The organism is Pseudidiomarina marina, from assembly GCF_044807045.1.
GTDB lineage: Bacteria > Pseudomonadota > Gammaproteobacteria > Enterobacterales > Alteromonadaceae > Pseudidiomarina > Pseudidiomarina marina.
The window spans coordinates 634384-749726 of the sequence record NZ_CP085233.1 but is presented as its reverse complement, the minus strand read 5'-3'; the positions used below and the strand labels follow the sequence as shown (position 1 = coordinate 749726).

The following is a 115343-nucleotide window of genomic DNA, read 5'->3' as shown; positions in this document are numbered from 1 at the left end:
CGAGTTTTCGAAATGGTTTTGCCTTGCACGTCTTTTATCGCAACCGAGCACACACCGCGAGATAAACTAAAGAGCGCCAGCAGCGTCACCACGGCCCAACCTAAAAACGTGCCTTCAGTAAACACAATAGCAGCCACCATGCCAAGCAGCGACAGCGCTTGTCCGACACTACCAGCGACCCAAAACCACTTTCGAACTGGTGTTTGGCGCATTTGTTGCGCAATGAATAACTGTGGTAATAATGCCAACGACTCTCGCAGCGGTACAAGCGCACTAATAAACACACTTGGTGCCCCCAGTGCGGTCAGCATCCACGGTAATACTAAACGAGCGCTAACTAATGAGTCGCCTAATTTAGTTAGCGTCAATGACCATAAATGCGCCATAAAGGCTTGGGGTTGATCGTTACAAGCACTTTCCGGAATATCTTTGCAAACACGAGCATCTTCATCCTCAGCTAATAATCCGTACATACGATCAGTAAGCTTCGACATAGGCTCTCCTCGTGCGCGCAAGTTTAAAGGTGATGATGTTGGAGGTGGTGGTGTAGTTCGTACCAAAGTTGACTGATGGTTTGAGAAAGCTCAAGCCAGTTCTGTAAGTGCTGACTATCAACGCGTTCTCCGGAGGCACCTTCATAAGCGTTGATAAAGGCCCGTTGCTCGGAACGCTCGAGTTGATTTACTTGAATACAATTGGCCAAATCAAAGTAACGTTCACCCAAGCCCGAATATTCCCAATCAATCACTTGCGGTGGTTGACTGAGAAAAACGTGATGAAAGGCTAAATCGTTGTGGCAAAAAACGGGATTGTTGCCAAAGCTATCTAATAACTTTCGTTGCTGCTGTAGTCGCTTCTGAAACTGTCTTGCGCGTTCGGGTTCATACTGAGCTAAGTTATCGCAATAACGTTGTACACGGCTACGTAAAGACCAAACTGGGACATCCACAGGTAAACGATGAATGTGTGCACTGATTTCACCAAGCCGTTGAATTTTTGTTCCCATCGCTTTGCTATCGTGAGACAGATCAGGCGTTTCAATAAAAGCTTGGAGCATGAGACCTTGAACTGCATCATAATGCAGCACTTCTGGGGCTAAACCATGATTAAACAGTATCTGTTGCACCGCGACTTCTTGGTCGCGGTCGAGGCCATAAGGATGGTCGAAGCGGAAATGCTTGAGTACATATACGCCACTCATCGACGTGATTTTGTATACGTCATTGGCGACGCCCCGCAACAACGGTTCGGTTTTCATCACTCCGTGTATCGGTAAATTTGTTAACCAGTGTTGTTGCATAATTCCTTTTGACTCCGGCGCCAATTCCACATGGCATATAATATCAATAATATGTAGATCGCAAAAAGTCCGCTGGTTTTCTCAAACCCTTTAATTGCATAGAGATAAATATACACACTATCAATAACAAGCCAATATAACCAATTAGAAAATAGCTTGCGGGTGAGCAACCAAGTTGCAAACAGGCTGTAGACAGTGGTGAAACTGTCCAGCCAAACTTGATCGGCATCGGTGTAAAGTTCAAGTAACCAAGCGCACCCACTTGCAACAAACGCCAGCGCAACGATGGCTCGCACATGCCACCACCAAGAATAGTCAGCAACATCTTGCGCCGGTGCTTGCGCCACACCAAATCGCCATTGCCACCAACCATAGGCTGAAAGCGCCACGTAGATGGCTTGCAGCCCCGACTCCATATAGAGCTGCACTTGAAACATTAAATAGGTATAAATTGCGCAACTAATTGCCCCAGCTAACCAACACCAAACAGATTGGCGTGCGGCTAACCACAAATACAGCAACGCAAAGGCAATGGCGATATTTTCCAAACACTCGCTCCCAATTACATTGCGTAATTAAATGTTATACCAATGCGACGTGGTTCGCCCCACTGGACATAAGTCGTAGGTTGATATTCATCTCGCGGGTCGTTGCCGAAGTAGAATCCACGTGTGGCATAATCTTCATCTGTTAAATTACGTCCCCACAAAGTAATACGCCACGCATCAAGTTGCCACTTTAAACTGGCATGCAACAAATTGTACGACTCGCTTTGGCTGTTATGCGAGTCAGAAAAATAGAAACTGTCTTTGCTATCGATTTGCAACGTGGCACTCAAGTTTTCGGTCACTTGCCAATTGATACCGGTATTCACCTGATAACCCGGTGCCTGCGCTTGCTCGCGACCTTCCATATCAATGCCGTCTTCGGTAATAAAGCCTTCAATCTCTGTTTCGAGTAAGCCAACGTTCGCAAACCACCACAGCTGTGGTGTGAGCTCTAAATTGAGTTCAGCTTCAAGACCATGTACTTTTCCACCGGCCGCATTTTCAATGTAACCAATAAACGTTTGCGCGCGGTTTATCCAGCTTTTCAGCTGCACATCATCACGATTTTGTGCAAACAAAGCCACATTAAGCGATAACGTATCATCGGCATTAATGAACTTGTAACCGGCTTCTAAGCTGGTTAAATACTCTGGGGCAAAGCTCGAGCGCTGAAGCAAAAACGCTTCAAGTTCGGGATTATCAGTGGCTTTGCCTAGCGCTTCTGCGTTGACACCACCGGTTTTGTAGCCACGAGACCAAGTTAAATACATCATCCGCCCAACGGCTGGGTTATAACTTAAGCTGACGCGTCCACCGAGCATGGTGTCTCGAGGTGTTACTGCCACAGAATTGGAATCGTCATAGGCGTTACGATATCGCTCGAGACGTAATCCGGTGGTCAACTGCCATTGATCGCTCACGTATTGCGTGACTTCGCCGTAAAGTGCATGGCGCTTGCTTTCATAGTCACTATTAAACGTATCATCGGCATAGGTATCCCAGTTCATGAACTCGCGGCGCAAGGATTCGTCGCGACTCAGGTGATACCAACCGACAACCCAATCGGTTGCTAGTCCCATAACATTAATCGGCTGGGTACTAAGCCAACGAGCTTCTAACGTATGATCAAGACGTTCACGCCAGTATGCATCAGTCGATGAATACTCCCAACCCGGAGCAATACCGACATAGCTCCAATCTTCGTCATAGCTGTAAAGCGTATCAGTGCTTAATACACTATAACTAAACACGGTTTCATGTGTCTCCGCGCCACTATATGTTAATGCTAAACGTGCGGCCTTCATGGTCGCATCGTCTTCACCAGGCTCGTCTGACAAGGTTTGTCGCGTATTATCGAGTGAAAATGCGTCATAGCCATTATCTTGGCGATACAGGTGCGCAGTTGATCGTAATTGCCAATGGTCGGCAAGATCAGTCCACACATTGAAACGTGCGATACGCTCTGAGCGCGACTGAGTATCGTCGCGTTGCAGATAAGTGTTTTCAGTAAAGCCATCATCAGCTTGTTGATAGACACTCAACCGAGCACGGCCAAGAGCGCCTAGCTCACCACCGACAGCAACGCCGCCCTCAACAGCGCCATAATTCGCTGCGCCGATTTGCCAAAAACCATCAAACTCAGCGCGCGCTGCGGTACTCTCAAGCACTAACATGCCAGCCATGCCATCAGCACCAAAGCGACCGCTTTGCGGTCCGCGATAGACTTCTACTTGGCTAATGTCGAAAAGCTGCGCCGCCTGTCCTAAACCGCTGTAATTGATACCGTCAATGAGTATCCCAACGGACGGATTAATTGGATCAACAAACTGACTACGTTCGCCAATACCGCGTATCTGTAAAAAACGCGCACGCGAACTCCCGCTGGAGAAATTTAGATTCGGGATAACGTTGAGTACATCTTCCATATGCGTGCCATGGCGTTGTCCCATAGCATCTGAAGTGAGCACTGACACACTTGTCGGCGCCTCATTGACATATAGCGATCGATAGTGACCTTGAACAGCAATACGTTCAATCGGGTCTTCGCCAGCAATTGCTGCAACGAATAATAAAGCAGGTGATAACATGGATTATTTCCTCAATAACTTATTCAGAAACAATCCGGTCGGGCAGGTTTTATAATGGAGTTTGATTGCTACCATCCCTACGCCAGTATTAACCGGATCAGGTGCAAAGGGTTCGCAATACTGCATCTCAGCCAAACTGCACAAACCTGTGTCAGCAAGGCACCCCTTGGTAAATTGCGCGGCGAGTATAACAGAACTGGTTAGATAAACGCCAGCGCATCGCCATAAAGTTGCGACAACGGTAATCCTTGAGCATGGAATGCATCACGAATCACTCGAACCATTTCGAAGCGTCCAGCTACATAAATATCCGCTTCGTTGAGGTCAGTCTGTTCAGCCATCACTGCGTGGTGAACCAATCCTTGAGCGCCATGCCACGATTCAGGCGCCTGTTCAACGACTGGGCGATAGTGCATATTTTCGTGATGTGCAGAAAGCTCTTGTAACTGCTTATCCAGATACAGATCTTCCGGCTTGCGTCCGCCCCAGTATAACGTCACGGGACGCTTGGAAGCACTTCGCAAATGCGCTTGTAGAATCGACCAGGTATAAGAAAAGCCGGTGCCACCAGCAATTAAAATGATCGGTCGTTCACTATCGCTTCGAAGCCATGCCTCGCCAAGCGGCGCTTCAATCGTGATTTCACCAGTATCACGCATCTTTTGTAGTACTTCCATCGCATACGGATTATCCGACGTAGCGCCTATATGGAGTTCCAGCTCTGAGGTTTTCGAAGGGCATGATGCAATCGAGAACGGCCGTTTGTCACGTTCACCCATCACCACTTGAATGTATTGCCCTGCTTGGAACTCAATCGATTCCGGCAACGCTAAAACAATGCGATAAACATTTGGCGTCAAATTTTCTATGGTCGCTACACGACACACGAATTGTTTCATAACAGCTTTATTTCCTTAGAGAATATCCAATTCGTCCCACAACGCATCAACACGTTGCTTCACTTCAGCATCCATAACAATAGGAACGCCCCATTCGCGATCCGTCTCCCCCGGCCATTTATTTGTTGCATCCATGCCCATTTTAGAGCCAAGACCGGATACCGGTGATGCGAAATCAAGATAATCAATTGGTGTATTTTCGACCAAAACAGTATCGCGCGCTGGATCCATCCGTGTTGTCATAGCCCAAATGACGTCTTTCCAGTCACGCGCGTTCACATCGTCATCGCAAACAATCACAAATTTGGTATACATGAACTGCCGTAAGAAACTCCACACGCCCATCATCACGCGCTTGGCGTGACCAGCATATTGTTTCTTCATCGTTACTACGGCAACGCGATACGAACAGCCTTCAGGTGGCAAATAAAAATCGACGATTTCTGGAAATTGCTTTTGTAGCAATGGCACAAACACTTCATTCAGCGCAACGCCAAGTACCGCTGGTTCATCGGGGGGGCGGCCGGTATAGGTACTATGATAAATTGGTTTTTCACGCATAGTGACATGAGTCACTGTAAATACTGGGAACTCATCCACTTCGTTGTAATAGCCGGTGTGATCGCCATAAGGTCCTTCCGGCGCCATCTCATCAGGCGCAATATAACCTTCGAGAATTATTTCGGCGTGCGCTGGCACCTGTAAATCATTACTAATGCACTTCGCTACTTCGGTTTTCCCATCACGTAACAACCCAGCAAAGGCGTATTCGGACAAGCTATCAGGCACTGGCGTAACAGCACCCAAAATTGTCGCGGGATCAGCTCCAAGAGCAACAGCAACGGGGAAGTTCTCGCCCGGATGTGCGCGCTTCCATTCTTGAAAATCAAGTGCGCCACCACGGTGCGACAACCAGCGCATGATGACCTTGTTTTTACCGAGCAACTGCTGGCGGTAAATACCTAAATTTTGCCGCTCTTTATGTGGCCCACGAGTTACCGTTAATCCCCAGGTAATAAGTGGTGCTACATCACCTGGCCAGCAATGTTGAATGGGTAACTGAGTTAGATCAACATCGTCGCCCGAGATCACGACTGACTGACATGGAGCCTTTTTTAACTGCTTCGGCGACATGCTGAGTACTTTCTTGTACATCGGCAACATATTAATCGCGTCACGAAAGCCCTTCGGCGGCTCGGGTTCCTTCAAAAATGCGAGTAATTTACCAACATCACGCAGCGCCTCGACTGATTCTTGGCCCATGCCCAAAGCAACACGCTCCGGGGTACCAAACAAATTGGCCAGCACCGGAATGTCATGACCTTTCACGTTCTCAAATAACAATGCAGGACCACCCGCCTTCAACGTGCGGTCGGCAATCTCGGTCATCTCAAGATAGGGATCAATTTCATGCTGTATGCGCTTTAACTCACCGCGCTTCTCTAACAACGCCATGAAATCGCGTAGGTCTTGATATTTCACTTAGGCTCTCGCTGTGGTTAATGATTTACCAATAAGTCAGGGCGCAGTATAAATGTTTTTGTTATAGTTTTCAGCGCTGACTCGACGAACTCATAGGGATATCGTAATGCTAGCTTTTTGGATCATCACACTGGTGACTGGTTTACTTGCACTTACCAGCCTATTACCGCTATTGAACAAGACAATTTGGTGGGTGCGCATTTGGGATTTCCCACGCTTGCAACAAAGTGCCGTGGCGTTACTACTCCTGATTGCGAGCGCGGTTTTTTTACCCGCTAATCAGCTCACCACATGGTTGCTAGTGGCGATTCAATTGTTATGCGGTGGCTGGCAGTTCTGGTGGATCTTCCCCTACACGCCGTTTGCCGCACGCACCGTCAAACGCTACAAGCGCAAGCGCGATGAGCCACATGTTGACGAACATATTCGACTATTAACCGTGAATGTATTAGAGCCAAACCGCCGCGGTGTCGAACTGACCCAAATCATTAATGACAACCGACCTGATATTATCGTTGCTGTGGAAACAGACGAATGGTGGGAACAGCAGTTCAGCGATATTGAAGATGACTTACCGCATGTTATCCGCAAGCCGCAAAATAACTTATACGGCATGATGGTTTATTCGAAATGGCCCATGACCAACATCGAAGTCACCGATTTGATCCAAGAAGGCGTACCATCAATGCATTTTGATTTGCAGCTCCCGACCCGTGTCGTGCGCATGCACTGCGTCCACCCAGCGCCACCAAGCCCGACTGAAAATGAAAAATCAAAGCAACGTGATAATGAACTCATGCTGGTTGCAAAACAGGCTCGTCAGGAATCTGGTCCGGTGATTGTTACTGGGGATTTAAATGACGTGGCATGGTCAAAATCAACCCGTGCCTTTTTAGAAGAAAGTCAATTACTTGATCCGCGCATGGGGCGTGGTATTTACAACACCTTTCATGCACAAATACCCATTATGCGCTGGCCACTCGACCATATATTTCACAGTGAGCACTTTTTACTGGTTGAGCTCAAACGGCTTCCACCGTTTGGCTCAGACCATTTTGCATTGCTGACCGAGTTAGCGTTAAAAAGCGAAGTTTCCACCTAGTCAGAGGTGCGAACAAAACGAATAAACCTAGATACCGCCGGGTTATCGTTAAACTCGCTACCATCATAAAAATCAATATACCGACCCAATGCTAGCGGCGCTGGGTCGATATCTTCAGCATCAGGCGTGTTGGTCCAAAATGGCGCGCTTGGTGTTTCTGGAAACACTTCGGTGCGAATGGCCGGATCAAAACACGCATACTCAACTAACGTTGCGAGCTCCTTAATATTCGGCAAGCGCCAGTCGGTTGTATCACCGTGACTAAAGTCATCTTGCGCATTGAGTGCGACACTCCAATCAGTTACCGCAGTCGGCGAGCCGGTGCAACTGTTATTGCTTGCCTCGTATGCTTGACCATATAAACAGAGTGACCACGTTAACCCGGTGCGCACATCAAGCACTGTACCATTACGATTATCGTAAAACTGGTCAGGTGCAGTATTGGGTTTAATCGAGTCATATTTGCACGCTGCTTCAGCAATTCCGTTTAAGCCCACGAAACATGCTACTAGCGATATATAGGTTACCTTTTTCATTGCTGACCTCCTTGTTTAATCGCTGACAGCGGGGTTACGAGCCGCACGAATACTAATATAATCGTTTTTGTTGCATAGCATTCGGCGCGAGTTTTGAAGATCCCAGCACCATGCAGCACCTGCGTTATCAGCAGCTGGCGATGAGGTCATAATTTTGTCAGAGCTAAACTGCGCCACATCGGGGAAATAGTTAGCATCGTATGACAACATTTGACCAAATAACGAGCTACTTTGCGCTTCATTCACTGTTGGTAGGCGCCAGTCACTAAAGCCACAGTAACCCATAACATTCAAGTAATTGAGATAGTTTTCGCTGGTACAACCCGCTTCATAATCAATCTCACCACCTTCGATACCGGGGAATTCACAAGTTGCTGCGGTATAGTATGTCTCATCTGCGTTTGGTACTAACTCTCCCGGACTATAAGTACCGGCGTTGCCTGCATTATTGGCTGGGTCTGAATCATACCAGCGATACAAATTAGCCGGGTTATTCCAGCCTAGAATATGAGTTGGACTCCCCCAAACGGCATACACTGTCCCCGACAAATTATCGCGAACACATTCAAATTCAGTTGCAGTTCGCGGTAATGCATTGCCATTAAAGTCGAGTTTCGTGAAATTCAAGTTACCCTGGCCGTCTTCATGGAAAGTCGCTTCAGCGCCAGTATCGCGTCCATAATCAGCATCCTGATTTTCATAACCAGCCTCAGGTGTGGTTGCGTTATAGGCACCGGCGTTGTAATAACCAACAAAACCCGTATCTGCTAGCACGGCATCACCAGAGATCATTACGGTTAAGACACTTCGAGAAGCGTTTATCGAAGCACCATCAGCATTGTTTAAGCCCAAGATAATAGTTTCGCCGCCTTCTTTGAGATTATCACTGAGCATGGTTAGAGGGACTTCAATTTGCGTCGCAAATGCTGGCATCGTGAATGATTGCTCATCAATGGTGTAATCGCTGTCGCGAGTCGCCGTTCCTGCCAAACTGACCGCAAAACTAATCGGCGTTTCCGAGGCATGAGTCAAGCGAGCTAACACTTCAATCTTGCCGGCTTGTTCAGACGTTCTAAATTGCGCTTGGCTAAACTGGAGTGTTGGAATCGGGTCATCGTTATTAATCGTCACTTCAATTGTGGAGACACCTAACTCTAAGCCTGACGCGCCAGAAAAGTTAACGGTGAATGACTTGTCACTGCCGTAATAGTTGTTAGAAATAATTGGTATTGAAAACGATTTAGAGGTTTGCCCTGCAGCGAACTCAAGCGAACCTGACGTTGAGCGATAATGCTCGGCAGCAAGCGCTGTTCCATTTGCTGTCGCATAACTTAATGACGCTGATGATTCGGGTGCTTCCGATAAAGTGACAACAATTTCCGCCTGCACAGCGTCATTTGGAGTCAATTCAGTGACTGAAACACTTTGCGCCGTTGCAACGGGCGTTGATTGTGAACCGCCGTCATCTCCACCGCCGTCACCGGTAGGGTCACCTGGCGGCTGACCATTCTGAAAGACTTCACCATCGCCACAACCAACAAGCGACAATGCCAATAATGAAGAAATAAAGAACCGATGCTTAGGCGCCATCTCAACAAATCCTTTTTAATTGTCATAATTTTTTATAACAATTAATAACGATAAATAGCGTACAGCGCAAGTGAATTAACAAATTAAGGAAGACAAGAGGAAAGTGCGACCTTGCTGATATTTAAGCAAGGCCGCTGATTAGATTAGCTCTTTTGGCGTTTCATCGCTTCAAAGAACTCATCATTGGTTTTGGTCATTTGCAGTTTATCAATGAGGAATTCCATTGCTTCGGTTTCGCCCATTGGGTGAACGATTTTCCGTAAAATCCACATTTTTTGTAGTTCTTCTTGCGAAGTAAGTAGCTCTTCGCGACGGGTGCCTGAACGGTTGAAGTCAATAGCCGGGAATACGCGTTTCTCAGCAATCTTACGGTTCAAGTGGAGTTCCATGTTACCGGTACCCTTAAACTCTTCGTAAATCACTTCATCCATTTTCGAGCCCGTATCAATCAAGGCAGTTGCGATAATAGTTAAACTACCGCCTTCTTCCACATTACGAGCAGCACCAAAGAAGCGCTTCGGTTTATGTAGCGCATTCGCGTCAACACCACCGGTTAATACCTTGCCTGAGCTTGGAATAACGGTGTTGTAGGCGCGTGCTAATCGAGTAATCGAGTCCAGCAATATAACCACATCTTTCTTGTGTTCAACCAAACGCTTGGCTTTTTCAATCACCATTTCGGCAACTTGCACGTGACGGCTTGCTGGCTCATCGAAGGTTGAAGCAACAACTTCACCTTTTACCAGGCGATGCATCTCAGTCACTTCTTCCGGACGTTCGTCAATCAGAAGAACCATCAACACACACTCAGGATGGTTTGCGGCAATCGATTGCGCAATATTCTGTAGTAACAATGTTTTACCAGCTTTTGGTGGTGCAACAATCAAGCCACGCTGACCTTTACCAATTGGTGAGGCCAAGTCGAGAACGCGCGCAGTAATGTCTTCGGTTGACCCATTACCACGCTCCATACGCATACGCTCGTCGGCATGCAATGGGGTTAAGTTTTCGAATAAAATTTTATTGCGGGAGTTTTCAGGCTTATCGAAGTTAACTTCGCGGATCTTCAGGAGGGCAAAATAACGTTCACCTTCCTTCGGCGGTCGAATCTTTCCTGATACGGTATCGCCGGTACGCAGGTTAAAGCGTCGAATCTGGCTTGGCGATACATAAATATCATCTGGGCCGGCCAAATAAGATGAGTCGGCTGAGCGCAAAAAGCCGAAGCCATCTTGCAAGATTTCCAGCACACCATCACCGTAGATGTCTTCACCACTTTTCGCATGCGCTTTTAAAATGGCAAAGATAATGTCTTGCTTGCGCATACGCGCCATGGACTCGAGGCCCATTGTGTCTGCGAGCTGAACTAGCTCGTTCACAGGTTTGTTTTTTAATTCTGTTAGATTCATAGGGGGGTTATGACTTTTTTGGCCAATGGAAATAGTTGTACGTTTATAGTTAAACCAGTTTTGTTAAATCAGTTCGGGATTTGACTGCTCGGCTGCCGGAAGGCTGGCACCCTGAAGAATTGTTATGCATGGAAAAGTAACACTTAAATCGAAAAACGTCCAGTTTTTCAGCTCATTTTGTGCAAAAGCTCAGCAAAGGTTGCTGAAGATCATCTTCAACAACCCGCTGAATCTGTCTAGCAATTACAGGTTTTGTTCAATGAACTCAGCCAGTTGTGCTTTCGACAATGCACCTACTTTCGTACCTGCAACTTCACCGTTCTTGAACAACAATAAGGTAGGAATACCGCGAATGTTGTACTTCGGTGGGGTTTGGTTGTTGTGGTCAACGTTCAGTTTACCAACAGTGATGCGGTCGCCGTATTCGTTGGCAATGTCGTCCAAGATTGGCGCGATCATTTTGCATGGACCACACCACTCGGCCCAGAAGTCTACTAATACTGGCTTGTCAGAATTAAGAACATCGCTCTCAAAACTTTCATCACTTAGCTGAACAATTTTGTCACTCATGATAATCTCCGCTGCTGAATTCGCGTGAAATAATAAAACACTATTATTTCTGTTTTTGAATGTTAGCGCAAACTGATATGCTTACGCCATGAGTAAAACACACTTAACAGAGACACGCTTCGCCGATCTCGACCTGCATCCGCAGGTATTGTCCGCACTGGAAAGTGCTGGATTTGAATATTGTACACCGATACAAGCATTGAGCTTACCGATTGCATTAATCGGAAAAGACGTTGCTGGCCAGGCCCAAACCGGAACTGGTAAAACGATGGCGTTTTTAATTGCAACCTTTACAACGTTGCTTAACAACCCTCGTGACGGTGAGAAACGTTATCCGCGTGCCATTATTATGGCGCCAACGCGTGAGCTAGCTATTCAGATTGCCAATGATGCTGAACTACTTGCAAAGCATTGTGATATGCGTCTTGGCATTGTGTATGGGGGCGAAGGTTACGATTCTCAACGGCAACAGCTCGAAGACGGCGTTGATATCCTGATAGGTACCACTGGCCGCCTGATCGATTACTACAAGCAAGGTATTTATCAACTCGATAAAATTCAAACCGTAGTTCTTGATGAAGCCGATCGCATGTTCGATCTTGGTTTCATTAAAGATATTCGCTACATGTTCAACAAAATGCCACCACCGGGTCAGCGCCAAAGTTTGCTGTTTTCGGCAACCTTATCGCAGCGCGTGCAAGAACTTGCCTATGAGCACATGGATTCGCCAACGAAAGTGGAAATCGAGCCCTTGCGTAAAACAGGTGAGCGTATTAGCGAAGAACTGTTTTATCCGTCGAAACAAGACAAAATTAAATTATTGCTGACGCTAATTGAAGAAGATTGGCCGGATAAAGCCATTATTTTCGCAAATACCAAGCACACCTGCGAGAAAGTCTACAATTGGTTAGAAGCTGATGGTCACCGTGTTGGCCTATTGACCGGTGATGTTCCGCAACGTAAACGACTCAAAATTCTTGAGCAATTCACTGATGGTGAACTCGACTTTTTAGTCGCCACCGACGTTGCGGCGCGCGGGCTTCATATTCCCGAAGTGAGTCACGTTTACAACTACGACTTACCCGATGATTTTGAAGATTACGTGCACCGGATAGGTCGTACCGGCCGCGCTGGCGCAAGTGGGAAAGCCATCAATTTAGCTTGCGAAGAGTATGTCTATAATCTTCCTGCCATTGAAGAATATATTGGTCATAGTATTCCAGTGACCAAATACGACCCAACGGCATTGCTAACTGACTTGAAAACGCCGCGCTCAAATCATCGTCGTCCGCGTGGGGGGCGCCGCAGTAGTGGTGGCAACCAACAACGACGAAGTGGCGGTCGCAAACCAGCTCGGTAACGCATGATGACGCAGGACGCACGCTTCGCCGCCATTGATTTAGGCTCCAATAGTTTTCATTTAATTATTGCCACGGTGAAGCGTGATGGTCACTATCGTATTTTAGGTCGATACCGTCAGAAGGTTCGACTTGCTGATGGCTTCGACAAACATCTCATCGTTGACGATGCCGCAATCTCTCGCGGCATCGACTGTTTACGCGGTTTTGCTAATCTACTCAAAGATATTTCCAGTGAGCGCATTCGTTGTGTCGCCACCGCGACACTGCGTAAAGCTAGCAATAGTGCTGTCATGCTTGAACAGTTCAAGCTCGCATTGGGACACGATATTGAGGTTATTTCTGGTGAAGCAGAGGCACGATTAATTTACCAAGGCGCAACCCAGCACTTGCTGCATTCAAACAAAGCTGTATTAGTGCTAGATATTGGCGGTGCCAGTACCGAAATCATTGTTGGCCAAGGCGTTAATCCCGCGCATTTGGTCAGCCTCGATATGGGTTGTGTAACGTGGCAGAACCAGTTCTTTCCTGATCAAACAATTACCGAACATGCATGTCAGCGTGCCATAGCGACAGCTAGCGAGCTTATTGCGCCATACGCAACCCGTTTCAAGCAAGCCGGTTGGCAACACGTTAGCGGCGCTTCTGGAACGTTTCGTGCGCTTTACGACATGAATGAGCGAGGCCAGCAACTGCCCATGTGCAAAGATTGGCTTCGTGACATCCTAAGCAAAACTTGTGCTATGGGTCACGTGAGTAAGTTAGGCAAACTAGGCATTCGCCGTGATCGTCAAGCAGTCTTTGTCGGTGGGTTATGTATTTTGATTGCTCTGGTTGAGCAGCTCGACATTCAGCGCATTGAAATTGCTGAGGGGGCACTGCGAGAGGGTCTGCTCATTGATATGCTGACCCACTCGATGCCGCAATAAGTTATTTTTGCTGAAGTTGCTGTGCCGCATACTTCGCAAAGTACGTCAAAATACCGTCGGCTCCAGCACGCTTAAAGCCTAACAATGATTCCATAATCACCGCTTCATTTAACCATCCATTGGCAATCGCCGCCTGCATCATGGCGTATTCACCGCTTACTTGATACGCAAACGTCGGTACCTTAAACGTATCTTTCACACGGCGCACAATATCGAGGTACGGCATGCCTGGCTTCACCATGACCATGTCAGCACCTTCGTCGATATCCAACGCAACTTCATGCAACGCCTCATCAGTGTTTGCCGGGTCCATTTGATAAGTTTTCTTGTCGCCACCTTTCAAATTACCAGCGGAACCAACTGCATCACGAAACGGCCCATAGAATGCCGAAGCGTATTTGGCGGAATAGGCCATAATTTGCACGTTGATAAAGCCGTGCTCTTCGAGTGCTTCTCTAATCGCACCAATGCGACCGTCCATCATATCTGATGGTGCAACAACATCGGCGCCTGCTCGCGCATGCGACAATGCCTGGCGCACTAGTGCTTCGGTCGTAATATCATTTTGGACATAACCTTGATCGTCAATGATGCCGTCCTGTCCGTGCGTCGTGAACGGATCAAGTGCAACGTCAGTGATTACGCCAAGTTCAGGTACTTCAGCTTTAATCGCGCGCACCGCTCGCTGTGCAAGGCCATTATCATCCCAAGCGGCGTCGGCAGTTAAGGACTTATCTTCGGCTGGCGTTACGGGAAACAGTGCTACAGCGGGAATGCCTAACGCGGCAATCTCTTTGCACTCGGCAACTAACAAGTCAATCGACAAACGTTCCACGCCTGGCATCGAAGCAACCTTTTCGCGTTGTTGCTCACCTGGCAGCACGAAAACGGGATAAATAAAATCGGCTGGGCTGAGCTGATTCTCAGCTACCATGCGCCGACTAAAATCATGACGACGCAAGCGACGCATACGACGGAACGGAAATTGACTGACATGCTGCATAAATTGTCCTTCGCTTATTCAGTTGAGGTAGACACAGAACGCTCTCGTTCCGCGATGACACGAATTTGATCGCGCCCGGCAGCTTTCGCGCGGTACAGAGCCTCGTCCGCCGCTGCTAACAATTGTGTCGGCTGATCATAGACGCCCGCCGCAGCAACCGCAACACCAATACTGACCGTAATATGCATCGGCCCATGATCGGTATCAAATGGATGTTCACGAACTAGTTGTGCAAGCTTCACCGCTAAATCGCGAGCACCAACTTCATCCGTATCTGGCAACAGCAAGGTAAATTCTTCGCCACCATAACGATATAGCGTGTCGCTAGCGCGACGCAAATTGCGCTTAAGTAGATTCGCTAAATCAATCAAGATCTGGTCGCCGAGCAGGTGACCGTAACTATCGTTGAGCGCTTTAAAATGATCAATATCGAGCATCGCTAAAGTCAAACTCGTCCCATTGCGACGACATCGACGGAATTCTCGTTTGAATTCTTGGTTTAAGAAACGACGATTATAAAGCCCCGTTAAGCCATCTTCGTTACTGCGCTGCTCTAGCTCTTGATTCGCCTTTTGCAAACGTACCATGACGCGCTCGAGCTCTTCAGTGCGCTCTGACACCATATCTTCAAGTTGATGGTTCATTTGTTCTTTCAAGGCGAGTTGTTCTTTACGGCCATCATTAAATCGAATTGCTAACGCCCAAGACAACAACAGCACCTCAAAGGCTGAAGCGGCCATAATCGCGTAACGTTGCACAAATACTGATTCAAATAACCCCAAATAACCGAGCGCGTTCACGCAAATAGCGGCAAGCAAAGCACTTAGCGCCAGCGTATAAATACGCGCATAAATAAGTCCACGCCGCCATAGAACAATACCGCTACCTAAAAGGAAACCGCACCCTACTACCGCCAATATAAGAACGAATGGGATCAGTAATGCGTACGGCAAAAAGATACTCAATACAAACGTCGTAGCGTACACCATCATGAATCGGCGTAGCCAGCGATGGATGGTTGCGCTGTGAACTTTAGTTTGCAAAACCCCCATGGTCACCAGCGTTGCAAACATAATCATAATGCTACCAATCATGGTTACGATGCGGTCTTGCAACCAAATCCAATTCGGCCATAAATATTGGTAACCGACACCGTCCAGACCAGCCATTAACAAGCCGATAGAAAGTGTATAAGCCGAGTAATTTAAGAAGCTAATATCGCGGGTGACTAAAAAATTAAATAGGTTATAAATTGCCATGCATAGCAGTAAACCAAAATATAGCCCTGTCGCTGCTACTTGGTATTGATTCGCTTCCATAAACTCTAGCGGCTCCCAAATTTCTAGTGGGAATCGCAACGAGCTCTCGGTTCTTACGCGAATGTAAATATCATGCGCATTGTGAGTGGGTACCGGCACAACAAAGTTTTTATTGTGCACGGGGCGCTCGTTGAACGGCAACTGGTCGCCCATATGCAACTGCTTTAGAACTTCACCCGATTTTACAAAATAAACATCAATGCTATCGAGTAGTGGATACCCCAAGTAAAGCATTCGATCGGCTTCATTTTCGTCAACTTGCACCCGAAACCAATAGGCTTCCGGCGTATATCCAAACGATACGGCCTCGTTCTCAGGTATGGTTTGCCAGTTTTGCAGGGGAGAATCTATCAGTTGCTGTAGCGAAGTATTCTCGCTCTCTTGCTGATAGTAAATAAGTGGTTTCGCCGGCTCTGCTCGAGCCTCAGACAGCGCGCCCCCAAAACACAACACCACCAGTAGAATCATCCACTGCTGGAAAGTTTTGTATGTCATAGCTTCCCTATTTTATAAAAAAACGAAGGCTGTTTTGCCAAGTTTGGGCAGCTATTTCTCTGACTTCCTGTTGTCTCAACTGCGCCAAAAACTTACCTATTTCAGGTAAAAAACAAGGCTCATTTTGCGCTGGCCGAGGGCGAATTGTGCGCGGCACTAGAAACGGCGCATCAGTCTCCAATAGCAGACGATCTGCCGGAATATCTAGTACCGCTTGCTGTAATTCAAGCCCTCGACGTTCGTCGCACAGCCAACCTGTAATGCCTATATAACAACCAAGATCGAGGTAACGTGCAAGCTCTTTTTTACCGCCAGTAAAACAATGTGCCAACATTCGCGGAATATTTCTCTGGTATCGCGCTAACAAGTCGCATTGTTGTTGGTGCGCATCTCGTTCGTGCAAATACACCGGCAATTGCAGTTCCGCAGCGAGAGCTAATTGCGCTTCAAATACTTTAAGTTGCGTTGCTTGCGGTGAGTAATTGCGATTAAAGTCGAGTCCACACTCGCCTATTGCGACGACACTGGGGTGTTTGGCGAGGTCTTTAAGTTGGGCAACAAAATCAGGCGCAGCTTCTGCCGCGTCATGAGGGTGAATCCCCACGGTTGCGACTAATCGGTCAGGATAGCGGTTACACAAAGCGACTGCGTCAGCACTTTCCTGCAGATTGGTGCCGATAACGAGTAATTTCTCAACACCAGCGGCGGCAGCGCGTTCGAGCACTGCATCAACGTCACGGAAAAGTTTACCGTTCGTTAAATTTACGCCGCTATCAAACCAACGCATTATTTAATACGTTTAACACGCGTACGGCGGGGGCTATCGTCGCGACCGAGGAAGAAGTAACTACCAAATAAACCGCGCTCGAGATAATACGGTTCGTTCTCTTTGATGATGAACCGCTCAGCACTGATTTGCTCCCACACTTGGCCATCAGTAGTTTCGATGGTCAATACACCGACTTTGTTACGCGAATGACTGGCAATGCGAATCGTCATTCGGTCTGGCTCTGCAGCATCTTTTTCATCGGGTAAATGCTCAAAACCAAAGCGGTCGCGCTTACTTTGTTCAGTTTCGTTCTGTTGAGCGCGCCCCGTATTGTTGGCTCGCTCTTGAACGCGCTCTTGCGCCCGTGCATTCGCTGGCGTGCCTGCGACTGGACTCGCTGTATCAGCGGCTGCGGCGGCGTCAGAAGAGAGGTTCCCTGCCGCAACGTCATCAAAGCATACGAGCCGTTTTAGCGGATTTTTAATTGTTGTACATTGTGCTAGCTGCTGCTCCAATGACTGCGCTTGAGCTGGGCTCGAAACCACCCATAATACGGACATGGCAGCAACTGAAAGAAACACAAACTGCTTGGTCATAATTTAATCCTGATGTTGTTCGGTTTTTGATTCGGTTGAATATAGACCCGCAATCACTAATCCAAGTTCAAACAATAACCACATTGGTATTGCTAACAAGGTTTGTGAAATAACGTCGGGTGGCGTGAGTAACATGCCCACTACGAAAGCACCGACAATAATATATGGGCGCTTTTTACGCAATGAAGTGACATTGGTAACTCCGGTCCAACACAACAAGATAATGGCTACCGGGGTCTCAAAAGCAATACCAAATGCCATGAAGATGGTCAGTACAAAATCGAGATAGCTGGCGATATCGGTGGCAACTGTCACGCCGGCGGGGGCTGCTGAGGCAAAGAAACTAAGTGCCAACGGTAGCACCACAAAATAGGCGAAGGCCGCGCCAGCATAAAACAGTAGTGTACTGCTTGCGAGTAACGGCACAACGAGACGTTTTTCTTTGCGATATAGCCCTGGCGCGATAAATGCCCATAATTGCCACAACAAATAAGGCACGGCAATTGCAATTGACACCACAAAAGCCAGTTTAAATGGAGTAAAAAACGGGGTCGCCACATCGGTGGCTATCATGCTGGCACCTTGTGGCAGGCTCGCCAACATTGGCGCCGCCAATAGGTGATATAACTCGTCGGCAAAAACCGCCGCTACGGCAAAAACGAGACCAACGACAACAACACTACGCAACAGTCGATTGCGCAGTTCCAATAAATGATCAAGTAACGGCGATTGACTACTCATGCTTGTCGCTGTCATCTTTCTTGGTTACTGACGCATCATCTTGCTTCGCTGCGTAAGGCCGTTGCACTTGCTGTGCCGCTGCTTTTAACTCAGCGACCGAGCGCTGCAGCTCCGGCGGCAACTTATCCATATCCAGCTGTTCGGCTTGCTGTAAATGTTCATGCAGTTCTTTGATGCGAAGCTCATGTTTAAGCTCATTCTGCACATTACTTGAGAACTCTCGAACGCGGCGCACGGTGCGTTGCAAAGCACGCAACGCGCCCGGCAAGCGTTCCGGGCCCAACACGATCAAGCCCAGAATGGCAATCACGATGAGTTCCCAAAAGCCGATATCAAACATGTGAATTACTTATCTTTGTCTTGGTCAGCGGCTTGCTGTTTTTGATCCAGCTGTTTCTTTTCTGCGTCGTTGTCCGCCGGTTCATCGCTGACAGATTTCTTGAACCCTTTCACTGCAGAGCCCAAATCCGAACCTATGTTGCGTAACCGTTTGGTACCGAACAACAGCACCACAATCACTAAAATAATCAGTAATTGCCAAAGACTTACTCCACCCATGTCATGCCTCGTTTTCTATGAATTTTTTCGACGCCACAGCACTGCACCGCAAAGCACAGCGACTGCTGCAGTAGATGCAACCAGCCATAGTGGTTGCTCAGTTACATATAAAATTGTGGTACTTATAATCAAACCACAGGTTACCGCGGCCCAGCCAATCTGCCTGCTCTGCCGCTGCTGCACTTCGCTCATTTGTGCCAACAATTGCTGTTGCGCAAGTGCCTGCGGCCGTTGGCTTTTCAGATAATCATAAAGCAAGGTTGGCATTTCTGGCAGTTTTTCTGCCCAAAACGGTGCGTTTTCTTGTAATGAACGCACAACTGCACGCCAACCTAATTGTTCCTTCATCCATTTTTCTAAAAATGGCTTCGCGGTTTGCCATAAATCCAACTGAGGATAAAGCGTACGACCTAAGCCTTCAACGTATAACAGCGTTTTCTGCAATAGCACTAACTGCGGTTGCACTTCCATTTCAAAGCGGCGCGCTGTATTAAATAAATTCACCAGCACATGGCCAAAAGAAATTTCTGCCAATGGCTTATTAAATATCGGCTCACACACCGTTCGAATCGCTGACTCAAATTCTTCCACATTGATATGTGCCGGCACCCAACCTGAATCCACATGCAACTCGGCTACTTTGCGGTAATCACGATTAAAGAATGCCAAAAAGTTTTCGGCTAAATAGCGCTTGTCTTCACGGTTAAGCGTACCGACTATGCCAAAATCAATGCCTAAATAGCTTGGGTTATCTGGGTTATCGCGCGACACGAAAATATTGCCAGGATGCATATCAGCATGGAAGAAACTGTCGCGAAACACCTGCGTGAAAAACACTTCGACACCGCGTTCGGCAAGAATTTTCATATTCACGCCCATGGCCATCAAGGTATCGACATCGCTTACAGGAATACCATCAATGCGCTCCATCACCATCACGTTGTGTCGACTGTAATCGCTATAAACCGTTGGTATGTATAGCAGCGGCGAATTCTCAAAGTTGCGCTTGAGCTGAATAGCGTTGCCGGCTTCGCGAAGCAAATCCAACTCGTCTAGTAGTGTTTTACGGTATTCCTTAACAACTTCCTTTGGCTTAAGCCGACGGCCATCTGGTAAATGGCGCGCCAGAACGCCAGCCAAGGTCTCCATTAATCGCAAATCAGCATCAATATCTGCGCGAATGTCAGGACGAATCACCTTTATCACAACATCAGCGCCAGCATCATCACCATGCTTTAAGCGCGCCGTGTGAACTTGAGCTATCGACGCCGAGGCTAATGGCTGTACCGAAAAGTCATCGAAGGCGTCATTAATGTGCTGCAAACCCAGCGCTTTTTCGATGAGCTGCTGCGCTTGTTCACCGGGGAAAGCGCGTACTTTGTCTTGTAGCTTCGCCAGCTCGTTGGCTATATCCGGCGGCAATAAATCGCGACGCGTGGAGAGCATCTGACCAAACTTAACCCAGACCGGTCCGAGTGACTCAAGTGCAAGCCGTAACCGCGCTCCTGCCGATTTTTGTTTATGCTTATTGGGCATCCAAAACAGCCCATAGCGGCCAATGCGTAAACTCCAAGGTAACCAGCGCGCAGGAATAATCTCATCCAAACCATAGGTGAGGAAGGTTTTCGCAATTTTATAGGCTCGGCTAATGCGCTGGCTCACGATTAGTTTCCTTTATCACTTAACGGAAAGTTGGTTCTAAAATCACGTTCGAGACGATCGAGCTTTGCCCGTACTTGCTGCAGGTTTAGTTTGAACTCTTCAAATTCGTCGGCGCTTACCAGCACACGCTTCTCTTCAACTAGAACATCGCGCACCCAGGCTTGTTGGTCAGCCAAAGCTTGCTGTAGCCATTTTCTGCCGCGCAAAAAGGCTTGGCTAACAAAGTGTGCAGGAACATCGCCCAAACGCTGCGCTAATTGCTCCTGCCAATCAATATCTAGCTCGACAAACAATTTGCTGAATTGCTGTGCCAACATGGGGTCACCATCAATATCGAGGGCATCAGCTTTAATCAAACGGGTGATATTGGCGGTATCGCGTAATTCGGGCAGTACCGCTAGGCGGGTCATAATATGGCAATCAACCGCGTCGGAATCCACCCAACTTAATACAACGCCTTCGGCTAACGCGGTGATGGTAAATGGCTTACCCAACTCATGCAACGTTACACGAACACGTTTGTCGGTTAGTTTGCGCAGCCGCTCTGACGATTGCGTATCTAAACTTAATAAGTGATTCGCAAAAGCTTCCGCCGCACCGGTAGGAAAGACCGTCCACAACATCAGAATTTAAACCCGCGGTGCAGCGCCACAATACCACCGGTCAAATTGTCATAGGTGACCTGATCGTAACCGGCTTTTTCCATCATCCCTTTCAGCGTTTCCTGGTCGGGGTGCATGCGTATCGATTCGGCGAGATATTGATAACTGTCTGCGTCACCAGCGACGAGTTGGCCCATTTTCGGCAACACGTTAAACGAATAAAAATCGTAAGCTTGATTGAGCAAGGGTTGTATTGGCTTCGAAAATTCAAGCACCAATAATCGCCCGCCTGGCTTCAATACGCGAAACATAGATTCCAGGGCTTTCTGTTTGTCAGTCACGTTGCGCAAACCAAATGCGATGGTAATAATGTCGAAACTATCATCCGCAAACGGCAACTCTTCAGCGTTTGCCTGCACATAACGTACATTGCCAACAATACCGCGGTTGCGAAGTTTATCGCGCCCAACTTCTAACATCGCATCATTAATATCCGCTAAGACAACCTCGCCAGTTGGGCCCACGCGGCGTGAAAACTGTGCGGTGAGATCACCGGTGCCACCAGCAATATCGAGCACCTTCATGCCAGTTCGCACACCACTGCAATCAATGGTGTAACGCTTCCACAAACGATGAATGCCAAACGACATCAGATCGTTCATGACATCGTATTTTTGCGCCACGGAATTAAACACGTTAGCGACTAAGTTTTGCTTCTCGGTTTTCGCGACTTGTTTGTATCCAAAGTCGATCGTGTCTTGATTCGATTCTTTCATGTTTAAACCTTTTTCATCATCTGCCGCTAGTGTACTACGAAATCAAGCTTGGGCGTAGTGATCACGACGCGGTAACCAGCGTTGGATCAATGCATCAGCTGTTTGTGGGTAGCGTTCCCAAATCGTGTGGGCAAGGTGCTGAACTTGATCGATTAAATGACTATGTTTCACCAAGTCAGCCACTTTCATTTCGGTTAAGCCTGTTTGCTTTTGCCCGAGCAACTCACCTGGGCCACGAAGTTCTAAATCACGTTGCGCAATAACAAAACCATCGCTGCTATCGCGAAGTACAGCTAATCTTTTGGTCGCTGTTTTCGATAACGGCGCATGATAAAGCAATACACAGTGACTGGCTGCAGCACCGCGACCTACACGGCCTCGCAACTGGTGTAACTGAGCCAACCCAAGCCGTTCGGGGTTTTCAATAATCATTAAGCTCGCATTCGGTACATCAACGCCAACTTCGATGACAGTTGTCGCCACCAGCAAATCAAGTTCGTGCGCTTTGAACGCAGCCATTACAGCTTCTTTCTCTTGGCTTTTTAAACGACCATGAACCAAGCCGATGCGCAAGTTCGGTAATGCTTCTTGTAATTGCGCTGCGGTATCTTCGGCGGCTTGGCACTGCAGCGCCTCCGACTCTTCAATGAGCGTACACACCCAATACGCTTGGCGGCCCTGTTCGGTGCACACTTGATGCACGCGCTCAATCACTTGGTCGCGGCGTGTATCCGGAATCGCCACAGTTGTTACTGGTGTTCGACCCGGCGGCAACTCGTCGATAATTGACGTTGCTAAATCGGCATAGGCCGTCATCGCGAGCGTTCTTGGAATGGGCGTTGCTGTCATGATCAGTTGGTGCGGCTGATACCCCTGAACCACGCCCTTTTGACGCAATTCTAAACGTTGGTGCACGCCAAAACGGTGCTGTTCATCAATAATCACGAGCGCTAAGTTGTGATAATTCACGTCAGCTTGAAAAAGTGCATGCGTACCAACAATAAACTGCACATCACCGTTAGCTATGTGCGCTAAGTTTTCTTGTCGTTCTTTGGTCTTTTGTTTGCCCGCAAGCCAACCCACGCGCACACCTAACGGTTCGAGCCACTGCCGAAACGTCAGTGCATGTTGCTCCGCAAGTATCTCCGTTGGTGCCATCAATGCAACTTGATATCCTTGCCCGATAGCGGTTAATGCGGCCAATGCTGCCACTAAGGTTTTGCCCGAGCCAACATCCCCCTGAACGAGTCGCATCATCGGAAAATCGAGTGCTAAATCGTGCTGAATTTCTTGTACAACTCGCTGCTGTGCTCCTGTTGGCTTAAATGGTAGCTGCGCCAGAAACGCTTGCTCAAGGGCGGTGTTCACTTGTAGCGAACGTGCCTGATGTGCTTGTTTTACCGCGCGCAATTTCAACAAACTAAGCTGGTGCGCCAATAATTCTTCAGCGGCTAAGCGTGTCTGAGCGGGGTGTGTACCTTCGGTTAATTGTTGCAAGCTGACATCAAGCGGCGGACGATGCAAGGTTCGAAGTGCTTGCGCTAAGCTAATTCCGCCTGGCCGCAATGGCTCCGGCAGTAATTCAGGCAAAGCTTGTTCATTTAAATAAGTGAGTGCTTGCTCGCTTATTTTACGCAATGTCGCTTGCTGCACCCCTTCAGTGGCAGGGTAAACCGGCGTTAAAACCTCTTCACCAAGCTGCGGCGCTACCCCCTCAACAATCTTATATTCAGGATGAATCATGTCTGGGCCATTGATGCCACGGCGCACTTCACCGAATAATTGTAATTGCGTTCCTTGTGCAAATTGCTTTAATTGCGCGGCTGAAAATTGAAAAAACACCAGGTTTAGCACACCGCTGGCGTCACGCACTCTCACTTTCAGCATTCGTCGCCTACCATAGGCCACTTCGGCTTTCACCACCTCAGCAATAACCGTTGCACTGGTACCTGACTGTAATGCCGCAATCGGATAGATGCGCGAGCGATCTTCATAACGCAGCGGTAGATGCAATAAAACGTCCTGCACACTTACCAAACCAAGCTTCTCCAGCTTCGCTTGGAGCTTTGGCCCCACGCCTTTTAGCGTGCTTAATGGAATTCGATGCAGGCCGTCTGAAGTCATCGCTTGGCACTCCGAATTTGTTGCCACCAAGTTTCATCAGCAGCAATTTGACCGTGTTCATCAAGTGCTGGATACGGAATATCATTGAGTCGGCAAAGTCGCGCAAATATCGGATGCCCGCCTTCAAAAAGTACGCGCTGGCGCTCAGCTTTAGCCAACGTTGGTTGTTGATAACACCCTGCAGCCTCACGTTGACGCTGCGCCTCATACATAATCACCGCCGCCGCAACCGAGACGTTCAGCGATTCGGCCATGCCCACCATCGGAATAATAATTTGATGGTCTGCCGCAGCAATCGCTTCAGGTGTGACGCCACGGCGTTCTTGCCCTAATATAATCGCCGTGGGTTTGGTGTAATCAATGGTTCGAAAATCAACGGCTTGATCAGACAAATTGGTAACGAGAATTTGTTTGCCCTCGTCGCGCAACTGATCAATGGCCGGCTGCAAGCCATCGTGATGGTTAACTTTTACCCATTTTTCGCTACCGACGGCTGCACCACGTGTCATTCGAAAATGGCGCTCGTACCAGATAGCATGCACTTCATGCACACCTACGGCATCGGCAGTGCGAACTAAAGCGGCTAAATTATGATTTTTATGGACACTCTCCAAACACAACGTAAGATCAGGTTGACGCTGGTCTAACAGTTGCGAAATACGTGCGAAGCGCTCCGGCGACATGATGATTTCCAACTATTTTTTATATAGAACTGAGGCAAGTATAACGGCATGCGAGAGTTATCCATAGTATTTCGCCACCCTGATTTTTATGTGCTAGATAAGCCCGCCGGCGCGCCGATGCATGCCAACGATAACGAGTTCAGCGTGGTTCATCAACTTAGCGAGCAACTCGGTGAACCATTGTGGCCCGTGCATCGCTTAGACACACCAACATCTGGCGCCTTGTTAGTAGCCCGTAACCATGATGCAGCCGCTGCCCTAAGCGGTCTTTTTGCTCACCGCGAAATGCAAAAATTTTACCTTGCCATCAGCGCTGGCAAACCAAAGAAAAAGCAGGGACTAATTAGTGGCGATATGCAAAAGGTTCGCCGCGGTAATTGGCGTTTACTTCACAGCCAAGAAAACCCAGCGCAGACACGTTTTATCAGTTATTCACTCAAACCGGGGTATCGCTTTTATGTGCTGAAACCCATCACAGGGCGTACCCATCAGCTACGCGTCGCGTTAAAAAGCCTCGGTGTACCCATTTGCGGCGATGAACGATACGGCGGAGAGGTTGCTGAGCATCTTCATCTACATGCATGGAAATTAAAATTTCACTATGCCGGAGAGAGGTTTGACATTACAGCGCCTTGGCCAACGTACGAGCACTTCGCAGACTTACCCGCAACAATCGAGATATTCTGAACATTTCATAAGCTATACGACCATCGTTGAGCTTGGCAATGTAGTCCGAAAAGCGGCATACTCATTTCATGTTTGTTTTTTAACCTGAAGGTAGTTGCCATGAAACACAATCTATTAAGTTTAGCGCTCATCACAGCGCTTGGTTCATTTGCTGGTGCGGCAGCAGCTCAACAGCCCGTAAAAATTGGCGCCGATCTCGAACAAAAAGTCATTGAGTGGCGCCGCGACTTGCACCAACATCCTGAATTAAGTAACCGTGAATTCCGCACTGCCAAAGTCATCACAGAGCACCTCGAAGACCTCGGCTTAGAGGTACAAACCGGCGTTGCGCACACTGGTGTGGTCGGTTTACTCAAGGGTGCCAAGCCGGGCCCAACAATTGCGTTACGCGCTGATATGGATGCACTACCAGTCACTGAATTAACCGACGTGCCGTTCGCATCAAAAGCAGTTTCTGAATACCGCGGTAAAGAAGTTGGTGTTATGCATGCCTGCGGCCATGACCTACATGTAGCCATGTTAATGGGTGCGGCTGAGCAGCTCACGGCGATGCGCGATCAGCTTGCTGGTAATGTGGTATTTATCTTCCAGCCGGCTGAAGAAGGCGCGCCAGTAGGTGAAGAAGGCGGCGCTGAGTTGATGCTAAAAGAAGGTCTGTTTAAGCAGTACCAGCCAGAAGCGGTGTTTGGTATCCACGTCTGGTCGGCCGGTAACACCGGGCAAATTGGCTATCGTGAAGGCCCACTGATGGCGTCGTCAGACCGTTTCGAAATTAATGTGAAAGGCCGCCAAACTCATGGCTCACGCCCGTGGGGCGGTGTCGATCCGATTGTGGCCGCAGGACAAATAATCAGTAACACGCAAAGCATTGTGTCGCGTCAAATCGATATCACCAAAGCGCCAGCGGTTGTGAGCTTCGGCATTGTCGAGGGCGGTGTACGTAACAACATCATCCCAGACGAAGTGTACTTAGAAGGTACCATTCGTAACTTTGATATGGATAACCGGGCGCAAATTTTTGAGAACTTGAAAGCTACCGCAGAGCACACCGCGAAAGCCAGTGGCGCTGAAGCACATGTCCACATTGATGAAGGTTACCCTGTTACCATTAATGACCCAGAGCTGACACGCAAAATGTTACCAACCATGGAACGCGTAGCAGGCACCGACAATGTGAAGGTAAATGCATTAGTAACCGGTGCGGAGGACTTCTCGTTTTATGCTTTGGAGGTTCCGGGTTTATTCGTGTTTTTAGGAATTACGCCGGAAGGACAAGACCCAGCAGAGGCGCCAAGCAACCACTCGCCGTACTTCTATGCTGACGAGGATGCATTAAAAACGGGTACCGAGCTTTACGTGAACTGGGTATTCGATTACGCCAAGCTTAAATAACTGAGTAAAATTTGAGCATAAAAAAGGCCCAATTATTCGGGCCTTTTTCGTTTTGGCGTCGAGACTACTGCGATTTCAGCATCTCGCGTATCACCTTTTTATCGATTTTACCGACGCTAGTACGTGGAATTTCTTCCACCACTTTCACCGTATCTGGCACGTACCATTTCTCAATCAGGCCTTCATCGATATATTGCTGCATATGCGCAACAACCGCGTCGCGATCTACTTTGGCGCCAGCTCGCGCGGTGACAATAGCATGCGGGCGCTCGCCCCATTCGTCATCAGGCAAGCCAATCACTGCCGCAAGCTCGATATCGGGATGCTTGCTAATCAGGTTTTCAATATCTAAGGATGATACCCACTCACCACCTGTTTTAATCACATCTTTGATGCGATCACGAATCTGCAGTGTATACGTACTATCGATAGTACCGACGTCACCCGTGTGCATCCAACCATTTGCCCATAGCTCTTGGCTTTTCTCTGGCTCATTTAAATAACCCTGAGTGAGCCAAGGTGTACGCACCACCACTTCGCCCATCGCTTCTCCATCGTGTGGCAAGAAGCGGCCATTGCTATCGATAATGCGCATGTTCACAAAAGGCACCGGACGACCCGTTTTAATTCGTTCAGCGACTTGTTGATCATGGCTAAATTCATCCGCATTCAAAGGCATCCATGTGGTGCTTAATAACGGACAGGTTTCCGACATACCGTAACCGGTATAAATTTCGATACCACGTTCTAACGCGGCACTCGCTAGTCCTGCTGTTAGTGCGCTACCGCCGATGAGCACTTGCCAGCCGCTAAAATCAATCGCTTTGGCTTTTTCACTGCTCAGCACCATCTGTAATATTGTTGGTACGCAGTGTGAGAACGTTACTTTCTCAGTCACAAACAGTTTCAGCAAAGTTGCCGGCTCGTAGCGGCCTGGATACACCTGCTTCAAGCCCATCATGGTGGCGACATACGGCACACCCCATGCATGCACGTGGAACATTGGGGTAATTGGCATGTACACGCTCGATGCTTGCATCAATTGCATGTTGTCGTTCATTGACGTGGTCGCTGCTAACGCCATGGTGTGTAACACGAGTTGGCGATGCGAAAAATACACGCCTTTCGGGTTGCCAGTGGTTCCCGTGGTATAGAACGTGGTGGCAATGGCATTTTCATCAAAATCGGGAAAATCGAAATCTGGTAATGCGCCGCGCATCAAATCTTCGTATTCACCTTCAGTACTTAAAGGCGACTCTGGTGGCGTGTCTGAGTCACTAAGTTGAATATATTTTTCAACCGTCATTAACTCGTGTTTCACTTTCGCCAAGAGCGGTAGAAAATCATCATGAGCCAACACCACTTTGTCTTCAGCATGATTCATGGTGTAGACAATTTGCTCTGGTGCTAAACGTACGTTGACAGTGTGTAACACCGCGCCAATCATCGGAATAGCAAAGAAGCATTCAAGGTAGCGTGGTGTATCCCAATCGAGCACCGCCACGACATCACCAGCTTTTACCCCCGCTTCAGTTAAAACGTTGGCAAGCCGACAAACCCGCTCATTAAACTCTTGATAGCTGTAGCGTTTGCCATTGTTACCCCCGACAATTTCATTCTCACCCGCGTAGCGTTGGCTTGAGAGCAGCAACTGCTTAATGAGTAGAGGGTATTGATATGCCTCTTCAGTTGGTTTCAATAATTTTACCGGCATAATGATTCCTTGTTGTTCTGTATTTTTTTGTTACCACTTACGGGTCACTTCATAAATATCGGTACGGCGATCTTTTAAATTCGTCACCGAACCTTCGTGATGTAAATATCGCAATTCATCTAAGTTCAGATCAGAAAATATTAACTGCTCGGTGTTTGGCGTGGTTTCGGCCATAATCGCATCATATGGGAACGCGAAATCAGATGGTGAGAATACCGCCGACTGCGCATATTGAACATCGAGGCTCTCTACTTGCGGTAAGTTCCCAACACTACCGCAAGTAACTACATAACATTCGTTTTCAACAGCGCGCGCTTGTGCACAATGGCGTACACGCAAATAAGCGTTACGGGTGTCAGTCCAAAACGGTACAAACAAAATCTCGAGGCCTTCATTTGCCATCAAGCGACCTAGTTCAGGAAACTCGACGTCGTAACAAATCAAAATACCCACTTTACCGGCATCCGTATCGAAGACGCTTACCTGATCACCACCCTCAATGACCCAATCACGTTTTTCGTGCGGCGTAACATGAATCTTTCGTTGCTCTTCAACCGTACCATCACGACGACACAGGTAAGAGACGTTATAAATCACATCGTCTTCATTAATCGGCATCGAGCCCGTAATGATATTGACGTTATAGCTCACCGCCATTTGTGACATTTCACGCTTGAAGCGCTCGGTGAATCCCGCCAAGAAACGAATTGCGTCTTTTTGCTGACTCTGGTCAGTGAGCCCCATCAACGGCGCATTAAAAAACTCGGGGAACACCGCAAAATCACTTTGATAACTTGATATGGCATCCACGAAATACTCAACCTGGCGTAACATCTCTTCTACCGAGTCAATTTCACGCATTTGCCATTGCACTGCACCCACTCGCACGTTACGAATACGCGAGCCAAGAATATTGTCGGACGGCTCGTATAAAAAGTTATTCCACTCTAATAAAGTCGCAAAACCAACCGAGCGCTTATCTTCTGGCAGGTATTTACCCAATAACCGTTTTACCGTGAAGTCGTTTGCCAGTTGGAAAGTCAAAATGGGGTCATAGATTTCGCGACGGTGCACGGCTTCAATATATTGACCGGGCGTCATTTCATCGGCGTATTTATGGAAGTTCACAATACGACCACCAGCAAGAATTGCCTTCAGGTTGGACTGCCGACAAAGCTCTTTGCGCGCATCATACAAGCGTCGGCCAAGGCGGTAACCACGATAATCCGGATGAATTAAGACATCCAAGCCATAAATGGCATCGCCCTTGCGATCATTAAGAATATTCTCACGCGCATCCATTAAGTCATCATAAGTATGCGGGTTGCTAAAGCGGGCATATTTCACCTTCACCGTCAGCGCAACACCAACAAGTTGGCCATTGTCTTCAAGACAAATTTGGCCCTCTGGAAACTCTTGAACCAATTTCAAGATGGTATGCTCACCCCAAGCCCCACCGATATCGGGATAAACCTTATCCATCAAGGCTTTTAATTGTGGGTAATCCTCTTTGCGAAGATTACGTAACTGTAAGTGAAGTTCATCCGGGCTCATAGACATCCTTTGTGGTTCTGTGTACAACTTGAATTAAAGGTAAGCGTTCTACGCGATGCTTGCAACGTCAAGATAAGACATATAAACTTCTGGACGTCTAAATAACAACATCACTGAAGCAAGGAATTTTATGACACAACCAGCCAGTGCCAAGGCGCTTTTGCCGCTTGGTTTATTTCTTACGCTGTTCCTTGGCACCGGGATCTACTTCCAACTATCAGGTGTCGATTATGCGTTTTATCAACTCGCCAGCCCCGTAGCGATATTGCCGGCCATTATTCTAGGCGTCATTTTAAGCAAGCAAGCGTTTGAAGAGCGTATTGATACCTTTGTAGCCGGCGTTGGCGAGCGCAACATTGTCACTATGTGCATGATTTACTTGCTAGCCGGCGCATTTTCAACAGTCGCTGCTGCAACGGGCGGCGTTGATGCGATGGTTGCACTCGGCTTAAACGTTATTCCGCCACAATTCTTGTTACCAGGTTTGTTCGTCATTGCTGCCGTGGTATCAACCGCCATGGGAACGTCAATGGGAACGCTCGCTGCGTTAGCGCCCGTTGCTTTAGGTTTAGGCCAAGCAGCGGAAATCGATTTAGCGTTACTCGCCGGTGTACTCGTAAGCGGTGCCATGTTCGGTGACAATTTGTCATTTATTTCCGATACCACCATTGCCGCCACGCGTACACAAGGCTGCGAAATGAGTGATAAGTTTAAAGCGAATCTAAAGATTGCGTTACCGGCAGCTGCACTCACACTGATCTGGTTGTTCACCTATGATACCGGTGCGGTCCCACCGAAAATTCCAGAGGCAAACCTTTGGCTGAGCCTGCCGTACTTTTTTATCATTGTGTTGGCGGTACTTGGTTTGAACGTATTCGCCGTACTCACGTTAGGGATTATTCTTGCTGCAGCCTTCGGCATGGCCACGGTTGGCTACGAATGGGTGGCGTTTAGCAAAGATATCTATGAAGGCTTCACCAGTATGCAAGAAATCTTCTTACTTTCGTTGCTTATTGGTGGGTTATCAGCGCTGATTCGTCAGCAGGGTGGTTTGAAGTTTCTAGCCAACAGCGTCAGTAGCATGACTAGTCGCTTGTTCAAACATAAACAGCAACGCGCAGCATTTGGTGTTGCAGCCCTCACTGGCTTAACCAACTTTGCTGTGGCAAACAATACAGTCACTATTTTGCTTTCTGGTGAAGTTAGCAAGCGCTTAGCCGAAGAAGGTAATTTAGCCCCACGCCAAAGTGCGAGTTTGCTGGATATTTTTGCCTGTGTCGTACAAGGCGCGTTGCCCTATGGTGCGCAAGCATTATTGATGGGAGCGAGCTTTGGATTGTCGCCACTTGATGTCAGTATTCACACCGGTTATTGCTTTATACTTGCAGGTGTCGCTATTGCGATGATCATCTGGCGCAAGCCGTTAGAGGCTCGCACCAGCGAAGCAGTGGCTTAATTGGTGCTTGGTAGCTCCATCACGCCATCAATTTCAATTTGCGCGCCCTTCGGCAACGCTTTAACGCCGATTGCGGCGCGCGCAGGATATGGCATCGCAAAAAACTCAGCCATGACTTCGTTCACAATTGGGAAGTTACCTAAATCAGTCAAATAAATTTGTACTTTGACCATGTCTTGCAGTTCACCACCGGCGGCTTCACACACTGCACTTAAATTTTTAAAAACTTGCACCGCTTGCGCGCGAAAATCCTCACTGACAAACGCCATGGTTTCAGGAACCAACGGAATTTGACCGGATAGATACACGGTGGTGCCAATTTTCACTGCCTGCGAATAGGTGCCAATGGCAGCTGGTGCTTTTTCAGTACTAATAATTACTTTTGACATATTTACTTCCTTAACCGCCAAACCCGCTGTACATTCGGCATTTTTCGAATGTGGCGGATCACATCGGCGAGTTGTTTCCTATCTCGCACACTCAGTGCGATATCAATGTAATAAATATTGGCATCTAATTCTTCAGTTTTCAGGCCATGAATATTGCAGCCTGTCGCTGAAATGGATGCCGTAAGTTTAGCTAAAGCGCCTTGATGGTTGACAATTTCCACCCGCACTTCAGTGGTAAATTCAGCTTCTGTATTGGCTTCCCATTGCACAGGGAAGTAACGGCCTGGCTCTTCTTCGTAACCACGCACGTTCTTACACTCTTTGCGATGTACCACCAGCCCTTTACCGGGGCTTACGTGGGCAATAATGTCATCACCAGGAATCGGTCGACAGCACTTAGCAAAGCTTACTAATAAACCTTCGGCACCACGAATTGCTAGCGTTGTTTTCGGTTGAGCTATTGCGTCTTGCTCATCTTTCAACTGCGATAACTCGCCGAGTAACCGTTTGGCGATAGCAATCGACATCATATTGCCTAAGCCAATTTCACGCAGCAACGATGACACATCTTTCAGTTTCACTTCTTTAAGAACACGCTCAAAATCAGCCTTCGGAATGTCGTCATAATTAATCGGCCCGAGCGCTGCGCGTAACAAACGTTCGCCAAGTTGCTCCGCTTCACGTGTCTCTTGCCCCTTCAAATACTGCCGAATCTTCGCTCGGGCTTTTCCGGTAACTGCGAAGTTTAACCAAGCAATATTGGGCCGCGAACCTGGCGCCGTTTTAATTTCGACCGTCTGCCCGGTCTCAAGCGGCTTCGATAATGACGATACTTTGTGATTAACACGCGCACCGATACACGTATTACCGATATCCGTGTGCACGGCATAAGCAAAATCTACCGGGGTTGCGCCTTGCGGCAATTCGATAATGCGACCTTCTGGCGTAAACACGTAAATTTCTTCTGGAAACAGCTCAGATTTAACGTTTTCAATAAACTCAAATGCGTTACCCGTGCTTTGCTGTAATTCAAGCAAACTTTGCATCCAGCGGCGTGCACGTACTTGTGCGGTAGTACCCGTACTCTCGTCGGTTTTGTAAAGCCAGTGGGCTGCGACACCGCGATCGGCCATCAAATTCATTTCTTCGGTACGAATTTGCACTTCAACCGGAATACCATGAGGCCCTTTCAAACTGGTGTGCAACGACTGATAGCCATTGGATTTTGGAATAGCAATGTAATCTTTGAAACGCGTTTCGATTGGCTTGTACAAGTTATGTAAGGCACCCAGCACGCGATAGCAAGTATCCAGCTCATCAACAATCACGCGAAAAGCGTAGATATCCATCACTTGTTCGAACTTCAACTCTTTGTGCTTCATCTTTTGATAGATGCTGTACAAGTGCTTTTCTCGTCCCAAAACACGTGCTTTTATACCCACATCTTTTAGACGTTTTTCAATTTCGGTTTGCACGCGTTCGACAAGTTCACGACGATTTCCGCGTGCCTTTTTGACTTCTGATTCGAGTAATTTCGCGCGCCAGGGATGAAGTGCATGAAAGCCCAACAACTCCAGCTCATTTTTAATGTCGTGAATACCTAAGCGATGAGCCAACGGCGCATAAATTTCTAAAGTTTCGCGCGCAATCCGGCGTTTCTTCTCTGGGCGTAAATGCCCAATGGTGCGCATGTTGTGTGTGCGATCAGCAAGCTTAATCAAAATGACACGAATATCTTGCACCATCGCCATAATCATTTTGCGATAGTTTTCAGTTTGCAGTTCTTCTTTAGAATTGAATTGCAGTTTGTCGAGCTTGGAAACGCCTTCAACGAGCTCAGCGACAGTTGCGCCAAACTGTTCAGCAAGATCTTCTTGGGTATATTCGGTGTCTTCGATCACATCATGTAGCAAAGCGGCCATGATGGTTTCGTGATCGAGTCGCATGTCGGCCAATAGGCCTGCGACCGCAACGGGATGAGTGATATAGGGTTCGCCGCTATGGCGCTTCTGATGTTTGTGTCCATCAGCGGCTAATTTGAAGGCCGCAGCAGCCTGCTCCACCTGTTCGGGTGGCAAATACTCAGCTAACTGTTGCCTGAGGCCTTCAAACAAATACACCCGATTTACTCAAGCCCACGAATTGCGTCTACGGCAGCCATTTCTTCGGCGTCTTTTTGCGCCATTTCAGTGCGTTCTTCTGCGTCTAAACGCTTCGCATCAATGTGGCCGCCTTCAATTTCGCGTAAAGCGACAACGGTTGCTTTTTCATTGTTTTTCCAAGGAACCAGGGCATCTTTGCCTTGGGTTGCCAATTGACGGGCACGACGTGCTGCTACGAGCACTAAATCAAATCGGTTGCCGATACGGTCAACAGCATCTTCTACGGTTACGCGAGCCATGTTTACTCCAACTATGTGCAAAACGGGTCAGGAATTATACGGATTTACCCGTCATTCGCCAAGAGATCTTTGAGTTTAGCGGCATGCCGCACTTGTTGTAATGCTACCTTAAGGCGCTGGGCAAACACAATATGCTCAAGCTGCGCCAAGGTTTGCTCAAATTTATCATTGACCAACAAGTAATCAAACTCATGATAATGCGACATTTCTGCTTGTGCTTTTTCCATGCGCGAACGAATCACTTCGTCACTGTCTTGGCCACGACTGCGAAGTCGCTGCTCAAGTACCTCAAGGCTTGGCGGCACAATAAAAATAGATTGCGCTTGCGGGTGAGCTTCACGAACTTGACGTGCACCTTGCCAATCGATATCCAAAAATACGTCGATACCTTGCGCTAAGGTATGCTCAATGTAACTACGCGAAGTACCGTAGTAATTACCGAATACGTGCGCCCACTCATAAAAATCATTGTTATCGATTTTTTCTTTGAACTGACTTTCAGTAAGAAAATGATAGTGCACACCGTCAATTTCGCCGGGCCGTGGAGCCCGCGTTGTACATGACACCGACACCTGCATACTTTCTTCAGTGTGGCGCGCAAGCAAAGCACGGATTAAACTGGATTTACCTGCACCACTTGGTGCAGCCAAAATAAATAAATTGCCGGTGGCGATTGATGTTGTCATGAATACTTACATTGATCGGCTTGCTAATAACGGCAAAGCATAGCATGTTGCATAGTAAAATAACTAGAGCGGAGAGCTGGGATGACTACAGGATGGATTATTATCATTGTTGCAGTAGTGGTGTTGGTGTACTTAATTGGCATATACAACAAACTGGTGCGACTCAAAAATCAATTTGAAAATGCGTTTGCGCAAATTGAAGTCCAACTCAAACGTCGCTATGACTTAATTCCCAATTTAGTCGAAACGGCGAAAGCCTACTTAACACACGAGCGGGAAACGCTTGAAGCGGTTATTTCGGCACGTAACCAAGCCGCGGCGGCATTACCGCAAGCAGCAAAAGATCCAACCAACGCTGGGGCAATGCAGCAGTTAGGCGGAGCCGAGTCGGCGTTAGGAAGTGCTTTGGGTCGATTAAATGTTGTCATGGAAGCGTACCCCGATTTAAAAGCCAACCAAAATATGATGCAAGTGAGCGAAGAGTTGACCAGCACAGAAAATCGTGTTGCATTCTCGCGCCAAGCCTTTAACGATGCGGTGATGACTTACAACACCTATCGTCAATCATTTCCACCGGTCCTATTCGCCAGCTTTTTTGGTCATAGCAAAGATGCCAATCTGCTCGAATTTGCCGATAGCGCAGAAATACAAGCGGCGCCAAAAGTTAACTTTTAATTTAGGTTCGCAGCATGGTTAATTTCTTCGAACACCAACAGCAGGCCAAGCGTAATACCGGCCTGCTTGTGGTGCTATTTTTAGTCGCTTTCACCCTAATTATCGGTTTAGTAGCGGTTGTTACTGCGGCTATTTTTGGTGGTATTGCGGTACAGCAAAACGGCGAATACCAATTTAGTTGGCAACCCATTGCTTGGGTTGTCGTCATTGTCGGCGGCGGCATTTTAATCGCTATGTTGGTGAAGTGGCTAAGCTTGAAGCCCGGCGGCCATGTGGTGGCAGAAAGCTTAGGTGGTGTGCGCATTGAACCGAACTCCACCGATCCGCTCGAACGTCGAATTCTCAACGTTGTAGAAGAAATGGCCATTGCAGCCAATATGCCAGTTCCAGCGGTATATTTGTTGCCTAACGAGGCCAATATCAATGCCTTTGCTGCTGGCTATGAAAGCAAAGATGCGGTGATTGGTTTAACTCGGGGGGCCGTCGAAACGTTTTCTCGCGAACAATTGCAAGCCGTTGTAGCACACGAATTTAGCCATATTTTAAATGGCGACATGCGCTTAAATATCCGCTTGATTGCAGCCCTTGCAGGCATTTTATTGATTGCACACGTCGGGCGTATTTTTCTGCAGTCTGCGCGATTTAGCTCGTCACGCCGACGCGGCAATGGCAACGCTCTACCGTTAGTTGGTTTAGCTTTGTTTATTATTGGCTACATTGGCGTGTTTTTTGGCAACATCATCAAAGCCGCAGTTAGTCGTCAGCGCGAATACCTTGCTGATGCTGCGGCGGTTCAATTTACTCGTAATCCAGAAGCTCTTTCCGGAGCACTTCAACAAATCGGCGCGCGCGAGTACGGCAGTAAAATAGCTCATACGAATGCTGATGAGACTGCACACTTGTTTTTCGGCCAAGCATTAAGCTCCTGGTTCACGCTCATGGCAACCCACCCACCGCTTGATCAACGCATCAAGCGTATTCAGCCGAGTTGGAATGGCCGTTATCCAAAGCCCAGCAAAGCAATGGTTCAGTCAACTGCAGAACAGCAGGCCAGTCAGCCGCAACCCTCGGCATTGAACCGCTTAGCGATGCTCGCGTTGCCAGCGCTTCTGTTAGAACGAGTGCGGTCACCAAAGCAAGCGCCACAATTTATTCGCGATATGATGGTTGGCCAATTACTGGGTGAGAATCATCCGCAGCTGAGTGAATTGAGTGCAGCGCAACAATTAGCGTTGGTTGAACTGGCTATTCCAGCACTGCGAGTTGCCGGTGATAGCGATCGCTTAGCATTACTAAAGGATCTCGAACAACTCGAGCAAAGCGATGATTTATTTCACTGGTGTTTGTATCAATTGCTTGCTCGTCAGCTGACTGAATCAAAACGCTTCAAAGAAAAAATAGATAACGCTGAAGCCTTTGCTGCAACTGTGGTTGCGCTCAAACGTGCAGAGCAGCAACAGTCGTTAAACTTAAAGCAACTCGAGCTAGCGTTGAACACGTGTAAGAGCTGGTCACCAAAGGCAAAACAACCTTTAGTGCAAAAATGGGTTGAAACAGTGACTTCTGACCAACATATCTCAGAAACTGAACGCAAATTAGTCGCGACCTTGTGCGCTTGCATTGAAGAGCCACTTCCCGATGAAATGCTGACGAATTCTGCATCATAGTTTTACATAATTAATGCGATCGATTTCGTCGGCATGTGCGTATTTCCCCGTACCTGACTGATTCAAGGAGTTATCATGTCGACGGATTTATCCCCTTTATTACAACCATTTTCGTGTAAGTCGTTAACCCTTCGTAATCGCGTTGCGATGGCACCAATGACTCGCAGCTTCTCGCCCGGTAATGTGCCAAATGATGCCGTCGTGAAGTATTACCAACGCCGTGCGGAAGGTGAAGTCGGCCTCATAATCACGGAAGGTGTCGAGATAAACCATCCCGGTGCCAGTGGCTTCCCGAATGTACCTAAAATCTACGGCGAAGCGATGACCGGCTGGAAACGCGTTGTGGAAGCGGTACACGCAGCTGGTGGTCAGATTATTCCGCAGTTGTGGCACGTTGGTGCGGTGCGCAAACCAGAAACTGATGATGCGGCGCCAGCCTATAGCCCATCAGGTTTGTTTGCACCAGGTAAGCCAAGCGGCGTAGCAATGACTAAAGACGATATCAACGAGGTGATTGCGGCATTCGCGGATTCGGCTAAACAAGCAAAAGAAGCTGGGTTTGATGGCGTAGAAATTCATGGCGCGCACGGCTACTTGATCGATCAATTTTTGTGGGAAGGAACAAATATTCGTGATGACGAGTATGGCGGTTCATTAGAAAACCGAGCTCGCTTCGCTTGTGAAATTGTTAAAGCCGTGCGTGAAGCCGTTGGCGAAGATTTTGCGATTGTGTTTCGTTTTTCACAATGGAAGCAGCAAGAGTACGATGCCAAACTCGCTGAAACCCCTGAGCAGCTGAAACAACTACTTGATTTGTTAGTGGACGCCGGTGTTGATATTTTTCACGCGTCAACGCGGCGCTTCTGGGAGCCTGAATTTGAGGGCTCTGAGTTAAACCTCGCTGGGTGGACACAAAAGTTAACCGGCAAACCCACTATTTCAGTTGGCAGCGTTGGTTTAACTGAAGATTTTATCAGCGGTACCTTTGCTTCCGATAAACCCGCAGTAGAAAAATCGGGCATTGATGAACTCGTGAAGCGCATGGCTAACCATGAGTTTGAACTGATCGCTGTCGGTCGCGCTCTGCTGCAAGATCCGCAGTGGTTGCAAAAAATGCGCGACGGTAAAGAAGATGAGGTGAAAGCGTTTAGCAAAGCTTCATTAAAAGAGTTGGTTTAATCAAAATGAAACATCGGGTGGGACTCATTTGGTTTGAAAGCGACCTGCGGGTTGCTGACCACCCTTTGCTTCATTTAGCTCAGCAAGAATGCCAGCAGCTCATTTGCCTGTATTGCGTCAATCCGAAATGGTTTAAACCGAATCGCTACGGATTGCGCAGTATTGGTGAGAAACGCTGGCAGTTTCTACAACAGACACTGGCTGATCTCGATCAGCAATTAGCAAACTTAGGTCAACATCTATTCGTTAGTTATGAAGCGCCACTTGCCGCAGTTGCCAAGCTCATTAGTCAATACGGTATCGATGTAATTTATCGTAGCCATCATAGCGGAACTTACGAGCGCCAGTATTATGACATTGTGCGCGAACGCTACCCTTTTTTAGACTACGTGCAGGCTGACGCAACGACCTTATTTGAACGTGCGCAACTGGCTGAGATGGTTACTGAACTACCAGAAAGTTTTTCAAAGTTTCGTAAACATATTGAAGGCTCTAATTTACGCGCCACAATACAAACGCCATTGGCACCACCGACGCAATTACCGCCGCCCCCAGCAACACTTGGCCGAACAACTTGGGTGAATCAAGCATCACAAACCGAGTTTGTCGGCGGTAGCCGTGCTGGCTTAAAGCATATTCATAACTATTTTGCTGGCAGTTTTGCCCAAACCTACAAGCAAACGAGAAATGCCCTGGATAATTGGAACGATTCCACCAAATTCTCAGCTTGGCTGGCTGTTGGCGCAGTTTCACCACGCCAAATACTTTTTCAGTTAACCACGCATGAAACTGAACAAGGAGCCAATGACAGCACCTACTGGATTTTTATCGAACTATTGTGGCGTGAATACTTTCATTGGTATGCCCACTACCACAATAAAAAACTTTTTGCGTTCGAAGGCATTCAGCAACGCCGCCCAACCACAAGTTTTTATCCGGCGCGCTTCCAAAAGTGGTGTCAAGGCAATACGCCTTACCCCATCGTCAATGCATGTATGAAACAGTTGAATGAAACGGGCTACATGTCGAATCGCGGTCGTCAGTTAGTTGCTAGCTGCTTTGTTCACGAGCTTGGACTTGATTGGCGATATGGCGCGGCCTATTTTGAGCAGCAACTGATTGATTACGATGTCGCCGCGAACTGGGGCAATTGGCAATACCTCGCAGGTGTCGGCGCAGATCCGCGTGGCCATCGTTGGTTTGATTTAGCCAAACAAACTTCGATGTATGATCCGCAAGGCGAGTTCATCCATCGCTGGCAAGGAAATACGTTCGATGCTCGGCTTGATCATATCGACGCCGCCGACTGGCCAATAAGCTAGCGGCGACGTTGCAGCCAAGGATACAAATGCTCGTGCATTTTCGGATCGATAATTGCCATTAAAAAATGATGACGTTCAGGAATTTCCTTTACATTCACATAGCGTGATTCGAGCGTTTTGAAATACTCAAACGGTGCAACGTTATCGACATTACTCGCTAAGATCAGCGTTGGTACTTTCACCGGCGGCAGCACCTGATGTAGATCAAGCGTTGCGGGGTCAATATCGCGCTTCATGAGCGTCTTTTGAACCCCTTCACGAATGGATTTCTCCGAAACAATTTTGCTGGTTTGCTCATGAGTAATTTTACTCACTTCGTACACTGCATCTTCAAATTGACGCATCGGCGCCAGCAACACGAGCCCGCTAATATCGTTGCGTTGGCGAGCCACGTGTACCGCAGCTAATGCTCCCATTGAAAAACCAGTAATAAATAGCGGATGCGGCCGTTCGCGAGCTGGTAATGAGTTAATCAGCGTGGTGATCATTGCCACATCATCAACCGCAAATCCCGGTTGTTCATGTGACGAGCCACCATGCCCCTTCAAGTCGGGAATAACCACATGAAAACCCAAAAAACGATAATATTCAGCTAAGAAAAACATCGTTTCTTTCGAACCACCGTAACCGTGCAGCATCACCATGGTACCGCGTCGCGCTTCTGGAATTTGCTGACGGTTTAAACTGAGCTTGTATTCTTGTGTTGTGTTTTCACCCACCGCAGTAAATTCGAAGTTGCGTTTATTAACGTCGATAATTGGTGGCGCATATAAGTATTGCGTGCAACCATCAAGATAAGGCATGCAAAACTGGCGCTGCTCGCCGCCCAGATCAGCAATCACTTCGGGCATATTTGCTGGAATCCCGAGTGGCTCGACACGACTCGAAAGCTTATGCTCTACGTAGGTAGCGCACCCTTGCAGAAGAGCGACAGCGAATAGTCCAAAACACAGCTTGCGATACATCGGGGATCCTCAACATGTTTATCTGACATTTGACATAATGGTCCCGATAATATCACTTCTTTACGCAACGCCAACAGTCTTTACGTTCGGTGAATTAGCCCAACGCCTGTTCAAGATCCGCGATAATGTCGTTAACGTGCTCAATTCCCACGCATAACCGAATGGCTTCGGGTTTCACACCCACTTTTTCTTGTTCGTCGACGGTAAGCTGTCGATGTGTTGTTGATGCAGGATGACACGCCAACGATTTTGCATCGCCAATATTGACGAGCCGCTTGAACAATTTGAGTTTGTCGTAAAAACGCACACCGGCTTCATAACCACCTGTTACACCGAAGGTTAACAATGATGCAGGTAACCCACCCTTAATAATTTTCTGCGCTAAACCATAGTTTGGATGCTGCGGTGATCCGGCGTAATTTACCCAAGCCACCCGCGGGTGTTGCTGCAGATAATCAACCACTTTCTTGGCATTTTCGCAGTGCCGTTCAATACGTAACTCAAGTGTTTCAAGCCCCTGTAAAATCAAGAAGGCATTGAACGGCGATAACGCAGCGCCGGTATTACGCAAAGCCACCGTGCGCGCTCTTGCGATAAACGCTGCCGCTTCAAATGCCTCGTTATACACCACGCCATGATAAGCCGGTTCAGGTTGTGAGAATTGTGCGAATTTCTCACTATGTTTTACCCAATCAAAATTGCCACCATCAATGATGATGCCGCCTATGGTGGTGCCATGACCGCCGATATACTTGGTTAATGAATGAACGACAATATGCGCGCCAAGGGCAATCGGCTGGCAAAGAATAGGTGTGGCAACAGTATTATCCACCACCAGTGGCACACCATGCTTATCGGCCACTGCCGCGAAACCCGGAATATCAGCGATATTCCCTGCTGGGTTGCCAATACTCTCGCAATAAAGCGCTTTGGTGTTGGCATCAACCAACTGCTCTAACGCCTCTGGACTATCGCTTTCTGCGAATCGCACTTCAATGCCCAATGCCGGTAGTTGGTGTGCAAATAATGTGTACGTACCACCATAAATTTGCGGCGTCGTGACAATGTTGTCGCCATGTTTAGCGAGAGTCAGTATGGTGTAATGAATTGCGGCCATTCCAGATGCTACAGCCAGCCCGGCAATACCCCCTTCGAGGGCTGCTACACGCTGTTCGAGCACATCATTGGTTGGATTCATAATGCGTGAATAAATATTGCCTGGTACCGCCAAATCAAATAAGTCAGCGCCATGTTGTGCGCTGTCAAATGCATACGCAGCGGTTTGATAAATCGGCACCGCTACCGATTTGGTCGTCGGGTCGGTTTCATAGCCATGATGAATAGCAAGCGTGGCGGGTTGGTAGTTCGCAGTCATATCGGCCTCAAATAAAATAGATGTTTATACGTTTAGACGTCCATAATAATTAAATGACGCCATCGTGCAAGTTATTTTTTTAAAGACGTTTGAGTAGTTCCAAAATATCGCTTTGAACACCCGCCGCAGTTACTTCGGGTCCAGCTCCTGGGCCTTGAATGATTAGCGGATTGTGCTGATATTGGCGACTTCGAATAATGAAATTCGCATTGCCTGGGGGCAGATGTGCATACGGTGAATCCACGTCGATAGGCTGTAATTGCGCAAATGCTCTTATGTTGCCAGAAGGTGCTTCCTCAACTTTGCCGATGTAGCAAAACTGCTTGGCGTCGGGATGGTATTTTAAGCGCCAGCAGTCAAACGCTTCATCAAACTGCTCAAGCTCCTGCCAAAACGTTTCTAGCGATACTTGCTGCAGGGCTGGCGGCACTAAATTATGTAATTCGACCTCCGACAACTGGAATGCCCAGCCTGCATCGCGCGCCAAAATCAATAACTTACGAGCGACATCCATACCACTGAAATCAATCCGCGGATCGGGTTCTGTGTAACCAAGCTCAGCCGCTTTACGAAGCCAGTCTGATAACTTATCTCCGGGTCGATATTGCTGAAAAATCCATGATAACGAACCGGAAAAATTTCCCTCCATGGCAGTGATTGCATCAAAGCAATCTAGTCGTTCCCGAATCGCTTTTTGAATAGGCAGGCCCGCACCAACGGTGGTGTTATACAACCAGTGGCGTTGACGGTTTTGAAGTCGTTCACGTAGCGTTTGATAATAATCAGGATTGCTTGAACCAGCATATTTGTTTGCGCTAATAATATGCGCGCCAGCATCAATCCAGGCCAAGTAATCACGGCTGACCTGTTTAGAAGCAGTAAGGTCAAGAACAACCGTAGCGACGCCTTGCTGAACGAGATTTTTGATTTCAGCAACGATAGCTCCCTGAACCACTTGTGGCTCGCGTTGGTTCTGCCAGCCCTCTGGTAATGGCCAGCGCCAAACGTGCTTTGAGTTTGCCGCAGCATGCACAAACACATTGGCGGGTAATCGCTCGGCGTAATCTTGTAACCATGTTTGGCCTATCGTTCCTAACCCAACAACCAGAATGCCTAACTGCATGGCAACTCCAAAAACTGTTTCAACACCGGAGCGTAATCCGCGGTGTTCTTGATAAAGCCATCATGGCCATAGGTCGACGAGAAAATATGACAGCCGCGGCCATCCGGTAATTGTTCGTGAAAGGCATGGAGCAAGCTTGGTGGCACCAGCTGATCGCTATCAAAGCCGATAACTAACGTTGGCTGCTCAATGTGATAAGGCTCAATCCGGTAGCTGTCGAGTGCGGGCCCAAACACTTCAAATAATTGCCGCGCCCGCGGGAGCGATCGTTGCACCGTTCGCAATCCGCGACTTTCAATATAATTCACGGCATCTTGGGGATCAGGGTAGTACTGGTCCATGCCATCGGCACTACGGTAACTCAACATCGCCAGCGCGCGTGCTAACTGAGTACCGCGTTCAGGTTGACCGGCGGCATCACCTAGGCGCACAAATTCGCGTTGTAGCGCTCGTAACATCACAGCTTGTGCGGTAGGTCGATGTGCGGCACCGATAACGGCGACACGTTCGAAATTAAGTAGTTTATCTTGCGCAAGCTCCAATGCGACGAGGCCACCATACGAACCACCGACAACCGCATGAAACTCGACCCAGCCTAGCTCTTGTAGTGCAGTACTGATATAAGCCGCCTGCTCAGCGATGGTTTGCGGTACCGACACGACTTCAGACTCACCGTTGCCACCCGCATAATCCACCGTGACAATAGTGAATTGATTCGGATCAATCGCTTCTGCTAAACCTTGCCACCAGCCATCATCAGCACCAGTGATTGCTTGCCTATCGCTAGAAATACCACCGAGCACCAATACCAGCGGCCCTGAACCCAGTTCATTGAGATACAACACACCACCGGGTACTGGGCATTGATGGGTTTCACTAAGAAGCGACGGAACGCTTGTCATAACAATAACCTTTTGGAATAAACGGTGTCGTTTAGATGCGCCTAATGTAGCGGCTTTCTTGGTAAATATCAATATGGACGTTTAGATGTCTAAATGTTTTTTTGTATAAGCGCAAGGTTATTGCGATAATCAGTGTCAGAACTTCTGATAAGACATAAATGATAAGGTGATTCACCCATGCCAAGTTTTGATATTGTTTCAGAAATCGACAAAGTTGAATTAAAGAACGCTGTCGACAATGCCACCCGCGAACTAACCACTCGATTTGATTTTCGCGGTGTTGAAGCAACCATTGAGCTGAATGACTTAACCGTTACCCTCACCTCAGAATCTGACTTCCAGGTGCGTCAGTTGCAGGATATTTTTAATAATCACTGTGCGAAACGAAATATTAGTCTTGCTGGAATTGAAATCCCTGACGAGCCAACGCACAGCGGCAAAACCTACAGTTTGGCATTAACGTTCAAACAAGGTATCGACCAGCCGCTCGCCAAAGAAATCACCAAAAAAATCAAAGAGAGTAAGCTGAAAGTTCAATCGTCCATTCAGGGCGATAAAGTTCGCGTAACCGGTAAAAAACGTGATGACTTACAGCAAACAATTGCCATGTTGCGTAGCTCAGATATCGAATTACCATTGCAGTTCGAGAACTTCCGCGACTAATTGACATGCCCGAATGCCCTTTGTGCGCCGATTCTGCAACCGCGTTGCTATATACCCAGCAACGCGGCCCGCTTGCACAACGCGAGTATTATTTATGCCCGACATGCGCATTAATTCATGTGCCTGCAACCTTTCAACTCGATTCAGAGAACGAAAAACGCATTTACGATTTACACCGCAATAACCCAAACGACGTGCACTATCGGCAGTTTCTGAAACGTTTGTTTGACCCCATGTGCGACCGTTTGCCAATTGGCACTTGTGGGCTCGATTTCGGCAGCGGTCCCGGCCCCACATTAAGCTTGATGTTTGATGAAGTAGGCCGACCTTGTACCACTTATGATATTTATTATGAGCACAAGCCTGAACGACTGAAAAGAACCTACGATTTCGTAACCTGTACTGAAGTTATTGAACATGTCGCAGCACCGCTTCACGTGTTTCAACAGCTATTAGATTGCTTACAACCTGGTGGCTATCTCGGCATCATGACCCAACGCTGGACCAGTGTCGATAGATTCGCCGGTTGGGGTTATCGAAATGATCCCACTCATATTGCTTTCTTCCATGAGAGCACTTTTCAGTATTTGGCAACAAAGTTTGCCCTTGAACTGACTATTTACCCCCGTGATGTGGTAATTTTTAGAAAATCACAGGTAGCAATTGGTAAGGAACGCATCGCATGACCTCGCATTGGCAGCAACGTCGCTCTGGCGGCCCATCAAATCGCCCGGGCGATTTACGTACACCATGGCAGCGCGACCGCGCGCGAGTGTTACACTCAGCAGCATTTCGACGGTTACAATCAAAAACCCAAATTATGAACGTGGGAGAGAACGATTTTTATCGAACGCGTCTCACGCATAGTCTTGAAGCGGCTCAAATTGGCGCCTCCTTAATTAATCAATTGCAGCAGGTTTGCAGTGCCGATGAAACGCAGCACTTGCCTGATTTGAATTTAATGGAAACGCTGTGTTTGGCTCACGATATTGGCCATCCGCCATTTGGTCACGGGGGCGAAACAGCGCTGCATTTTAAAATGCTCGGTTCCGGCGGTTTTGAAGGCAACGGACAAACCTTCCGAATTGTCGGTAAACTCGAGGCTTATCACCCTGAACATGGGATGGATTTGACTCGCCGCTCGTTGCTTGGGCTACTAAAATATCCGGTATTGATGCCACCACTTAGCGCCCCTGAAAATCTTTCTCATCCAGGTAGCCTAGCGCAGTGGAAACCAGCAAAGGCACTATTTGCCTGTGATGCTGATTTACTCGATTGGGTATTGGAGCCGTTATCTAAGCGCGACAGAGAACTGTTTCAAGCTGTGGATAAACTTCCTGCCGCACCGTGGCAAAAATCCAAACATAAGGCTCTCGACGCCTCGCTAATGGAACTTGCCGATGATATTGCCTACGGAGTGCACGATCTTGAAGACGCTGTAGTGACTGGCACTTTAAGCGAGAGTCAATGGCATGCACACGTCGATACCGTGATTGATCAGTTGCCGGGTGACTTAGCGACGCTCATGCAAGAGTTGGGCGAACAGCTGTTTGCGCGTGAACATCATCAACGTAAGAATGCCATTGGTGCTTTGGTGAATATTTTTGTTACGACGGTTCGCTTAGAAGAAGTGTTAACCGATGCTCAAGAGCCATTGATTCGTTATAACGCGACGCTGCCACAACCTGAAGCTTACTTACTCAAGAGTTTAAAAGATGTTGTGTTTGAGCATGTCATCAACGAACCGTCGATTCAGCAACTGCGCTATCGTAGCCAAAATATGCTGCTCGATTTGTTTACGGCGCTACACACTGAGCCTTTGCGATTGTTGCCGCGCAACACGCGCGAACGTTGGCAAAAAGCGCAACAGGATCAAGGCCAGCAAGCCGCTGATCGTGTCCTGTGTGATTATGTTGCAGGCATGACTGACGACTATGCTGAGCGTATGTACCGTAACCTATTCGTCGTTTAACCACGCTAACAGTTCGGCTAATGGCAATGGCTTACAGAACAAGTAGCCTTGCATGAAATCGCAGGCATATCGCGTGAGATAATCACGCTCTGCCTCGGTTTCCACACCTTCACCAACCACTTCAATGCCCAACTCAGCGGCCATAGTGAGCACCCCGCGAGTAATAGCGGCGTTACGCGGGTTGCTGTCTATATCTTGCACAAAACAACGGTCAATTTTGAGCTTCTGTGCTGGAATCACATTCAAATAACTCAAACTTGCGAAGCCCGTACCAAAATCATCCAACGCAATTTCTAGCCCAAGTTCACGCAATTCTTCCATCATTTTTAACGCGCCGCTTGAGTCGCGTAACAATACATTCTCAGTGATCTCGGCGACCAATTGGTTTGGCTTGATTTGAAATTTTTTCAATAAATGAGCGACCGATTCAATAAAGTCATCGCGATAAAATTGCATCGGTGAGAAATTCACACTCACCTGGCCAACACCGGCCTCTCGCAATACCTCTAAATCTTCGCATGCTTGTTCTAATACCCAAGTACCAATCGCCACTATTTGTCCCGTGCGCTCAGCTAATGGAATGAAATCCGCTGGAGAGATATATCCACGCTCAGGATGATTCCAACGCACTAACGCTTCGGCACCAACAATACTGCCAGTGCGCGACATAATGGGTTGATAAAATACTTCAAACTGATTCTTTTGAATGGCATCTTGCAACTGTGCGCGAAGCGTAATTTGTTGCTGGGTATCGAGATCTAAATCTGGCGAGAACCACTGGTAGGTACCACTGCCACGACGTTTTGCTTCATACATAGCCACGTCGGCTTGTTGAATCAGCTCATTTGGGTTTTTTACGGCAATTTCGCTGCTGGCGATACCAATGGCGGCAGATAAACTGACTTCCGCATCGTCGTATACAAACGGCGCATCAAATTGGCTCAGAATTTGACGCGCCAATGGGATCACATCTTCATCACGAGTGACACTTTGAATAACCGCGACAAACTCATCACCACCAAATCGAGCGAGTAAATCTTGCTTAGGCATAACGCTACTTAGGCGTTGAGCTGTCTGCACTAAGATATGATCACCACACTCATGCCCAAGGCTATCGTTCACCGGCTTGAAGCCATCTAAATCGATAAATAGCACATAAACACGGGCCTCATTATTACTTACCGAACGTTGAAGAAATCGCTCCAAAGCAGTTCGATTCGGTAATCCTGTCAGCACATCGTGTTCTGCGTTGTAAGCCAACTCCGCTTCGCGCTCAACTCGCTCAGAGATATCATTTTGTAAGCCAACAAAGTGGCTCACTTCGCCATTCACATCGCGCACAGGTGAAATAATCAACTCATTCCAAAATGGCTTCCCGTTTTTACGGTAGTTGCGAATAGTACAACGAATTTCGCGTTGCTCGCGCAACGCACTAGATATTTCTCTGACAGTATTCGGGTCTGTATCGAGTCCTTGCAGAAATCGACAATTGCGGCCAATGACCTCATCAGCTTCATAGCCACTAATAGCGGTAAACGCTGGGTTAATATAGATAATCGGAAAGCCTGGTCGGCGAGCATCGCTTATCACCACACCATTGGTACTTGCTTCGACACTGCGGTTCAGAATCTGCAGGCGCTCCTCATACTCACTCTGTTGAGTAATGTCTTTACCAATGCCATGCACGCCTGCAATTTTACCGTCAACAATCATCGGCATATTGGTAATCTCGAGTTTCTTCAACGCGCCTTTGCTATTAAATATTCTTAACTGATAATACTGCGGCTCACCGCGTTTGGCGGCTTCAAAATGCTCTCGTGTTAACGCTTTGTCTTCTTCAACTATACCGATATCGTATGGCTGACCAATAAGCTCCTGAGCACTTAACTCGACTAGCTTTTCACAGGCCTTGTTGACACTGGTGAAGTGACCGTTCAAATCAAGGGTAAACACCGCCTCCGGATTATGCTCGAATAGCGATGCGGTTTGCTGTTCACTGCGCAAACGTTCAATACGGTCTTGGTGTTGTGCAATAACTAATGAAATGAGATCGCGACTACGCTCAATCAATCGCTCTTCGTTAAGTTTGGGGGTACACGCTTGCGTTGAGTACAGCGCAAAAGTACCAAGTAAACGTCGATCGGTTGGAGAAAAGACTGGATATGACCAAGCTGCGCGAAGATTGAATTGTTCAACAAGGGCTAGAAATGCCTCAAATCGAGAATCATTGAGCATATCTTCCACAATCACCGGCTGCTTAATTGCGGCCGCGGTACCACAAGCTCCCACGCCATCGGCAATGGGTAAATCTTGCAACGCCTTTGTAAATTCAGGTGGTAGCGACTTGACGGCAACAGCATCGAGTGCCAGACCTTTTGCATTGACCATCATCACCGATGCAAAACAGTCGGGAATTTGTAATTCCACGAGCTCACAAATATCAGATAGTTTTTTGCTTAAGGGGTGCTCTTGCGCCAACGAACTCAGGGTATCGTATTCAGCGTCAATAAACGCTTGTAGATGTTTTGTTTGCTTCCGCGCGCGTAACCAAAACATCAATGCCAACAGCAATGCGATGAGGAGCACCGATGCCAACCCAATAATAATTCCGCCTGAATAATGCTCCACTCACTTTATTCCTTAACGTTGTGATGCTAATCCATGCGTTGACTTGCGCGATAGGCGTGCCAGAGAAGACCAACCCCGATCAATATGAGCCCAACAAACATAATTTGCAACTCAATAAACGCCGCTAATGAAAGGCAACTTATTAATCCCAAAAGAGAAATCCAACGCGGTACGAATCTATCTTCCGCTTTTACCCGTAGCGCTGCTAAGTTCGTAATACTGTAGTAAACCAATACCGTAAATGCGCTGAACGACCACGCAATTTTCAAGTCGCCAACCAAGACAATAAGCAACATCACCGCAAAGGTAACCCAGATTGCTGCTGGTGCTGACGTTCTTTGCTCATTTAACTGCGCCCATTTCGGCGGCAAATCGCTGCGCCGAGCCATGGCTAGAACCACTCTTGATACACCTAAAATCAGGTTCAAAATGACCCCGCACATAGCCACCACGGCACCAATTGCGACGAGCTGTCGCCAAACTCCTTCGGGCATCAAATTCGATAAAACAAAATCACTGCTCGTGGTTAATGGCACATAGTGCAAAATTCCCCAGCCAATGGCTGCATACAACAGCGTCACCACAACCACCGTCGCAAGAATCGCGCGCGGTATGACGTGACGCGGGTTTTGCACTTCTTCGCCCATCGTCGCGATGCGCCCGTAGCCGGTATAAGCCACAAACAGCAAGCCTGCTGCTGCCAATAAATTCTGCCAACTCGGTTCATGGCTTATGTCAGCTAAGGGCATCGGCGTTTGTGAGCTCACCGCAACAAACACAATTAGCGCGCCCACCGCAAGTGCAACAAGTATTGCGTTAGCGCGGTTGGAACGTCGTAAGCCACCAAGTACGAGCAAGGTAAATAGCAACAGCGTCAACCCCGCAAATACTTGTACTAGCCAAGTTGGTCCTGCAAGCCATGTTTGTAACGCCACGCCAACAGCTAAAGCTGCCGTGGCGGCACTTGCGCTTTTGGCGAGTACAAATAGCCAACCTGCAGTAAACCCCAGTTGCCGGTTCAAAAACTGATAACCGTATTCATACGTGCCGCCGCTAACCGGATGAATAGCCGCCAGCTGAGCACTCGACAGACCATTAAAAGTAGCTACAGCAGCGGCAATCAACAGAGCCCAAATGATCCAAGAGCCCGCTAGCTCAACGCCAAAGCCAACACTAACAAAGGCTCCGGTACCGATAATTGAGCCCAGTCCAAGCAAAATAGCGCCGCCGAGCGACGCACTACGAACAAGTTGTGGGTGGGGCTGGCTCATTACTTATCCTTTATTGGGCTCATCGAAGCGACAATCTTTAGCAATCTCAAAACTTTGCAACCGCGCTTTATGATCATACGCATGACAGGTAAGAATTAGTTCATTAACGCCAGTCGCTTTTTTGAAATCACGCATATAGTGATGCACTTGTTCTGCTGATCCGGTTGCAGAATATTTCAAGGCATGATTTGCTGCCGCCAATGCCATTGGGTCTACTTTGTCTTCGATATTATCGAGTGGCGCCGGTAACGGGCCAGGATTCCCTTGACGCAACGCCATAAATTGCAGTTGCATCGAACTTTTAAGGCGTTTTGCCGCTTGCTCTGTATCGGCAGCGAACACGTTTAATGCCGCAGCAATGTAGGGTTTATCAAGGTACTGTGACGGTTTAAAGTTATTGGTATAGGCTTCGATTGCCAGATGGAGATAATCCGGTGCAAAGTGCGAAGCAAATGCATAAGGTAAACCGAGTTGCGCCGCAAGCTGGGCTCCAAATAAGCTGGACCCCAATAACCAAACAGGCACGTTGGAGCCAGAACCTGGGACGGCTTTAATTTTTTGATCGGGTTTTGGGTCGGCCAAATACCCCAGTAACTCCTGCACATCAGCCGGAAAAGAGTCCGCGCTGTCATAGGTGCGACGCAAAGCACGCAACGTTGCACCATCGGTACCAGGCGCTCGCCCTAGGCCTAAATCAACACGATTTGGAAACAGTGCCGCCAAGGTTCCAAATTGCTCCGCAGCAATCAATGGCGCATGGTTTGGCAACATGATACCGCCCGCTCCAATTCGAATCGTTTTCGTTTGCGAACCGATATACGCCAAGGCCACAGCCGTAGCAGCGCTGGCAATACCGGTCATGTTATGGTGCTCGGCCATCCAATAGCGATGATATCCCCAAGCTTCAACATGACGAGCCAAATCGGCAGAATTGAGTAACGACTCGCGGGCGTTACTACCTTCGGTAATCGGTGCTAAATCTAAGACAGAAAGTACAGCCACAACAGCTCCTGTAACTACTTCTTTGTGAGACATTTTAGTATGCTAACAAACAATTATGTAATTTCTTATAAAGGCAGATAAATATGCAGTATTGGTTGATGAAGACCGAGCCAGACGAATGCAGTATCGACGATTTTGCCAACAAGCCGAGTGATGTGATTCGTTGGGATGGTGTGCGCAATTACCAAGCACGAAACTTTATGCGGAACATGCAAATAGGTGACGAAGTGTTTATCTATCACTCAAGCTGCGCAAAAATTGGCGTTGTTGGTATTGTGCGTGTTTCACGAACAGCGTACCCAGATCCGGCACAGTTCGATACCGAATCACCTTATTTTGATAGTAAAAGCACGAAAGAAAAGCCACGCTGGGATGCCGTTGATTTACAGTTCGTGCGTAAATTTCCGCAAGTGATTTCGCTGGATAAACTGAAATCACTGCCTGAGTTGACTGAAAATCCACTCGTGAAAAAGGGTAGCCGATTAAGTGTGGTGCCGTTTACCAAAGCAGAGCGAGACGCAGTTTTAGCGCTTATTTAATCACTTACAAAATTCATGGTTGCAAATGCGAATTATTATTATTTATAATTCGCACCCTCTTACATTTGTATTTATCGGGGGAATATCAATGCAACCATCTCGCGTATCACTCGCACTTATCTCGATTCTAGGATTGTCAGTAACTGGCGCCCATGCCGCCGAAGTAGAAAGCACAGCAACTGAGAACCAAGAAAACATCTACGAAGTTCTGCAAATCATCGGTAGCAAAGAAGATGCACGTCAACTTGCCGGATCTAGCGCAGTGATTGACAATGAACAGCTCACCATTGAAGCAAACACAGATATCAACCAACTCTTAAAAACTGTTCCGGGTGTTTATATTCGCGAAGAAGATGGTCAAGGTCTGCGTCCAAATATTGGTATTCGTGCCGCAGCTGGCGGTCGTAGTAGTAAAGTCACCTTGATGGAAGACGGTGTGATGATCGCACCAGCACCCTACATTGACCCTGCTGCGTACTATTTCCCTGAAGCGTATCGTATGCACACCATTGAGGTTCTCAAAGGCGCGCCATTATTACGTTACGGTCCACAAACAACTGGCGGCGTCATCAACATGATCACCACGCCAATTCCACTAGAAAATAGCGGCAAGATTGTGGCAAAAATGGGCGAATTTAATACGCAAGATATACACGCTTATTATGGCGGCCGCTCTGGCGACTTTGGTTTCTTAATTGACACCGTACAGCGCAGCAGCGCCGGCTTTAAAGATATTGATCGCAGTTCTCGCGATGCTGGTTTCGATATTGAAGATTACTTATTGAAGTTTAGCTGGACGGGCGAGCGTCAGAGCTTGTTGGCCAAAGTGCAGTATTCAGAGCAAGTATCAAACGAAACCTATGCGGGATTAACCGATGCTGATTTCGCTGAGAATCCGAACCGTCGTTATGGTTTGTCTGAAATTGATCAAATGACCAACCAGCATAACGGCTACTCGTTAACTTACACATTGGACGTTACCGATAACTCGCGTTTGAGTGCCATTGCCTATCGCAATGAATACAAACGTGATTGGTTCAAAACCAGCACAAACTCGTTCATTAATGCTGCCAATGCTGGCGACGCCGAGGCGCAAGCCATTCTAGATGGCACCATGGATGCGCAAGATTTACGTTACACCCACGGTAACCGTGCTTACGAATCATATGGTGTTGAATTGAATATGACGACCATGCTGGCTAATCACACCCTTAACGTTGGTGTACGTGACCATAACGATACGTTAGACCGTTATCAGCCAATTGAAGTGTATGATCAAATCAACGGCAGCTTAGTGTTTGATAGCGTGATTGCCCCAACCGGCGGTGACAATCGTTTAGAAGGTGGTGATGCGCGTACGTTCTGGATCACTGACGCATGGCAAGCCTCTGCTGACTTACTCGTTAACCTCGCGTTACGCTACGAGAACGTCGAAACGTTCCGCGAACAGTTCAGCGTGCCTGACCGTTCAGTACCTGGTAGCTATCGCTCAAATACTACCAAAGAATGGTTGCCGGGCGTGTCGTTTACCTATGATCTTGATGACGCATGGCAGGTATTGGCCGGTGTTCACCGCGGCTTCTCGCCAATTGGTGGTGGCGCTTCTGAAACCGACGAGCCAGAAACCAGCACGAACTATGAAGCTGGCGTACGATACACCAATGGTTGGTTTGTTGAAGCACTTGCGTTCCGTAGCGACTTTAATAACCAAGCAGAAGTTTGTTCGTTAGCTAGCCCATGTAGCAACGGCGCAACTTCAGGTACCTATGTAACCGGCGAAGCGGTGGTGCAGGGTCTTGAGTTTCAATTGGGCCATGAATTGCGTGCAGGTGAATTCAACCTACCAGTGCACTTCAATTACACCTTTAGTGATGCCGAAATATCCGTTGATAACCCAATTACAGGCGTGGCGAAAGGCGACCGCTTAGCAGACATTCCAGAGCACACCATGAGTATGCGTCTTGGTTTAGAGCATGATTCTGGTTGGAATAACTATGTGGTTGCCAAGTACATGGACGAAACCTGCGTACGTGTTGGATGTAATCAAAATGAATCACCATTTAGTTACACTGAATCAGTATTTGTGGTTGATTTAATTAGCCGTTACCCACTGAGTCAGCAGGCAACAGTGTTCTTGAAAGTTGATAATCTGTTTGACCAACAACGCATTGTTTCACGCACACCGCACGGTGCGCGCCCGAACAAGCCACAAACAGTATCTGTTGGTTTAGAATACAGCTTCTAATAAGTGTGCAAGTTGATTGCCGGCTAGCAAGTCACTGTTAGCTGGCAATTAAACTGCAATTACGACCGTTTGACTTACTTTGATACAACGCATTATCTGCAAGCTTTAATAGCGTATCTGCATTGAAACTCGATTCTTTAATAACCGCTACACCTGCACTAATCGTGACAATTTTTGCCTCGGTTTCTTGGTTTGGAATTCTAAGACCAGCAACTTCGGTGCGCACTCGCTCAGCAACTTGTAAAGCTTGCTGACAGTTTAAGTTCGGCAACAACATCACGAATTCTTCTCCGCCATAACGCGCCACAACATCGGCTGCACGCTGGGCGTGGTGAGATAACACTTGAGCGACACGTTTCAAGCATTTATCGCCAGCGGTATGCCCATAGGTGTCATTAAATGTTTTGAAGTAATCAATATCAAAATAGATTAACGCCAAAGGTTGGTTATTACGTTTCGCCCGAGATATTTCTTTCTGCAGCGCATCATCAAAATAACGCCGGTTTGCGAGCTGGGTGAGCTCGTCGGTAATCGTCAATTTCTCAAGCCGCTTCATGGCTTGATTCAATTGTTCGGTGCGCTCCTGCACTTTGGCATCCAGATACTGGTTAATCATCAGTAATTCACGCTGCGGGTCGATAAAATCGGTGAGATTATGTGACGTTCCCCAAATGTGGGTTACTTCATCATTATCGTTCACAATTGGTACCAAGAATGTACGAAATAGGTACTCTTTGCCATTTACCACAGGCGTTTGCTCAAATTCCAATGGTAACTTGTCGGCCAAGCATTTATGGTAACCATCAAGAATGCCATCAGGATATTTTCCAGTGGCAATCAGTTCTGAAAATTTTGTACCTGGTTTTTGTAAAGGGTCGAGTGTAAGTGCTGCAGGATTGGCGAGAACCATTTCAAAATCGCCAGCAATTGGCTTACAGATCCAGAATGGATTTAACGACTTTTTCCATAACTGCTTGAAGAATAAATTCAATTCTTCGGGATTAAATGGGACCTGCTTCACTGCGGCGCTCTCTTATTGAATAAACATAATTGATACATATTTTTATTGAATTTAATACATTGAGATTAATGTAGTACAGATTAAGGAGAATGCCATGCGAAAAATAATGACCGTTTTGTTGCTAGCCCTTAGTTTTACTGGGTTTGCGCAGGAAAGTAGTGAACAAGACATTACCAAAACTTTACATTGGTTCATGGAAGGTGCCAGTATCAATAGTGCCGCAGTTCATGATGCATTTTGGGCCGACGAGTTGGTTTACACCAGCTCAAGCGGCAAGCGCTTTGGTAAAAGCGAATTGATGGATGGTGTTCGTTCTGGCGGCGAAATTACCGAGGAGCCTTTGACGAACTATTATACCGCTGAGGACATTCAAATAGAATTTTACGGCGAAACCGCGGTGGTCAACTTCACCTTAGTGAGTCACACCGATAACAACGCCGGTTACTCACGCGAAACCTTCTTGAATAGCGGGGTATTCATTCAACGTGATGGTCGCTGGCAAGCGGTAAACTGGAATGCGACCCGCGCCAGCAATTAATTCTCAAGAAACTCGGTGACACGCTGTGCCGCTTGTTGCGGCACTTCTACCATTGGCATGTGACCAATGCCTTTAAAAATATGCAACTCACTCTGGCGAATGCCACGCTGCCATATCGGCGCTGCAGACGGGCTGAGTATACGATCTTGGTCACCCCAAATGACGAGCGTCGGTGCACGAATCAACTCTAATCGATTATCCAGTAAATCGTGAAAGCGGAAATCTGTCGCGATATGGGCGTACTCGGTTTTTCGCTCGCTATAGCGCAATGCCATACCGCGTAACACAAACTCCGGTATAAACGGTGGTTGTGCCATGGTTAATTCGTAAAATTCCGCAAACTCATCTGCATTATCTATTTCAAATGGCGAGTCACCCTGCGCAAACAGCCGTTCAGTCTCACTTGGTTCTGGCGGAGTAACACCGGCTGGATTGAACACGATTATTTTATTGGTCTTAAGCGGGTACATGATGGCAAAGTTAGCAGCAATCATGCCACCCATCGAGTTGCCAATAATTGTCGCCCGCTCCAAACCGAGGGTTTCCATCAATTGCGCAATACGTTCGGCTTGCGCTGATGCACGATACGACCAGCCGCTAAAGTAGCCGGTTTCACCGTGGCCTGCTAAATCAGGAATAATCACGTGATAATGCTCATCTAATTGATTCGCGAAACGCAACCACAGCTCTTTTGAGCCCGTATAACCATGTAGCAATATCACCGCTTCACTGGTGTTCAGCGTGTTACGTTCGTACACCGCCATTTCCATCTCATTAATACGAACGAACGACTTTTCAAACCCATAAAGCTTTGCCTCAATAACACCAACAGCATCGTAAACAGCAAGACCAACGCGCGGATGCAACGAGACCAGCCAAGCGGCAAAAACCAAGACAATTAACGTAACCAGAAATTTTTTCATGACGATTCCTGCCTAATAGCGTTGGTAGTCGTTCGATGATGTTGTGGTTTAAATCGGCGAGCCATCATTCGGTACACAAAACTGAAACCGGGATACATTGCGATAACATGGCCACTTTTGCTTTTATACCAGCTGTTACAACCGCCGCTATGCCAAACCGTTTTACGCATTTCACGATGAATCATTGTCGTGTAATCTGCCTCGGCTTGCTCAGTTACTTCCAGTAAGCCACCATGTTTATCGCCAAAGCGCAGTGCTCGCATAATATATTGCATCTGCGACTCAATAACGAATATCGCTGAAGTGTGTCCAATACCCGTGTTCGGCCCCGTCACCAAGAATAAGTTGGGGAATTTAGGCAACGTCGTACCGAGGTAGGCGCGAGGAAACTCATGCCAAAAGTCTTTCAAGGTACTTCCGGTGCGACCGATAATCTCGTACCCAACCGCACCATCGGTGGCGTCAAACCCAGTTGAATACACAATAAGGTCAAGCTCGATGTTGCTGCCTTGCGTTGTTATGATGCCGTTCTCGGTTATTTCCGCAATGCCGTCATGTTTATCATGCAAGGTGACATTCTCACGGCTAAGCGCCGGATAGAGTGTATTCGAGACAATGATGCGTTTGCAGCCGATGGTGTAATCCGGTGTTAGCTTTCGCCTTAAAACCTCATTAGGTACTTGCTTGCGTAAATGCTTTAACGCCGGTCGTTGGGCAAAAATCCGCATTAGCCCATGCGCATATTTGAAGGCAAAAACCCGCCATTCCAGAGCCCAATAAATGGTTTTCCGCAATGCGTGATACACAAATTTATTGCCCAGGAGTTTTCGTATCGTCGGTGAAAAGGTTCGGTCTGGACGAGGTAAAACCCAGTGTGGGGTGCGTTGAAATACATGTAAGTGTTGAACGTCTGGTGCAATTGTCGGAATCACCTGCGCCGCGCTCGCGCCACTGCCGATTACCGCAACGCGTTTGTTGCGATAATCATAACTGTGATCCCACTGATTAGTATGAAAGCTTTTCCCTTGGAAACGCTCTCGGCCATTAAAATCAGGAATAACCGGATTGCTCAACGGACCCTGCGCACTGATCACATAGCGCGCATACAAACTATCACCCGATTCCGATTCAATTCTCCAGCAACGAGATTCGTCTAACCACGTCAAGCGAATGACGTTAAAGTTCAATACGGTTTTTTCGCGTAACTGATACTTATCAATGACGCGGTTGGTATAGGCCTCCAACTCCGCTTGCTCAGCAAACATTTGTGACCACGCTTGCGGCTCTGATGCCAGCGAATAAAGTGGCGACTGCACATCGACTTGTGCACCGGGATAGCTATTCTGACACCAAGTTCCGCCCATAAACGAACGCCGTTCAAGCATGACAAAGTCGAGCTGATCTTGTTTGAGTAGGTGAATCGCCGCACTTTGCCCACCGAATCCCGTACCAATGATAGCGACATGGATAGGTTGCTGCGGCGACGTTGTTGAAGCTTGTTGCAACAAATTACACCTTTGCCGACGCACGCTTATTAATGCGATCAAACCACGCTTGCAAATGGGTTTGTTCATCTTTAATACGCAATTTTACAACGCGCGCAAATGCTACGGTTGCAAACGCATTGATATCCGCAGCGGTGAATTCATCACCAAGCAGGTATGTATTATTCTTCAAATGATCATTTAAGAAATCGAGAAACTTTTCAGCGGCACCGTAGCAATCTTGTCCGTAATCCGGAAAACAGTTCATTCGGTCTTTGAAGTAACCTGAGGTATGCTGAAAACACATTCCTACTGGTGTCATCAGGTAAAAATCGACCCACCGTAGCCATTGCTCAATCAATGCTTTTTGCTTGGGTGTATCACCAAGTAATTTCGGAGTTTCAGGATGGGCTTCTTCTACATATCGACAAATCGCCATGGTTTCAGCCAAGTTGGTACCATCATCGAGCACCGCAACCGGCACTTTTTTCATTGGGTTCATGGCAACAAACTCAGGCGTTAAGTTTTCACCTTTGGCAATATCAACCTGAATAAATTCAACCTGATCTAACAGGCCTTTCTCAGCCAAAAACATGCGTACGCGACGTGGGTTTGGCGCCGTTGCTGTTTCGTAAATTTTCATCGTGTATTCCTGTGTGTTCTATATATTGAATAGAACACACAATGAAACAACTTCAGCAACAACGCAAGCGCTTGTTTTCTTAGTTCTTAGGGCGTTCTTCGTGCGCGTTTTTTACGCCGTTGCCACCACACGTAAGAGCCCGTTATTGCCAGCAATAGAGGCATAGCGCCGATAATGCTCCAGATGATTTTGATCGGGAGACCACCAAAGGTACCAAAATGCAAACGGCGGAAGCTATCGAGGGTTTTCGCACCAATACCTTGCTCGTTTAAATTGTAGGTACTGAGATAATCGCCTGTCTGTGGGTCATAATTACTGACACTACCATAGTTGCTGAGCAACGGATTCGCGGTTGGCGCCCTACCGAAGACCGTCAAAGGTAATTCAGGTTCAAATGGAAACAGTAAATACGTCGGTTTAAATTCTTCAATCCGTCGCTGGCTATCAGCGACAAGCTCGTCAATATTAAGCGTTGTGTTATATAGCCGTTCGGTCATGACATGATGACCTGCACCATCGGCATGCTCTAGCCATTCTTCATAAAAAATTAGGATGTTGTAATAGCCACCCGTGATTGCTAGTACGAGTAACACCGGCGAGGCAAAAGTACCTACCATTTTGTGCAGATCACTGAACACAGCTAGCAACCGTTGATTCCAACGCAGCGTAAACAGCCTCGCCCAAAAACGCCGATACATAATAAGACCCGACACGCCCATGAACAGCAAGAACATCGCAAGTATCAGTCCGATAATTAACCCAAGGTGCTCGGGTAGATATTTGAGATCATTGAGCATAAGCGTGTAATGAAATTCGACCAGCCAATCGGTCAGATAGTGGCCTGTTTTCGTTGGCCGACTGAGTAGTTCACCGGTGTACGGATTCAAGTGGGCTTTATGCCATTCATCGGTACCACGCTTGATGACGAATATACGGTCCGCTTCATCATGACCAGCAGGAAAAATTTCCCAGCTACCCAACTCGTAATCCGGTAATTGCGAGTTGACTTTGGCAGTCAACTCGGTCAACGGTAACCGCGGTTGCTCGGTAGCGGGCAACGTTGCAATAGACGGCAGCAATAGCGCATCAATTTCTTTTTTGAAAACTAAAATACTGCCGGTAAGACAAATAAGAAGAAAGGGGATCATACAAATGATCCCCGCCCAACCATGCCATTTATGGAGAGTCTTTCGCATCCTTGGTTAAACCTTTAAAACGAATAGCTTAGCGTTGCAGAATAATTACGAGGTGCGCCATAGTAACCCTGCGTCGGCCACAACAAGCTGTTGATATATTTCTCATCAGTGACGTTATTCGCGTTCAACGACAACAGCAAACTATCGGTAAATTGATAGCTCGCCATTAAATTTAAGCGGCCATAAGCATTCTGTTTTGTAACAATCGTCTCGCCAGCATTGGCGTAACTTTCGCCCACAATGCCCTGCACGCGAGAGATGGTATCCTGCCACTGATAGCTCATGCCAAACTTCCATTCTTCCGCAGACGTTGGACGATAAGTTAAGGCCGCACGGAATAAATTCTCAGGCGTGTAGTCTTCAACGGTTGCATCACCATCAAGCTCAAATGCCGTGGCTGCAATACTGCCTTGCAGGCCGGTAGCAATCTCGCCTGACAATTCAACTTCAAAACCACTGCTAGTTACCCCATCTGCCGCACGATAAACCGTTTCCGGCGCATTGGTGTTTGGATTAGTCACAGTACCATCACCAACCGCCAGATTTTTCTGTGTCACGTCGAAGTAAGCTGCCGACAACAATGCGCCACCATTAAATAATTCCGTTTTAACTCCAATTTCAGCCGTTTCACCCGTTAATGGTGGTAACCGATTGAAGTCACGATCACGTAGGTTTTGCGCTTCGAACGTTTCGGTATATGACGCGTAAACCGTTGTTGCATCGTTGAGATTATGGGTTACACCGAAGTACGGAATAAATTCAGCATCATCTCGCGATTGATCCACGCCATAACCAATGCCGTCGGTTTTAAATTCATTGTAACGACCACCTAACAACAATTTGGTGTCGATACCTAAACTGAAGCGCGCTTGGGCATATAGCGCTTTTTGTGTGTTGTCGATTTCACTGCCAGCTAAACCGTCGGTAAATTCAGGAAATGGCGTGTTGCCGTCCCAATCTTGCAACGCGGGCATCGCTGGAAAACCATTACCGGTGTGGAAGTCATACAACGACGTATCGATGTAATCTAAGCGCGCATAATTTGCACCAAAAACGACCTGATGGTCTAAACCACCCAGTTCAAAATTGCCAGTCACATAAGCATCAAGGGTATCTTGCTGGTCATCGAGATCGTACTCGCTACCATAGCCTAACAGACCTAAACCGGTCTCCGGGTCCAACCCCGTTGAAGGGTCTGGCAGATATGTATAAAACAAGAAACTGTCTTCATCAGTACGAACTCGGTTATAGGCAACACGCAATGTCCATGCGTCGTTCAGCGCCGATTCGATGTCGATAAAACTACGGCTTTCTTCCACAGTCCAGTTCGACCAATCGGCCGCAATATTTACCGAGCGGTCAAAATCTGTCGGCGTACCATCGCCGTAATGTAAGGTAATCGCTCCCCACATATTGCCATCGGTATCGCTACGATGTTCACTATGACCAACGGTAATCAGCGTGTTACTGGTTGGCGCATAATCAATCACTCCATAAACAACCTGCGAAGTATGCTCATAACGATCAAGATACGACTCGCTATCATCATTCACGAGAACCAATCGGCCTCGCAATGAATCAGTTAACGCACCAGAAAAATCACCTTCAACGCGCTTGCCCGACCAGGAACTTAAGGTTGCTGAAATATTATTTTGGGTTTCTGAAGTTGGCCGTTTGCGCACCAAGTTAACGGTTGCCGAAGGGCTACCGACACCGGTCATGATGCCATTTGCGCCATGCACGACCTCGACACGCTCATACACAGCTGAGTCGATACGTCCATGGGTATTGCTATTAATTAACGGGAGACCTAAACCATCAACCTGAAAGTTATTAACTTCAAAGCCACGCGACGTGTAATAAATTCGGTCGGTTTCAACTTGTTCAACGTTAATCGTGGCTGAAGTTTCGAGAATTTTGTTGATGTCATTCAGGGCAAAATCACGGATTCTCTCTTGGGTAACCACAGTTACCGTTTGTGGCGTCTCCTTCACGCTGATATCAAGTTTCGAAGCTGATTGTTGATCTCCGGCAAGATAACCGCTTTGTTGCTGACCTCGAATTTCTAATCGTTCGATCGCTTCGGTGGTTTGCGGCTCAAGTGAGCTAGCAAAAGCAGACGGCATACCCGCCAAAATGAGAGCTGAAGTTACTGCAGACAACTTGATCACGTCCATACCCCTGTAAATAAATGAATAACAGATAATGGCAGCGATCCTAATGCAAATAGGAATGATTCGCAATAACGTTTTGTTATTTTATTAACTGGTCAGGAAACGAACATGTCCAATGAAGCTGCGTGCTACTGGACCAAGCGTTTCGGCGTCACGAAAATTCAGGTAAAAGTTGGTGGTTCGAGTACCGCCTCGGGTGAGTTGAATTGGCACTAATAAGCCATATTGTAGCGCATTGGCAATGGCTCGACGCGGTAACCACGCGAAGCCTAAATTCTTTTGAATCAATTCGATAGAAGTAGCTAAATGACTGACTGTCCAGCGTTGCTCAGAGCCGAGCCAACCAATGTCAGTTTTCTTCTCAACGCCGGAATCACGCAGAACAATTTGGCGATAGTGTTTCAGATCTTCAGGCGAAACATTCTTCTTCTGCGACAGCGGATGTTCGGCACCGCAAACCGCAATAAACTCCAACTGACATAAATCTTCGCTTAGCTCGTTGGCCAAGGTAAATGGCGATAAGGCAATTTCAGCCATACCTTTATTTAGTAGCTCATTGGCACCGGTCAAAATAGTTTCAATGACCTCTAAATGGACAATTGGATATTCATTCGAAACTTCTGCAAGTGCTTGGTACAACACATCTTTTGGAAAGGCTTCATCGACCGCAATTGCCAGCTTTGATTCGACACCTTGCTTGAGATTCTGAGCAACGTTTTCAAGTCGTTCAGTTTCAGCGAGTAAGTAATTAATACGGCGAAGCAGCTGATGGCCAGCATGGGTCACCGATGTTTTGCGCCCATGCACTTCAATCAATTGAACTCCCAACTGCTCCTCTAATTTGTTCACTGCATGGTGCACCGTTGACTGGCTTTTATGCACATGATCAGCGGCTTGCTGGAAGCCGCCAAAATCTGCTACTGCTTTAAACATTCGCCACTGTTCAATGGTTGAACGCGCCATGCTTGAATCTCCAAAGAAAAAGGGAGCCGAAGCTCCCTTTATACTTACTTTTCTTGATTACTCAAGGTCAAAGCGATCGAGGCGCATTACTTTTACCCACGCATCAACAAAGTCATTCACAAATTTCTCATCTGTGTCGCTCTGCGCATAGAATTCAGCAATTGCGCGAAGCTCTGAGTTTGATCCGAAGATTAAATCAACCGGCGTAGCGGTGTACTTCAGTTCGCCTGAGCTACGGTCACGACCTTCGTAAACACCTTCTTGGTCTTTCGCAGGTGCCCATTCGGTGCTCATATCCAACAAATTCACGAAGAAATCGTTGGTTAATTGTCCTGGACGGTTCGTGAATACACCGTGCTTCGCACCACCATAGTTAGCATTAAGTGCACGCATACCACCAACTAATGCTGTCATTTCAGGCACAGTCAGTGTCAGCAAGTCCGCACGCTCAACCAAAGCTTCGGCAGGCGACATCAATGCATCTTTGGTGTAGTAGTTACGGAAGCCATCAGCTTTCGGTTCTAGCACATCAAATGAATCGTCAGTCCACTCTTGTGTTGTGTCATTACGACCTGGTGCAAATGGCACACTGATATCGTAACCAGCGTCTTTCGCTGCTTTTTCAACAGCCGCTGAACCACCTAATACAATCACATCAGCTAGTGATACGCGCTTACCTTTTGGCAACGAACGGTTGAAGTCTTTCTGAACTTTTTCCAAAGTTGCCAAAGTTTTCTTCAGCTCTTTCGGGTTGTTAACCGCCCAGTCTTTCTGAGGAGCCAAGGCAATACGTGCACCGTTCGCACCACCGCGCATGTCGGTACCACGGAAACTCGCTGCAGATGCCCAAGCCGTACGCACTAACTCAGCCACTGACAAACCTGAGTCTAAAATTTTCTTCTTCAGATTCGCCACGTCGCGGTCGTTAATTAACTCATAGTCAACTTCCGGGATCGGATCTTGCCAAATCAACGGCTCTTTTGGCGATGAATCAACCACATAACGTGCGCGTGGTCCCATGTCACGGTGAGTCAACTTGAACCACGCTTTTGCGAATGCCAATTCGAACTCTTCAGGGTTCTCTTGGAAGCGTTTCGCAATCTTGCGATATTCAGGGTCAAACTTCAGCGACAAGTCCGTGGTGAACATAATTGGCGCATGACGTTTGTCAGGAATGTGCGCATCCGGAACCAAGTTTGACGCTTGACCGTCTTTTGGAATCCACTGAATAGCACCGGCTGGGCTGCGCGTTTGTTCCCATTCAAAACCGAACAAGTTATCAAGATATTGAGTGGTCCAAGCAATTGGGTTCACCGTCCATGCACCCTCTAAACCTGAGGTGATGGTGTCTTCAGAGTGACCTTTACCACATTTGTTCTTCCAGCCTAAACCCTGTTCTTCAATTGGGGCGCCAGCTGGAGCTTCGCCAAGACATTCGTCAGGCTTGTGAGCACCGTGCGCTTTACCGAAGGTATGACCGCCGGCAATCAATGCGACAGTTTCTTCGTCGTTCATGGCCATGCGACCGAACGTATCACGAATGTCCTTCGCGGCCAGCAATGGATCAGGGTTACCGTTCGGACCTTCTGGGTTCACGTAAATCAAACCCATTTGAACCGCTGCTAACGGACGTTCAAGTTCACGGTCGCCACTGTAACGCTCGTCGGCTAACCATTTTTTCTCAGGACCCCAATACACTTCATCTGGTTCCCAATCATCTTCACGACCAGCAGCAAAGCCATAGGTTTTAAAACCCATCGACTCAAGGGCAACGTTACCGGTGAGCACCATTAAGTCGGCCCAAGATAAATTGTTGCCGTACTTTTGCTTAATTGGCCATAACAAACGGCGCGCTTTATCCAAGCTCACGTTATCCGGCCAACTGTTGAGTGGTTCAAAGCGTTGTTGACCACCGCCTGCACCACCACGACCATCGTGAATACGGTAGGTACCAGCACCGTGCCACGCCATACGAATAAAGAATGGACCATAGTGACCGTAGTCAGCTGGCCACCAATCTTGCGAATCGGTCATTAAGGCTTCGATGTCTTTTTTCACCGCATCGAAATCGACTTTTTGAACCGCTTCGGCGTAATCAAAATCAGCCATTGGATTTGAGCTGACGTCGTGATCACGAAGCGGGCTTAAATCGAGTTTATCTGGCCACCAGAACATTTGAGATTTGCTATCAGGAGCAGCCATTGCACCTGATGAAAATGCCATAGTTACAGCAACCGCTGCAGCCGATAGCATCGGGATGGATTTCTTGAACATGAGATGATTCCTCCAAAAAGGACTGTTTCTGAGTCAGTTTGACTATAGTAGAAATAGTCGATTCTGCGAGGGAACTCCAAACAGGAAAATTCGATTAGATCAATCGAAAGTGCTGTTTTGCCAGTAAAAACGTGGTTCAACCACCATATTTGAGGTAAGCCATGAGCGCGTCACGGTCTTCTTGTTTTGGTAAGCCAGTGAACGGCATGCACATGTCTTTGACCATTTTTTGTGGATTTTCTAACCACTCGTAAAGCGTCGACTCTGTCCAAACAATATCATGTTGCTTCGTGGTTTCAGGAAACGTGTAACCTTCAATTGTCGCAATTTCACGATTGAATATATTGGCTAAATGAGGGCCGAAGAATTGGCTCTTGTTCGGATCCATGCTGTGGCATGCAGAACATTTGTATTTGAAAACTTTGGCACCTTTTGCAATGACGGCAGGGTCGTTTGGAATGGTTGAAGTTTGTGTTGACGATTGAGCTTGCGGCCCAATTGATTCGCAACCCAACAACAGAATCAACGGCAATATCCCAATCAACCTTTTCACAAAATACCTCTATTTCGTACGAATATAACGACTCAGATGATACGCGCTCATATGAACTTCGTCATCTCGGAGTTGCTGCCGACCATTGGCCAAATAATTCGGGATGACTTGAGGGTTCAATACGGCTATTTCGGCGGAGCGACCTAAATCCGTTGTTTTCACATACCACCCAGGAAAAACCACGATACCTTTTACCGGCAACCGCTTACCGGTGCTTTCAAAAAGTAATTTATGTAGCCATGCGCTTGCAGCTTTAACTTGGGTAATAGCGTCTGATTGCAATGGCTTACCACCACGCAATATTTGTTTGCCATTGTAAAATAATACCGACTTGGAATTGCTCGATTTCGACATAGTTTTCGTTTCAATCACGAACACACCAGAGCGGTGAATCACGACATGATCGAGGTTAAAGTTTTCACCTTCAATATCGTGAAATACTTGCGCACCATCCAAACGAAGCCGTTCAAGAAATTGACCTACCGCTTTTTCGCCGTCGCGGCCGAGTTTGATATTTTTTGTTTCTTTAAAGGCTTTTGCAAGACGAACGCCAAAGAAAATCGCTGCAACACCACAAATAACAGAAATTGTGACTGCGTCAGGCTTTGCATCACTAAGTGCATATATCCACGAAAAGGTAACTGCCAGAAAAAGGATAATTAAAACCATAAAATTGAAAATTACGCCGTCTAAAGCGACATCGATTAGACGCCGATCAAGTGATTCACCAGGATTTCTCAGGGGCTTGTCTTTGAGTGGTGAAATTTTCTGACTTTTCATGGCTACTCCTTAGCGCATCTTCCCCTATTTAATAGCGTGAACAAAATTAAATGTCCATTAATCTACAAAAATGGCGGGCTGTATCAATTTGTTAGGTCGCCAATTTGATGGAAATTTCCTAAACTACGTCACAGTTACTTTACGAAACAACAGATCGACTTAAAAGAGACTCCCACATGCCACTACACGTGATTAAACACCCGCTGATTCAGCACAAACTTGGTTTAATGCGCGAAGCAGATATTTCAACCAAGAGCTTTCGCGAACTTGCCAATGAACTTGGTAGTTTACTGACTTATGAGGCGACCAAAGATTTTGAGCTGGAACCGCATATCATTAACGGTTGGAGCGGCGAAGCGATTGAAGTTGAAAAACTCAAAGGCAAGAAAGTGACAGTGGTACCTATCTTGCGCGCGGGAATTGGCATGTTAGATGGTGTACTCGATTTAATTCCTAGCGCGAAAGTGAGTGTGGTTGGGTTATATCGTAATGAAGAGACGTTGAAGCCTGTACCCTATTTCCAAAAGCTAGTGAAAGACATCGATCAACGAACAGCTTTGGTTATAGACCCCATGCTAGCAACCGGCGGCACGATGGTGGCGACACTCGATATGCTGAAACAACACGGCTGCAAAGATGCACGTGTTTTAGTGCTCGTTGCCGCGCCAGAAGGTGTGGATAAAGTGCTCGAAGCTTACCCAGATATCCACATTTATACCGCTTCGCTCGATTCTCGTTTAAATGAGCATGGCTACATTGTTCCAGGTTTAGGTGACGCCGGAGATAAGATATTCGGCACACGATAAATTGTTTACCTTTTGTTGACGTTTGTTGAATAAAAATACTATAAAAGAACAAACGTCACACAAAAGTTAAGCTATGAAAACAATAAAAATACTCGGCTCACTAAGCCTAATCAGCCTCTCAACTCTATTCTCGCCCTTAAGTTATAGTTCCGATGTTTTGGTCTCGGCAGATTTTAATGTCGGCCAAGGCTTTAATTATTTAGTGAATGGCACCTGCTTTGTCATAACCCCCAACCATGTGATGGGCGACGCCAAAACTGCCAATATCATGCTGCCAACGCGGCAATACTTCACTGCTGATCTTGCCCATGTATTTGATGTCGACATGGCCGTTCTTGAGTCAAATATTCCTGAGGCGCAATGTAATCGAAACACGTTCTTGCAGGTGAGTGATTTAAAGAAGCTGTTGGATGTATATCAAACTGGTGTTCTGAAAACACGTTTGGCTGATGGTAGTGTGTTGCAGTCGAAAATCGTGATAAATACGGTTGATGAAACAGAGTACTTAGCAATAAAGCCTGAGCGTGCCGACGAACCATTTAAGCAAGGTTATAGCGGTAGTATTTTGTTCGTGGCTGAACAGGCTGCTGGCGTGTTACTTGAAGTGGATGACCAAGGTGGTGTGGTTTATCGAGCGGATGCACTCACAAATATGCTAGATGATCACTTCGGCGTCGACGATAAACCTGCGGCGGCTACAACAACTGAATCTCCAACTGATACAACCGACGACTCAGCGGTTACAACCAACTCACACTTAACTGGTCGCTTGGCGGCAAATCAGGTTAAAGATCACGAAGTGAAAATGCTGGAAAATAGTCCGGTAGAGTTTGTTTTGAAGCGTACTGATGGCAATGAAATGAAGTTTTCTATTCAGATTATGGATAGACGTGAAAATATGCTATTGGATTATGACTTTTATAGTTCAAGAAACTATAACTTTGCTTATACACCATCAAGTACTGATTCTTTGATCGTCAGAATAATAGGATTAAGTTCATTTGGAGAGTTTGATCTTAAGTTGAATGATTTCGCATTTGATTCAGAGCTTCGCGGTACTGGTAATAATTTTGAGATACCGGCAGAAATTAGTGCTCCAGCTGCTCCCAATTCTGTTGCTGAATATAGATTCACAGGAGAATCCAACAGCCCAATTGAACTTACGTTAAATAAAACAAGTGGTGACGAATTTAGGTACTCAGTTCGTATTGTTAATAGCGACGGCGAAATATTGCAGGATTATGACTTTTACTCGAGTCGTAATTATAGTTACTCATTCACTCCCCCTAAAAACGATCGATACACAGTTCGAATTGTAGGCCTTTCACATTACGGTGTAGCCGATATTACTGTCAGTCAATGGACGACTGATGCAGAACTTCGTGGTGCCCAAAACGTTGTTGTAGCAGGCGAAGTTATGAACGGCAAAATAGCGCGAGGAGCGGTAGCCGAGTATCGAATGATGATGACCGCAAATGCGCCAATTGACTTTAAATACGAAAAAACATCGCCTGATAACAGATATCGATTAGAAATTTTCGATGAATTAGGTGAGCGAAAATATTCACGTGAATTTTATTCCTCACGAGAATACCGCACTGTATTTACACCGTTATCATCCGATGTTCACATCATACGCATCACGGGTTTAAGCGACTATGGTACGTATAACATTAAGTTATTTGACTATGATTAAACGTCTATTTGCGGTTGCTGTGCTGGGCGCGTATGCGGGTTTAACGCAAGCGAATCAGGTGAGTGAATTTACCGAGTCATACAGTGAAACGGTGAAAGTGTCTGGGCAATTTTTAAAAGGTCTACAGTTCACGGATGTGGACTATGCCGTTGCGCCTCACCTTTATTTTCCAAGTGCTTATCAAGGCCGCGTTTGTATTTTTGTTAGCAGCGCCGATGGCCGCTATAAATCTCAATATCAATATACCTTTACAGAACCTGCAGAAGGGTTAGTCAGCATTGAATTCCCAACTAAATACATCGATGAGTTAGAAGAATTCGCACCGGGTGAGTTGGGTTTGCTTGCAACGGCGCAACCAGATTGCTCGTCCCTAAATGGTAATTATTTAGTGGGTTCTTGGGGTACACCAAAATCGATGACCAATATCGCCGTATTTCTTCGTAGCAATGCGCGTCGGGATGTAGCGACAGTTTTTGGCAATAACCATGGAGCAAGTGATACGTCACCTGTTACCGTGAAGTGCCAAGATCTGCGTAGTAATTATCGCGTATCTTATGACAAAGAATGCGTATTACAGGATGTTGATGCCAGTCAAATGACACGTGTGATCATCAAACGTAGAAATTTGCGCGCCATGCCAGATGAAGTCGTCGAGTTATTTCAATGAAATCATTCAACTTCAAAACCATATTTCGCAAAACCGCCAAATTTTTATTCGGTATTTTTCTAACGAACGAAGATTTACCCTATTCTGCAACCGAGTTTCGTGATCGCATAGCGACAAGCCCATTGCGGTGGTTATTACATATTTTGGTAGGGCTATTTTGGTTACTCTTAGCATATATTGTCTTTATTTCGCTTCGATTTATCACTACACCCGATACTCTTTATAACGTCACCGCGCGGTCGGAAATTATCGCCATTGATTCATTCCAAAACAGTGCTTTTGTGCCGTGGCAACTTGATGGCGTTACCCGTTACTCAGAGTGTGGTAGCGAAACATCCCTTGTATCTGGGCAACTTCAAGTTGCTCAAGATACCTCCGTTTATATTGAACGCATTGGAACTGATTCGGTGTGGATAACGTTAAGCTCCGCGACACTTGCACCGGTTGGGTTTATTCAAACCCCAAACGAGCGAATTGAATTAAGCGACTGTGAAGCATTTGAATTGCAGGCTTCTGCGAACAACAGTTATACGTTACCAATAGATGGTGTGATGACGATTGGTGGAGAGGTGAAGGAAGCATCAGCGCGTGAGCCTATATTGCATCAAGGTTCTGTCGCAATTTCGGACAAAGGCGCTTGGTCTGGGCAATATTATCAAACGGAGCCGTATGCGCTTGAACTAGGCGATAAGTTCTTTATTCAGAATCCATCGATTCAGAGCTCTGGATTTATTTATGTTGATGATTCACCTGGCATGCAGATTACTTTTAATGGCAAAGGTGATGCAGGTGTCATTCAACGCTACAAATCTGAAGATATTATTCTAAAGAACAGTATTTGGACCAAGTTAGCGCATGATGAGAGTTTATTATTTCTTTGGCTATTTCTCGTTGCGGCCTTTTCACTCTTGAAGTTTGTCATTCGAGTGAATATTGAATAAACGGTAGCCTTAGGGTGTACCAAGCACTTGGTTGCGCCCTGCATGTTTTGCGCGATATAAGTTTTGGTCGGCACTAAGCAACAGCTGATCGATCGTGTCTTCGCCGTCATTCATATACGTTGCAGAACCGATACTCACGGTAATATGGATATCATTTTCGATCGCCTCAGCACGCACATTTTCGATAATTCTCTGGCCTAATTGAATTGCCTGTTGTTGGTTAGTATTCGGGCAAATAATCAAGAACTCTTCGCCACCCCAACGGCCTACAGAATCTGTTTCACGAATCGTTTCTCGCAGAACATCACAGAGTTTGATAAGAACTTTATCCCCAACAAAATGGCCATATTTATCATTCACTGCCTTAAAATGATCCACGTCGAGAAGTAAGACGGAAACCGGTTGATTAAAACGATTTGCCTGAGCAATCACTGCGTTAAGTGTGTTATCTAAATGCAGTCGATTAAATACTTTGGTCAATGGATCAGTGATCGCCGTTTTCTGTAATTGATCATAGGCCTCTTGACGTGAGTTTTCATAAAAACGAAATAGAAATACTTGTGCGGTGGCCACTTCAATAAAGTTAAATAAAGCACCGAGGCCCAAGTTAGCGGTGACTTGTTGATTAATGAGCTGATACAGATACCAACTGCAATATCCCAATATGATGGCACTCACCCAAGAGCCATCCTGACGCCCCAATAAAAAGAATGCAAACGGCGGTAAAATTGTGACCCACATCAACGAGTAGTTACGTCCTTCAGCTAGGTGCACAAACGCCAACAATATGGTCGCAATGGAAATGATGACAGCCCAGCTCGCAATTCTGAAATTCCCGCCCTGGCTAACATACCGAAGAATTAATAACGCAAGAATAAGACCAAGATAGTCGAAAAATGCAATTTCGGGAGCATGAAACAACGTAACGTTAAGCGTACCGATAATGGCAAAATAAGCCGACATGATCAGTAATACGCTATAAATTAGCGAAACTTGTTTGAAGCGCGGATCTGCTGCATCAATATCGGGATGGTATTTGCGCCAAAATTTCATAACGTCACTTCGTTGTATCACTTTGAAGTATCCTAACGGTGTTTTTAAGGAAATGGAATTAACTTTGTGAACGACTAGCCGAAAGTCTTAATCCATGATTTGATAGTGACTATACGAAGCAAATATTGAGTGCAAAATGAACGAAACAACGCAAGTTAAACTGCTCAGAGGCGCCATTATTTTGGGCCTTGCTTTATTGGTTTGCGGGCACATTATACTTGGCGTGACATTTGCCAGCGACGATATCGGCCACCAAGGATTTATCTTAGGAGCTGCGTTAAGCGCATTCGGTGTTGTGCTCTCATTACCAACTAAAATTTATTTAACGCTATTGCTGATGGAACACGAAGAGAAAACCAACCCCAATTTTACGCGTTCTGCTGACGGTCAGGCTCGTCGCGGCACTTCTGTTGCACATATTAGAACAGCAACCGAAGAAGATGCGGCACGCCTTTCAGAAATTGCTCGGCGGACTTTCGTCGATACCTTTGCGGCTGACAATACCGAAGAAAACATGCGCTTGCATTGTGACGCAACTTACAGCGAAGCGTTGCAACTGGCGGAAATTCAAGACCCCAATCGATTAACACTACTGGCGACGCATGAGTGGAATATTGTCGGATTCGTGCAACTTCGCTGGGGCAATACACCAGAATGCGTTCAAGCTAAATCAGCTGGCGAGCTACAGCGCTTATATGTAGATAAAGACTGGCATGGTAAGGGCATTGCACAAGATTTAATGCAGGCAGCTATTGATGCCATGCTACACAAAAGTAACGACGTGATGTGGCTAGGCGTTTGGGAGCATAACCCGCGCGCCATCGCATTCTATAAAAAGTCAGGATTTATTGAGGTTGGTTCACATGTATTCCCGCTGGGGAATGACCCACAGCGGGATATTATTATGATGAAACCGTTAGCCGCTGCTACCGAATAATTGGCGTTAACACCTCGGCATCACCGTCAATTTCGGTCATCAATTCCAGTTCTAGCAACTTGGCCATAAACGGATAAATATGGATGTTGCTGAAACGCTTAATTTGAGTACCCTGCTGAATAGCTGGTCCAGCTGCTACGAATAAGCCATCCATGTCGCGACTTGAATGGAAACCGTGGGTGCCGCCATCTTTGCGTTGTTCTTCCGGACGCGTCGTAAAGGTTGCTGGTGCCGTTGTTCCCAAAACTATCGCTGGCTTGCGCGGCCCGTCAGTTACACCGAGTTGGGCCAATTGCTGCTCAGATTCGATGACAAAGTTACCTCGTTTTTGCTTCAAGCGCTGTTCAAGTTGCTGAATCTGATCCGCAGATACGTCTTCTTTCGGATAAATCATCAAACGTGTTGATGCGTTGACGATTTCAAACAGTTCTTCGTCGATATTGAGCTCTTTCACATCAATCATGTCTTTCGCGGTAATTTGTGACATGCCGTGATCAGACACTAAAATGAGATTGACCGGCACCTCGGTTTCGTCATGAATACGTTGCCATAACTCGCCAATAAGCTCATCCACATGCTTTACAGCTTTTGCCACTTGATGTGACTCTGGGCCAAAACGGTGCCCCATGGTATCGACAATCGAAAAATAACCGGTGACCAAACGTGGGCGCGCGGCTTCGGGTAACTTCAACCATTCAACCATTTGATCGATGCGCTGGCGATTCGGTGCCGGTGTACTGTAGTTGAAATAGTAGCTTGGTGTACGCCCATTGATGCGCGCTTCCGACTCAGGCCAGAAGAAGGTTGCGGCTTTCACGCCCTGAAATTCGGCAAGGTTCCAAATCGGCAACGTGGTCAGCCAGGTACTGTCTTTCACGCCATCGCCCATTTTGTAGCGCTGCTTACGCTCGGTATCGTAGAAGTTGTTATCCACAATGCCGTGATTCGATGGGTATTGGCCGGTCACAATTGAAATATGATTCGGGAAAGTCTTTGACGGATAAACCGGAATCAAGCCCTCACTGCGAACACCCTGCTCGGCAATTTTGGCAATGTTTGGTGCGCCATGCAGCTCAATATAATCGTGGCGAAAACCATCAATTGAAATCAATACCACCGTCTGCTCTTCCGTTGCCTGCGCTTGCAGGCAAGCCAACGCCAGTAACAATCCAACTACATATTTCATCTATCTTTCTCGATTAGTTAATAATGCCGCAAAGTTTACCACAGCTTTATGACAATGGTGTGTAGGAGGAGGGGTGCAGTCCTTGGACTGCACCCCACTTAATGCTTATAACGGCGGGGCGGAGAGCCGGGCTCGGGCAGTTGAAACACGTAGAGCCAGTCGTTGCCGATGAGTTGCTGGAGTATTTCATGCTCGGCAACAATCGCAGCGATGCGCTCCATTGGCGCATCAATGTAAACGTTCAGGCGTAGCGGTTCGTGGCGGTATTGCTGGCCGTCGTGAATGGATTGCCAGGCGAGGCCGATACGCAAATCGCCACCGTTACCTTCAAACACACCCAAGCGACCGCCCACCACGTTATGCAGGGTTTTATTGCCGCTACCAAAGCGCTGATTATCAACCGTCGAACCAAAATACTGCAGGTTAATCCAGTTGGTGACAATCATTGGTGCGGTCATAATCTGCGTGAGTACGGCACCGTCGGCATCTTGCTCAGGGTGGTAGTCGTGCAGGAAGCTACGCCCCTCTAGGCAAAGCCCTCGCGTGCGTTCGCGCGGCGCAATTACAAATGCCGCGTTGTTGGTTAAACCCCATTCTGGGCGCGTTTGCGACCAGTCATAGGCGCGGCGAACAAATGCAGCACGGCGTTTTTCAATGCTCGCCTCAGTAAGTTCCAAACCTAAAGTTGGTGCTCGCTCTAAGCGTGCCGCATCACTGGCGCGCGCCAACTGCAACTCGACCTGTGCTAACTGCGATTGCCAACTGGCTGGAACCGCCTCGGCCTCATACAGCGTGACATCTTCTGTCGTGGTATTGTGCAAAGCAGCCATGAAATAAGTGGTTTTCGGAATGACAATGCCACGCTCAGCCAAACCGCGACGAATTTCTTTGTGATTCAGCAGCTGCGCTAATGCGCGGGCGTTCACTTCGCCGGTTTGGCCACAACACGCACCACAATCCAAACCTGCCCGCTGTGGATTATTCTGGCTCGTACTGCCATGCCCCACTAACAATACCAGCGGCGCAAAGTTCGAGGTTAGCCCCATTCCAGTCAACACACCCGCGGCGAGATCCACGCGCGACGGCAGCACTTCAGCATCCACACCCAAAGTTGGTCGTAATGAGCAGCAGTCGTCTTCCGAGAGTCCAAGCTTATCAACGCCGTTATTATCTGCTTTAAAGAAGCTTGCCTTCAGTAACTTACCCAAATACCCCATGCCCAGCGTTTCAACCAAACTAAACGATGAAGCCGGCACATTACTAAATGGCCACAAGCTAGCTTTTTCTTGGAGTTTCACCCGACGAATTGTCGCTAACTCAACGTCTTTTGAAGCATCACCGCTGCTGTCAGTTACATTCAAGCTCGGCGCCAATAAGCCCGGCAACTGCGCGCGAGTGCTCTGTGTACCCAGCGGCGTGTAATCAATTGGAAGCCCAAAAAATCCAGCGAAACCACCGGTGCGAATTCCATCAGACTGAGCTTCAAAATGGCGGCGGAAAACTTCGGAGCGCACATCAATACAGAAGAATGCTTGCACCTCAGGAGCCCCAGAAGCCGCCGAAGGTTTCTGCATTAACACTTGCGCCAACTGCTCTTGATAAGCGAGTTCATGCGCACGTTGCCATACTAAAAGTTTGCTACGTGACAGCGAATCATAGTTGCCAATTTTGTCCCATAGAGCGCGCCAACGCACCCAAACGCTATCGTCTTCGCGACCACCACTGTCAACCAACCATTCCCAACTTGCGCGAATAGCCAATAGCTCCATCAGTGTGGTATCTGTTTCGCCACGTAAGTTCGCTTGCCACGCACGATACGAGCAAGCAGCCGCCCACCCGCTCACACGCATGAGAACCGTTTCCAGCCACAAATCCCATTGCTCAGGTGGAATATCCAAAGATCGCAACACCTGCGTCAATTGTTCAATCGGGTCGCTATGCATGGCATCGGCACGCGCAATCAAATCATCGCTATGCATTAATACTCGTACGCTGCGATCATGACGAACCTCATTCAACCAACTCGCATACAGCGGCGCATCTTTGTGCGGATGCCAAGCGGCCTGATATTCATCAAAATAGGCAGCACAAAATTGCGACACTTGGAACGTCACTGTTTCATGCCAACCTGGCTCATGATTTAAATCCCGCGTTTTGTCGTAGCAGTCACTCAGAAGCGGAAGAGCAAGCGGTTTATAATTTTTCCCACCGACAAAACTGACTAAATGCGTCATGGAATGCTCAGAGCTCAGCTCATCCATCGCCTGCTGCAAATGTGATTCTTGTATCACCCCATCTTGCCAGAGCTGCGCGTAATAATCGTTGCGCATTGAAAGCGGCGACGCCGCAGTAAGCTCTAGTAGTTTTGCGGCTTTCGTGAACGACTGATGGGCACGTCCCCAATATGGGTTCACTGCAATCATCTGATCTAAAGGCCATGCCGGCGCAATGTGGGCACATGCAGATACAACAGCCGCTTCTACTTGCGCTCTTAAAGTGTCTTGCGCCTGACTCATGAAATAATCTCCTTCGAAGCATCTGTTTGAGCCGGCGGCAATGGCCAGATCTTAAAGGTTACCAAGGTAAACCGTTCATCGAGGTAAAAACCGTTGTAGGCCCACGGATATAAACTCCGCGACCATTTGTGTTGTGGGTATAGCTGCACCAATAGCTGTAAACCGAACAGCGCCACAAACACCAATGCCACCCAAACAACTAAAGCAATGTGTGTCTCGCCCTGACTTGGTACCGCGGCAGCAAATAGTAGATGCCAAATAAAATACAGCTGAGTTAGTAACAATACACGTAGCAAACCCAGCCTAAAAAGCTTCGCCGTCATGTCGCGTTGCGGCCACAATAAGGGGGCAAAACCAATGGTAAGAATAATCAGCGCCACCCAACTTACATGGAACTGCGGCAGCAGCCACTGCCAAACGACGAATGACACACCAATTACTGCTGCACTAATTAACGGGCTCAACACATACAATTTCTTACGCGTCACACTGTAAGCTGGCGCTAATAGACGTTGCAGCCGTGCCTGTTCTACCGCCTCTCCAGCGCTTAAGAACGCATAAGCTTTATAGAGTGAATGCGCAACAAGGTGTAACAACGCCAGCTCATATAAACCCAGCCCTATCTCCATGAGCATAAAGCCCATCTGCGCACAGGTTGACCATGCCAATCGCACCTTAATACTGATTCGGGTGAGCATCACCAGTGCGGCCAGCGCCGCCGATAAACTACCCACCACCACCAACAAGGCTTGAGCAATGTCACTTTGCGCCAGCATTGGTGCCATGCGTAACAGCACAAAACCAGACAGGTTGACGACACCGGCGTGAAGTAATGCCGAGATTGGTGTGGGCGCCTCCATCACTTGAATGAGCCAGCCGTGCAACGGCAACTGAGCGGTCTTTAAAATTGCGGCTAGCGCCACCAACACAATGGTCAGCTCTAGCCATATCGAAAGCTCTGAAAACTCCGCAACATGCGCGTTAATAGCCGCAAGATTCAACGAGCCAACGTCAATATAGGTCAACGTAACCGCCAGTAATAACAACACATCGGCAAGGCGGCTAATGATGAATTTTTTGTGTGAAACAATTTGTGCAGCGCGGCGCTGATGATAAAACAGCAGTAGTTTATGTAGACCCACACTGGTCAATGACCACCCTAGCAACATCAGAAGTAAGTGGTCACTAACAACAATTAAGCCCACATTGGTTAACGTGAACAACGTAAACTGAATGAACATGATTTGATTTGGTTCGCCTTGCAAATAATGCTTCGCAAAACGGGTCACCACCCAGCCCAATACGGCCACTAAGGCAATTACCACCAGCCCAACTCGGTCGGCAGGCGCAGCACTGAAGGCAGAGAACAGAACCAACATAACAGCACACAACAACGCACTGAGTGACGTTAACTTTGCGACTTGCCACAACATACGTGGCGGCGCGACTAAGCTAGCGAGCCAGCCAATCAACCAAACCGCGGCAAAGGGCCATGTTTCAAGCATGTGATTCATCCATATAACGTATCTAGTGTTATGTTAGTGTGCATGTTGCCAAAAAGCATACCTTCAGTAAAATAGATATAAAATATACAACCGTTCTGTTTTTACGAACATTTTACCGAGCAAACGCCACTGAGGTGCTCCGACCATGCGTGAACTGAACTTTCATCACTTGTTTTACTTTTGGACAGTGGCCAAAGAAGGGCATTTAACTCGTGCCGCACAGCAGTTACACGTGTCTCAATCTGCGTTATCGTCACAAATCAAACAGTTGGAAGAGCGCCTAGGACAAGATTTATTTGTGCGTGAAGGTCGTAGCCTTAAATTGACCGAATTCGGGCATGTGGTACTCAACTACGCCGAGCGAATTTTCAATTTAAGTCACGAAATGATGTCAATGGTCGAGCGCGGTGACACGCACGTGGTACAAACATTTCGGGTTGGTGCTGTCGCAACGCTCTCACGAAACTTCCAAGAAAACTTCTTAAGACCCATTCTTGGTAACCCCAACATTCAGCTGACGTTGTTGTCAGCTAGTCTTGAGCAATTACTCGAACAACTGAGTATGCATAAACTCGATTTAATTCTCTCAAATCGAGCCGTCGCCTCTGATTTTCATTTGCCAATTCGTTGCCAGTGCGTAGCACAACAAAGCGTGAGCTTAATTGGTCCCAATACCGAAGCGTTACAAGGCAAAGAATTCCCTCGTGATTTAGATAAAGTTCCGGTACTCGTGCCCGGCGTAAGTAGCGATATTCGCACGCAGTTTGATATGTATTGTGAGGAAAACAACCTGCAACTGACACCGTATGCCGAAGTGGATGACATGGCGATGCTACGGGTAATGTCGCGCAGTATTCAAGGCGTGACGGTAGTGCCTGAAGTTGTGGTGCAAGACGAGTTACGAGCTGGCGTGCTAAAAAAATACTGCACGCTAGAAGGCGTGGTCGAAAAATTCTACGCCATCACGGCGAAACGCGAATTTGAATCAACCATTATCAGTACGTTACTAAATTAAAAACGCCGTACCTGCTCGGTAAAAATCGCAAGCACGGCGCTTTGTTAATTACACTTACTGTTTTAAGTGGGTATTGAGGAAATTAACGTAGGCTTCTTGTGCCTCAATTCGATTCGCTTTCGAGCTAAAGCCGTGCCCTTCATCATCGAATAAAACATATTCAACTGGCACGTTGTTGGCACGTATGGCTTCCACCATCTCGTCGCTTTCCACTTGTAGCACACGCGGATCATTTGCACCCTGCACCACTAATACCGGTGCTTTTATGTTGTCGGCATGGAACAACGGTGAAATACGGCGCAAGCGCTCGCCATCGGTTGCTGGATCACCTAACTCGTCGTATAGCGACTGACGGAAGCTTTCCCACCACGGCGGAATACTCTCAAGTGTGCGCACCCAGTTGGTGACACCGAAAATATTGATACCGGCATCAAACTCATCAGTAAACGCTAGCGCCGCCATGGTCAAGTAGCCACCGTAGCTGCCACCCATGACTGCGATGCGATCTGGGTCAACCCAATCGAGGGTTTGCAGATATTTTTTGCCATACACAATATCCTGCAAGTCATCTTCGCCGTGGCGTTGATCATCAAGGTGGAAGAAAGTTTTGCCATAACCTGATGAGCCGCGGTTGTTCACTCCAAGCAAAGCATAACCATGGTTGATCAAATGCTGAATCATTGCCGAATAGCCTTTACGCGCTTGTCCGCCTGGACCACCGTGAATCACGATAACAGCTGGTACTTTGTTTTCGGCACTAGCTTGATGTGGCTTATATAACAAGGCTGGAATCGACAGTAGGTCAAAACTTGGGTACCGAATGACTTGACTGTGAACAAGGTGCTCTGGTTCCATGCCTTCGGCTAACGTGTTGGTGAGTTGCACCACGTTTTCACTACCGACCTGCCAGAACATCAAATTTGACGGCGACACATCAGAGTTGACATAAAACACCATGGTCGTCTCATCATCTGAGAAATTCACGCCACGTAAATCACCCGGAGGATGCTCAGGTAATACAACTTCAGAGCCAGTCGTTGTATCAGTGATCGTCAGCTCAGTACTTGCATCAGCGTTCACGCCAACCACTTGGTACTTCCCAGAATCAGAGAAATACAAGAACGACACATCCCAATCGGCAACAAAGTGCTCGCTGTGTTCTTCTGATGCCATATCGTAAGCCCAAGCCTGATAGAACTCACCATGGCCGTCTGTGCCATAAATAAGTTTGCTGCTATCGTGCGTAAATGTGTAGGCATTATGCTGAACATTGCCATCAGTTGGGGTAATTAATTGAGGTTCAACGGCCTCTGCTTCAAGGTCAACCAAAAATAAATCAGAATCGGCGTTCGAATTGGTTCGGCTGAGCGCCATATAACGTCCGTTCGGACTAATGGCATCAACATTAAAGCCGGTATTATTTTCGAACACCATTTCACGACTGTAGTCTTCCGCGTTGTATTGATACACGTCGAAATAGCGATTATCACGCTCATTGGTCATCACGTAAAAATGCATGTCGTCTTCGTGCCAACCGCCAAACATCGCTTTTAGATTTTCGCCCGGTGTTAAATCTTGTGTTGTACCATCTTCTAAACGCACATAAACATGGTTAAGTTCATTACCGCCTTGGTCTGCGGTATACAACATGCGCCCATCTTTGGGAAACCAGCTCACGCCCATCATGGCATCGGTGGTTGAATTGGTCAGTTGCGTCGGTTCGCTACCATCAAGCGGATAACTATAGACATTAAAAATGCCGCTCTCATCGCTGGTAACAAGAACCGCAGTACCATCGTGATTAATTGACGACCCAAATAATGTCACGGTGTTGTAGAAGGTTTCAGCGCTAAACGTTGGCACCTCCGCTTTAGCGGATGCCTGTTGCATTGACTGTGCATCCGCCGCTGGCTGTGTTGTCTCTGGCGCCGGTTTACCGCATGCCACCAGCAATAAACTGATGGCGACAATGGGAAACATGGAAATGAATCGCATAGCTCTATCCTGTTGTTCGTTATCGATAACTACTCTCAAAGCTCTAGAAGTTTAGTTCACAATTACTATTCAACAAGAAATCAGGTATAAAACACTTACGGCACTTTCGTAGCGTCGAAAATGAGGGAAGCGGTGAATGAAATACATTCTATACATTGCGCACGGTGGCGGGCCGATGCCGCTGCTAGGTGACAAAAGTCACCATGATATGGTAGAAAAGTTGCGTGAAGCCGCAGCGAAAATGCCTAAGCCGAGTGCCATTTTAGTGATCAGCGCTCATTGGGAAACCGACGTGCCGCACGTCACAACAGCGGCCAAGCCGGAACTAATTTACGATTACTATGGCTTTCCTCCAGAATCGTACACCATTACCTACCCAGCGCCCGGCGAACCGCTACTCGCCGAACAAGTATTGGGTGCAATCACCGCAGCAGGCATTGAAGCAAAAGGCGATGCAATACGCGGCTTTGATCATGGTCTATTCGTACCGCTGAAACTGATGTATCCCGATGCCGACATTCCCTGTGTGCAACTGTCGTTAATGAATCATTTAGATGCCGAAGCTCACATCAAACTAGGGCAAGCGTTACAAACTCTCGACTACGACAACCTGCTCATTTTGGGCTCAGGATTTTCGTTTCATAATATGCGCGCATTTTTCGCGCCTAATCATGCCGATGCAGATAGCCAAAATGCCGCGTTCCAAGCATGGCTTGAGCTAGTTTGTAGCGACCAAGATATGAACGAACACCAGCGGCAACACATGCTGGCAAATTGGCAAGAAGCGCCTCATGCACGTTTTTGCCACCCTCGCGAAGAGCATTTACTGCCGCTACATGTGTGTTACGGCGCGGCTAGCCGCGCATGTGACGAAGCAACCACGGTATACGCACTGAATAAAGAATCGCGTATGTTCTACTGGCAAATTAATTAAGGTGATTAAGAATGGCACGCGCGCACGCTTTGCATATTTTGGTGAAAACTCGAGAAGAAGCCGAGGAATTAAAGAAGCAATTAGCAGCTGGTAAGAAGTTTGGCGATCTTGCACGTAAGCACTCACTTTGCCCATCTGGCAAGAAAGGTGGTGACCTTGGTGAATTTGGTCGGGGCCAGATGGTGCCGGCTTTCGACAAAGTGGTATTCGGTAAGCCGACTCTTGAAGTGCATGGCCCTATAAAAACGAAATTCGGCTGGCATCTCATTAAAACATTGTCACGAAATTAACAGGTAAAAAAATGAAAATTAAATTAGGAGTTCTAATCATGTGTCTTGTTGTTTTGAGCGCAGGTGCAAGCGAACGTGAGAAAGTACTTGGTTTTGGCGGCGTCTTTTTCAAAGCAGAAGATCCGAAAGCTTTAGCGCTTTGGTATGAAGAACATCTCGGCGTGAAACAAACACCAAAAACTTACGAAGAACAACCTTGGGTTCAAGCAGGTGGTACCACGGTATTTGGGGTTTTTAATAACAAAACCAAGTATTTCGGAGCAGATGACCAACAGTTTATGTTCAATTTTCGCGTTGGCGATTTAGACGCGATGGTTCAGCAACTCCGCGAAGCTGGTATCGAGGTTGAAGTTGACCCTGAAACCTACCCAAATGGTCGCTTCGCACGATTGGCAGATCCTGAAGGCAACCCGATTCAATTATGGCAAGAAATGACGCCAGTTACGGATTAACTGGCGGCACGTAAATGGCAACCGCCTCGGCGGTTTTGTCGGTCAGACCGAATGATTTGCCGATACTGATACCAAAGCCAAAGTTGCCGGTGCTGCGCCCAATGCCCGTACCAATATTTACCGAATCATCTTGCCGCTCGCCAGTACGGCGCAGTAAAACACCGTTGGCTCCGACCTTGGCAGCCGCCTCTTTCAAACGCTGGATCACCGCATTCATTTTCGCTTCGTCACTCAGTCTAAATGAAGCATCGCTAGTCGCAGTAATCATCGCAATTGGTTCGTATTCTGCGGGGTCCTGCAAATATACTTGAACCTGCTCAGGGCTAATAGCCGGACGCGTTTGCCCAATCACATGCGTAGTCGAAGGCGCCGCGCAAGCGGTTAACAGCAGAGCTAAACCCATCACCATGTATTTCATTTGGAAATGTCCTGCTCATCACCCCATTCTTCGCCGAGATATTTAAAGCGCGGCACTTCTAAACCATCAACACTAACTGACTGCAAAAACATGTCATAGGGGCGTACCCACAAACCCTGCTCGTAGCCATATAACGGTCGATACAACACCATCCATTCTTCGGTTTCAGAATGGCGCACCGTATCGACAACCTCGTACATCGGGCCTTTATAGTGCTGATATTTACCTGGGGTAATTTTCATCTCGAACTCCTCGCCAGAATTTTATCTAGCTCATTCGCGAACGCCATGCGGTCACGCTGATGCAATGGCGGTGGGCCGCCCGTATGTTCGCCGCTACTGCGCAACGTATCCATGAAGTCGCGCATGTTTAAGCGGCTACCGATGTTCTCTTTTGTGAACAATTCGCCACGCGGACTCAGTGCCTGGCCATGTTTTTTGATCACATCGGCCGCTAACGGAATATCGGCCGTAATCACCAAGTCACCGGCTTCACAAATTTCAGCGATATAATTGTCAGCAACATCAAACCCCGACTCAACTTGCTTGGTTGATATCCATTTCGATGGCGGTACGCGCAAAGGCTGATTCGCCACCAAAATTAATTCAAGCTGTTTCCGCTCAGCAGCGCGATACAAAATATCTTTAATAACCGCGGGGCAAGCGTCCGCATCAACATACATTTTCATTGAGGTTTCTGTGTTTTAATCAGTTTCATAAACCATAGATTAGCATTAAGCTAAACGCATCACCTAACGCGCAACAACGTTCAAAGCGATATCTTCTGGAGCTGCAAGCAGGGGCGTTAATGCTTCTGCTTGGCTGTTGAGCCAAAACTCAACTTCAGTAGGACGAATCAATAAAGGCATGCGATGGTGATACGCTGCGCATTGTTCAGTCGGCGCCGTGGTCAAAGTCACCAGCTGTGCGCGCGAGTCGACATGTGGGAAGTAAATACCAGCCATATACAACGGCTGACCGGTCGCTTCGCTGAACAAGTACTTGGTTTTGCGCGATTGCCCTTCTTGTTGCTGCCATTCATACCAACCGCTACACGGCACCACACAACGATGCTGCTTAAACGCCAATTGAAAGGTACGTTTGGTTGCAACCGTCTCGGCCTGTGCGTTAATGAGAATTCGGTTTGCCCAACTCGGTTGAATACCCCATTCTGTGCTGAGTTGATGCAACAAATCGTGACGCTGGGTTGTGGTGATCACTTCCACCTGCTGGGTAGGTCGCAAATCTTGATTGGTGGGCGCATGAAATTTCAGGCCAAGCTGTTCAGTTACCAGCTGGCATAAAGGGTCAGTGACAACATTGAGCCTTCCGCACATAGAAGCCTCCGTTCCAAATTAACGAAAAAGCCGCTCAGTTGCGCCAAAATTGATACAACTGAACGGCTGTTTTTATTGCGAGACTAGGAACTAATACCTTTTAAAAAAGTAATATTAGCTGGCGTTCTTAGTCTCGCGAATGTAGTCATCCACAAACTGCTCAAGAATATTGAGCGGCAACGGACCGTTTGCCAAAATCACATCGTGGAATTCACGAATATCGAAGTTGTCGCCTAACTCAGCTTTCGCTTTCTCGCGCAGCTCAAGAATCTTCAACATACCGATTTTGTATGCTGTTGCTTGGCTTGGCATCACGATATGACGCTCAACCATTTTGCGCGCGTCGGCTTCAGCGTTTGGCGTATTGGTTACGTAAAAATCGATACCTTCTTCACGAGTCCATTTTTTCGCGTGAATACCCGTATCAACAACCAAACGAACCGCGCGCCATAGCTCCATCGCTAAGCGGCCAAAATCTGAGTATGGGTCTTTGTAGAAGCCATATTCTTTTGGCAATAATTCGGTGTACAAGCCCCAGCCTTCACTGTACGCGGTGTAGCGACCGAACTTACGGAACGATGGAATGCCTTCAAGCTCTTGCTGAATCGCAATTTGCATGTGGTGACCTGGAATACCTTCGTGGTAGGCCAGAGCTTCCATTTGATAGGTTGGCATAGAAGCCATGTCGTACAAGTTCGCGTAGTAAACGCCTGGACGTGTGCCATCCATTGACGGCTGCTGATAGAACGCTTTACCGGCTGATTTCTCACGGAATGGTTCAACCGCTTTTACAATCATGTCGGCTTTTGGCTTGGTGATAAACAACTCATCCAAAAACTCACGCATGTTGTCGATATACGCCGTTGCTTCTTCTAAATAACGCTGACGACCTTCTTCGGTGTCTGGGTAGATAAAGTCTTGGTTGTTACGCATGTGTACAAAGAACTCTTGCAACGTGCCTTCAAACCCGACTTTTTCCATGATCACACGCATTTCGTTGTGAATACGCTCCACTTCACTCAAACCAATTTCATGAATTTCTTCAGCGGTTAAGTCAGTGGTGGTGGTGCGTTTCAACGCATTGTTGTAGAACGCTTCACCATCAGGGAATTTCCATGCGCCGTCTTTGGTGTCAGCTTGTGCCGCGATATCTTCAACCGTCGCAATCAAGCTTTCGTAAGCTGGTTTCACCGATTCCACTAATGCTTTTTCAGCCGCGCTGGTTAGCTCTTGATATTGGCTTTCTTCAATATCAAGGTTACCTACTTTCTTGGTGAAATCTTCGAGTAGCACGCTTGGCTCACCGTCTTCAAATGGTGCGCCTGAAATAATATTCTGGCTGTCGCTGATCACGTATGGATACACAAACTTCGGCGCAATAATGCCTTTTTCAGCACGCAAGCGAAGGTTATCTGCTAACTGCTCAAACAGTTCTGGTAAGCCGTTCAAACGCGCAATATAGTCTTGGGCATCGTCGACTTCTTGAATGCGGTGCTGGTTGATCAGCATCGACACCACGCTTGAGTGCATGCCGAACATTTGGTTTACAGGGTAGTTATAGTGACGCCATTTGTGGTCAGCAATATCCTCTTCTAAGCCCTGCTTCATCAACATCAAACTAATCTTGGTTTGCTCGTCGAGCTTGGCTTCGTCAATCGCGTTCACTTTCGCAAGATGCTCTTTTCGAAGCGCTAGCTCTTCTTCAGACGCCTGCTCAGAAATGTCGTCCCACTTATCTTGGTCTTGCTTAATACCCAAGTACGACTGGTACATTGGGCTGCGCATGACATTTTCCATGAAAATGTCTTCGAACAGCTTGTTGGCTTTTTCAGATTCGGCCTGGATTTCCGCCTCGGTCACCGCAGCCGTGCTTGCCGCTTGGGTTTCTGCAGCAGGTGCTGTCGCTTCTGGTTTCTGCGCTTCAGAACATGCCGCTGCGCTCAGCGCCAGCGTCACCGCTAAAGCTAAGTGCTTCATTTTTAAATCAGACATCGGTTGTCTCCTTATTGTTATAGTGACCTTAGCTTAGCACCATACTGACTGAGTGGTCTATTTACGCGCCAGCTCTTGGGGTGAATCGCCGCAACTCTGCGGCGAGGTGTTAACAGCCGCTGGAACTTGATGTTGATGCGGTTGTTGCAGCGAGCATCGCTGGCAACATGACGGCAACCATCACCGCGGCTTGCACCGCATCAATCACATCTTGCGTTAGAGCGCCGAGCTCTTCGCCCTTAGCAATTTGTTCAATGCGCTTTTTGTGAGTTTTCAGCTCTTCTTTGTTGAAGACATCTTTTAAAAGGTAGGCACTTTTCGCGAGCGCCACCATCAGCGCCACGCGCGGGTCAATTTCTAATGGCTTATCCAGCACCAACCGGCGCATCTCGTGACGTAAATGACGTTCGGGTTCAGGGTTCACTTCGGGATAGATTTTCTGGGTAAAAATCCACAGCACTTTCTTTTCATCGCTTTTGATAATGCCATCAGCCACCAATTGCTCAGCAACTTTGTGCTTCAATTTGGAAATGTTGGCGATGGACATCACCCAGTTCTTGAGGGTATCCGGACGCTTCTTGTCTGCAATTTTCTGCAGCACTTCATCCATAACTTGATCACCCGTTGGCGAAGCATCAAGCACCTCAATTTTGTCTTTATTGTCGTCGCTCACCTGAATACGTTTGGCTAACAACAACTCAGCCAGCACAGCCGCCGCCACGGTGTACTCAATATACCATCCTTCCGACGTACCCTTTTCGTCGTGCAAGGACAGCAGCACAAGGCCTTCGTAGAGTTTTACTTGCAGCTCGTTGGTGTGATGCATGCGTCACCTCTCTATTGATGTTGTTTTAACCATCATAGGGAGGTGGGTGCGGATGCTCAATTTTAGTGTGTAAGTTTTTGTATCAACGAGCGCGAAGTGAATCGACTCATTGTTTCGTTCGGGTTACATCCTGTAACCATGATGGCTTGCCAAGTCAGCAAACACTTTATTCAATCCTGACCAGAAAGATGAATGCGAGCTATTTTCAGTTTTCGGCTCAGTGACGCACTCTCGGCATAACACCACATCAGAATGACCAGGCACGCGCAAACGAACTGGTAACTCACAATCGCGTGCGGCACTCATCCCGAATTGACGACTGAACAAACCGCCATTGCGTTCCAATGCTGAAAGTAAACGCTTACTTAATGGCAAACATGTTGCTGATCGGCTAGTAACATTCGCTACCGACGATGAGCAAACCGCTAAGCGCGAATCATCGGCTAATTCGAACTCAGCACATGCTGCGCTTTGTGACACCAACGGCAAACGAAGTTGGTTTTGAATATAGTGGATACTTTCAGATAACTGACGGACAACAAGTGAATAGGTTTTCATGGCTGACACTCCAAAACGTTAGGTTGTATTCGATGTAAGGAGTATACTGTTTCCAAAATAAATGATTAGATAGCAAAAATTAAATTCATTGTTTCTTTTAGGAAACAATAGCTAGTTAAAGAGGCTTCTCATGCTGAACCGCTTAGCCGATATGGCCATTTATGCCACCGTAGTCGAGCAACAATCGTTTACTGCCGCGGCTGAGCACCTTGGCATTTCTAAAGGTGCTGTGAGTAAAGCGATTAAGAAACTTGAGCAGGAGCTGAATTTAAGACTCTTGCAACGCACCACACGAACCATGGCAGTGACCATTGAGGGCCGCGCGTTTTACGAATATTGCCGTGAAATGATGAGCCAGGTTGAGGCCGCCGATCAGCACTTGGGAAGTTTCCGCAATACACCAAGCGGCTTAATTCGCATCACCGCGCCGGTAACCTTTGGCAGCGTGCAAATAGCACCGTTAATTCCTGAGCTCCTTCAGCAATACCCTGATATCAACATCGACCTATTACTCGACGACAAACGCTTGGATCTCGTAACACAACAGGTGGATATTGCGATTCGCTGTGGTCGACTGGAGAGCTCTTCGTTGATTGCCAAGCGTTTAAATGACTTACCGTTAGTGGTGGTCGCTACGCCAGAATTTTTAGAAAAGCATGGCGCGCCAGCACACCCGCAAGAACTAACAAACTTCCCCTGTTTGAGTCACAGCTCACATGTGGTGGATAGGCGCTGGACGTTCCTCGAAAACAATCAGGAAATAACCGTGCGCGTGAAGGGCCCGATGAACGCCAACAACAATGCGGCGCTGAAGCAAGGTTTGTTGGCATCGCTCGGTATCGCGTATTTACCTCGGTATCAGGTGACTGAGCAGCTTGCCAACGGGCAGTTAGTGCCACTATTGGAAGACTATTTACCGACACCAACGCCGGTACATGCGGTTTATCGCCATCGGCAGCATTTGAGTGCAGCCATGCGCGCTACGCTTGATTTTTTGACCGCGCGGTTGTGATGCCATTATAGTAAGCCTATGCGCACAACAGGATGAGCAATAGCGTACAAATGGATGACACGATTTATTACTACACCCGCAACGCGGAGCAGCTTGCCGAGCAATATGACAGCCTTGCTTTTGAGCAAGTGCATAGCGATTGGCTTGATTTAGTTCCCGCCGAGGGATTTGTGCTTGATGTCGGCGCCGGTTCTGGTCGTGATGCGCGTTACCTCGCTGAACGTGGCCTGACGGTTTATGCCGTAGAACCCGCCGATGGCATTCGCGAACGTGCGCAGCAGTATCATCCGAATCCGTCGATTCATTGGATTAACGATAGCTTACCCGACCTGACCCACGTTCAACGCCAAGCAACGAAATTCGACCTGATTTTACTTAGCGCCGTTTGGATGCATATTGCGCCATCTTCGCGCCAGCGTGCCTTTCGTAAACTCAGTTCAATGCTAAAACCTAACGGTAAAATGGTGATTTCACTGCGTCATGGCGAAAGCCCTGATAGCCGCACCATGCATGCCGTATCCGCAGATGAGCTGAAGCAATATGCACAGCAACAAGGTTTAGTTTTCAAGCTACTGAACAACCGCCAAGATCAGCTCGGGCGTCAAGATGTGCAGTGGGAAACGGTTTTACTCACATTGCCCGATGACGGCACCGGTGCATTTCCACTGATTCGAAATATCGTGATTAACGACAGCAAGTCGTCCACCTATAAAGTGGCTTTGTTGCGCTCGCTATTGCGAATTGCTGAGGGTCACCCAGGTGCTGTTATTGAGCGCACAAAAACACATGTTGCTTTACCGATGGGCTTGGTCGGGCTGTATTGGTTCAAACTCTATAAGCCGCTGATTGATACGTTTTCCATGAAACAAGGCAGTAGCGGCAATCTTGGCTTTGTCAAAACCGCCGGTTGGGAAACACTGACGAACTACAACGCCAATGATTTTTATATCGGCCGATGTGTTTTTGACCAACAAGAAGCACGTAGTTTGTATCGAACGCTGAAAGACATCGCGAGCACGATAAAGAATATGCCGGCGAAATACATCACGTTACCCGGCACGAACAATGAAGTATTTCTTGTCGATTTGGCGAGAACTACGCCGCCAAAAAGTAGCTTAGTAATAGACAATGAGTTTTTGAAATCGCTTGGCACATTTTATGTACCGCTGAGTATTTGGAACGTACTAACTGACTTCAGTGTGTGGATTGAGCCAGCATTAATAAACGAATGGGTTAATCTCATGGCGAATTACAACCGTGAGCACCCCAAAGCCTACACCCAAGCTGACTACTTGCAAGCGTTACGCTGGGAGAACCCAGAACGTTCCACCGCACGAGTGCGCAGCCGTGTAGCGGCTTTACAACACGTTGATTGTTGCTGGAGCGGCACCAAACTCAGCAAACGCGCATATGCGGTTGACCACGCATTTCCATTTGCGCGATGGCCCAATAACGATTTATGGAATTTGTTGCCGACAAAAACCACGATTAACTCAGCGAAGTCGGATAAGTTGCCCACGCGACAGCGCTTCATGCATTCTCGCGACTACATTATTGATTGGTGGCAGCAAGCTTGGCATGAACATGACCGCGAATTTTTCACGCAAGCGATGTTTGCATTACCCGATTTAACGTTAGGCCATATGAGTTTCGATGATGTTTTTGAAGCCATGATGGTGCAGCGTGATCGGATTAAACAAGTTCAGCAATTGCAGGATTGGTAGTGGCTTAACGAGCAACTGAATACTCCTGAAATAACTTCGCGGTTAGTGGATATTTTAACCGCCAAGTTATACTCATTGGCCGTGCCCCCTCACTTTTCACCAAATCAACTGGCCCACATGCTCGGTATGGTGTCTGTTTATTCAAACGAACAAATAACTGAAAGCACCAACCGTTCTCTTTGCTCTCTAAATATCGACGACCTGCTTGCGTATGCGGTGCTGCAGTATTTTGAGATTGCCAGTGGAACAGTTCACGACTAATAGCATAGTCATCGTAGGCCACGCCCTCATGAATGGCGTTCTGTTTATCGAGCGTAACAAACATCAGCTCCAGTTTTGCCTCTTGGTCTCGCCAAACGCCCTCTCGAACCGCTGCAAAGTGCGTTTCTGTATGGTAACCAACAGCAGTCATAATTTCTCGATTCTGATAGGCACTGTGTAACTTCAAACCTGAAGCTTCAAGTTCCGGCAAAGGTTTGAACTGTTCATTTGTTGACGCATCCAAAGCGTCAGCGAGTTCAACAAGTTCTTTTAACAACTCAGGTGTTTGCTCTAAATCATTTAAGAACCCATTGACTGTTTGTACACCTTGCCCGCCACAAATTTGATAGGCAAGCATCAACGCACGCTTGCGAGAAAACTCATCGCTACTTAACGATCTATTTCCGATGGAGCGCATTACAGCTAAATAGTCAGGATCATCAATATGCAATACGTTTTTGAAACGACGATTGAGATCTAATTCGAGATCTGTCGGTTCGCCATCAATAAGTTGCGAATCACGTTTTAAACGAGTCCAGCCTGAAATCCTGTTGTTGCGATAAATATCTTCAAACTCCAACGCTTGCTCTCGAACAAATTCAGCCAAATGTAATTCTTGCGCACCGTGCCGCGCGCGATAGCTGGTTAGTTCTGTTTGCAAACGTCGCCAGTTGAGGTTAACCGCATAACGTAAGCTCGTAAGAATTTGGTCCCTCGCTTGTTTTTGCATATGCAAGTAACAACCCGGTGGGAGACTACCAAACCCTTGCTCAACTCCCTCAATAATTTCACGCTTAGATAACCCGGTGAGCGAGCTGTATAAAACATCAAACCGGAAATCTTCTGAGTATTGACCAACAAAATCTAAGATCAAACAGCTATCTTTGCCTTCAAAAAGACGAAGCCCACGACCAATTTGCTGCTGAAATAACGTTGCGCTCTGTGTTGGGCGCAGCAGTAACAACGTATCCACAAAAGGTAAATCAACACCTTCGTTATAGAGATCAACAGTCACTATGACATTGATTTCGTGCCGTTCTAGCTTGGCTGGCAGGCTTTTGCGCTCTTGAGACGACGTTTGCCCCGTAACTAACGCCGCTTTAACGCCGTTCTCATTAAAAAACCTAGTCATAAACTCAGCGTGTGCAATAGAAACACAGAACGCCAATGCACGACATTCAGAAATATCACTGACTTGCTCATCCCAGGCGCGAAGTACCGCTCGAGCGCGACTTGTTTCTCCGGTTAGAAGATTATCTAACTGCGAAGCTTCACTTGCGCCGCGCCAGTTGACGTTTGAATAATCCATTCCATCGGCACAGGCATAATACTCAAACGGTGCAAGTAACTGCTGCTCTAACGCATGCCATAAGCGCATTTGCGCAGATGGTGTACCATCCGGCCGTAAATCAAAGTGCTGCAGAATATTAAGCCCATCCACACGCTCGGGCGTAGCGGTAAGACCAAGTAAGTATTTGGGTTTTAAGTGCTCTATGAGCGTCCTGAATGACCGAGCTTCAATGTGATGGCATTCGTCAATAATCACCATATTCCAGTAATCATCACCCAACTGTTTCACGAGCTCTCGACTGTTCACACTCTGAATAGTGGCGAACAAATGCGTGTAAGAATCTGGCTCATGCCCATCAGCGAGATAATCTCCGAAATTGCTGTTTCTCATGACATGCCGGAATGTTTGTAACGACTGTTGCAGAATTTCTTTACGATGCGCCACAAACAATAACCGCGGTTGACCGCCTAGCTGTTTACAAATTCTCTTGTAGTCTAGAGCGGCCATAACGGTTTTGCCAGTGCCGGTGGCGGCGACCAATAAGTTCCGAAAACGATTGTGAGCACGCTCGTTTTCGAGCTGGTCTAGAATGATCTGCTGGAATGGCTTGGCCTGAATATCGAAGAACGTTGTAATGACATTTTCGCCATAATCTCTTTTACCGCTTTCACGCGCCAAAGCCGTGCGCAGCTCATTTTCGTGAACTTCGTTGTTTGGATCGAATGTTTGAAATTCATCGTCTTGCCAGAGTGTTTCAAAGTGAGCTCGTGCTCGTTGATATAAGAAATTCTGCCCTTTTTCGGTAAATTTGACCGTCCACTCTAACCCGCCCATTAGGGCAGCTCCGGAAAGGTTGGCGCTGCCCACGTATGCTGAGCCGAAGCCTGTGTCACGCTCAAAAATCCAAGCCTTTGCGTGAAGCCGATTACGGCGACCATCTAAGGATACTTTCACTTCGCAGTTGGGCAATTCGGCGAGCAATTTAACCGCTTTGAGATCCGTCGCACCAGTATATGTTGTGGTAATAATTCGAAGGCTAGTTCTGGATTGTTGCTGTGCATCAACCGCTGTGATGTCGCGAAGCAAATTGATAATTTTTCGAACTCCAGACATCGTGATAAAGCTCATGAGGATGTCGACGTGCTGGCAACTGGACAGTTCAGCTTTGAGTTCATGAAAAAGTGCTGGCGAATCTTTACCTGAAGTGAAAAGCCAGGGCTGCGCCATGCCTACTTGCGGCAACTCGGGTGGCTTTTCGGGATGGTGCAATGCGCGTAGAACTTCAGGGGGACTTTGGTAAGGCGATACGGGCTCTAACTTGGCAAAGTTTCGCGTATAAACCAAAAGCTCGTTGAGAATTTCTAGTTGACGTAATAGCTTCTGATCGTCCGAGCCGCCATTATGCTGTAACTCGGCTAAAGCATTCGAGATTTCTTCAGTTATAACTTCAGCCAAATGGCGGCTACTTGTTTTTATATCTAACTTTTCACTGATCTGGCTAAGTCCTGATTCAGTGATGGCTTGCTCCAGATTTTCGTTCTTTAAGAGCTCGTAAAATCCTTCTTTCATTGCCTTTCATCCCAAGCTGCAATCTGCTTGAGATAAAGTGCCAGGTTTTGTTTTGATAAACAACCTAGTTGTGGTGAATTCAAAACACAAGCAACAAAAGTCCGTCTGTTGTTTTGACATTGTCGCTTTTTCGTCAATTTATATTCTGGATCTTAATATTGAATATAAAACACAAGCCATTAATGTTAATTAGATTGTTTAGATATAGCCGGCTCAGAATGAAAAACTACCAACCAGCTTACCCACCACTTTTCGTGAGTAAGTGAATTCTGCTTTCCATACTACGTAGCTAAGTCAACAAGGCCCTCGAACCACTCTTACTTCTAGAAACCTCGCATTAAACCCCATACCCACCAAATGAAGCTTTAAGCGATTCAGCTTTTCCGTTTGTTCGGCTGGCTCAATTAAGTCTTCTGTATATCTAAAGTTTGACTTAACGGCATGCCGAGTGTCAGCTTAGGTGCGTCCGCCAATAGCCACTTATCAGAGGGCGCCGCGCCGGCGCCAATCCTTGACATATAACACGTGATCATCCGAAAGGTGGACGACTGCTGCCTCCTCGACAATTTTCCCCATAGAAGCGCTGTACTTGGAAACCTCATCGATTGCGATGAAAGATTGACGATCAAATTCAGAGTATTGCTCAATTATCCGCTCGACAGCTCTGTTCTCTACGTTTTTGAATAGTACTGAATCGTGTATCAGAAACGGTAGCTCTGTAGTCGAAAATACTGCGAGGTCAAAGAGAATCAGATTTCCGTAAGCCTTTCCTGTTCCAGTGTCCTCATAAATCTTGTACTCATAATTTGTTGAAGTAAAAGATAGGTAAGGACTCTTCTGGCTGTTTTGATATATCACTTGAGCTAGCGTTGAAAGCTCATCATTTATTATTCTGGCAATTTTTGACAGCGCCAAAGTCCGCTTCGTCTCCAGCGACTTCTTTAAGTCTTGTGACTCGGTCTTCAACGTGTTGGTTTGGTCGTAATATTCGTTTTCTTGCTGAAATACTCTGATCTTTCTGGACAATTCATAAACTCTATCGACAATCAGGCCCGGGTTTTCTACATCAACCAAAATTTCTCGAAGACGCGCATCCAGCTTGGAAAGAGCCATATCAATACGATACAATTCATCCTTCAAAGAACGTTCGCTCTCTAGAATTTCCTTCCTCAATATTCTTGCGATATCCGAATGGAACTCCTCGACAGAAGCCAGCTTCTCGCTTTCGAGTGCGGGAAAGAATTTCTTCAACGCCTCAAAACTCTTGCTTTGAATGTGCTTGCTTTCCATTAATGAGTTGGATGCTCTCTTCAACCTACTGGCAACGCGCGAGCGGGAGCCCAATAGCTCGTCCTTGGTCGCTTTAATCTCTGCAACTTCCTTATTCGCTAGCTCACGTAAATTGGTTGCGTACAATGCAAGATCGGAACGGATACTATCAAGCTCCTTAGATGACTGGGAGATATGTGCGACGTTCTCCTTGTATTTTTTCTTTCCGATTTTGGTGACAACGTTCTGACGAAATGCGTTACTGAGCGCACTGATTTTCGCGGTGATACTTTTTAGTGAAGTCTCCAACTCTTCAACTTCGCCGTACTTCTTGAACAACTTGAGGGCAAGATACAGGGACTCTGTCGCAGATTGCTTAATGTGCGCTTCTAAGGGCCTTGAAGGAGTGAGATTATGTTTGCCCCAGATTCTAGAGAAAGGAGAGCACATCTGCCTGAATGACAGCCCAAGATCACCTAAGCCGTAGTAATTCAATAAGTGGTTGCGATAGTCCTGAATAGTTAGGGCTTCTAGCACGTCCCAAGCTTCATTACATCGATGTACGATATCAGGCATGCCAGTATCTCGCCGAAAGTAATGACACCGTCCTCCGAAGTCAAAAGTAAATCTGTATTCATGATGTCCAAGTTCGGCCACGACATCCTGATTATGCTCTAGAAAATCACTTCCACCCATCACAAAATCGATCAGCATCAACAAAGTAGACTTACCGATCGAGTTGGTTGCCAAGTCATCACCGACTACTGCATTCAGACCCCTCGTAAAATTGAGGGTCTTCTTACAGAACTTCTCGCAGAATATCGATTTCAACATTTGTGCACCATCCCGGTAACTAAATCAACTTGAATTGCATCTAAGACATACAACACATCGATCGCGTATAAGAACTCACCCGCATCTTCAAAACGCTTTTCAACAAGGCTGTATAGTTTGTGTATTGACATGCTGGCATCCAATGCCTGAAGTATTACTGGCGCTTTACCAAGGACGCTTTCGTTGAGTGAAGTGAACTTTGTAGGGGTGATCATCAAAACACCTCGCAATTTTGTACGAAAAAAGAGACAAGAATTTCTGCAGCATCAATACTCCTTGGTTTTGTCTTGATATTTACCCAAGAAACCATATTGTCAAAGATTGCTTGCTGCTCAAGTCCCAACTGCTTCTGCTTCAGAAAGTAAGCCTTAACCTGGAGAGACACTATGTCGGAAAAGCCCGGACTTTGTTTATCGATTTCCGACAGGTGCGATTTCACAGAAGTAAAGTAGTCTGTAACATTGTTCTTAATCTTGCGAACTGTTGGGCGGCTAATCGTATCGTCCACTTTGTCATCGATCTGTGACGGCTCATATGAAATTTCAATGATCGACTCCGCGACAAAGTTCTCTTCGTAAAGGGCTTCAATAACCTCTTGAATTTCGGCCTCAAGGTTGTGCTCCGCCCACAAAAATTCTTGCCCAGACCGGGATATATAACGTTTCTTAATCTCAAGCAGGTGTCGATATTCGGTTACGGTACGTGGCTTATCGAATTTCCCGTGGCAGCTCTGGCACAGAGGTATGAGGTTATCCTCGTGATTCACATCATGGTTCATAAGCTCTTCGTTTTTAAGAAGCTCGACCTCTTCCGCTGATGGGTTTAGGGGATAGATGTGCGCGATTTCATAAGCTTTGAAGCTTTTCCCACCCTTTTTATAAAAAAGCGGAGTGTCACATAGCGGGCAAACGTTACGGGCTTGCGAGGCGAGTGCTACGTTCTGAGCGTCACCGTACTTCTTTCGTTTAGATTGCTCCATATCTTTCCCTCAGAGCTACAAAGCTAAGCTCTGCGCAAGCCGAAGCATCGCGTAGGCTTTCCGTATCAACTTTTTGTTATACGCTTACTCGTCACCCGGAGGTGTTTGGTTGTTAGTTGGATTATCTCCACTGCTTGTTGTTGGAATATACCCGCCCTGAGGCTTTGGATTTCCCGTTGGCTGAGTCGCAGGTTGATACCCTTTTTCAATCTTTTTGGGAGTATAGCCCTCATTTATTGGTCGTTTTTCATTAGTCATAAAGCCTCCTTAATTTCTTAGCTCAACATGTGAAATTTCACTGGATAAAACTAGAACGCCTGCCGTGTTATTTTTTGCTCTTTCAAATCCACCTCTATCGTTTAGAACCCAAGTTTGTTCGAGATATATTTGTTCTGGCGCGGGAGCACTAGAAGCAAATGACTTATTTGCATAACGGCCAGCTATAACAGTTCCGTCTTTCAAAGTAACCTTGACCCAGTATTGTTTACGTTGCGCAAATACATAATCCCATGGCTTAGCAGTAGGATGAGGCGCATTACGCTGAAAAAAATCTCTGGTTCTCAAATACTTCCAGAACAATACCCAGATAATTGGAGCAAAAAAGAAAACAAAAATATAGAACAGATAATAAAGAGCGGGACATGTATCTCGCAGAGTTCCTGATTCAATTGCGATTATAGGAAAAATTAGCAAGGCGTAATTTATCGAGCTATACGCAACAGCATCAATCAGTTGATCAGAAATTGCCCGCTCAGTCCCTGGATAAACCAATTGGTATGCTTTTATGCTGATAAATCCAGGAATAACAAATGCAATAAATAGAGCTAGCTTGTCAATATCCCAAACATCCATTCATGACTCCGTAGCGTGGTATCTCGCATAACGCCCGCAGAAACCGCGGGTTAGCAGTGTAGCCGCAGGCGGAACGAAAAAGCCGTCGGCTTTCCTGCGATTATTAAGTATTTACACGGACAATATTCTGCCAATTTCTTCAAACCAGCTCTCGCGATGGATCACGCGTTCTTTGTGGAGCTTATTCTGGAGAATCTCAGCTTTGGTCAGACCGGACAAATATTCCCAGTTGTTCTCAAGAATATAAGTAGCGTTGTTTGTCTGAGTGCTTTCCAGAACATATAAATCTGATTCCGGAAATCCGAAAACGATATAGCCCGAAAATCCAGCCTGCCCAACAGCCACGAACTCCGGCTCAAAGGAATTTATTACCTCGAAGCGTTTTTCTATAACAACCTTGTTCCCTTTTGATTGATCATCAATAACCGTTTGTATTAGTGGCTTTAGCGTTCCCCAAGGCTTTTGACCTTTAGGAAGAACATCCCAGTTCAACCTTCTTATGGGCGATCGAATAATAGCGTCTAAATCCTCGTTTCTTATTTCGCAAAGGCCAAATGCTTCGAGGAACATATTTATTACGTGAACAATAGCTCCCTCATTGTCATCGTTTAAACGAATTGGATCAGCGACTATCAGTTTTCTTCCCTCGGTATCGGCGGCGACGCTAAGTTCAATAGACGGCGGAGGCACTATCTTTCTTGGATATCGCTTATAGGGTATATCTACAATTTTAGACTGTTCCTCAAAATCATATCGCCCTCGAAATTGTTTCCAAGTCCACTCTTGCTGGCGGTAGTGGGTTTCCATAGGTTCATCTTTTAGGGGGATTTCTTTCCCCCTTGAATTGAAGAGCGTCACATTACCAACAGCTGTAGGGAGCACTTTTTCACCAGGTTCTAGACTTACACTGAATCCAATATCTTGTGGGCTGTGTTTAACAATATCTGAAGCCGCAACTGCGATAACCAAGTTTTGGTCTACGGGAATGCCCTTTGTATAACTTGATAGTGATATAATTCGCTTTTTTTGGATGATCATTGTTCAGTCTCCTTGCGACACTTAACATTGTATTAGTAAGCACGACTCATATCTCCAATACACCGGCATGCACAACTTTGTCGTCTTGCTACATTGCCTCCTATCTACCTCAAGACCACCCTAGAACCCTTACTGGTCAGAGAGCTAAATCCTGAAAACAGGCATAAATAGACCGTGACAATGCACGAAACAAAAATTCAAATAGGCGAAGAAAAACTTATGATGAGGGCTCTTCCTTGAGGAAACTACTGAGCTGGCTCAATAATCACTCGCCATAAATTCCATTGGCGTGCTTGTTAACTATTAGTTGAGATTACTAAAACTGCTGCAGGGGAACAAGCAAAAATTATGAGCCGTAGCTCGATCACTTATTGATGTAGCTTTTTTGCTGCAACTGAACACAAAATTTTGGAAGGGTATGGGTTATACCCTCAATGGTGCGCATTGAGGGAGGCAAATAATTGATGGCGCTATGCGCCACCCGTCGTAAAACGACGGGCTACTCGATATTCTGAATTTGCTCACGCATCTGCTCAATCAACACCTTCAACTCCACCGCAGAAGCAGTTATTTCAGCGTTAATCGATTTCGAGCCTAAGGTGTTCGCTTCACGGTTAAATTCTTGCATCATGAAGTCTAAACGACGGCCACAGGCGCCGCCCTTGCGCAGAATTTTGCGGGTTTCAACAACGTGCGCGTTCAGGCGGTCGAGCTCTTCGGCTACGTCTACTTTTTGCGCCAGCATCACCATTTCCGCTTCAAGGCGCGTTGGGTCGAGTTCCACACGAGCTTCTTCAAAGCGCGCAAGCAATTTCTCACGCTGCCATTGCAGTACTTCTGGCATGCGGCCACGCACAAAGCTTACTTGCTCTGAAATACCTTCAAGGCGCTCTTCAATCATGCGCTCGAGTGCTTTGCCTTCGCTAGCGCGGTTCTCAATGAATTCCGCAATGCAGGCTTCAAAAGCGCCGAGTACGTCGGCTTGAATCACGTCCATATCGTCTTCTTGCTGCGCCACAACGCCAGGCCAACGCAATACGTCTAACGGATTCAGCTGCGCGCTTGAGCTTTGGTTGGCGACCCAATTCGCCGATGAAATGACGCTACGAGCAAGGTCTTCGTTCAGGCTTAAGCCGCCTTCGGCTTTTTGCTCAATGTGCAAACGCAGGTTGCATTCTACTTTGCCGCGCTGCAATTGCTTGCGTAAGCGGTCGCGCAGACCATTTTCGAGTGAACGAATTTGCTCGGGTAAGCGAAAGTAGGTTTCTAAGAAGCGCTGGTTTACCGAGCGCATTTCCCACGTGGCTGTGCCCCACTCGGCTTTCAGTTCATGGCGCGCGTAGCCGGTCATTGATTGAATCATTGCTATTCCTTGTAAGCTTTGTCTGGTCATAGTTTAACACTGTTCGCTACGTCGTACAGTACGACTATTTCGCACGTTCAATTACGTTCGCCTAAAGAGTCGGTAGATGCTCAAATTATCTTAGCTAAATTAATTATCATCAGGTGATATTTATATGGATGTAGATTATACTCTTGAGGTGTTGCCGATGCATACATGAAGGAGACTCATTAATGGCTATTTTACACATAGGCGTGAAGCCGCAAGAAGAAATTCGTGCGCGCCTTATTGCTATTGCTAAAGGCGAAGTGAAGCCAACTGAAAATGAACCTAAAGTTTGGTTTCCTTCGATTCGATCGCTCGCAGAAGTTTTATCGGATAACAACCGTGAGCTACTAAAAATGATTGCTGAATGTGAGCCGCAATCGCTTAAGGAATTAGCCGAACTGTCGGGCCGAGCGCCAAGCAATCTTTCACGCTCGCTAAAAACCATGGCCAACTTTGGTTTAGTGAAAATGGAAAAATGCCATAAATCAGTTCGACCAATTGCCGTCGCAACGGAATTTCACATCCATATCTGATATAATCGCCAGCCATAATTTTGCACAAAACAGGAGCCAACCATGCGTCCAAGTGGTCGTACTGCCCAACAGATCCGCCCGGTGACTATTACCCGGAATTTTACGCGTCATGCCGAAGGTTCGGTGCTCATTGAGTTTGGTGATACCAAGGTGTTGTGTACAGCCAGTGTGGATAAGAGCGTGCCGCGCTTTTTGAAAGGCAAGGGCCAAGGTTGGGTCACGGCAGAATACGGCATGTTGCCGCGTTCAACGCACTCGCGTATGGATCGTGAAGCTGCACGTGGTAAGCAAGGTGGCCGCACAGTTGAAATTCAGCGCTTAATTGGCCGTTCGTTGCGTGCTTGCGTGGATATGGCAGCGCTAGGTGAGAACACCATCACCATCGATTGCGACGTGTTACAAGCCGATGGCGGCACGCGTACGGCGTCAATTACTGGTGCGTGTGTGGCATTGGTGGATGCGCTGAATTGGATGCGCAAAGAAGGCATTGTGAAAACGAATCCGTTGAAAGGTTTGGTGGCTGCGGTATCGGTGGGTATGTATGAAGGCCATGCGGTGGCGGATTTGGATTACCCAGAAGATTCAAAAGCTGAAACTGACATGAACGTGGTAATGACTGAAGCCGGCAAATTCATTGAAATTCAAGGCACTGCTGAGGGCGAACCGTTCTCAAGCGAAGACATGAATGCCATGCTCGAGTTAGCGAAGCACGCCATTCGCGAGTTGATGGATTTGCAGAAACAGGCGTTGGCTTAAACATTAACGGCGCTTTGCGCCACCCGGCGTGCAACGCCGGGCTACGAACAGCGCGAAGCGCGCACGAACAGCGAAGCGTACGAAAAACGAGACACGGTTTTATGAAACAATATCAAAAAGATTTTATCGAATTTGCCATTGAACGTGGCGTGTTGAAGTTTGGTGAGTTTACTTTGAAATCAGGCCGCACAAGCCCGTATTTCTTCAATGCTGGGTTGTTTAATCAGGGTTCTGATTTGGCGCGGCTTGGTCGTTTTTATGCGGCGGCGTTGCAAGACAGCGGCGTGGAGTTTGATGTGTTGTTTGGCCCAGCTTACAAGGGCATTCCAATTGCCACAGCGGCGGCGATTGCGTTGTTTGATACGTATCAGAAAGATGTGCCGTACTGCTTTAACCGCAAAGAGAAGAAAGACCACGGCGAAGGCGGCAACTTGGTGGGTTCACCACTCAATGGTCGCGTGATGCTGGTGGACGATGTGATTACGGCGGGCACAGCCATTCGTGAATCGATGGAAATTGTGCAGGCCAACGGCGCTGAGTTAGCGGGCGTATTGATTGCGTTAGATCGCCAAGAGAAAGGCAAAGGTGAGCTAAGCGCTATTCAGGAAGTTGAGCGTGATTACAATGCGCAAGTGATCAGCATTGTGCAACTGAATGATGTGATTGAGTATTTGAAAGACTCGCCCGATTTAGCGCAGTACTTAATTAAAGTCACTGCGTATCGGGCGGAGTATGGGGTGTAGCTCGGCGTTGCACGCCGGGTGGCGCGTAGCGCCGTGAATGTCTGAAACGATGATGAATCTTGGAAATTCCGAGCAATATCCATGACTTCGTCATGTCCCGGCGTAAAACGCCGGGCTACCATGTCCCGGCGTGAAACGCCGGGCTAGAACGTGTCAGGTTGCCACGAGAGGCCGATGCGGGCATCGGTAACCTGACATTCGCCACCGGCTTTCACGCGTTTGGTGGCTTCGTCACCGGCCACCATCAAGCGGAAATCTTTCTCAATCAAGTTGAAGCTGTTGCGTTCTTGGCACAGCAAGCGCAATGAATCAACCATGCCGCGGTTGTTTAAGAAGCGCGTGGTAGGCGCCTCTTGCACCACTTCTTCACCTTTCGCAAACTTCACATTGGTCACGCCATCATCAGTGAACTGACCGCGAGCGCCTGCAGCTAAATAATGGAAAGTAGCGGCTACGGCATTCTCGGTTTGCTGTGCGCCAATACCAAAGAACACGCCACGCTCACCGAGCACCTCAAACGCACCATTCAGCACATTCACTGCAAGGGCCGTGCGCATATCAATACCCACCGCCACTGGCGTATTGGTCGTTGCGGCAACGCGTAACAAGCGGCCGTGACGCCCCATATCAGAAAACTGGCCATCTAGCGTGGCAACATTAAACAGCCCGACGCCACCAAGCGGATGATAGGTCGCGCTATCCGAGTTCATGTTGCGTGGGCACGAATCGTCTTTGTTACAGGCAAATGGCGGTGCCTCACCGGCGATAGCTCCGGCACGAAGGGCTTCTGCGCTCGTACCACTGGCTACCATTGAGCGCGCGGTCATCGCGTTCATGGCATCGCTGGTTGCACCTACCACGAGTTTATTCGCGCGCATTTTCAAATAAATACTGGTCATCAAGTCAGTTGGCTGGCTTAACGGGTCTAAAAAGGCTTTTCGCACTAAGCTTGGATCATTACCGACAATCAACACCGCGTCGGCCCAATCCACAATTTTGGGTCCTTGCAGGGCATCTTTACAGAACGCTACTTGCTGCTTGTGTTGCTCTGGGAATACTCGCGCCCGTTTCCACGTACCGAGTTCTTGTTCGCGCAGTGCATCAAGATCATCGCATTTACCGCTGCGCTGTGCTGTATTCACGGCAGCGTCAATGGGTAACCAACGTACTTCAGCACCTAAACTTTCAAAGGCACTAATAAATGGTTCAACGGCCGTAATTGGGTCACGCGCACCCGCGGCTGCAATGGCGATGCGTGGCATATCGTCGCTGCCGCGTACCTTATCCGCTTGCCCTAACATGGCTTGCAGAATTTGGCGCTTCGCCAATATCTTAGTCAGATTGATTCGCGCCGTATCATGTTTACCCTTAGGAGCCGGCATTTCGAGGTGATCAATAATGAGGTTCCACTCGCGCTCCGACAAACTATCATATAAATGGCGTGTGGCACGGCGAGTAAACTCATCTTGGAAGCTTCGCTCAGGCACAACTTCTGAACGCATGCGGTCGTACAATATCTCGAGCGCCATTTTCACGTCATCGCGGGTTTTACGGCGGTGAGCAGGCCACAATTTGTCGTCAAGTAACGGTTTAGTGTAGTTATCGCTTAAATTAATGTAGCGATCGGTTCGCATGGTTTTACCATCGAGCCAGTCAGTGTCGTTGCAATGGGTCCACGCCATACTTGAGCACAACGCCATCTCATCGCCCATCAAAAAGAGTTGATAATTTGGGCCAGTGGCGCGCTCAGCGTCTTGTGCTGACGCAGGTTGCGGAAAAAACGCACTGCCTAGCGTTACAAAGGAAGCGCCAAACAAGAGCGAGGCAGCGAGTATTGATGTTTTCATGGTGTGCTCCTACAACTGAAGACGGTCAACCTAACGGCATTGACCGCAAAGGTCAATTCTAGTCTAGTTTCATAAAAGCTTCGACCTGATATACTGCTAAAGGTTTAACCAACAAGCACAACCACGAAAGGAAAGTTGTTTTGGCTATGTTTCTGCGAATATTCTGCGTATTGCTGATGGTCGCTTCGACAGTTGGTGCCGTGCGCGCTGAGCAAACAACATTAACTTTCCGTGCCCCTGATGATGGCCCTGTACCCGCTGCTGTGCAGCAAATTCTCGAAGAAGCCTACGCTGAGCTCGGCATCACATTGCGCTATGTGAATATGCCGCGTAACCGCAGCTTAGTTGAATCAAATGCGGGGCGAATTGCCGGCGAACTTGGGCGTTTGCCCGAACTCGACAATGAGTTTAAAAACCTCAAGCAAGTGCCGTTCCCACTATTCGCATTCGAAATTGTGTTGGTGGCTGACCGCCGTGACTGTGGTTTATGCACCATTGATGATGTGGAAAATTTGGCCTTTATTAGCGGCATGCAAACCGTTATGGGTCTGATTGAGGAGCATCAGTTTGAAGGCCCAACGGTGCAAGCGCTCGATATTCAGCAACTCAATTTAATGTTCACTAATAAGCGCGTAAAAGCGGTGATGCTCAATGATTTTGAGGCGCGTCAATTAGGTTATTATGATAACCCGCACTTAATTATCACCCCCATGCTGGCCCTAATTGGCTATCACTTTTTACATGAAAAACATGCGCACTTAATTCCATCGTTGAACACAGTGCTTGAAGACATGCATGCTACCGGGCGAGTCGTCACGATATTCCGCGAGCATGGCGTAACCTTTGAACGGCGTAATGAGTTTATTGAACCGCCCACCTTCCCGACCCTGTCAGTAACCGCCGGATTAATGGAACAGCGCGCCCATGTTGATGGTTCGGGCAGATACTGGCAGCTGATACAAACTATTTTTTCGCCCATTACTGAAGAGCTTGAGCTGCATACCAACAGCTATCAGCGCGCCGTACTCGGCTTCAACGAGAATCGCTTCGATATGTTAGTCGGCGGTACGCGCACGCAAGTTTCGATTGATGGGGTGCCGTCGTACACCCACTTTGACTACGATAGTCCGATTGCCGCATTTGCACTTGAACAAGCCGATTTAGATGCGATGTTAGCGGGAACATTGAAGCGGCCAATTTGTTTTGTCGCTGGCTACGATTACCGCAGTTTCTTCAAAGAGGGGCTGAATTACTATCTGGCCAACAGCGTGCTCGATTGTTTTGCCATGCTCGACATGCAACGGGTTGGCGCAGTCGTGACTTTTGACGATAATAACGCCCCGGATTGGGCGGCAGCCGATTATGTAAAGCACCAACTGCGCGAAGCATTACCAATTCATGTGATGTTTCACGATACGCCACGCGGACGCGAGCTCAGAGATTGGTTTGATAAACGATTACGCGAACTTGTGAAGAGTGGCGAGATTGCCGACATCATGACCAAATCCCAATTACAGCATGCTCGTCTTAATACGAGTACTATTGATACATCAACGCCATAACGTCGAGTCACGGAATGTTCCATATCGCTTTATTTAATCCAGTAATGCCAGCAAATACTGGCAATGTGATCCGCCTTGCTGCCAACAACGGTTGCACGTTGCACCTGATTGAACCGCTTGGGTTTGATTTTGAAGAAAAAAAGTTACGTCGTGCAGGGTTGGATTACCATGATTTGAGCCGCGTTGAGCGCTATCCTGATTTCAAGGCATTCAAAGAAGCTATGGGCAATCGTGCTATTTACGCCATTACCACAAAGGGCACCCGAGGCTATACTGAGGTGCAGTACCAACCGGGCGATGTGTTGCTGTTTGGCTCTGAAACCAGTGGCTTGGCGCCCGATGTCATGGCGCAGATTGCACCCGAGCAACGTATTCGTATTCCGATGATGCCAAATAATCGTTCGCTTAATTTATCCAACTCCGTTGCCATAGTGAGTTATGAGGCGTGGCGACAACAAGGATTTACTGATGGCAGCTAACAGCGCTCACGAGAACTATGTATTCTGGGTAAAAACGGCGACCCGTGCGTCAGTTTCTGTCGCACTAATCTTAATTGCCGTCAAAGTCGTTGCTTGGTTAATGACCGATTCGAGCAGTATGTTGGCGTCTTTAACCGATTCGTTGTTAGACAGTTTAGCCAGTTTGTTTACCTTTTTTGCGGTGCGCTACGCCGTGCAACCCGCCGATAACGAACACCGCTTTGGGCACGGCAAAGCCGAATCATTAGCGGCGCTTGTTCAGTCGGCTTTGATTACCGGCTCAGCTATGTTGCTACTCATACATAGCGTGCAGCAGTGGATTCAAGGTACGCCGGTGCGACAAGCGGAAATTGGTGTGTATGTTTCGGTGTTCGCGATTGTGTTAACGCTGGCGTTGGTCGTATTGCAGCGGGTGGCGATTAAAAAAACCGGTTCGCAGGCAATTTCAGCCGACGCTTTGCATTTTACTTCCGATTTACTCCTCAACAGCGCCGTTATTGTCGCACTAGTTCTCAGTGCCTACGGTTGGCTTTGGGCGGATAGCATCTTCGCCATTATTATTGCGGTGTTCTTGGCGCAAGGCGCGGTGCGTATTGGTTGGAGTGCATTTCAATCGCTTATGGATCGTGAGCTACCGGATGCTGAGAAACAGCTGATTATCGATACCATCAAAGGCATTCAGGGTGTTCGTGGACTACATGGCTTAAAAACGCGCTCGGCGGGCCCGACTCGCTTTGTGCAATGCCATATTGAACTCGACGATAACCTCAACCTTCGCCAAGCCCATGATATCGCCGATAAAGCCGAACTCGCTGTGGCCAATCTGTTCGATTACACCGAGGTGATTATTCACATGGACCCGCTGTCCGTGGTTCCAAAAGAGATTCGCGACGAAGTTAGTCAGGCTGAAACCAGCCCAATACCGCATCAAGCGCCGGCTGACGATAGCGATCCGACTCCATAAAGAGCTCGTGTTTGGCGCCGTCGATGCATTTGATTTGGCTTTGGTCATTGCCAAGCTTATTGAAAAACTTAAGTTGCGCTTGATTATCCACAACCGTATCTGCGCCTGATTGAAGCAGCAGAATTGGCACTTCAATACGATCCGCTTGTTGATGGGCGGCACGTATGGCGGCAAAGGCCTGCGCCAGCCAATTGAAGGTAGGACCCCCTAATTGTACTTGCGGATTTTCTTCATAGGCATCGCGGAACATTTGATAGCGCGCTTCGCTATGGGTAAGTTCGTTTTCGTCAAAGGGCACATACCGATAATCAGCCATGCCAAAAAAGTACCATGGATGCTTTGGGCTGAACCAACGATTTAATAGCGCGCCACCAATGGCAAACGTTTTTGCTAACCACTGTGGCTTATCACCGGTAAGCAACCCGAGCATAGGTGATGACAATACAGCTTTGCGTATGCTGTGTTTGTGCTGCGCTAAATACAATGCACTAATGGCACCGCCCATAGAGTGCGCCAGCAAATAATGGGGGACGCGAGGATAAATACGCGTTGCTTCTTGCGCCACAGCGTCAAGGTCGTCGACAAAATCTTGAAACTGATCAATATGGCCGTGGTGTGGATTGTTGCTAAGACGGTCAGAGAAGCCTTGGCCGCGGTGATCGACAATAGCCACCGCATAGTTTGCTTGCGCCAACTGCCAAACCAACTCCTGATATTTTAATGACGCTTCAATGCGTCCTGGGCAAATGATAATAAGCCCTTGCGGATGCACTGGTCGGTGTAAAAACCAATGCAAGACCACGCCATCAGGGCGAGGTAAGTGATTAGCTTCAACGTGATCGCGCCAAAATGGTTGTATTTGTTGCGTGAAGAAACGGATCCATTGCGGGTCGTCATCCGTGTACATTTAATTAGACTCCTGCGGCTCCTGCTCCGATATTTCAGTTTCGGTTGGTTCGTCTTCGGTGATGGTATCGATTGGCACAATAGGCAAGTTGACCGATACTTCAAGGCCACCGTCTGGGTGGTTGCGTGCGGAAACTGAGCCACCCAACACATTGGCTGCCCTTAAGCTTAATGCCATACCAAGCCCAACGCCAGCTTTATGATGACGCGATGGGTCACCGCGGAAAAACGGTTCAAACAGCTGGGCAAGTTGCGCTTCTGGTACACCATCGCCGTGGTCACGTACCAAAATAGTAAAGTTTTTGTCGTCATGGCGCACGCAATCTAGCTCGATAATACCTGCTGTGTATTGCAGTGCGTTGCGCACTAGGTTTTCGATGACAAGACGTAGCAACTCGTCATCCGTTGCCGTAATTGGCCAGTCGGCATCGAGTACCAACACGCGTTCGCCATATTTGGCATCCACATAGGCCAAATCCGCCGCTAACGTCTTCGCTAATTCATGTGTGTTGATTGGTTGCGGATCAAGCTTCACCAAACCGTTCTCAAGCCGTGACAACGACAAGATACGCTCAATGATGGTGCCGAGGCGCTCCACATCACGGCTCATTTGTGTCAGGTGCGGGTTCGTCGCATCGGGATTGTCGTCATCTTGACTGAGCATTAACGCCACTTGCATACGTGCTAGTGGCGAGCGTAATTCATGTGACACGTCACTCAAAAGACGGCGCTGGGCATCGCGTGACACTTTTAAATCGTGGGCGGCGGTTTCCAGTGCTCGCGCAAGCTCACCGAGTTCGTCGGTACGGCGCGGTAAACGTTTGAGGTGAAGTTTGTCTGCGCCGGCAGCAATTTCGCGCGTAGCACTGATTAATCGCTTCAACGGCAGCACCAACCAAAAGCCGAGTAATACCGCAATTGCAAGCGAGCCAAACAACAGCACCATGGTTTGCGCTTGTTCCGCACGCTCTGAATTAATTTTCTGATCGACACGCTCGTCTTCGCTCAACGGACGAATCAACAGAATACGTTGCGTATCCAGTTTGAATGGCCCCACGAGCATGCCGTTTGGCAAGCGCAGTTGTTCAGGCTGGTCGGCATCGAGCTGACGTAGTAATTCGCGGCGATGAGTATTGGCCAAGTTCGGTTCAAGTTGCAGCCGATTCGGGCCTTCTTCTGGCGTAACGGCGGCGGCAACCCGATAGTTACCGGCCAGCAGCCGCCCTGGCGTGAGTGATGCAAATGTTACCTGGTCACTCAGCAGCGGTGACAGCGTTTCTTGCACTTCTTGTGGAAGCGGCTTTGCCGTTTCCGGCTGGGCATACCAAATAGCTAACAAGAAACCGCTGCTGGCCACTGCGAAAAGCAGCGCCCAGAACAGGAGCAACAGTCGGAGTGTTAGCGAATGGTACCAGCGAATTTGCATGGCGGCCTCATGCTAATTGAAGTAAACGATATCCTCGGCCACGCACGGTTTGAATGCGCTCTGGATTATGATCAATTTTCTTACGAATATTACTGATATGCACATCAAGGCTACGATCAAATGGCGCCAATTGACGACCGAGTGCCGCTACTGAAAGTTGGTCTTTACTGACCACTTGGCCTTTGCCCTGCACCAGCGCACGCAAGATATCAAATTCAGTTGGCGTGAGTTCTAATAGCTGCTCGTCACAACGCACTTCGTTCTGCAGTGGGTTCACGTGGAAACCGGCATACTCAAGCGGCTCTGGACGCACTGAGGTATTTGGCGTACGACGCAATAACGCTTTTACACGTGCTACTAATTCGCGTGGATTAAACGGTTTTGGCAAATAATCATCTGCGCCAAGTTCAAGGCCTTGTACGCGATCGTCATCATCGCCACGCGCGGTTAACATAAGTACGGGCGTGCTGCGTAATTGTTGACGTAAACGCTGTAATAATTGGAAACCATCAATACCTGGCAACATCACATCAAGTAGAATCAAATCATAAGAGCCGCTTAATGCACGTTGTAGGCCAATTTCACCGTCTGGTGCTAGGGTTAATTGATAACCTTCCTTGGTGAGAATTTGCTCCAACATACTGCTTAATTCTGCGTCATCATCTACAAGTAATAACTTAGTCATGGGGATGTCGTCCTGCGTGTTAGTCTACAGCTTATAATCGGTGTTCTTAATTATGTAAAGATTCAACGGCGCTTGATACCGTGTTTACAGAACTTTTACCGGTGCTGTTATTTTGATTCGTTCAGCTTACGAGCCACGGTATTGCGGCCCCAACCTAAAAGTTCGGCAGCTTTTTGTTTATGGCCTTCGGTATACTCTAAGGCAACATCAAGCGCTAACCGTTCAATGCTAGGTAGCAGGTCATCTAAGATATGGGTATCGCCTGCTTCGCATCGATTTTTTAATTCGGTGCGTAACAGTGTATACCATTGAGCGGAATTTTCCTGCGCCATTTTACTAACTTCAGGAAATAAATCTTCAGGTAAATCAGGTACATCGATCATTTGCCCCGGCGCCATGACGGTTAGCCAGCGACAGGTGTTTTCCAACTGGCGAACGTTTCCAGGCCATGGTGCTTGTTGCAATACTTGCTCGGCAGCTGCGGTTAATCGCTTTGCTGAGCCACCGAGTTCTTTGGCCGCATTTTGCAAAAAGTGTTGCGCCAGTTGCGGAATATCTTCGCGTCGCTCAGCAAGACTGGGGAGTTGCAGGCGAATGACATTGAGCCGGTGAAAAAGATCTTCACGAAACGCGCCTTCGCTTACCCGTTGTTCAAGATGCTGGTGCGTGGCTGCAATAATTCGGACATCGACTTTTACCGGTTGATAGCTGCCCACCGGATAGAACTGCCCTTCGGCCAATACCCTCAGCAAGCGCGTCTGCACAGCCAATGGCATATCACCAATTTCATCAAGGAACAAAGTACCGCCGTGCGCTTGTTCGAAACGACCTTGGCGTTTTTGTGTGGCGCCAGTGAAGGCCCCTTTTTCGTGACCGAACAGCTCCGATTCAATCAGATCAGCAGGAATAGCCGCCATATTCAGGGCAATAAATGGCTTGTTGGCGCGCGGGCTGTGTTGATGCAAAGCGCGCGCGACTAACTCTTTCCCGCTGCCGGAGGCACCGGTAATCAGCACGGTGACACTTGAGTGGGATAAACGCCCGATAGCGCGGAAGACATCCTGCATGGCCGGTGCGTTACCGATAATTTCTCGTACTTCTGTGGCTGTATCTGCGTCATGATTGACATCTTGCGCGGTGGTTTCTCGCGTTAACGCACGACTGACAGTGTGTACCACTTCATCTAAATCGAATGGCTTGGCGAGGTACTCAAAAGCGCCGCCTTGAAAGGCGCTAACGGCAGAATCAAGATCGGAGTGCGCGGTCATCACAATGACTGCCACCTGCGGATAGTCAGTCGATAGCTTCCGCAATACCTGTAGGCCGTCGTCGCCCGGCATACGAATATCAGTCAGCAGTACCTTCGGCGTTGCTTGTTCAAGTGCATCATACAGGCTTTGCGCATCAGCAAAACTGGTAGTGGCAAGGCCTGCCCGCGCGAGGGCTCGCTCGAGTACCCAGCGAATGGAGCTATCGTCATCTAATATCCATATGTCACTCACTGCGGCTTTCCTTATTGCTTGTCGATTTCTGTTTGTCACCAAGCGGCGTGTCGACACGGGTTTCAATGTACGGTAAGTAAACGCTAAATTCGGTATGCCCCGGTTCAGAGCTCACTTCAATTTTGCCAGCATGTTGGTGTACCAAATTTTGCGCGATGGATAAGCCCAAACCGGTTCCACCAGCGCGACCACTCACCATCGGATAAAATAATGTGTCTCGTAGCGCCGCCGGAATTCCTGGTCCATTGTCTTGCACCACAACCACCGCACACTGGCGGTACCGCGTGCCATGTATCGTCTGTTGGTGCACGATGCGGGTACGTAAGCATATCGTCGGTTCGGGCGTGTGACTTTCTTGCAACGCATCGCAGGCATTCATGACTAAATTCAATAATACTTGTTCAAGTTGCTCAGACGCCATCGTGAGATCTGGCAGACTCGGATCGTAATCTTTCACCCAGCGGACATTCAAGTCAGCACCAAGACGCGCGACCTGTACGACATGTTCCAACAACGCATGAATATTGGCTGGCTCGCGGGTTTGAATTTGATTCGAGCCGAGCATCCGGTCCACCAGAGTACTTAAGCGGTCGGCCTGGCGAATAATCAAATCGGTGTATTCACGCAACGCTGGGTCATCGAGTTCGCCTGCTAATAATTGCGCTGCACCGCGCAAGCCGCCGAGCGGATTTTTAATTTCATGGGCCAGCCCGCGCACCATACTTTGCGCCGCTTGTAGTTGCTGTTGCTGACGGGTTTCTTGATTAATGCGGCGAATTTGATCAATTTGACGCAGCTCGAGCAAGATCGTGAGGCGACCGTCAGATTGCCGCAACGGCTGTGCGATAAACTCAATGGTAATGCGCTGGCCGTCATGCAGCACCAACGATACGTCGCTATCAGAAACCGATTGTTCGTCTTGGAGCGCTTGTTGTACAACCGAAGGATCAAGGCTGCTGAAATGGAAGAGACTAAAAAAAGGCTGATGTTGAAAGCGCCGCAAGCTGCCATCTAAAATCGCTTCTGCTGCGGCGTTCATGTACTCAATATGAAGTTGCTCGTCTAACAGAATCACTGCCGTGAGCAATTGATTTAAATGCGGTTGCACCACGGTGGTGCAATCGCTTATCGGCAAACTATCGCGCTCAGGCTCCGCCGCCATTTGAACCCGCACCTGAAATTGCAACACGCAGTACATACACCACTAAGGTATCTGAGCGCGCTACTTCACCACCATTTGCATCAACAATGCGAAGGTAGATACGACGCTCACCGCGCGCAACATCCATCAGTGTGGCTTGATTGCTATCGCTACCCGACCACGACATCACGCCATCAACGTATAACTCATAGTTGTAGCCTTCCGGCAGTTGTTCTGGCTCCGATTGCCAGAGCACATCAAACTGACCGTTATTGGCACGAATTGGTGCCTGATACTCCGGCGAGGTAATCGTCACCGAGAATTCTGTTGGGATTTCGTCACCGCCCTCTGCTTCGCCAGCTTGCTCGGCGGAAGGCTGCGACTGCTCAACTTGAGCAGCCGCATTTGACTTCGCGAACTCTGTCACTGGCGCCGCTTCCACTTCAACTTTCTCAGCACCTTGAATCGGCTGATCGCTGTAAGTGACGGTGCCATCCGCATTCCGTTTTTTATAAACCTGCGCCGTTGACGGATCAACGTGCAGCGCCAAGCCAATCAAAAACGTTAACAGAATGGCTGCGAGTGCCAGTGGTTTCATCGTTCGTTGTTTCCTCTTATGTAACTAAAGCGCTCTTTCGTTAAACGCTATAGTACAAATCAAATTCAATTGGGTGCGTGGTCATTTTCAGCTTCATCACTTCGTGGTGACGCAACTTAATGTACGCATCAATCATATCATCAGTAAATACACCGCCAGCGGTTAAGAACTCACGGTCTTTATCCAATGCTTCCAAAGCCATCTCTAATGAGTGACATACGGTTGGAATTTCTTTCGCTTCTTCCGCTGGCAAATCATACAAGTCTTTATCCATCGCATCGCCAGGATGGATCTTGTTCTTAATACCGTCAAGACCAGCCATCAACAGCGCTGCAAAACACAAGTATGGGTTCGCCGCTGGGTCAGGGAAACGAACCTCAATACGACGCGCTTTCGCACTAGCAACCACAGGAATACGAATTGACGCAGAACGGTTACGCGCAGAGTACGCCAACATAACCGGTGCTTCGTAGCCTGGCACCAAACGTTTGTACGAGTTGGTGGTTGGGTTACAGAACGCGTTCAAAGCACGCGCATGTTTGATGATACCGCCAATGTAATAAAGCGCCATTTCGCTCAAGCCACCGTACTGATCGCCTGCGAACAAGTTCTTGCCGTCTTTGCTAATTGACATGTGAACGTGCATACCAGAACCGTTATCACCAACAATTGGTTTCGGCATAAAGGTAGCGGTCATACCGTATGAATGCGCTACGTTATGTACCACATACTTATAAATTTGAATCTCGTCAGCTTTTTTCACCAACGTATTAAAGCGGGTTGCCACCTCGTTTTGACCGGCAGTTGCCACTTCATGGTGGTGCGCTTCAACGACTAAGCCCATGTCTTCCATCACGGTGCTCATGGTGCTACGAATATCGTGCGCTGAATCAACGGGTGGTACTGGGAAGTAACCGCCTTTCACACCTGGACGGTGCGCCAAGTTACCATCTTTGTATTCTTTGCCCGAGTTCCACTTCGCTTCTTCTGCTTCAATTTTATAGAAGCTACCGCTCATGTCCGTGTGGAAACGCACATCGTTGAACAAGAAAAACTCTGGCTCTGGACCGAAGAACGCCGTGTCGCCAATGCCCATGCTTTGCAAATACTCTTCCGCACGACGCGCAATTGAACGCGGGTCACGGTCATAACCTTGCATGGTGTCTGGCTCAAGAATGTCGCACACCACATTCATCGTTACTTCGTCAGTGAACGGGTCAAGTACAATCGAGCTACAATCAGGCATAAGCACCATGTCTGACTCATTGATGCCTTTCCAGCCACCAATAGACGAACCATCAAACATCTTGCCTTCTTCGAAGAACTCTTCATTAATTTGCGAAACCGGGATGGTCACATGCTGCT

General features: G+C 47.6%; 106 protein-coding genes and 1 riboswitch (2 of these 107 only partly in view). Of the genes, 33 read left to right on the top strand and 73 right to left on the bottom strand.

The genetic code is table 11. The features are described 5' to 3' along the window. From LG272_RS03580 to ubiD, 6 genes are all read right to left on the bottom strand, one after another. Positions 1-494, bottom strand: partial view of an MFS transporter permease gene (locus tag LG272_RS03580; protein ID WP_404409713.1) — the 5' end (the start) only. Its footprint begins 832 nt before the window's first position; only the first 494 of its 1326 coding nucleotides appear in the window; its start codon is at positions 492-494; the stop codon falls past the left edge of the window. A gap of 23 nt (positions 495-517) precedes the next feature. After that, positions 518-1258, bottom strand: a complete 741-nt coding sequence (locus tag LG272_RS03575; RefSeq protein WP_404409712.1) for a phosphotransferase — start codon at positions 1256-1258, stop codon at positions 518-520. Between the two features lie 23 nt (positions 1259-1281). Next, positions 1282-1848 carry a nicotinamide riboside transporter PnuC gene (pnuC, locus tag LG272_RS03570; RefSeq protein WP_241968007.1) on the bottom strand — a complete coding sequence of 189 codons (567 nt, stop codon included), beginning with the start codon at positions 1846-1848 and terminating at the stop codon, positions 1282-1284. Positions 1849-1862: 14 nt separating this feature from the next. Further along, a complete protein-coding gene (locus tag LG272_RS03565; protein WP_404409711.1) occupies positions 1863-3935 on the bottom strand; it encodes a TonB-dependent receptor in 2073 nt (690 codons plus the stop codon). 57 nt (positions 3936-3992) lie between these two features. Further along, positions 3993-4112: riboswitch (TPP riboswitch) on the bottom strand. Positions 4113-4135: 23 nt separating this feature from the next. Continuing rightward, complete coding sequence (gene fre / locus LG272_RS03560) at positions 4136-4834, bottom strand: NAD(P)H-flavin reductase (protein WP_126760135.1); 699 nt, start codon at positions 4832-4834, stop codon at positions 4136-4138. 15 nt (positions 4835-4849) lie between these two features. Beyond that, on the bottom strand, positions 4850-6316 hold the full coding sequence (gene ubiD / locus LG272_RS03555) for a 4-hydroxy-3-polyprenylbenzoate decarboxylase (RefSeq protein ID WP_126760134.1): 1467 nt from the start codon (positions 6314-6316) through the stop codon (positions 4850-4852). A 106-nt stretch (positions 6317-6422) separates the two neighbouring features. Here ubiD and LG272_RS03550 point away from each other — a divergent pair, with 106 nt between their 5' ends. Continuing rightward, on the top strand, positions 6423-7418 hold the full coding sequence (locus tag LG272_RS03550) for an endonuclease/exonuclease/phosphatase family protein (protein ID WP_404409710.1): 996 nt from the start codon (positions 6423-6425) through the stop codon (positions 7416-7418). Here the strand turns inward: LG272_RS03550 and LG272_RS03545 are convergent. From LG272_RS03545 to trxA, 4 genes are all read right to left on the bottom strand, one after another. After that, positions 7415-7954, bottom strand: a complete 540-nt coding sequence (locus tag LG272_RS03545; RefSeq protein ID WP_404409709.1) for a DUF1566 domain-containing protein — start codon at positions 7952-7954, stop codon at positions 7415-7417. The genes LG272_RS03550 and LG272_RS03545 overlap by 4 nt on opposite strands. A gap of 15 nt (positions 7955-7969) precedes the next feature. Further along, positions 7970-9544, bottom strand: a complete 1575-nt coding sequence (locus tag LG272_RS03540; RefSeq protein ID WP_404409708.1) for a Calx-beta domain-containing protein — start codon at positions 9542-9544, stop codon at positions 7970-7972. A 143-nt stretch (positions 9545-9687) separates the two neighbouring features. After that, complete coding sequence (gene rho, locus LG272_RS03535) at positions 9688-10953, bottom strand: transcription termination factor Rho (protein ID WP_126760132.1); 1266 nt, start codon at positions 10951-10953, stop codon at positions 9688-9690. A 243-nt stretch (positions 10954-11196) separates the two neighbouring features. After that, positions 11197-11523 carry a thioredoxin TrxA gene (gene trxA, locus LG272_RS03530; RefSeq protein ID WP_092857136.1) on the bottom strand — a complete coding sequence of 109 codons (327 nt, stop codon included), beginning with the start codon at positions 11521-11523 and terminating at the stop codon, positions 11197-11199. An 88-nt stretch (positions 11524-11611) separates the two neighbouring features. Between trxA and rhlB the strand changes: the two genes are divergently transcribed. Then, entirely contained in the window at positions 11612-12883 is a 1272-nt protein-coding gene (gene rhlB, locus LG272_RS03525) for an ATP-dependent RNA helicase RhlB (protein ID WP_126760131.1), read from the top strand. A 3-nt stretch (positions 12884-12886) separates the two neighbouring features. Next, on the top strand, positions 12887-13810 hold the full coding sequence (locus LG272_RS03520; RefSeq protein ID WP_404409707.1) for a Ppx/GppA family phosphatase: 924 nt from the start codon (positions 12887-12889) through the stop codon (positions 13808-13810). A gap of 1 nt (position 13811) precedes the next feature. Here the strand turns inward: LG272_RS03520 and hemB are convergent, their stop codons facing one another. The 12 genes from hemB to trmH are packed head-to-tail and all read right to left on the bottom strand — an operon-like array spanning position 13812 to position 25138. Beyond that, positions 13812-14813 (bottom strand): porphobilinogen synthase, encoded by a 1002-nt coding sequence (hemB, locus tag LG272_RS03515; protein ID WP_126760129.1) that lies wholly within the window; start codon positions 14811-14813, stop codon positions 13812-13814. A 14-nt stretch (positions 14814-14827) separates the two neighbouring features. Next, positions 14828-16627 carry a diguanylate cyclase gene (locus LG272_RS03510; RefSeq protein ID WP_126760128.1) on the bottom strand — a complete coding sequence of 600 codons (1800 nt, stop codon included), beginning with the start codon at positions 16625-16627 and terminating at the stop codon, positions 14828-14830. A 7-nt stretch (positions 16628-16634) separates the two neighbouring features. Continuing rightward, complete coding sequence (locus LG272_RS03505; RefSeq protein ID WP_404409706.1) at positions 16635-17414, bottom strand: TatD family hydrolase; 780 nt, start codon at positions 17412-17414, stop codon at positions 16635-16637. Then, complete coding sequence (locus LG272_RS03500; protein WP_404409986.1) at positions 17414-17992, bottom strand: hypothetical protein; 579 nt, start codon at positions 17990-17992, stop codon at positions 17414-17416. Before LG272_RS03500 ends, LG272_RS03505 begins: the two co-directional genes overlap by 1 nt. Positions 17993-17995: 3 nt before the next feature. After that, positions 17996-18733 carry a twin-arginine translocase subunit TatC gene (gene tatC, locus LG272_RS03495; RefSeq protein ID WP_404409705.1) on the bottom strand — a complete coding sequence of 246 codons (738 nt, stop codon included), beginning with the start codon at positions 18731-18733 and terminating at the stop codon, positions 17996-17998. Further along, positions 18726-19073, bottom strand: a complete 348-nt coding sequence (gene tatB / locus LG272_RS03490) for a Sec-independent protein translocase protein TatB (RefSeq protein ID WP_404409704.1) — start codon at positions 19071-19073, stop codon at positions 18726-18728. The genes tatC and tatB overlap by 8 nt, the downstream gene beginning before the upstream one ends. A gap of 5 nt (positions 19074-19078) precedes the next feature. Further along, on the bottom strand, positions 19079-19291 hold the full coding sequence (tatA, locus tag LG272_RS03485; protein ID WP_126760123.1) for a Sec-independent protein translocase subunit TatA: 213 nt from the start codon (positions 19289-19291) through the stop codon (positions 19079-19081). Positions 19292-19306: 15 nt separating this feature from the next. Beyond that, the gene (gene ubiB, locus LG272_RS03480; RefSeq protein ID WP_404409703.1) at positions 19307-20953 is read right to left on the bottom strand and encodes a ubiquinone biosynthesis regulatory protein kinase UbiB; all 1647 of its coding nucleotides are present in this window, start codon (positions 20951-20953) and stop codon (positions 19307-19309) included. A 2-nt stretch (positions 20954-20955) separates the two neighbouring features. After that, positions 20956-21576, bottom strand: coding sequence for an SCP2 domain-containing protein (locus LG272_RS03475; RefSeq protein WP_126760121.1), 621 nt, complete (start codon positions 21574-21576; stop codon positions 20956-20958). Beyond that, positions 21576-22331 (bottom strand): bifunctional demethylmenaquinone methyltransferase/2-methoxy-6-polyprenyl-1,4-benzoquinol methylase UbiE, encoded by a 756-nt coding sequence (ubiE, locus tag LG272_RS03470; protein WP_126760120.1) that lies wholly within the window; start codon positions 22329-22331, stop codon positions 21576-21578. Before ubiE ends, LG272_RS03475 begins: the two co-directional genes overlap by 1 nt. A gap of 42 nt (positions 22332-22373) precedes the next feature. After that, positions 22374-24455: an ATP-dependent DNA helicase RecG gene (gene recG / locus LG272_RS03465; RefSeq protein WP_126760119.1), complete on the bottom strand. Its 2082-nt coding sequence runs from the start codon at positions 24453-24455 to the stop codon at positions 22374-22376. Then, positions 24452-25138, bottom strand: coding sequence for a tRNA (guanosine(18)-2'-O)-methyltransferase TrmH (gene trmH, locus LG272_RS03460; RefSeq protein WP_404409702.1), 687 nt, complete (start codon positions 25136-25138; stop codon positions 24452-24454). Before trmH ends, recG begins: the two co-directional genes overlap by 4 nt. A 48-nt stretch (positions 25139-25186) precedes the next feature. On the opposite strand from trmH, the gene LG272_RS03455 reads away from it, so the two are divergent. Next, positions 25187-25825 (top strand): TIGR01621 family pseudouridine synthase, encoded by a 639-nt coding sequence (locus LG272_RS03455; RefSeq protein ID WP_404409701.1) that lies wholly within the window; start codon positions 25187-25189, stop codon positions 25823-25825. A gap of 99 nt (positions 25826-25924) precedes the next feature. Further along, positions 25925-27217, top strand: coding sequence for a M20 family metallopeptidase (locus LG272_RS03450; protein ID WP_404409700.1), 1293 nt, complete (start codon positions 25925-25927; stop codon positions 27215-27217). A 64-nt stretch (positions 27218-27281) separates the two neighbouring features. On the opposite strand, the gene LG272_RS03445 is transcribed toward LG272_RS03450, so the two are convergent. Together LG272_RS03445 and LG272_RS03440 are read right to left on the bottom strand one after the other, a co-directional pair. Next, positions 27282-28931, bottom strand: coding sequence for a fatty acid--CoA ligase (locus LG272_RS03445; RefSeq protein ID WP_404409699.1), 1650 nt, complete (start codon positions 28929-28931; stop codon positions 27282-27284). A 30-nt stretch (positions 28932-28961) separates the two neighbouring features. Further along, entirely contained in the window at positions 28962-30485 is a 1524-nt protein-coding gene (locus LG272_RS03440; RefSeq protein ID WP_404409698.1) for a GNAT family N-acetyltransferase, read from the bottom strand. A 130-nt stretch (positions 30486-30615) separates the two neighbouring features. Here LG272_RS03440 and LG272_RS03435 point away from each other — a divergent pair, with 130 nt between their 5' ends. Further along, positions 30616-31941, top strand: a complete 1326-nt coding sequence (locus LG272_RS03435) for a Na+/H+ antiporter NhaC family protein (RefSeq protein WP_404409697.1) — start codon at positions 30616-30618, stop codon at positions 31939-31941. Here the strand turns inward: LG272_RS03435 and LG272_RS03430 are convergent. Genes LG272_RS03430 through gmk form a run of 4 tightly spaced genes read right to left on the bottom strand, consistent with a single transcriptional unit; the run spans position 31938 to position 35417 of the window. After that, entirely contained in the window at positions 31938-32330 is a 393-nt protein-coding gene (locus LG272_RS03430; protein WP_404409696.1) for a Rid family detoxifying hydrolase, read from the bottom strand. The two genes, LG272_RS03435 and LG272_RS03430, sit on opposite strands and share 4 nt — an antisense overlap. Positions 32331-32332: 2 nt before the next feature. Beyond that, positions 32333-34450 carry a bifunctional GTP diphosphokinase/guanosine-3',5'-bis pyrophosphate 3'-pyrophosphohydrolase gene (gene spoT / locus LG272_RS03425; RefSeq protein ID WP_404409695.1) on the bottom strand — a complete coding sequence of 706 codons (2118 nt, stop codon included), beginning with the start codon at positions 34448-34450 and terminating at the stop codon, positions 32333-32335. 5 nt (positions 34451-34455) lie between these two features. Continuing rightward, a complete protein-coding gene (gene rpoZ, locus LG272_RS03420; RefSeq protein ID WP_404409694.1) occupies positions 34456-34731 on the bottom strand; it encodes a DNA-directed RNA polymerase subunit omega in 276 nt (91 codons plus the stop codon). A gap of 44 nt (positions 34732-34775) precedes the next feature. Continuing rightward, positions 34776-35417: a guanylate kinase gene (gene gmk / locus LG272_RS03415; protein WP_126760109.1), complete on the bottom strand. Its 642-nt coding sequence runs from the start codon at positions 35415-35417 to the stop codon at positions 34776-34778. A gap of 81 nt (positions 35418-35498) precedes the next feature. Here gmk and LG272_RS03410 point away from each other — a divergent pair, with 81 nt between their 5' ends. The 4 genes from LG272_RS03410 (at position 35499) to LG272_RS03395 (ending at position 40260) form a co-directional block, all read left to right on the top strand. Further along, positions 35499-36092: a LemA family protein gene (locus tag LG272_RS03410; protein WP_126760108.1), complete on the top strand. Its 594-nt coding sequence runs from the start codon at positions 35499-35501 to the stop codon at positions 36090-36092. A 14-nt stretch (positions 36093-36106) separates the two neighbouring features. After that, entirely contained in the window at positions 36107-37759 is a 1653-nt protein-coding gene (locus LG272_RS03405; RefSeq protein WP_404409693.1) for a M48 family metallopeptidase, read from the top strand. Between the two features lie 75 nt (positions 37760-37834). Beyond that, positions 37835-38938: an NADH:flavin oxidoreductase gene (locus LG272_RS03400; RefSeq protein WP_126760106.1), complete on the top strand. Its 1104-nt coding sequence runs from the start codon at positions 37835-37837 to the stop codon at positions 38936-38938. Positions 38939-38943: 5 nt separating this feature from the next. After that, entirely contained in the window at positions 38944-40260 is a 1317-nt protein-coding gene (locus LG272_RS03395; protein WP_404409692.1) for a DASH family cryptochrome, read from the top strand. Here the strand turns inward: LG272_RS03395 and LG272_RS03390 are convergent. The 4 genes from LG272_RS03390 to LG272_RS03375 form a co-directional block, all read right to left on the bottom strand. Beyond that, positions 40257-41225: an alpha/beta hydrolase gene (locus LG272_RS03390; RefSeq protein ID WP_404409691.1), complete on the bottom strand. Its 969-nt coding sequence runs from the start codon at positions 41223-41225 to the stop codon at positions 40257-40259. The two genes, LG272_RS03395 and LG272_RS03390, sit on opposite strands and share 4 nt — an antisense overlap. A gap of 94 nt (positions 41226-41319) precedes the next feature. Then, positions 41320-42600: an O-acetylhomoserine aminocarboxypropyltransferase/cysteine synthase family protein gene (locus LG272_RS03385; protein ID WP_126760103.1), complete on the bottom strand. Its 1281-nt coding sequence runs from the start codon at positions 42598-42600 to the stop codon at positions 41320-41322. Between the two features lie 79 nt (positions 42601-42679). Further along, positions 42680-43723, bottom strand: a complete 1044-nt coding sequence (locus tag LG272_RS03380; RefSeq protein ID WP_404409690.1) for a hypothetical protein — start codon at positions 43721-43723, stop codon at positions 42680-42682. After that, positions 43714-44625 (bottom strand): alpha/beta fold hydrolase, encoded by a 912-nt coding sequence (locus LG272_RS03375; RefSeq protein ID WP_404409689.1) that lies wholly within the window; start codon positions 44623-44625, stop codon positions 43714-43716. Before LG272_RS03375 ends, LG272_RS03380 begins: the two co-directional genes overlap by 10 nt. Before the next feature lie 177 nt (positions 44626-44802). Between LG272_RS03375 and LG272_RS03370 the strand changes: the two genes are divergently transcribed. From LG272_RS03370 to LG272_RS03360, 3 genes are read left to right on the top strand one after another with little or no spacing between them, the layout of a single operon-like run. Continuing rightward, the gene (locus LG272_RS03370) at positions 44803-45288 is read left to right on the top strand and encodes a YajQ family cyclic di-GMP-binding protein (RefSeq protein ID WP_126760100.1); all 486 of its coding nucleotides are present in this window, start codon (positions 44803-44805) and stop codon (positions 45286-45288) included. Between the two features lie 5 nt (positions 45289-45293). Next, entirely contained in the window at positions 45294-45974 is a 681-nt protein-coding gene (locus tag LG272_RS03365; protein ID WP_404409688.1) for a class I SAM-dependent methyltransferase, read from the top strand. After that, the gene (locus tag LG272_RS03360; RefSeq protein WP_404409687.1) at positions 45971-47260 is read left to right on the top strand and encodes an anti-phage deoxyguanosine triphosphatase; all 1290 of its coding nucleotides are present in this window, start codon (positions 45971-45973) and stop codon (positions 47258-47260) included. Before LG272_RS03365 ends, LG272_RS03360 begins: the two co-directional genes overlap by 4 nt. Here the strand turns inward: LG272_RS03360 and LG272_RS03355 are convergent. From LG272_RS03355 to LG272_RS03345, 3 genes are read right to left on the bottom strand one after another with little or no spacing between them, the layout of a single operon-like run. Next, positions 47246-49888: an EAL domain-containing protein gene (locus LG272_RS03355; protein WP_404409686.1), complete on the bottom strand. Its 2643-nt coding sequence runs from the start codon at positions 49886-49888 to the stop codon at positions 47246-47248. The genes LG272_RS03360 and LG272_RS03355 overlap by 15 nt on opposite strands. A 26-nt stretch (positions 49889-49914) precedes the next feature. After that, complete coding sequence (locus tag LG272_RS03350; protein ID WP_404409685.1) at positions 49915-51159, bottom strand: APC family permease; 1245 nt, start codon at positions 51157-51159, stop codon at positions 49915-49917. 3 nt (positions 51160-51162) lie between these two features. Then, positions 51163-52161 (bottom strand): LLM class flavin-dependent oxidoreductase, encoded by a 999-nt coding sequence (locus LG272_RS03345; protein WP_404409684.1) that lies wholly within the window; start codon positions 52159-52161, stop codon positions 51163-51165. 83 nt (positions 52162-52244) lie between these two features. On the opposite strand from LG272_RS03345, the gene LG272_RS03340 reads away from it, so the two are divergent. Beyond that, positions 52245-52700 carry an EVE domain-containing protein gene (locus tag LG272_RS03340; protein WP_126760095.1) on the top strand — a complete coding sequence of 152 codons (456 nt, stop codon included), beginning with the start codon at positions 52245-52247 and terminating at the stop codon, positions 52698-52700. Positions 52701-52788: 88 nt separating this feature from the next. Next, on the top strand, positions 52789-54945 hold the full coding sequence (locus tag LG272_RS03335) for a TonB-dependent receptor family protein (protein ID WP_404409683.1): 2157 nt from the start codon (positions 52789-52791) through the stop codon (positions 54943-54945). Between the two features lie 37 nt (positions 54946-54982). On the opposite strand, the gene LG272_RS03330 is transcribed toward LG272_RS03335, so the two are convergent. After that, complete coding sequence (locus LG272_RS03330) at positions 54983-55966, bottom strand: diguanylate cyclase (protein WP_404409682.1); 984 nt, start codon at positions 55964-55966, stop codon at positions 54983-54985. A 94-nt stretch (positions 55967-56060) separates the two neighbouring features. Between LG272_RS03330 and LG272_RS03325 the strand changes: the two genes are divergently transcribed. After that, entirely contained in the window at positions 56061-56504 is a 444-nt protein-coding gene (locus LG272_RS03325) for a nuclear transport factor 2 family protein (RefSeq protein WP_126760092.1), read from the top strand. On the opposite strand, the gene LG272_RS03320 is transcribed toward LG272_RS03325, so the two are convergent. The 9 genes from LG272_RS03320 to LG272_RS03280 form a co-directional block, all read right to left on the bottom strand. Continuing rightward, positions 56501-57427 carry an alpha/beta fold hydrolase gene (locus LG272_RS03320; RefSeq protein ID WP_404409681.1) on the bottom strand — a complete coding sequence of 309 codons (927 nt, stop codon included), beginning with the start codon at positions 57425-57427 and terminating at the stop codon, positions 56501-56503. The genes LG272_RS03325 and LG272_RS03320 overlap by 4 nt on opposite strands. Next, positions 57424-58935: a flavin-containing monooxygenase gene (locus tag LG272_RS03315; RefSeq protein ID WP_404409680.1), complete on the bottom strand. Its 1512-nt coding sequence runs from the start codon at positions 58933-58935 to the stop codon at positions 57424-57426. The genes LG272_RS03320 and LG272_RS03315 overlap by 4 nt, the downstream gene beginning before the upstream one ends. Position 58936: 1 nt before the next feature. Further along, the gene (locus tag LG272_RS03310; RefSeq protein ID WP_404409679.1) at positions 58937-59554 is read right to left on the bottom strand and encodes a glutathione S-transferase family protein; all 618 of its coding nucleotides are present in this window, start codon (positions 59552-59554) and stop codon (positions 58937-58939) included. An 86-nt stretch (positions 59555-59640) separates the two neighbouring features. Next, complete coding sequence (locus tag LG272_RS03305) at positions 59641-60750, bottom strand: PepSY-associated TM helix domain-containing protein (RefSeq protein WP_404409678.1); 1110 nt, start codon at positions 60748-60750, stop codon at positions 59641-59643. A 14-nt stretch (positions 60751-60764) separates the two neighbouring features. Continuing rightward, complete coding sequence (locus tag LG272_RS03300) at positions 60765-62921, bottom strand: TonB-dependent siderophore receptor (protein ID WP_404409677.1); 2157 nt, start codon at positions 62919-62921, stop codon at positions 60765-60767. A gap of 90 nt (positions 62922-63011) precedes the next feature. After that, entirely contained in the window at positions 63012-63887 is an 876-nt protein-coding gene (locus tag LG272_RS03295; protein WP_126760088.1) for a LysR family transcriptional regulator, read from the bottom strand. Positions 63888-63944: 57 nt separating this feature from the next. Beyond that, positions 63945-66161 (bottom strand): catalase/peroxidase HPI, encoded by a 2217-nt coding sequence (gene katG, locus LG272_RS03290; RefSeq protein WP_404409676.1) that lies wholly within the window; start codon positions 66159-66161, stop codon positions 63945-63947. 136 nt (positions 66162-66297) lie between these two features. After that, positions 66298-66714: a cytochrome c family protein gene (locus LG272_RS03285; RefSeq protein ID WP_156267588.1), complete on the bottom strand. Its 417-nt coding sequence runs from the start codon at positions 66712-66714 to the stop codon at positions 66298-66300. A 9-nt stretch (positions 66715-66723) separates the two neighbouring features. Beyond that, entirely contained in the window at positions 66724-67494 is a 771-nt protein-coding gene (locus LG272_RS03280; RefSeq protein WP_404409673.1) for a nuclease-related domain-containing protein, read from the bottom strand. Between the two features lie 176 nt (positions 67495-67670). Between LG272_RS03280 and upp the strand changes: the two genes are divergently transcribed. The 4 genes from upp (at position 67671) to LG272_RS03260 (ending at position 71604) form a co-directional block, all read left to right on the top strand. After that, on the top strand, positions 67671-68300 hold the full coding sequence (gene upp, locus LG272_RS03275; RefSeq protein ID WP_404409671.1) for a uracil phosphoribosyltransferase: 630 nt from the start codon (positions 67671-67673) through the stop codon (positions 68298-68300). Between the two features lie 73 nt (positions 68301-68373). Beyond that, positions 68374-69996: a PPC domain-containing protein gene (locus tag LG272_RS03270; protein WP_404409669.1), complete on the top strand. Its 1623-nt coding sequence runs from the start codon at positions 68374-68376 to the stop codon at positions 69994-69996. After that, a complete protein-coding gene (locus tag LG272_RS03265; RefSeq protein WP_404409667.1) occupies positions 69989-70663 on the top strand; it encodes a hypothetical protein in 675 nt (224 codons plus the stop codon). Before LG272_RS03270 ends, LG272_RS03265 begins: the two co-directional genes overlap by 8 nt. Continuing rightward, on the top strand, positions 70660-71604 hold the full coding sequence (locus tag LG272_RS03260) for a hypothetical protein (protein WP_404409665.1): 945 nt from the start codon (positions 70660-70662) through the stop codon (positions 71602-71604). The genes LG272_RS03265 and LG272_RS03260 overlap by 4 nt, the downstream gene beginning before the upstream one ends. A gap of 9 nt (positions 71605-71613) precedes the next feature. On the opposite strand, the gene LG272_RS03255 is transcribed toward LG272_RS03260, so the two are convergent. Beyond that, positions 71614-72657, bottom strand: coding sequence for a GGDEF domain-containing protein (locus tag LG272_RS03255; protein ID WP_404409663.1), 1044 nt, complete (start codon positions 72655-72657; stop codon positions 71614-71616). A gap of 136 nt (positions 72658-72793) precedes the next feature. Between LG272_RS03255 and LG272_RS03250 the strand changes: the two genes are divergently transcribed. Continuing rightward, a complete protein-coding gene (locus LG272_RS03250) occupies positions 72794-73594 on the top strand; it encodes a GNAT family N-acetyltransferase (protein WP_404409661.1) in 801 nt (266 codons plus the stop codon). Here the strand turns inward: LG272_RS03250 and LG272_RS03245 are convergent. The 3 genes from LG272_RS03245 to LG272_RS03235 all read right to left on the bottom strand — a co-directional run bounded on the left by LG272_RS03245 (position 73584) and on the right by LG272_RS03235 (position 78801). Then, positions 73584-74780: an ectonucleotide pyrophosphatase/phosphodiesterase gene (locus LG272_RS03245; protein WP_404409659.1), complete on the bottom strand. Its 1197-nt coding sequence runs from the start codon at positions 74778-74780 to the stop codon at positions 73584-73586. The genes LG272_RS03250 and LG272_RS03245 overlap by 11 nt on opposite strands. 98 nt (positions 74781-74878) lie before the next feature. Beyond that, entirely contained in the window at positions 74879-77296 is a 2418-nt protein-coding gene (locus LG272_RS03240) for a YbcC family protein (protein ID WP_404409657.1), read from the bottom strand. Beyond that, positions 77293-78801, bottom strand: a complete 1509-nt coding sequence (locus LG272_RS03235; protein ID WP_404409655.1) for an NADH-quinone oxidoreductase subunit L — start codon at positions 78799-78801, stop codon at positions 77293-77295. Before LG272_RS03235 ends, LG272_RS03240 begins: the two co-directional genes overlap by 4 nt. 145 nt (positions 78802-78946) lie before the next feature. Here LG272_RS03235 and LG272_RS03230 point away from each other — a divergent pair, with 145 nt between their 5' ends. Beyond that, entirely contained in the window at positions 78947-79816 is an 870-nt protein-coding gene (locus tag LG272_RS03230) for a LysR family transcriptional regulator (protein ID WP_126760076.1), read from the top strand. Positions 79817-79870: 54 nt separating this feature from the next. Here LG272_RS03230 and LG272_RS03225 read toward each other — a convergent pair whose 3' ends face one another. Next, positions 79871-81811 carry a S9 family peptidase gene (locus LG272_RS03225; RefSeq protein ID WP_404409653.1) on the bottom strand — a complete coding sequence of 647 codons (1941 nt, stop codon included), beginning with the start codon at positions 81809-81811 and terminating at the stop codon, positions 79871-79873. Positions 81812-81947: 136 nt separating this feature from the next. Here LG272_RS03225 and LG272_RS03220 point away from each other — a divergent pair, with 136 nt between their 5' ends. The 3 genes from LG272_RS03220 to LG272_RS03210 are packed head-to-tail and all read left to right on the top strand — an operon-like array spanning position 81948 to position 83487. Beyond that, positions 81948-82745, top strand: coding sequence for a DODA-type extradiol aromatic ring-opening family dioxygenase (locus tag LG272_RS03220; protein ID WP_404409651.1), 798 nt, complete (start codon positions 81948-81950; stop codon positions 82743-82745). Between the two features lie 11 nt (positions 82746-82756). Then, the gene (locus LG272_RS03215) at positions 82757-83035 is read left to right on the top strand and encodes a peptidylprolyl isomerase (protein ID WP_404409649.1); all 279 of its coding nucleotides are present in this window, start codon (positions 82757-82759) and stop codon (positions 83033-83035) included. A 38-nt stretch (positions 83036-83073) separates the two neighbouring features. Further along, entirely contained in the window at positions 83074-83487 is a 414-nt protein-coding gene (locus LG272_RS03210) for a VOC family protein (protein ID WP_404409647.1), read from the top strand. On the opposite strand, the gene LG272_RS03205 is transcribed toward LG272_RS03210, so the two are convergent. The 7 genes from LG272_RS03205 to LG272_RS03175 all read right to left on the bottom strand — a co-directional run bounded on the left by LG272_RS03205 (position 83477) and on the right by LG272_RS03175 (position 88617). Further along, positions 83477-83905 (bottom strand): hypothetical protein, encoded by a 429-nt coding sequence (locus LG272_RS03205; protein WP_404409645.1) that lies wholly within the window; start codon positions 83903-83905, stop codon positions 83477-83479. The genes LG272_RS03210 and LG272_RS03205 overlap by 11 nt on opposite strands. Beyond that, the gene (locus tag LG272_RS03200; RefSeq protein ID WP_404409642.1) at positions 83902-84147 is read right to left on the bottom strand and encodes a DUF1653 domain-containing protein; all 246 of its coding nucleotides are present in this window, start codon (positions 84145-84147) and stop codon (positions 83902-83904) included. Before LG272_RS03200 ends, LG272_RS03205 begins: the two co-directional genes overlap by 4 nt. After that, the gene (locus LG272_RS03195) at positions 84144-84593 is read right to left on the bottom strand and encodes a YaiI/YqxD family protein (protein WP_404409640.1); all 450 of its coding nucleotides are present in this window, start codon (positions 84591-84593) and stop codon (positions 84144-84146) included. Before LG272_RS03195 ends, LG272_RS03200 begins: the two co-directional genes overlap by 4 nt. 63 nt (positions 84594-84656) lie before the next feature. Beyond that, on the bottom strand, positions 84657-85241 hold the full coding sequence (locus tag LG272_RS03190) for an SOS response-associated peptidase (RefSeq protein ID WP_126760068.1): 585 nt from the start codon (positions 85239-85241) through the stop codon (positions 84657-84659). Positions 85242-85355: 114 nt separating this feature from the next. Then, on the bottom strand, positions 85356-87233 hold the full coding sequence (locus tag LG272_RS03185; protein WP_404409638.1) for a DUF885 domain-containing protein: 1878 nt from the start codon (positions 87231-87233) through the stop codon (positions 85356-85358). A gap of 109 nt (positions 87234-87342) precedes the next feature. Continuing rightward, positions 87343-88059, bottom strand: coding sequence for a GPP34 family phosphoprotein (locus LG272_RS03180; protein ID WP_404409636.1), 717 nt, complete (start codon positions 88057-88059; stop codon positions 87343-87345). A 123-nt stretch (positions 88060-88182) separates the two neighbouring features. Continuing rightward, positions 88183-88617, bottom strand: coding sequence for a hypothetical protein (locus tag LG272_RS03175; protein ID WP_404409634.1), 435 nt, complete (start codon positions 88615-88617; stop codon positions 88183-88185). Positions 88618-88747: 130 nt separating this feature from the next. Here LG272_RS03175 and LG272_RS03170 point away from each other — a divergent pair, with 130 nt between their 5' ends. Both LG272_RS03170 and LG272_RS03165 read left to right on the top strand, forming a co-directional pair. After that, positions 88748-89629: a LysR family transcriptional regulator gene (locus LG272_RS03170; protein WP_404409632.1), complete on the top strand. Its 882-nt coding sequence runs from the start codon at positions 88748-88750 to the stop codon at positions 89627-89629. Between the two features lie 32 nt (positions 89630-89661). After that, positions 89662-91353 carry a methyltransferase domain-containing protein gene (locus LG272_RS03165; protein WP_404409630.1) on the top strand — a complete coding sequence of 564 codons (1692 nt, stop codon included), beginning with the start codon at positions 89662-89664 and terminating at the stop codon, positions 91351-91353. Positions 91354-91357: 4 nt separating this feature from the next. Here LG272_RS03165 and LG272_RS03160 read toward each other — a convergent pair whose 3' ends face one another. The 8 genes from LG272_RS03160 to LG272_RS03125 all read right to left on the bottom strand — a co-directional run bounded on the left by LG272_RS03160 (position 91358) and on the right by LG272_RS03125 (position 100809). Continuing rightward, a complete protein-coding gene (locus LG272_RS03160; RefSeq protein WP_404409628.1) occupies positions 91358-94474 on the bottom strand; it encodes a DUF3427 domain-containing protein in 3117 nt (1038 codons plus the stop codon). A 483-nt stretch (positions 94475-94957) separates the two neighbouring features. After that, a complete protein-coding gene (locus tag LG272_RS03155) occupies positions 94958-96577 on the bottom strand; it encodes a DUF2326 domain-containing protein (protein WP_404409626.1) in 1620 nt (539 codons plus the stop codon). Next, positions 96571-96792, bottom strand: a complete 222-nt coding sequence (locus LG272_RS03150) for an ABC-three component system middle component 7 (RefSeq protein ID WP_404409624.1) — start codon at positions 96790-96792, stop codon at positions 96571-96573. Before LG272_RS03150 ends, LG272_RS03155 begins: the two co-directional genes overlap by 7 nt. Then, positions 96792-97556, bottom strand: coding sequence for an ABC-three component system protein (locus LG272_RS03145; protein ID WP_404409622.1), 765 nt, complete (start codon positions 97554-97556; stop codon positions 96792-96794). Before LG272_RS03145 ends, LG272_RS03150 begins: the two co-directional genes overlap by 1 nt. 84 nt (positions 97557-97640) lie before the next feature. Then, positions 97641-97814 (bottom strand): hypothetical protein, encoded by a 174-nt coding sequence (locus LG272_RS03140; protein WP_404409620.1) that lies wholly within the window; start codon positions 97812-97814, stop codon positions 97641-97643. Between the two features lie 9 nt (positions 97815-97823). Continuing rightward, entirely contained in the window at positions 97824-98408 is a 585-nt protein-coding gene (locus tag LG272_RS03135; protein ID WP_404409618.1) for a DUF6338 family protein, read from the bottom strand. Positions 98409-98519: 111 nt separating this feature from the next. Next, the gene (locus LG272_RS03130) at positions 98520-99446 is read right to left on the bottom strand and encodes a hypothetical protein (RefSeq protein ID WP_404409616.1); all 927 of its coding nucleotides are present in this window, start codon (positions 99444-99446) and stop codon (positions 98520-98522) included. A gap of 499 nt (positions 99447-99945) precedes the next feature. Further along, complete coding sequence (locus LG272_RS03125) at positions 99946-100809, bottom strand: YicC/YloC family endoribonuclease (protein WP_404409614.1); 864 nt, start codon at positions 100807-100809, stop codon at positions 99946-99948. A gap of 212 nt (positions 100810-101021) precedes the next feature. On the opposite strand from LG272_RS03125, the gene LG272_RS03120 reads away from it, so the two are divergent. The 3 genes from LG272_RS03120 (at position 101022) to pyrE (ending at position 102868) form a co-directional block, all read left to right on the top strand. After that, on the top strand, positions 101022-101369 hold the full coding sequence (locus LG272_RS03120) for a helix-turn-helix domain-containing protein (RefSeq protein ID WP_404409612.1): 348 nt from the start codon (positions 101022-101024) through the stop codon (positions 101367-101369). Positions 101370-101411: 42 nt separating this feature from the next. Continuing rightward, positions 101412-102125 (top strand): ribonuclease PH, encoded by a 714-nt coding sequence (gene rph / locus LG272_RS03115; protein ID WP_404409610.1) that lies wholly within the window; start codon positions 101412-101414, stop codon positions 102123-102125. 101 nt (positions 102126-102226) lie between these two features. Then, positions 102227-102868, top strand: a complete 642-nt coding sequence (gene pyrE / locus LG272_RS03110; RefSeq protein ID WP_404409608.1) for an orotate phosphoribosyltransferase — start codon at positions 102227-102229, stop codon at positions 102866-102868. 143 nt (positions 102869-103011) lie between these two features. On the opposite strand, the gene LG272_RS03105 is transcribed toward pyrE, so the two are convergent. Continuing rightward, positions 103012-104715 carry a cyanophycinase gene (locus tag LG272_RS03105; RefSeq protein ID WP_404409606.1) on the bottom strand — a complete coding sequence of 568 codons (1704 nt, stop codon included), beginning with the start codon at positions 104713-104715 and terminating at the stop codon, positions 103012-103014. A gap of 140 nt (positions 104716-104855) precedes the next feature. Between LG272_RS03105 and LG272_RS03100 the strand changes: the two genes are divergently transcribed. Genes LG272_RS03100 through LG272_RS03090 form a run of 3 tightly spaced genes read left to right on the top strand, consistent with a single transcriptional unit; the run spans position 104856 to position 107720 of the window. Next, positions 104856-106277 carry a hypothetical protein gene (locus tag LG272_RS03100; RefSeq protein ID WP_404409604.1) on the top strand — a complete coding sequence of 474 codons (1422 nt, stop codon included), beginning with the start codon at positions 104856-104858 and terminating at the stop codon, positions 106275-106277. A gap of 14 nt (positions 106278-106291) precedes the next feature. After that, on the top strand, positions 106292-106756 hold the full coding sequence (locus LG272_RS03095; protein ID WP_404409602.1) for a tRNA (cytidine(34)-2'-O)-methyltransferase: 465 nt from the start codon (positions 106292-106294) through the stop codon (positions 106754-106756). Then, a complete protein-coding gene (locus LG272_RS03090) occupies positions 106746-107720 on the top strand; it encodes a cation diffusion facilitator family transporter (RefSeq protein ID WP_126760046.1) in 975 nt (324 codons plus the stop codon). The genes LG272_RS03095 and LG272_RS03090 overlap by 11 nt, the downstream gene beginning before the upstream one ends. Here LG272_RS03090 and LG272_RS03085 read toward each other — a convergent pair. The 7 genes from LG272_RS03085 to glnA form a co-directional block, all read right to left on the bottom strand. After that, positions 107653-108627, bottom strand: a complete 975-nt coding sequence (locus tag LG272_RS03085) for a lysophospholipase (RefSeq protein WP_404409599.1) — start codon at positions 108625-108627, stop codon at positions 107653-107655. The two genes, LG272_RS03090 and LG272_RS03085, sit on opposite strands and share 68 nt — an antisense overlap. After that, complete coding sequence (locus LG272_RS03080; RefSeq protein WP_404409597.1) at positions 108628-110052, bottom strand: sensor histidine kinase; 1425 nt, start codon at positions 110050-110052, stop codon at positions 108628-108630. Between the two features lie 7 nt (positions 110053-110059). Continuing rightward, positions 110060-110737 (bottom strand): response regulator transcription factor, encoded by a 678-nt coding sequence (locus LG272_RS03075; RefSeq protein ID WP_126760043.1) that lies wholly within the window; start codon positions 110735-110737, stop codon positions 110060-110062. A gap of 107 nt (positions 110738-110844) precedes the next feature. Further along, positions 110845-112239 carry a nitrogen regulation protein NR(I) gene (ntrC, locus tag LG272_RS03070; RefSeq protein WP_404409595.1) on the bottom strand — a complete coding sequence of 465 codons (1395 nt, stop codon included), beginning with the start codon at positions 112237-112239 and terminating at the stop codon, positions 110845-110847. Further along, on the bottom strand, positions 112232-113428 hold the full coding sequence (glnL, locus tag LG272_RS03065; protein ID WP_404409593.1) for a nitrogen regulation protein NR(II): 1197 nt from the start codon (positions 113426-113428) through the stop codon (positions 112232-112234). Before glnL ends, ntrC begins: the two co-directional genes overlap by 8 nt. Next, positions 113385-113978, bottom strand: coding sequence for a DUF4124 domain-containing protein (locus LG272_RS03060; RefSeq protein WP_404409591.1), 594 nt, complete (start codon positions 113976-113978; stop codon positions 113385-113387). The genes glnL and LG272_RS03060 overlap by 44 nt, the downstream gene beginning before the upstream one ends. 40 nt (positions 113979-114018) lie before the next feature. Continuing rightward, a protein-coding gene (gene glnA, locus LG272_RS03055; RefSeq protein WP_198678601.1) for a glutamate--ammonia ligase crosses the window boundary here: on the bottom strand, positions 114019-115343 show its 3' portion. Its footprint extends 88 nt past the window's final position; 1325 of the gene's 1413 nt are visible here — the last part of the coding sequence; its start codon lies beyond the right edge, outside the window — the gene reads right to left on this strand; its stop codon occupies positions 114019-114021.

What these genes read in the sequence shown, in the direction of transcription:
- LG272_RS03575 (WP_404409712.1), bottom strand. Translation starts at nt 1,258, where the DNA reads ATGAAAACCGAACCGTTGTTGCGGGGCGTCGCCAATGACGTATACAAA.
- LG272_RS03565 (WP_404409711.1), bottom strand. Translation starts at nt 3,935, where the DNA reads ATGTTATCACCTGCTTTATTATTCGTTGCAGCAATTGCTGGCGAAGAC.
- fre (WP_126760135.1), bottom strand. Translation starts at nt 4,834, where the DNA reads ATGAAACAATTCGTGTGTCGTGTAGCGACCATAGAAAATTTGACGCCA.
- LG272_RS03550 (WP_404409710.1), top strand. Translation starts at nt 6,423, where the DNA reads ATGCTAGCTTTTTGGATCATCACACTGGTGACTGGTTTACTTGCACTT.
- LG272_RS03545 (WP_404409709.1), bottom strand. Translation starts at nt 7,954, where the DNA reads ATGAAAAAGGTAACCTATATATCGCTAGTAGCATGTTTCGTGGGCTTA.
- LG272_RS03540 (WP_404409708.1), bottom strand. Translation starts at nt 9,544, where the DNA reads ATGGCGCCTAAGCATCGGTTCTTTATTTCTTCATTATTGGCATTGTCG.
- rho (WP_126760132.1), bottom strand. Translation starts at nt 10,953, where the DNA reads ATGAATCTAACAGAATTAAAAAACAAACCTGTGAACGAGCTAGTTCAG.
- trxA (WP_092857136.1), bottom strand. Translation starts at nt 11,523, where the DNA reads ATGAGTGACAAAATTGTTCAGCTAAGTGATGAAAGTTTTGAGAGCGAT.
- rhlB (WP_126760131.1), top strand. Translation starts at nt 11,612, where the DNA reads ATGAGTAAAACACACTTAACAGAGACACGCTTCGCCGATCTCGACCTG.
- LG272_RS03520 (WP_404409707.1), top strand. Translation starts at nt 12,887, where the DNA reads ATGATGACGCAGGACGCACGCTTCGCCGCCATTGATTTAGGCTCCAAT.
- hemB (WP_126760129.1), bottom strand. Translation starts at nt 14,813, where the DNA reads ATGCAGCATGTCAGTCAATTTCCGTTCCGTCGTATGCGTCGCTTGCGT.
- LG272_RS03510 (WP_126760128.1), bottom strand. Translation starts at nt 16,627, where the DNA reads ATGACATACAAAACTTTCCAGCAGTGGATGATTCTACTGGTGGTGTTG.
- LG272_RS03505 (WP_404409706.1), bottom strand. Translation starts at nt 17,414, where the DNA reads ATGCGTTGGTTTGATAGCGGCGTAAATTTAACGAACGGTAAACTTTTC.
- LG272_RS03500 (WP_404409986.1), bottom strand. Translation starts at nt 17,992, where the DNA reads ATGACCAAGCAGTTTGTGTTTCTTTCAGTTGCTGCCATGTCCGTATTA.
- tatC (WP_404409705.1), bottom strand. Translation starts at nt 18,733, where the DNA reads ATGAGTAGTCAATCGCCGTTACTTGATCATTTATTGGAACTGCGCAAT.
- tatB (WP_404409704.1), bottom strand. Translation starts at nt 19,073, where the DNA reads ATGTTTGATATCGGCTTTTGGGAACTCATCGTGATTGCCATTCTGGGC.
- tatA (WP_126760123.1), bottom strand. Translation starts at nt 19,291, where the DNA reads ATGGGTGGAGTAAGTCTTTGGCAATTACTGATTATTTTAGTGATTGTG.
- LG272_RS03475 (WP_126760121.1), bottom strand. Translation starts at nt 21,576, where the DNA reads ATGTTGTGGACGGTCTTTCCTACCGGTGCGGCGGAAGCTTTTGCGAAT.
- ubiE (WP_126760120.1), bottom strand. Translation starts at nt 22,331, where the DNA reads ATGAAAGAATCGAATCAAGACACGATCGACTTTGGATACAAACAAGTC.
- recG (WP_126760119.1), bottom strand. Translation starts at nt 24,455, where the DNA reads ATGACTTCAGACGGCCTGCATCGAATTCCATTAAGCACGCTAAAAGGC.
- trmH (WP_404409702.1), bottom strand. Translation starts at nt 25,138, where the DNA reads ATGTCGCCGGAGCGCTTCGCACGTATTTCGCAACTGTTAGACCAGCGT.
- LG272_RS03455 (WP_404409701.1), top strand. Translation starts at nt 25,187, where the DNA reads ATGCGAGAGTTATCCATAGTATTTCGCCACCCTGATTTTTATGTGCTA.
- LG272_RS03450 (WP_404409700.1), top strand. Translation starts at nt 25,925, where the DNA reads ATGAAACACAATCTATTAAGTTTAGCGCTCATCACAGCGCTTGGTTCA.
- LG272_RS03445 (WP_404409699.1), bottom strand. Translation starts at nt 28,931, where the DNA reads ATGCCGGTAAAATTATTGAAACCAACTGAAGAGGCATATCAATACCCT.
- LG272_RS03440 (WP_404409698.1), bottom strand. Translation starts at nt 30,485, where the DNA reads ATGAGCCCGGATGAACTTCACTTACAGTTACGTAATCTTCGCAAAGAG.
- LG272_RS03435 (WP_404409697.1), top strand. Translation starts at nt 30,616, where the DNA reads ATGACACAACCAGCCAGTGCCAAGGCGCTTTTGCCGCTTGGTTTATTT.
- LG272_RS03430 (WP_404409696.1), bottom strand. Translation starts at nt 32,330, where the DNA reads ATGTCAAAAGTAATTATTAGTACTGAAAAAGCACCAGCTGCCATTGGC.
- rpoZ (WP_404409694.1), bottom strand. Translation starts at nt 34,731, where the DNA reads ATGGCTCGCGTAACCGTAGAAGATGCTGTTGACCGTATCGGCAACCGA.
- gmk (WP_126760109.1), bottom strand. Translation starts at nt 35,417, where the DNA reads ATGACAACATCAATCGCCACCGGCAATTTATTTATTTTGGCTGCACCA.
- LG272_RS03410 (WP_126760108.1), top strand. Translation starts at nt 35,499, where the DNA reads ATGACTACAGGATGGATTATTATCATTGTTGCAGTAGTGGTGTTGGTG.
- LG272_RS03405 (WP_404409693.1), top strand. Translation starts at nt 36,107, where the DNA reads ATGGTTAATTTCTTCGAACACCAACAGCAGGCCAAGCGTAATACCGGC.
- LG272_RS03400 (WP_126760106.1), top strand. Translation starts at nt 37,835, where the DNA reads ATGTCGACGGATTTATCCCCTTTATTACAACCATTTTCGTGTAAGTCG.
- LG272_RS03395 (WP_404409692.1), top strand. Translation starts at nt 38,944, where the DNA reads ATGAAACATCGGGTGGGACTCATTTGGTTTGAAAGCGACCTGCGGGTT.
- LG272_RS03390 (WP_404409691.1), bottom strand. Translation starts at nt 41,225, where the DNA reads ATGTATCGCAAGCTGTGTTTTGGACTATTCGCTGTCGCTCTTCTGCAA.
- LG272_RS03385 (WP_126760103.1), bottom strand. Translation starts at nt 42,600, where the DNA reads ATGACTGCGAACTACCAACCCGCCACGCTTGCTATTCATCATGGCTAT.
- LG272_RS03380 (WP_404409690.1), bottom strand. Translation starts at nt 43,723, where the DNA reads ATGCAGTTAGGCATTCTGGTTGTTGGGTTAGGAACGATAGGCCAAACA.
- LG272_RS03375 (WP_404409689.1), bottom strand. Translation starts at nt 44,625, where the DNA reads ATGACAAGCGTTCCGTCGCTTCTTAGTGAAACCCATCAATGCCCAGTA.
- LG272_RS03370 (WP_126760100.1), top strand. Translation starts at nt 44,803, where the DNA reads ATGCCAAGTTTTGATATTGTTTCAGAAATCGACAAAGTTGAATTAAAG.
- LG272_RS03365 (WP_404409688.1), top strand. Translation starts at nt 45,294, where the DNA reads ATGCCCGAATGCCCTTTGTGCGCCGATTCTGCAACCGCGTTGCTATAT.
- LG272_RS03360 (WP_404409687.1), top strand. Translation starts at nt 45,971, where the DNA reads ATGACCTCGCATTGGCAGCAACGTCGCTCTGGCGGCCCATCAAATCGC.
- LG272_RS03350 (WP_404409685.1), bottom strand. Translation starts at nt 51,159, where the DNA reads ATGAGCCAGCCCCACCCACAACTTGTTCGTAGTGCGTCGCTCGGCGGC.
- LG272_RS03340 (WP_126760095.1), top strand. Translation starts at nt 52,245, where the DNA reads ATGCAGTATTGGTTGATGAAGACCGAGCCAGACGAATGCAGTATCGAC.
- LG272_RS03335 (WP_404409683.1), top strand. Translation starts at nt 52,789, where the DNA reads ATGCAACCATCTCGCGTATCACTCGCACTTATCTCGATTCTAGGATTG.
- LG272_RS03325 (WP_126760092.1), top strand. Translation starts at nt 56,061, where the DNA reads ATGCGAAAAATAATGACCGTTTTGTTGCTAGCCCTTAGTTTTACTGGG.
- LG272_RS03320 (WP_404409681.1), bottom strand. Translation starts at nt 57,427, where the DNA reads ATGAAAAAATTTCTGGTTACGTTAATTGTCTTGGTTTTTGCCGCTTGG.
- LG272_RS03310 (WP_404409679.1), bottom strand. Translation starts at nt 59,554, where the DNA reads ATGAAAATTTACGAAACAGCAACGGCGCCAAACCCACGTCGCGTACGC.
- LG272_RS03305 (WP_404409678.1), bottom strand. Translation starts at nt 60,750, where the DNA reads ATGCGAAAGACTCTCCATAAATGGCATGGTTGGGCGGGGATCATTTGT.
- LG272_RS03295 (WP_126760088.1), bottom strand. Translation starts at nt 63,887, where the DNA reads ATGGCGCGTTCAACCATTGAACAGTGGCGAATGTTTAAAGCAGTAGCA.
- katG (WP_404409676.1), bottom strand. Translation starts at nt 66,161, where the DNA reads ATGTTCAAGAAATCCATCCCGATGCTATCGGCTGCAGCGGTTGCTGTA.
- LG272_RS03280 (WP_404409673.1), bottom strand. Translation starts at nt 67,494, where the DNA reads ATGAAAAGTCAGAAAATTTCACCACTCAAAGACAAGCCCCTGAGAAAT.
- upp (WP_404409671.1), top strand. Translation starts at nt 67,671, where the DNA reads ATGCCACTACACGTGATTAAACACCCGCTGATTCAGCACAAACTTGGT.
- LG272_RS03270 (WP_404409669.1), top strand. Translation starts at nt 68,374, where the DNA reads ATGAAAACAATAAAAATACTCGGCTCACTAAGCCTAATCAGCCTCTCA.
- LG272_RS03265 (WP_404409667.1), top strand. Translation starts at nt 69,989, where the DNA reads ATGATTAAACGTCTATTTGCGGTTGCTGTGCTGGGCGCGTATGCGGGT.
- LG272_RS03260 (WP_404409665.1), top strand. Translation starts at nt 70,660, where the DNA reads ATGAAATCATTCAACTTCAAAACCATATTTCGCAAAACCGCCAAATTT.
- LG272_RS03255 (WP_404409663.1), bottom strand. Translation starts at nt 72,657, where the DNA reads ATGAAATTTTGGCGCAAATACCATCCCGATATTGATGCAGCAGATCCG.
- LG272_RS03250 (WP_404409661.1), top strand. Translation starts at nt 72,794, where the DNA reads ATGAACGAAACAACGCAAGTTAAACTGCTCAGAGGCGCCATTATTTTG.
- LG272_RS03245 (WP_404409659.1), bottom strand. Translation starts at nt 74,780, where the DNA reads ATGAAATATGTAGTTGGATTGTTACTGGCGTTGGCTTGCCTGCAAGCG.
- LG272_RS03240 (WP_404409657.1), bottom strand. Translation starts at nt 77,296, where the DNA reads ATGAGTCAGGCGCAAGACACTTTAAGAGCGCAAGTAGAAGCGGCTGTT.
- LG272_RS03235 (WP_404409655.1), bottom strand. Translation starts at nt 78,801, where the DNA reads ATGCTTGAAACATGGCCCTTTGCCGCGGTTTGGTTGATTGGCTGGCTC.
- LG272_RS03230 (WP_126760076.1), top strand. Translation starts at nt 78,947, where the DNA reads ATGCGTGAACTGAACTTTCATCACTTGTTTTACTTTTGGACAGTGGCC.
- LG272_RS03225 (WP_404409653.1), bottom strand. Translation starts at nt 81,811, where the DNA reads ATGCGATTCATTTCCATGTTTCCCATTGTCGCCATCAGTTTATTGCTG.
- LG272_RS03220 (WP_404409651.1), top strand. Translation starts at nt 81,948, where the DNA reads ATGAAATACATTCTATACATTGCGCACGGTGGCGGGCCGATGCCGCTG.
- LG272_RS03215 (WP_404409649.1), top strand. Translation starts at nt 82,757, where the DNA reads ATGGCACGCGCGCACGCTTTGCATATTTTGGTGAAAACTCGAGAAGAA.
- LG272_RS03210 (WP_404409647.1), top strand. Translation starts at nt 83,074, where the DNA reads ATGTGTCTTGTTGTTTTGAGCGCAGGTGCAAGCGAACGTGAGAAAGTA.
- LG272_RS03205 (WP_404409645.1), bottom strand. Translation starts at nt 83,905, where the DNA reads ATGAAATACATGGTGATGGGTTTAGCTCTGCTGTTAACCGCTTGCGCG.
- LG272_RS03200 (WP_404409642.1), bottom strand. Translation starts at nt 84,147, where the DNA reads ATGAAAATTACCCCAGGTAAATATCAGCACTATAAAGGCCCGATGTAC.
- LG272_RS03195 (WP_404409640.1), bottom strand. Translation starts at nt 84,593, where the DNA reads ATGAAAATGTATGTTGATGCGGACGCTTGCCCCGCGGTTATTAAAGAT.
- LG272_RS03190 (WP_126760068.1), bottom strand. Translation starts at nt 85,241, where the DNA reads ATGTGCGGAAGGCTCAATGTTGTCACTGACCCTTTATGCCAGCTGGTA.
- LG272_RS03185 (WP_404409638.1), bottom strand. Translation starts at nt 87,233, where the DNA reads ATGTCTGATTTAAAAATGAAGCACTTAGCTTTAGCGGTGACGCTGGCG.
- LG272_RS03180 (WP_404409636.1), bottom strand. Translation starts at nt 88,059, where the DNA reads ATGCATCACACCAACGAGCTGCAAGTAAAACTCTACGAAGGCCTTGTG.
- LG272_RS03175 (WP_404409634.1), bottom strand. Translation starts at nt 88,617, where the DNA reads ATGAAAACCTATTCACTTGTTGTCCGTCAGTTATCTGAAAGTATCCAC.
- LG272_RS03170 (WP_404409632.1), top strand. Translation starts at nt 88,748, where the DNA reads ATGCTGAACCGCTTAGCCGATATGGCCATTTATGCCACCGTAGTCGAG.
- LG272_RS03165 (WP_404409630.1), top strand. Translation starts at nt 89,662, where the DNA reads ATGAGCAATAGCGTACAAATGGATGACACGATTTATTACTACACCCGC.
- LG272_RS03160 (WP_404409628.1), bottom strand. Translation starts at nt 94,474, where the DNA reads ATGAAAGAAGGATTTTACGAGCTCTTAAAGAACGAAAATCTGGAGCAA.
- LG272_RS03155 (WP_404409626.1), bottom strand. Translation starts at nt 96,577, where the DNA reads ATGTTGAAATCGATATTCTGCGAGAAGTTCTGTAAGAAGACCCTCAAT.
- LG272_RS03150 (WP_404409624.1), bottom strand. Translation starts at nt 96,792, where the DNA reads ATGATCACCCCTACAAAGTTCACTTCACTCAACGAAAGCGTCCTTGGT.
- LG272_RS03145 (WP_404409622.1), bottom strand. Translation starts at nt 97,556, where the DNA reads ATGGAGCAATCTAAACGAAAGAAGTACGGTGACGCTCAGAACGTAGCA.
- LG272_RS03140 (WP_404409620.1), bottom strand. Translation starts at nt 97,814, where the DNA reads ATGACTAATGAAAAACGACCAATAAATGAGGGCTATACTCCCAAAAAG.
- LG272_RS03135 (WP_404409618.1), bottom strand. Translation starts at nt 98,408, where the DNA reads ATGGATGTTTGGGATATTGACAAGCTAGCTCTATTTATTGCATTTGTT.
- LG272_RS03130 (WP_404409616.1), bottom strand. Translation starts at nt 99,446, where the DNA reads ATGATCATCCAAAAAAAGCGAATTATATCACTATCAAGTTATACAAAG.
- LG272_RS03125 (WP_404409614.1), bottom strand. Translation starts at nt 100,809, where the DNA reads ATGATTCAATCAATGACCGGCTACGCGCGCCATGAACTGAAAGCCGAG.
- LG272_RS03120 (WP_404409612.1), top strand. Translation starts at nt 101,022, where the DNA reads ATGGCTATTTTACACATAGGCGTGAAGCCGCAAGAAGAAATTCGTGCG.
- rph (WP_404409610.1), top strand. Translation starts at nt 101,412, where the DNA reads ATGCGTCCAAGTGGTCGTACTGCCCAACAGATCCGCCCGGTGACTATT.
- pyrE (WP_404409608.1), top strand. Translation starts at nt 102,227, where the DNA reads ATGAAACAATATCAAAAAGATTTTATCGAATTTGCCATTGAACGTGGC.
- LG272_RS03105 (WP_404409606.1), bottom strand. Translation starts at nt 104,715, where the DNA reads ATGAAAACATCAATACTCGCTGCCTCGCTCTTGTTTGGCGCTTCCTTT.
- LG272_RS03095 (WP_404409602.1), top strand. Translation starts at nt 106,292, where the DNA reads ATGTTCCATATCGCTTTATTTAATCCAGTAATGCCAGCAAATACTGGC.
- LG272_RS03090 (WP_126760046.1), top strand. Translation starts at nt 106,746, where the DNA reads ATGGCAGCTAACAGCGCTCACGAGAACTATGTATTCTGGGTAAAAACG.
- LG272_RS03085 (WP_404409599.1), bottom strand. Translation starts at nt 108,627, where the DNA reads ATGTACACGGATGACGACCCGCAATGGATCCGTTTCTTCACGCAACAA.
- LG272_RS03080 (WP_404409597.1), bottom strand. Translation starts at nt 110,052, where the DNA reads ATGCAAATTCGCTGGTACCATTCGCTAACACTCCGACTGTTGCTCCTG.
- LG272_RS03075 (WP_126760043.1), bottom strand. Translation starts at nt 110,737, where the DNA reads ATGACTAAGTTATTACTTGTAGATGATGACGCAGAATTAAGCAGTATG.
- LG272_RS03060 (WP_404409591.1), bottom strand. Translation starts at nt 113,978, where the DNA reads ATGAAACCACTGGCACTCGCAGCCATTCTGTTAACGTTTTTGATTGGC.